The 102,615-nt window shown below is 66.0% G+C and carries 99 protein-coding genes, 1 tRNA gene, 1 other RNA gene and 5 pseudogenes (1 of these 106 cut by a window edge); 50 read left to right on the top strand and 56 right to left on the bottom strand.

Annotated features, from left to right (window positions below; genetic code table 11):
- On the bottom strand, positions 1-152 hold a 152-nt coding region (locus tag AC5Y2L_RS19065; RefSeq protein WP_499944298.1), incomplete at its 3' end, for a GatB/YqeY domain-containing protein.
- Between the two features lie 41 nt (positions 153-193).
- On the opposite strand from AC5Y2L_RS19065, the pseudogene AC5Y2L_RS19060 reads away from it, so the two are divergent.
- The 5 genes and pseudogenes from AC5Y2L_RS19060 (at position 194) to AC5Y2L_RS19040 (ending at position 5,791) form a co-directional block, all read left to right on the top strand.
- Positions 194-1,582 (top strand): annotated as a pseudogene (locus AC5Y2L_RS19060) (hypothetical protein).
- A 13-nt stretch (positions 1,583-1,595) separates the two neighbouring features.
- A complete protein-coding gene (locus AC5Y2L_RS19055) occupies positions 1,596-2,249 on the top strand; it encodes a DUF4129 domain-containing protein (RefSeq protein ID WP_499939206.1) in 654 nt (217 codons plus the stop codon).
- Positions 2,231-3,415: a DUF4350 domain-containing protein gene (locus AC5Y2L_RS19050; protein WP_499939208.1), complete on the top strand. Its 1,185-nt coding sequence runs from the start codon at positions 2,231-2,233 to the stop codon at positions 3,413-3,415. The genes AC5Y2L_RS19055 and AC5Y2L_RS19050 overlap by 19 nt, the downstream gene beginning before the upstream one ends.
- Positions 3,328-4,416, top strand: a complete 1,089-nt coding sequence (locus tag AC5Y2L_RS19045; RefSeq protein ID WP_499939322.1) for an AAA family ATPase — start codon at positions 3,328-3,330, stop codon at positions 4,414-4,416. The genes AC5Y2L_RS19050 and AC5Y2L_RS19045 overlap by 88 nt, the downstream gene beginning before the upstream one ends.
- A 52-nt stretch (positions 4,417-4,468) precedes the next feature.
- Positions 4,469-5,791 (top strand): DUF58 domain-containing protein, encoded by a 1,323-nt coding sequence (locus AC5Y2L_RS19040; RefSeq protein WP_499939210.1) that lies wholly within the window; start codon positions 4,469-4,471, stop codon positions 5,789-5,791.
- A gap of 206 nt (positions 5,792-5,997) precedes the next feature.
- On the opposite strand, the gene AC5Y2L_RS19035 is transcribed toward AC5Y2L_RS19040, so the two are convergent.
- The gene (locus AC5Y2L_RS19035) at positions 5,998-6,990 is read right to left on the bottom strand and encodes a stage II sporulation protein M (RefSeq protein WP_499939211.1); all 993 of its coding nucleotides are present in this window, start codon (positions 6,988-6,990) and stop codon (positions 5,998-6,000) included.
- Positions 6,991-7,035: 45 nt separating this feature from the next.
- On the opposite strand from AC5Y2L_RS19035, the gene AC5Y2L_RS19030 reads away from it, so the two are divergent.
- Positions 7,036-7,935, top strand: a complete 900-nt coding sequence (locus AC5Y2L_RS19030) for an RDD family protein (RefSeq protein ID WP_499939212.1) — start codon at positions 7,036-7,038, stop codon at positions 7,933-7,935.
- A 3-nt stretch (positions 7,936-7,938) separates the two neighbouring features.
- Here the strand turns inward: AC5Y2L_RS19030 and AC5Y2L_RS19025 are convergent, their stop codons facing one another.
- Positions 7,939-8,274: a hypothetical protein gene (locus AC5Y2L_RS19025; protein WP_499939324.1), complete on the bottom strand. Its 336-nt coding sequence runs from the start codon at positions 8,272-8,274 to the stop codon at positions 7,939-7,941.
- A gap of 193 nt (positions 8,275-8,467) precedes the next feature.
- Here AC5Y2L_RS19025 and AC5Y2L_RS19020 point away from each other — a divergent pair, with 193 nt between their 5' ends.
- A complete protein-coding gene (locus AC5Y2L_RS19020; protein WP_499939214.1) occupies positions 8,468-9,181 on the top strand; it encodes a PadR family transcriptional regulator in 714 nt (237 codons plus the stop codon).
- 83 nt (positions 9,182-9,264) lie between these two features.
- On the opposite strand, the gene glpK is transcribed toward AC5Y2L_RS19020, so the two are convergent.
- Positions 9,265-10,731: a glycerol kinase GlpK gene (gene glpK / locus AC5Y2L_RS19015; RefSeq protein WP_499939325.1), complete on the bottom strand. Its 1,467-nt coding sequence runs from the start codon at positions 10,729-10,731 to the stop codon at positions 9,265-9,267.
- A 99-nt stretch (positions 10,732-10,830) separates the two neighbouring features.
- On the opposite strand from glpK, the gene AC5Y2L_RS19010 reads away from it, so the two are divergent.
- From AC5Y2L_RS19010 to AC5Y2L_RS19000, 3 genes are read left to right on the top strand one after another with little or no spacing between them, the layout of a single operon-like run.
- Positions 10,831-11,685 carry a class I SAM-dependent methyltransferase gene (locus AC5Y2L_RS19010; RefSeq protein ID WP_499939327.1) on the top strand — a complete coding sequence of 285 codons (855 nt, stop codon included), beginning with the start codon at positions 10,831-10,833 and terminating at the stop codon, positions 11,683-11,685.
- Positions 11,686-11,715: 30 nt separating this feature from the next.
- Entirely contained in the window at positions 11,716-13,188 is a 1,473-nt protein-coding gene (locus AC5Y2L_RS19005; protein ID WP_499939215.1) for a glutamate-cysteine ligase family protein, read from the top strand.
- A 20-nt stretch (positions 13,189-13,208) separates the two neighbouring features.
- A complete protein-coding gene (locus AC5Y2L_RS19000; protein ID WP_499939217.1) occupies positions 13,209-13,889 on the top strand; it encodes a class I SAM-dependent methyltransferase in 681 nt (226 codons plus the stop codon).
- Between the two features lie 50 nt (positions 13,890-13,939).
- Here the strand turns inward: AC5Y2L_RS19000 and egtE are convergent, their stop codons facing one another.
- From egtE to AC5Y2L_RS18950, 10 genes are all read right to left on the bottom strand, one after another.
- Complete coding sequence (gene egtE / locus AC5Y2L_RS18995) at positions 13,940-15,082, bottom strand: ergothioneine biosynthesis PLP-dependent enzyme EgtE (RefSeq protein ID WP_499944289.1); 1,143 nt, start codon at positions 15,080-15,082, stop codon at positions 13,940-13,942.
- Positions 15,079-16,044 carry an L-histidine N(alpha)-methyltransferase gene (gene egtD, locus AC5Y2L_RS18990; RefSeq protein WP_499939220.1) on the bottom strand — a complete coding sequence of 322 codons (966 nt, stop codon included), beginning with the start codon at positions 16,042-16,044 and terminating at the stop codon, positions 15,079-15,081. Before egtD ends, egtE begins: the two co-directional genes overlap by 4 nt.
- Positions 16,044-16,751 carry an ergothioneine biosynthesis protein EgtC gene (egtC, locus tag AC5Y2L_RS18985; RefSeq protein ID WP_499939222.1) on the bottom strand — a complete coding sequence of 236 codons (708 nt, stop codon included), beginning with the start codon at positions 16,749-16,751 and terminating at the stop codon, positions 16,044-16,046. Before egtC ends, egtD begins: the two co-directional genes overlap by 1 nt.
- Positions 16,751-18,001 (bottom strand): ergothioneine biosynthesis protein EgtB, encoded by a 1,251-nt coding sequence (gene egtB / locus AC5Y2L_RS18980; RefSeq protein WP_499939329.1) that lies wholly within the window; start codon positions 17,999-18,001, stop codon positions 16,751-16,753. Before egtB ends, egtC begins: the two co-directional genes overlap by 1 nt.
- An 80-nt stretch (positions 18,002-18,081) precedes the next feature.
- A complete protein-coding gene (egtA, locus tag AC5Y2L_RS18975) occupies positions 18,082-19,365 on the bottom strand; it encodes an ergothioneine biosynthesis glutamate--cysteine ligase EgtA (RefSeq protein ID WP_499939223.1) in 1,284 nt (427 codons plus the stop codon).
- Between the two features lie 141 nt (positions 19,366-19,506).
- Positions 19,507-20,148 carry a sensor domain-containing protein gene (locus AC5Y2L_RS18970; RefSeq protein ID WP_499939225.1) on the bottom strand — a complete coding sequence of 214 codons (642 nt, stop codon included), beginning with the start codon at positions 20,146-20,148 and terminating at the stop codon, positions 19,507-19,509.
- A gap of 3 nt (positions 20,149-20,151) precedes the next feature.
- A complete protein-coding gene (locus AC5Y2L_RS18965; protein ID WP_499939227.1) occupies positions 20,152-20,580 on the bottom strand; it encodes an organic hydroperoxide resistance protein in 429 nt (142 codons plus the stop codon).
- Between the two features lie 113 nt (positions 20,581-20,693).
- A complete protein-coding gene (locus tag AC5Y2L_RS18960) occupies positions 20,694-21,077 on the bottom strand; it encodes a hypothetical protein (protein WP_499939228.1) in 384 nt (127 codons plus the stop codon).
- A 177-nt stretch (positions 21,078-21,254) separates the two neighbouring features.
- The gene (locus AC5Y2L_RS18955) at positions 21,255-21,623 is read right to left on the bottom strand and encodes a hypothetical protein (protein WP_499939331.1); all 369 of its coding nucleotides are present in this window, start codon (positions 21,621-21,623) and stop codon (positions 21,255-21,257) included.
- 82 nt (positions 21,624-21,705) lie between these two features.
- Positions 21,706-22,212, bottom strand: a complete 507-nt coding sequence (locus AC5Y2L_RS18950; protein ID WP_499939229.1) for a hypothetical protein — start codon at positions 22,210-22,212, stop codon at positions 21,706-21,708.
- A gap of 598 nt (positions 22,213-22,810) precedes the next feature.
- On the opposite strand from AC5Y2L_RS18950, the gene AC5Y2L_RS18945 reads away from it, so the two are divergent.
- Entirely contained in the window at positions 22,811-23,155 is a 345-nt protein-coding gene (locus tag AC5Y2L_RS18945; RefSeq protein WP_499939231.1) for a hypothetical protein, read from the top strand.
- A gap of 27 nt (positions 23,156-23,182) precedes the next feature.
- Here the strand turns inward: AC5Y2L_RS18945 and AC5Y2L_RS18940 are convergent, their stop codons facing one another.
- Genes AC5Y2L_RS18940 through AC5Y2L_RS18930 form a run of 3 tightly spaced genes read right to left on the bottom strand, consistent with a single transcriptional unit; the run spans position 23,183 to position 26,636 of the window.
- Positions 23,183-24,328 carry a DUF4185 domain-containing protein gene (locus tag AC5Y2L_RS18940; protein ID WP_499939232.1) on the bottom strand — a complete coding sequence of 382 codons (1,146 nt, stop codon included), beginning with the start codon at positions 24,326-24,328 and terminating at the stop codon, positions 23,183-23,185.
- 7 nt (positions 24,329-24,335) lie between these two features.
- Positions 24,336-25,370 (bottom strand): aspartate-semialdehyde dehydrogenase, encoded by a 1,035-nt coding sequence (locus tag AC5Y2L_RS18935; protein ID WP_499939234.1) that lies wholly within the window; start codon positions 25,368-25,370, stop codon positions 24,336-24,338.
- The gene (locus tag AC5Y2L_RS18930) at positions 25,371-26,636 is read right to left on the bottom strand and encodes an aspartate kinase (protein ID WP_499939235.1); all 1,266 of its coding nucleotides are present in this window, start codon (positions 26,634-26,636) and stop codon (positions 25,371-25,373) included.
- Between the two features lie 280 nt (positions 26,637-26,916).
- Here AC5Y2L_RS18930 and leuA point away from each other — a divergent pair, with 280 nt between their 5' ends.
- Complete coding sequence (gene leuA / locus AC5Y2L_RS18925; RefSeq protein ID WP_499939237.1) at positions 26,917-28,779, top strand: 2-isopropylmalate synthase; 1,863 nt, start codon at positions 26,917-26,919, stop codon at positions 28,777-28,779.
- On the opposite strand, the gene AC5Y2L_RS18920 is transcribed toward leuA, so the two are convergent.
- Positions 28,776-29,552, bottom strand: coding sequence for a sensor domain-containing protein (locus tag AC5Y2L_RS18920; protein WP_499939238.1), 777 nt, complete (start codon positions 29,550-29,552; stop codon positions 28,776-28,778). The genes leuA and AC5Y2L_RS18920 overlap by 4 nt on opposite strands.
- A gap of 305 nt (positions 29,553-29,857) precedes the next feature.
- On the opposite strand from AC5Y2L_RS18920, the gene AC5Y2L_RS18915 reads away from it, so the two are divergent.
- Together AC5Y2L_RS18915 and AC5Y2L_RS18910 are read left to right on the top strand one after the other, a co-directional pair.
- On the top strand, positions 29,858-30,979 hold the full coding sequence (locus AC5Y2L_RS18915) for an FHA domain-containing protein (protein ID WP_499939240.1): 1,122 nt from the start codon (positions 29,858-29,860) through the stop codon (positions 30,977-30,979).
- Positions 30,980-31,288: 309 nt separating this feature from the next.
- Positions 31,289-31,576 (top strand): DUF4333 domain-containing protein, encoded by a 288-nt coding sequence (locus AC5Y2L_RS18910; protein WP_499939242.1) that lies wholly within the window; start codon positions 31,289-31,291, stop codon positions 31,574-31,576.
- Here AC5Y2L_RS18910 and AC5Y2L_RS18905 read toward each other — a convergent pair whose 3' ends face one another.
- Positions 31,577-32,560, bottom strand: coding sequence for a DEDDh family exonuclease (locus AC5Y2L_RS18905; RefSeq protein WP_499939244.1), 984 nt, complete (start codon positions 32,558-32,560; stop codon positions 31,577-31,579).
- Between the two features lie 9 nt (positions 32,561-32,569).
- On the opposite strand from AC5Y2L_RS18905, the gene AC5Y2L_RS18900 reads away from it, so the two are divergent.
- The 3 genes from AC5Y2L_RS18900 to AC5Y2L_RS18890 all read left to right on the top strand — a co-directional run bounded on the left by AC5Y2L_RS18900 (position 32,570) and on the right by AC5Y2L_RS18890 (position 34,936).
- Positions 32,570-32,860, top strand: a complete 291-nt coding sequence (locus tag AC5Y2L_RS18900; RefSeq protein ID WP_499939245.1) for a hypothetical protein — start codon at positions 32,570-32,572, stop codon at positions 32,858-32,860.
- A 134-nt stretch (positions 32,861-32,994) separates the two neighbouring features.
- Complete coding sequence (locus AC5Y2L_RS18895; protein ID WP_499939247.1) at positions 32,995-34,236, top strand: Mur ligase family protein; 1,242 nt, start codon at positions 32,995-32,997, stop codon at positions 34,234-34,236.
- On the top strand, positions 34,229-34,936 hold the full coding sequence (locus AC5Y2L_RS18890) for a type 1 glutamine amidotransferase (protein ID WP_499939248.1): 708 nt from the start codon (positions 34,229-34,231) through the stop codon (positions 34,934-34,936). Before AC5Y2L_RS18895 ends, AC5Y2L_RS18890 begins: the two co-directional genes overlap by 8 nt.
- A 3-nt stretch (positions 34,937-34,939) precedes the next feature.
- Here the strand turns inward: AC5Y2L_RS18890 and AC5Y2L_RS18885 are convergent, their stop codons facing one another.
- From AC5Y2L_RS18885 to AC5Y2L_RS18875, 3 genes are all read right to left on the bottom strand, one after another.
- Positions 34,940-35,770 carry a type IV toxin-antitoxin system AbiEi family antitoxin gene (locus tag AC5Y2L_RS18885; protein WP_499939250.1) on the bottom strand — a complete coding sequence of 277 codons (831 nt, stop codon included), beginning with the start codon at positions 35,768-35,770 and terminating at the stop codon, positions 34,940-34,942.
- Positions 35,771-35,908: 138 nt separating this feature from the next.
- A complete protein-coding gene (recR, locus tag AC5Y2L_RS18880) occupies positions 35,909-36,520 on the bottom strand; it encodes a recombination mediator RecR (RefSeq protein ID WP_499939251.1) in 612 nt (203 codons plus the stop codon).
- 3 nt (positions 36,521-36,523) lie between these two features.
- A complete protein-coding gene (locus AC5Y2L_RS18875; protein WP_499939253.1) occupies positions 36,524-36,877 on the bottom strand; it encodes a YbaB/EbfC family nucleoid-associated protein in 354 nt (117 codons plus the stop codon).
- A 98-nt stretch (positions 36,878-36,975) separates the two neighbouring features.
- Between AC5Y2L_RS18875 and AC5Y2L_RS18870 the strand changes: the two genes are divergently transcribed.
- The gene (locus AC5Y2L_RS18870) at positions 36,976-37,746 is read left to right on the top strand and encodes an Rv3717 family N-acetylmuramoyl-L-alanine amidase (RefSeq protein WP_499939255.1); all 771 of its coding nucleotides are present in this window, start codon (positions 36,976-36,978) and stop codon (positions 37,744-37,746) included.
- A gap of 67 nt (positions 37,747-37,813) precedes the next feature.
- Here the strand turns inward: AC5Y2L_RS18870 and AC5Y2L_RS18865 are convergent, their stop codons facing one another.
- The gene (locus tag AC5Y2L_RS18865; protein WP_499939333.1) at positions 37,814-38,251 is read right to left on the bottom strand and encodes an SRPBCC family protein; all 438 of its coding nucleotides are present in this window, start codon (positions 38,249-38,251) and stop codon (positions 37,814-37,816) included.
- A gap of 43 nt (positions 38,252-38,294) precedes the next feature.
- Here AC5Y2L_RS18865 and AC5Y2L_RS18860 point away from each other — a divergent pair, with 43 nt between their 5' ends.
- Positions 38,295-39,698 carry an FAD-binding oxidoreductase gene (locus tag AC5Y2L_RS18860; protein WP_499939257.1) on the top strand — a complete coding sequence of 468 codons (1,404 nt, stop codon included), beginning with the start codon at positions 38,295-38,297 and terminating at the stop codon, positions 39,696-39,698.
- The gene (locus AC5Y2L_RS18855) at positions 39,695-41,005 is read left to right on the top strand and encodes a class I SAM-dependent methyltransferase (RefSeq protein ID WP_499939259.1); all 1,311 of its coding nucleotides are present in this window, start codon (positions 39,695-39,697) and stop codon (positions 41,003-41,005) included. Before AC5Y2L_RS18860 ends, AC5Y2L_RS18855 begins: the two co-directional genes overlap by 4 nt.
- An 11-nt stretch (positions 41,006-41,016) precedes the next feature.
- Here the strand turns inward: AC5Y2L_RS18855 and AC5Y2L_RS18850 are convergent, their stop codons facing one another.
- From AC5Y2L_RS18850 to ffs, 3 genes are all read right to left on the bottom strand, one after another.
- On the bottom strand, positions 41,017-42,792 hold the full coding sequence (locus AC5Y2L_RS18850) for a DNA polymerase III subunits gamma/tau (RefSeq protein WP_499939260.1): 1,776 nt from the start codon (positions 42,790-42,792) through the stop codon (positions 41,017-41,019).
- A gap of 188 nt (positions 42,793-42,980) precedes the next feature.
- On the bottom strand, positions 42,981-44,276 hold the full coding sequence (locus AC5Y2L_RS18845; protein WP_499939262.1) for an aspartate aminotransferase type Ic: 1,296 nt from the start codon (positions 44,274-44,276) through the stop codon (positions 42,981-42,983).
- A 59-nt stretch (positions 44,277-44,335) separates the two neighbouring features.
- Positions 44,336-44,432: signal recognition particle sRNA small type (ffs, locus tag AC5Y2L_RS18840), an RNA gene on the bottom strand.
- A 91-nt stretch (positions 44,433-44,523) separates the two neighbouring features.
- Here ffs and AC5Y2L_RS18835 point away from each other — a divergent pair.
- Together AC5Y2L_RS18835 and lucA are read left to right on the top strand one after the other, a co-directional pair.
- Positions 44,524-44,609 (top strand) — tRNA-Ser (locus tag AC5Y2L_RS18835).
- Between the two features lie 94 nt (positions 44,610-44,703).
- On the top strand, positions 44,704-45,591 hold the full coding sequence (lucA, locus tag AC5Y2L_RS18830) for a lipid uptake coordinator LucA (RefSeq protein WP_499939263.1): 888 nt from the start codon (positions 44,704-44,706) through the stop codon (positions 45,589-45,591).
- A gap of 3 nt (positions 45,592-45,594) precedes the next feature.
- Here the strand turns inward: lucA and AC5Y2L_RS18825 are convergent, their stop codons facing one another.
- On the bottom strand, positions 45,595-46,341 hold the full coding sequence (locus AC5Y2L_RS18825) for an enoyl-CoA hydratase/isomerase family protein (protein WP_499939265.1): 747 nt from the start codon (positions 46,339-46,341) through the stop codon (positions 45,595-45,597).
- 10 nt (positions 46,342-46,351) lie between these two features.
- Entirely contained in the window at positions 46,352-46,732 is a 381-nt protein-coding gene (locus tag AC5Y2L_RS18820) for a hypothetical protein (RefSeq protein WP_499939267.1), read from the bottom strand.
- A 166-nt stretch (positions 46,733-46,898) separates the two neighbouring features.
- On the opposite strand from AC5Y2L_RS18820, the gene AC5Y2L_RS18815 reads away from it, so the two are divergent.
- The 3 genes from AC5Y2L_RS18815 to AC5Y2L_RS18805 all read left to right on the top strand — a co-directional run bounded on the left by AC5Y2L_RS18815 (position 46,899) and on the right by AC5Y2L_RS18805 (position 50,531).
- Complete coding sequence (locus AC5Y2L_RS18815; protein ID WP_499939335.1) at positions 46,899-47,339, top strand: lipoprotein LpqH; 441 nt, start codon at positions 46,899-46,901, stop codon at positions 47,337-47,339.
- A gap of 106 nt (positions 47,340-47,445) precedes the next feature.
- Positions 47,446-49,170: a hypothetical protein gene (locus AC5Y2L_RS18810; protein ID WP_499939269.1), complete on the top strand. Its 1,725-nt coding sequence runs from the start codon at positions 47,446-47,448 to the stop codon at positions 49,168-49,170.
- Positions 49,167-50,531, top strand: coding sequence for a CHAT domain-containing protein (locus tag AC5Y2L_RS18805; RefSeq protein WP_499939271.1), 1,365 nt, complete (start codon positions 49,167-49,169; stop codon positions 50,529-50,531). The genes AC5Y2L_RS18810 and AC5Y2L_RS18805 overlap by 4 nt, the downstream gene beginning before the upstream one ends.
- Here the strand turns inward: AC5Y2L_RS18805 and AC5Y2L_RS18800 are convergent.
- A complete protein-coding gene (locus tag AC5Y2L_RS18800; RefSeq protein WP_499939272.1) occupies positions 50,528-50,782 on the bottom strand; it encodes a hypothetical protein in 255 nt (84 codons plus the stop codon). The genes AC5Y2L_RS18805 and AC5Y2L_RS18800 overlap by 4 nt on opposite strands.
- Before the next feature lie 84 nt (positions 50,783-50,866).
- On the opposite strand from AC5Y2L_RS18800, the gene AC5Y2L_RS18795 reads away from it, so the two are divergent.
- The 7 genes from AC5Y2L_RS18795 (at position 50,867) to AC5Y2L_RS18765 (ending at position 56,845) form a co-directional block, all read left to right on the top strand.
- A complete protein-coding gene (locus tag AC5Y2L_RS18795) occupies positions 50,867-52,198 on the top strand; it encodes a hypothetical protein (RefSeq protein WP_499939274.1) in 1,332 nt (443 codons plus the stop codon).
- Positions 52,195-53,340, top strand: coding sequence for a hypothetical protein (locus AC5Y2L_RS18790; protein ID WP_499939276.1), 1,146 nt, complete (start codon positions 52,195-52,197; stop codon positions 53,338-53,340). The genes AC5Y2L_RS18795 and AC5Y2L_RS18790 overlap by 4 nt, the downstream gene beginning before the upstream one ends.
- Positions 53,341-53,369: 29 nt before the next feature.
- Complete coding sequence (locus tag AC5Y2L_RS18785) at positions 53,370-54,425, top strand: NAD(P)H-dependent amine dehydrogenase family protein (RefSeq protein WP_499939278.1); 1,056 nt, start codon at positions 53,370-53,372, stop codon at positions 54,423-54,425.
- 108 nt (positions 54,426-54,533) lie between these two features.
- Positions 54,534-54,800, top strand: a complete 267-nt coding sequence (locus tag AC5Y2L_RS18780; protein WP_499939279.1) for a CsbD family protein — start codon at positions 54,534-54,536, stop codon at positions 54,798-54,800.
- The gene (locus AC5Y2L_RS18775; RefSeq protein WP_499939280.1) at positions 54,797-54,970 is read left to right on the top strand and encodes a CsbD family protein; all 174 of its coding nucleotides are present in this window, start codon (positions 54,797-54,799) and stop codon (positions 54,968-54,970) included. Before AC5Y2L_RS18780 ends, AC5Y2L_RS18775 begins: the two co-directional genes overlap by 4 nt.
- A 146-nt stretch (positions 54,971-55,116) precedes the next feature.
- Positions 55,117-55,839: a cutinase family protein gene (locus AC5Y2L_RS18770; RefSeq protein WP_499939281.1), complete on the top strand. Its 723-nt coding sequence runs from the start codon at positions 55,117-55,119 to the stop codon at positions 55,837-55,839.
- A gap of 28 nt (positions 55,840-55,867) precedes the next feature.
- Positions 55,868-56,845, top strand: a complete 978-nt coding sequence (locus tag AC5Y2L_RS18765) for an SDR family NAD(P)-dependent oxidoreductase (protein WP_499939283.1) — start codon at positions 55,868-55,870, stop codon at positions 56,843-56,845.
- Positions 56,846-56,860: 15 nt separating this feature from the next.
- Here AC5Y2L_RS18765 and AC5Y2L_RS18760 read toward each other — a convergent pair whose 3' ends face one another.
- Positions 56,861-57,025: a hypothetical protein gene (locus AC5Y2L_RS18760; protein ID WP_499939284.1), complete on the bottom strand. Its 165-nt coding sequence runs from the start codon at positions 57,023-57,025 to the stop codon at positions 56,861-56,863.
- 249 nt (positions 57,026-57,274) lie between these two features.
- Here AC5Y2L_RS18760 and AC5Y2L_RS18755 point away from each other — a divergent pair, with 249 nt between their 5' ends.
- Both AC5Y2L_RS18755 and AC5Y2L_RS18750 read left to right on the top strand, forming a co-directional pair.
- Positions 57,275-58,135: a cyclopropane mycolic acid synthase family methyltransferase gene (locus tag AC5Y2L_RS18755; protein ID WP_499939285.1), complete on the top strand. Its 861-nt coding sequence runs from the start codon at positions 57,275-57,277 to the stop codon at positions 58,133-58,135.
- Between the two features lie 19 nt (positions 58,136-58,154).
- On the top strand, positions 58,155-58,928 hold the full coding sequence (locus tag AC5Y2L_RS18750; protein ID WP_499939337.1) for a fructosamine kinase family protein: 774 nt from the start codon (positions 58,155-58,157) through the stop codon (positions 58,926-58,928).
- A 73-nt stretch (positions 58,929-59,001) separates the two neighbouring features.
- On the opposite strand, the gene AC5Y2L_RS18745 is transcribed toward AC5Y2L_RS18750, so the two are convergent.
- Positions 59,002-59,703, bottom strand: coding sequence for a sensor domain-containing protein (locus AC5Y2L_RS18745; RefSeq protein ID WP_499939286.1), 702 nt, complete (start codon positions 59,701-59,703; stop codon positions 59,002-59,004).
- Between the two features lie 113 nt (positions 59,704-59,816).
- Positions 59,817-60,203, bottom strand: a complete 387-nt coding sequence (locus AC5Y2L_RS18740) for a PPOX class F420-dependent oxidoreductase (protein ID WP_499939288.1) — start codon at positions 60,201-60,203, stop codon at positions 59,817-59,819.
- 150 nt (positions 60,204-60,353) lie between these two features.
- Here AC5Y2L_RS18740 and AC5Y2L_RS18735 point away from each other — a divergent pair, with 150 nt between their 5' ends.
- Positions 60,354-60,962: a TetR/AcrR family transcriptional regulator gene (locus AC5Y2L_RS18735; RefSeq protein ID WP_499939289.1), complete on the top strand. Its 609-nt coding sequence runs from the start codon at positions 60,354-60,356 to the stop codon at positions 60,960-60,962.
- 80 nt (positions 60,963-61,042) lie between these two features.
- Here the strand turns inward: AC5Y2L_RS18735 and AC5Y2L_RS18730 are convergent, their stop codons facing one another.
- Both AC5Y2L_RS18730 and AC5Y2L_RS18725 read right to left on the bottom strand, forming a co-directional pair.
- The gene (locus AC5Y2L_RS18730; protein WP_499939290.1) at positions 61,043-62,245 is read right to left on the bottom strand and encodes a cytochrome P450; all 1,203 of its coding nucleotides are present in this window, start codon (positions 62,243-62,245) and stop codon (positions 61,043-61,045) included.
- Positions 62,246-62,254: 9 nt separating this feature from the next.
- Positions 62,255-63,091: a mycofactocin-coupled SDR family oxidoreductase gene (locus tag AC5Y2L_RS18725; RefSeq protein WP_499939292.1), complete on the bottom strand. Its 837-nt coding sequence runs from the start codon at positions 63,089-63,091 to the stop codon at positions 62,255-62,257.
- 167 nt (positions 63,092-63,258) lie between these two features.
- On the opposite strand from AC5Y2L_RS18725, the pseudogene AC5Y2L_RS18720 reads away from it, so the two are divergent.
- Positions 63,259-63,411 (top strand): annotated as a pseudogene (locus AC5Y2L_RS18720) (type II toxin-antitoxin system VapB family antitoxin); the annotation flags it as partial.
- Between the two features lie 97 nt (positions 63,412-63,508).
- A pseudogene (locus tag AC5Y2L_RS18715) lies at positions 63,509-63,893 on the top strand (PIN domain-containing protein).
- Positions 63,894-63,962: 69 nt separating this feature from the next.
- Here AC5Y2L_RS18715 and AC5Y2L_RS18710 read toward each other — a convergent pair.
- From AC5Y2L_RS18710 to AC5Y2L_RS18695, 4 genes and pseudogenes are all read right to left on the bottom strand, one after another.
- A pseudogene (locus AC5Y2L_RS18710) lies at positions 63,963-67,215 on the bottom strand (LuxR family transcriptional regulator).
- A gap of 211 nt (positions 67,216-67,426) precedes the next feature.
- Positions 67,427-68,230, bottom strand: coding sequence for a DUF3060 domain-containing protein (locus AC5Y2L_RS18705; RefSeq protein ID WP_499939293.1), 804 nt, complete (start codon positions 68,228-68,230; stop codon positions 67,427-67,429).
- A gap of 106 nt (positions 68,231-68,336) precedes the next feature.
- On the bottom strand, positions 68,337-69,611 hold the full coding sequence (gene lipL, locus AC5Y2L_RS18700) for an esterase/beta-lactamase LipL (protein ID WP_499939295.1): 1,275 nt from the start codon (positions 69,609-69,611) through the stop codon (positions 68,337-68,339).
- A 78-nt stretch (positions 69,612-69,689) separates the two neighbouring features.
- Complete coding sequence (locus AC5Y2L_RS18695) at positions 69,690-70,694, bottom strand: ABC transporter ATP-binding protein (RefSeq protein ID WP_499939296.1); 1,005 nt, start codon at positions 70,692-70,694, stop codon at positions 69,690-69,692.
- Between the two features lie 243 nt (positions 70,695-70,937).
- Here AC5Y2L_RS18695 and AC5Y2L_RS18690 point away from each other — a divergent pair, with 243 nt between their 5' ends.
- Both AC5Y2L_RS18690 and AC5Y2L_RS18685 read left to right on the top strand, forming a co-directional pair.
- Positions 70,938-72,374: an SPFH domain-containing protein gene (locus tag AC5Y2L_RS18690; RefSeq protein WP_499939298.1), complete on the top strand. Its 1,437-nt coding sequence runs from the start codon at positions 70,938-70,940 to the stop codon at positions 72,372-72,374.
- Positions 72,375-72,411: 37 nt separating this feature from the next.
- Positions 72,412-72,660, top strand: a pseudogene (locus tag AC5Y2L_RS18685) (three-helix bundle dimerization domain-containing protein); the annotation flags it as partial.
- A gap of 76 nt (positions 72,661-72,736) precedes the next feature.
- On the opposite strand, the gene ligD reads toward AC5Y2L_RS18685, so the two are convergent.
- Positions 72,737-73,777, bottom strand: coding sequence for a non-homologous end-joining DNA ligase (ligD, locus tag AC5Y2L_RS18680; protein WP_499939300.1), 1,041 nt, complete (start codon positions 73,775-73,777; stop codon positions 72,737-72,739).
- A gap of 37 nt (positions 73,778-73,814) precedes the next feature.
- Between ligD and AC5Y2L_RS18675 the strand changes: the two genes are divergently transcribed.
- Entirely contained in the window at positions 73,815-74,888 is a 1,074-nt protein-coding gene (locus tag AC5Y2L_RS18675) for an ATP-dependent DNA ligase (RefSeq protein WP_499939302.1), read from the top strand.
- 72 nt (positions 74,889-74,960) lie between these two features.
- Here the strand turns inward: AC5Y2L_RS18675 and AC5Y2L_RS18670 are convergent, their stop codons facing one another.
- A complete protein-coding gene (locus AC5Y2L_RS18670; protein WP_499939303.1) occupies positions 74,961-76,205 on the bottom strand; it encodes a cytochrome P450 in 1,245 nt (414 codons plus the stop codon).
- A 49-nt stretch (positions 76,206-76,254) separates the two neighbouring features.
- Here AC5Y2L_RS18670 and AC5Y2L_RS18665 point away from each other — a divergent pair, with 49 nt between their 5' ends.
- Positions 76,255-77,298 carry a DUF2330 domain-containing protein gene (locus tag AC5Y2L_RS18665; RefSeq protein WP_499939304.1) on the top strand — a complete coding sequence of 348 codons (1,044 nt, stop codon included), beginning with the start codon at positions 76,255-76,257 and terminating at the stop codon, positions 77,296-77,298.
- Here AC5Y2L_RS18665 and AC5Y2L_RS18660 read toward each other — a convergent pair whose 3' ends face one another.
- The 5 genes from AC5Y2L_RS18660 to AC5Y2L_RS18640 all read right to left on the bottom strand — a co-directional run bounded on the left by AC5Y2L_RS18660 (position 77,299) and on the right by AC5Y2L_RS18640 (position 81,610).
- Positions 77,299-78,204 carry a haloalkane dehalogenase gene (locus AC5Y2L_RS18660; protein ID WP_499939306.1) on the bottom strand — a complete coding sequence of 302 codons (906 nt, stop codon included), beginning with the start codon at positions 78,202-78,204 and terminating at the stop codon, positions 77,299-77,301.
- A gap of 18 nt (positions 78,205-78,222) precedes the next feature.
- A complete protein-coding gene (locus AC5Y2L_RS18655; protein ID WP_499939308.1) occupies positions 78,223-78,708 on the bottom strand; it encodes an NUDIX hydrolase in 486 nt (161 codons plus the stop codon).
- A 5-nt stretch (positions 78,709-78,713) separates the two neighbouring features.
- Entirely contained in the window at positions 78,714-80,072 is a 1,359-nt protein-coding gene (locus AC5Y2L_RS18650) for a WS/DGAT/MGAT family O-acyltransferase (protein WP_499939310.1), read from the bottom strand.
- Between the two features lie 147 nt (positions 80,073-80,219).
- Positions 80,220-80,639: a hypothetical protein gene (locus tag AC5Y2L_RS18645; protein WP_499944277.1), complete on the bottom strand. Its 420-nt coding sequence runs from the start codon at positions 80,637-80,639 to the stop codon at positions 80,220-80,222.
- Between the two features lie 110 nt (positions 80,640-80,749).
- Entirely contained in the window at positions 80,750-81,610 is an 861-nt protein-coding gene (locus AC5Y2L_RS18640; protein ID WP_499939312.1) for an SDR family oxidoreductase, read from the bottom strand.
- A 186-nt stretch (positions 81,611-81,796) separates the two neighbouring features.
- Between AC5Y2L_RS18640 and AC5Y2L_RS18635 the strand changes: the two genes are divergently transcribed.
- Entirely contained in the window at positions 81,797-82,879 is a 1,083-nt protein-coding gene (locus AC5Y2L_RS18635) for an NAD(P)H-dependent amine dehydrogenase family protein (RefSeq protein ID WP_499939314.1), read from the top strand.
- A complete protein-coding gene (locus AC5Y2L_RS18630; RefSeq protein WP_499939316.1) occupies positions 82,876-83,469 on the top strand; it encodes a TetR/AcrR family transcriptional regulator in 594 nt (197 codons plus the stop codon). The genes AC5Y2L_RS18635 and AC5Y2L_RS18630 overlap by 4 nt, the downstream gene beginning before the upstream one ends.
- 98 nt (positions 83,470-83,567) lie before the next feature.
- Here AC5Y2L_RS18630 and AC5Y2L_RS18625 read toward each other — a convergent pair whose 3' ends face one another.
- Positions 83,568-83,936, bottom strand: coding sequence for a hypothetical protein (locus tag AC5Y2L_RS18625; protein WP_499944294.1), 369 nt, complete (start codon positions 83,934-83,936; stop codon positions 83,568-83,570).
- A gap of 119 nt (positions 83,937-84,055) precedes the next feature.
- Complete coding sequence (locus AC5Y2L_RS18620; RefSeq protein WP_499938967.1) at positions 84,056-84,322, bottom strand: FAD-dependent oxidoreductase; 267 nt, start codon at positions 84,320-84,322, stop codon at positions 84,056-84,058.
- A gap of 57 nt (positions 84,323-84,379) precedes the next feature.
- Between AC5Y2L_RS18620 and AC5Y2L_RS18615 the strand changes: the two genes are divergently transcribed.
- The 3 genes from AC5Y2L_RS18615 to AC5Y2L_RS18605 all read left to right on the top strand — a co-directional run bounded on the left by AC5Y2L_RS18615 (position 84,380) and on the right by AC5Y2L_RS18605 (position 90,594).
- On the top strand, positions 84,380-85,264 hold the full coding sequence (locus AC5Y2L_RS18615) for a PfkB family carbohydrate kinase (protein WP_499938954.1): 885 nt from the start codon (positions 84,380-84,382) through the stop codon (positions 85,262-85,264).
- A 111-nt stretch (positions 85,265-85,375) separates the two neighbouring features.
- On the top strand, positions 85,376-89,275 hold the full coding sequence (locus tag AC5Y2L_RS18610; protein ID WP_499938953.1) for a Pls/PosA family non-ribosomal peptide synthetase: 3,900 nt from the start codon (positions 85,376-85,378) through the stop codon (positions 89,273-89,275).
- Positions 89,272-90,594: a M1 family metallopeptidase gene (locus AC5Y2L_RS18605; RefSeq protein ID WP_499938952.1), complete on the top strand. Its 1,323-nt coding sequence runs from the start codon at positions 89,272-89,274 to the stop codon at positions 90,592-90,594. The genes AC5Y2L_RS18610 and AC5Y2L_RS18605 overlap by 4 nt, the downstream gene beginning before the upstream one ends.
- Here the strand turns inward: AC5Y2L_RS18605 and AC5Y2L_RS18600 are convergent.
- Genes AC5Y2L_RS18600 through AC5Y2L_RS18590 form a run of 3 tightly spaced genes read right to left on the bottom strand, consistent with a single transcriptional unit; the run spans position 90,584 to position 93,313 of the window.
- Positions 90,584-90,970, bottom strand: a complete 387-nt coding sequence (locus AC5Y2L_RS18600; RefSeq protein WP_499938951.1) for a DUF2237 family protein — start codon at positions 90,968-90,970, stop codon at positions 90,584-90,586. The genes AC5Y2L_RS18605 and AC5Y2L_RS18600 overlap by 11 nt on opposite strands.
- A 56-nt stretch (positions 90,971-91,026) precedes the next feature.
- Positions 91,027-92,196 carry a fatty acid desaturase family protein gene (locus AC5Y2L_RS18595; protein ID WP_499938950.1) on the bottom strand — a complete coding sequence of 390 codons (1,170 nt, stop codon included), beginning with the start codon at positions 92,194-92,196 and terminating at the stop codon, positions 91,027-91,029.
- A 22-nt stretch (positions 92,197-92,218) separates the two neighbouring features.
- A complete protein-coding gene (locus AC5Y2L_RS18590; RefSeq protein WP_499938948.1) occupies positions 92,219-93,313 on the bottom strand; it encodes a ferredoxin reductase in 1,095 nt (364 codons plus the stop codon).
- An 84-nt stretch (positions 93,314-93,397) separates the two neighbouring features.
- Between AC5Y2L_RS18590 and AC5Y2L_RS18585 the strand changes: the two genes are divergently transcribed.
- A complete protein-coding gene (locus tag AC5Y2L_RS18585; protein ID WP_499938947.1) occupies positions 93,398-94,600 on the top strand; it encodes a PucR family transcriptional regulator in 1,203 nt (400 codons plus the stop codon).
- Between the two features lie 76 nt (positions 94,601-94,676).
- Here AC5Y2L_RS18585 and AC5Y2L_RS18580 read toward each other — a convergent pair whose 3' ends face one another.
- From AC5Y2L_RS18580 to AC5Y2L_RS18565, 4 genes are read right to left on the bottom strand one after another with little or no spacing between them, the layout of a single operon-like run.
- Positions 94,677-95,636, bottom strand: coding sequence for an LLM class flavin-dependent oxidoreductase (locus AC5Y2L_RS18580; protein ID WP_499938945.1), 960 nt, complete (start codon positions 95,634-95,636; stop codon positions 94,677-94,679).
- A 6-nt stretch (positions 95,637-95,642) separates the two neighbouring features.
- On the bottom strand, positions 95,643-96,107 hold the full coding sequence (locus AC5Y2L_RS18575) for a VOC family protein (RefSeq protein ID WP_499938943.1): 465 nt from the start codon (positions 96,105-96,107) through the stop codon (positions 95,643-95,645).
- Positions 96,104-97,342 carry an MBL fold metallo-hydrolase gene (locus AC5Y2L_RS18570; RefSeq protein ID WP_499938941.1) on the bottom strand — a complete coding sequence of 413 codons (1,239 nt, stop codon included), beginning with the start codon at positions 97,340-97,342 and terminating at the stop codon, positions 96,104-96,106. Before AC5Y2L_RS18570 ends, AC5Y2L_RS18575 begins: the two co-directional genes overlap by 4 nt.
- Positions 97,343-97,356: 14 nt before the next feature.
- Positions 97,357-98,631 (bottom strand): sulfotransferase family protein, encoded by a 1,275-nt coding sequence (locus AC5Y2L_RS18565; RefSeq protein WP_499938939.1) that lies wholly within the window; start codon positions 98,629-98,631, stop codon positions 97,357-97,359.
- A 184-nt stretch (positions 98,632-98,815) separates the two neighbouring features.
- Between AC5Y2L_RS18565 and AC5Y2L_RS18560 the strand changes: the two genes are divergently transcribed.
- The 3 genes from AC5Y2L_RS18560 to AC5Y2L_RS18550 all read left to right on the top strand — a co-directional run bounded on the left by AC5Y2L_RS18560 (position 98,816) and on the right by AC5Y2L_RS18550 (position 101,367).
- Positions 98,816-99,220, top strand: a complete 405-nt coding sequence (locus AC5Y2L_RS18560) for a YbjQ family protein (RefSeq protein WP_499938938.1) — start codon at positions 98,816-98,818, stop codon at positions 99,218-99,220.
- Between the two features lie 55 nt (positions 99,221-99,275).
- Complete coding sequence (locus AC5Y2L_RS18555; protein ID WP_499938936.1) at positions 99,276-99,839, top strand: hypothetical protein; 564 nt, start codon at positions 99,276-99,278, stop codon at positions 99,837-99,839.
- Positions 99,840-100,203: 364 nt separating this feature from the next.
- Positions 100,204-101,367, top strand: a complete 1,164-nt coding sequence (locus AC5Y2L_RS18550) for a glycoside hydrolase 5 family protein (RefSeq protein WP_499938935.1) — start codon at positions 100,204-100,206, stop codon at positions 101,365-101,367.
- A gap of 15 nt (positions 101,368-101,382) precedes the next feature.
- Here AC5Y2L_RS18550 and AC5Y2L_RS18545 read toward each other — a convergent pair whose 3' ends face one another.
- Together AC5Y2L_RS18545 and AC5Y2L_RS18540 are read right to left on the bottom strand one after the other, a co-directional pair.
- Complete coding sequence (locus tag AC5Y2L_RS18545) at positions 101,383-102,024, bottom strand: TetR/AcrR family transcriptional regulator (RefSeq protein ID WP_499938933.1); 642 nt, start codon at positions 102,022-102,024, stop codon at positions 101,383-101,385.
- On the bottom strand, positions 102,014-102,615 hold the 3' portion of the coding sequence (locus tag AC5Y2L_RS18540) for an NAD(P)-dependent oxidoreductase (RefSeq protein ID WP_499938932.1). Its footprint extends 232 nt past the window's final position; the window shows 602 of its 834 coding nt (coding positions 233-834); the start codon falls outside the window, past its right edge — the gene reads right to left on this strand; it ends in the stop codon at positions 102,014-102,016. Before AC5Y2L_RS18540 ends, AC5Y2L_RS18545 begins: the two co-directional genes overlap by 11 nt.

Here is a 102,615-nt window from a genome sequence, read left to right as displayed (position 1 = left end):
TCGTCGTCGGAGAGCTCTCTGGCCTGCTTGCCGGAGACTTCCGCGGTCTGGATCGCGGCCAGCAACATGCGCAGCGTCGCGGTGCGCAACTTATCCTGGTTCTTCATCGCCTGCGTCAGGTCCGCCCGAAGCCGCGATTTGAGTTCCGCCATGACCGCGACGCTACTCGCCGTCGCCTGTCACCCGAGACCCGATGTTGACCGACGTTGAGAAAAGCCCCGACCGCCGACAGGATGTAACCCATGACCAACGACGACGGCAGCCGCCGCCGGTGAGCACGCCGCCGCCTGCTTATTCGGCGGAGCCGCCGCCTGAGCCTGCCGGCGCCGTGCCGCCCGGCTATGGGCCGGCGTCGGCGTATGGGCCGCCGCCGGGCTACGTTGCGGCACCCCCTGGGTACGGCCCACCCCCTGGGTACGGCCCGCCGCCCGGGTAGGGGCCGCCGCCCGGGTATGGGCCGCCGCCCGGCTACGGCGCCGCACCGCCGGGTTACGGGCCGCCGCCCGGCTACGGTCCGCCACCCGGGTATGGCGGCCCACCCGGCTATGGTTTCCCGGGTTTCCAGGCCGGTTATGGTCCGCCGCCGCTGGCCCCCGGTGCCGTCAAGCCCGGCATCATCCCGTTGCGGCCATTGGGCCTCAGTGAAATCTTCAACGGTGCCGTCGGCTACATCCGGGCCAATCCCAAGGCGACCCTCGGGCTGACGGCCGCGGTAGTGCTGTTCATGCAAATCATCAGCTTCGCCGCGTTGCTCGGACCAATGGTCGCCGCCAACAAAACGAAGTATGGGTCATCGTCTGATCTGTCCGGGGCCGAAGTGGCCGGCTGGATGCTCGCCATCGGCGGCAGTTTGCTGGTCATCTGGTTGGGAGGCATCCTGCTGTCGGGAATGCTGACTGTCATCGTCGGACGTGCGGTGTTCGGGTCACCGATCAGCATCGGGGAAACCTGGGGCAGGATCCGCGGACGATTGCTGGCCCTGATCGGCCTTTCGCTGCTGGAACTCATCGGTGCGGCGGTCATTGTCGGTCTGGTGGCGGTGATCATTGCCGGTGTCGCCGTAGTGGGCAACAGCGTCTTGACCGTCCTCGCGGTCATTTTCCTGACGCTGCTGGTCATCGTATTGATGATCTACCTGTACATCTCGCTATTGTTCGCTCCGGTGCTGATCGTGCTGGAACGGTTGCCGGTCTTCCGGGCGATCGGCAGGTCCTTCGCGCTCGTGGGGCCGCCCGTTCGCGTCAGCTTCTGGCGAGTGCTGGGCATCTGGCTACTGACGGCTGTGGTGACGTACGTGGTCTCCCGTGTGGTTGGCCTGCCGTTCGGAATCGCCGGGCAGATCACGACCGTGTTGGGAGGATCGTCGACCGGCATGGTGATCCTCGGCACCGCCATCTCGTACCTCGGCTCGGCGGTGGGTGAGATTCTCACCGCGCCGTTCAGCGCCGGCGTGGCGGTGTTGCTCTACACCGACCGCCGCATGCGCGCGGAGGCGTTCGACCTGGTGCTGCAGACCGGCGCCGCCGATGGGCCCTCCGCCGGGGAGTCCACCGACCATCTTTGGCTGACCCGGCCCGTTTGAGGACGTATTGACAGTGCCTTCCATCGACATCGACCGTGATGGCGCACACCAGCTCGCCCAAAACGAGCTGAACAAGCCGATGTACTCCCAGGCCTCGTTCAGCGAAAAACTGTACGACTGGATCACTGAGCACCTATACCGGCTATTGGACAAGGCATCTGATATTCCAGGCGGGTGGTTCACCACCACGGTGCTGATCATTCTGCTGGCGGTTGCGGTAACGGTCGCCATCCGGATCGCGCGCAACACGCTGCGTACCAGGCGCAGTGGTGATTCCCAGCTTTTCGAGGCCGCCCAGCTCACCGCGGCACAGCACCGTGCGACGGCGGAAGGCTATGCGGCGGAAGGGAATTGGTCCGCAGCCATTCGCCATCGCTTGCGGGCAGTCGCCCGCGAACTCGAGGAAACCGGTGTGCTGAACCCAACTCCGGGCCGTACCGCCAACGAACTGGCCCGAGACGCCGGTGTCGCCTTACCTCACTTGGCAGACGAATTGTCGCAGGCGGCAACGGCATTCAACGACGTGACCTACGGCGAGCGCCCCGGGACGCAGGCCGCCTACCAGATGATCGCCGATCTCGATGACCACTTGCGGTCACGCTCCGCAGGCGCCCCGACTATTAGCGCACACGCTGACCCAACCGACTCATGGGCGCACGTCCGGTGACCGCGACCGCGCACGCCGACGACACGCGCCCTCCGGTGGCGCGCCGCCGGCGATCGTGGCGCACAGCGGTGCTGATGCTGGTCCTGTTCGCCGCGGTGACCGCGCTCGGCGCCTATCTGACGTCACCGCGGCCCGGCGGCCGGATGGATCCCAATGCGACCGGCCCGCACGGGGCCCACGCGCTGGTCACGTTGCTGCGCGACGGCGGCGTGGACGTCGTCGTCGCCGGCAGCGTCGCCGACGTCGAAAAATCGGCACGCCGCGACACGTTGATCCTGATAGCGCAGAGTCAATACCTGACCGATACCACCATTCTGGACCGGTTGGCACAGGTTCCGGGCGATCTGCTCCTGGTCCAGCCGACCGCACGAACACGCGAGGCGCTCGCACCCGGTCTGCACACCACAACCGGCAAAACGTTCAACCGTGAGCCGAATTGCCCTCTGCACGAGGCGGTTCGGGCTGGGGCGGTGCGATTCGGGGCGAGCAGCAGCTACGGCTTCAAAGACGGCCGCGAAGTGACCAGCTGCTATAACGGGACGCTGATCCGTTACCAGGAAGGCGGTCGAACCGTCACGGTGGTCGGCAGCTCCGACTTCATGACGAACGGCAGCCTGTTGCAGGAGGGCAATGCCGCGCTGGCGATGAACCTCGCCGGCGCCCGGCCCCGTCTCATCTGGTACGCGCCCGACCACGCAGAAGTCGCCACCACGGATCACGGTCGGGAAAAGCCTTCCGCGACATCATTTTCCGACCTGATCCCGGACAACGTGAGCTGGATGGTCTGGCAACTATGTCTGGTCGTACTTCTGGTCGCGCTGTGGAAAGGCCGGCGGATCGGGCCGCTGGTGGCCGAGCCCTTGCCCGTCGTGGTGCGCGCATCGGAGACCGTCGAAGGCCGCGGCCGGCTGTACCGGTCGCGGCGGGCACGCGACCGCGCCGCCGACGCGCTGCGCACCGCGACCTTGCAGCGGTTGCTGCCACGCCTCGGCCTAGGGCCGAATGCTCCGATGCCGGCGGTGGTGACGGCCGTCGCCGCGCGCAGCGGGGTCGACGCGAATTTCGTTTTCTACCAACTATTCGGCCCCGTCCCGGCCACCGACGACGACCTGTTACACCTTGCCCGTGCACTCGACGAGATCGAAAGGCAGGTCACCCACCAGTGACACAACCCTCTTCCACGCCCGCCACCGCCCCGATCGCCAACGCCCCGATCGCCAACGCCGAGTCGGCACGTGAGGCGCTGCTTGCCCTGCGCACCGAGATCGCCAAGGCCGTCGTCGGACAGGAGGGGGTGATCAGCGGCCTGGTGATCGCCTTGCTGTGCCGCGGTCACATACTGCTGGAAGGCGTTCCGGGGGTAGCGAAGACGCTGCTGGTCCGCTCGCTGTCCGCGGCTTTGCAATTGGAATTCAAGCGGGTGCAGTTCACGCCTGACCTGATGCCCGGCGATGTCACCGGTTCGCTCGTCTACGACACCCGCACAGCCGCTTTCACCTTCCGGCCGGGACCGGTGTTCACCAATCTTCTGCTGGCCGACGAGATCAACCGCACGCCGCCCAAGACGCAGGCCGCCCTGCTCGAGGCGATGGAGGAACGTCAAGTCAGCGTGGATGGCGAGCCGAAGCCGCTGCCCGACCCGTTTATCGTCGCAGCGACCCAGAACCCCATCGAGTACGAGGGCACCTACCAATTGCCCGAAGCACAGCTCGACCGCTTCCTGCTCAAGCTGAATGTGACACTGCCGCCACGTGATTCAGAGATCGCCATTCTGGGCCGGCACGCGCACGGTTTCGACCCTCGCGACCTGTCCGACATCCGGCCGGTCGCCGGTCCTGCCGACTTGGCGGCTGGCCGCGAGGCCGTGCGGCAGGTGCTGATCGCCGACGAAGTGCTGGGCTACATCGTCGATATCGTCGGAGCCACCCGCTCCTCGCCCGCGCTGCAACTCGGAGTGTCGCCACGCGGGGCAACAGCGCTACTCGGCACCGCGCGGTCCTGGGCATGGCTGTCCGGTCGCAACTACGTCACTCCGGATGACGTCAAGGCCATGGCCCGCCCGACGCTGCGGCACCGCGTGATGCTGCGCCCGGAGGCCGAATTGGAAGGTGCCACACCCGACGGCGTGCTGGAGGGAATTCTGGCGTCGGTCCCGGTGCCCCGCTAGTGATTGCGCCGGCGACGATGCAGAGCGAAAGGGATGAGGAGGAGCGGCGCCGGTGATACTGACCGGACGCACCGGATTGGCGGCGCTGATCTGTGTCCTGCCGATCACGCTGTCGCCTTGGCCGGCAAGGGCTTTCGTGGCGCTCCTGGTGGCGTTGGCGACACTGGTGGCGATCGATGCGGGATTGGCGGCCAGGCCCCGTAGTTTGCGGTACATCCGCTCCCCGGACGCGTCGGTGCGGCTGGGCCAGCCGGTGGCAGCTGGCCTGCTGATCCATAACGACGGCCGCCGCCGGTTCCGCGGTCAGATCCGCGATGCCTGGCCACCCAGCGCCTGCGCGCGGCCGCGCACGCACACCGTCGTCATCGCCGCGGGGCAGCGCGAACAGGTCGCCACCATGCTCCGGCCGGTTCGTCGTGGTGACCAGCGCGCCGCGGCGGTCACGGCGCGCTCGATCGGGCCGCTGGGGTTGGCGGGAAGGCAGGGTTCGCAGCAGGTGGCCGGCCAGATTCGCGTGCTGCCGCCGTTCCTGTCTCGCAAGCACCTGCCGTCGCGGCTTGCCAAGCTACAGGAGATCGACGGGCTGCTGCCCACCCTGATCCGCGGTCAGGGCACCGAATTCGATTCGCTGCGTGAGTATGTCGTCGGCGACGACGTCCGCTCGATCGACTGGCGGGCTACCGCGCGCCGCGCCGACGTCATGGTCCGCACCTGGCGGCCGGAACGCGACCGGCGGGTCGTCCTGGTCCTCGATACCGGCCGGATGGCCGCCGGTCGCGTCGGCGTCGACCCCATCGCCACCGACCCGGCCGGATGGCCGCGACTGGACTGGTCGATGGACGCCGCGCTGCTGCTGGCCGCGCTCGCGTCCCGGGCCGGCGACAACGTCGACTTCCTGGCCCACGACCGGGTCACCCGGGCCGGTGTGTTCGGCGCGTCGCGCACCGAGCTGCTCGCGCAGCTGGTCAATGCGATGGCGCCGTTACAACCGACGCTCGTCGAGTCCGATTGGCGCGCAATGGTAGCCGAGATTTCGCGTCGTACCCGGCGGCGGTCGCTGGTAGTGCTGCTGACCGATCTGAACGCGACCGCCCTCGAGGAGGGGCTGCTCCCGGTACTGCCGCAGTTGTCTGCCAAGCACCACGTGCTGATTGCCGCGGTCGCCGACCCGCGGGTCGACGACATGGCTTCCGGGCGGTCGGATCCGGCGGCTGTCTACGACGCAGCGGCGGCCGAGCGCTCCCGCAACGATCGGCGCGCGATCGCATCCCGTCTGCGTCGAAGCGGGGTGGAAGTCGTCGACGCGCCTCCTAACGAGATCGCGCCAGCCCTTGCCGATCGCTATTTGGCGATGAAAGCCACCGGGCGACTGTAAATCGGCTTTGGGTGTGAAGCTATGGATTTCGGTGTGAAGCCTGGGATTTCAGTGTGAAGGCATGGCTTTCGGCGTGAAGCCGCGGCGGGATCTGGGCGATTTCGGCGCCCTGGCGTAACACTCAACGCCCCCGCTTCACACGCAAGTCCGTCGGTTCACGCTCAACGCCCAGTACGCCGTTGCGGCGAACCTGCACTCGGCAACGTTCACCAAGTGGGGACCACATCCGGCGCGTCCTCGATGTCGCCGGTTTCCCCCGCCCGCACTCCCCGGCGGCCGAAATACACGACGTACGACAAGAACGCCACCTCCGCGATGGCTCCGATGCCCACCCGAACGAACGTCGGCAACGGCGACGGCGTCACCAAGGCCTCGATCAGCCCGGAGACGAGCAACACGCCCACCAACCCGACGGCGACCGACATCACCCCACGCCCCTGTTCGGCCAGCACTTGGCCGCGCGGCCGGTCACCCGGCGATATGACCGACCACCCCAGCCGCATCCCGGCCGCCGCGGCCAAGAACACGGCGGTCAGCTCCAGAAGTCCGTGCGGCGCGAGCAAGCCAAGCAGCAGGCCGCCCTTGCCGGCCTGGAACATCAGCCCGGCGATCACCCCCAGGTTGGCCGCGTTCTCGAACAGTGCAAACGGAATCGGGATGCCGAGCACCACCGAGAAGGCTATGCACTTGGCGGCCACCCACGAGTTGTTCACCCACACTTGCAGTGCGAACGCCGCAGCGGGGTGCTCGCTGTAATACGACTCGACGTCATGGTTGACCAATTCGTCTATTTCCCTTGGTGTTCCGATGAGGGCCTGCACCTCGGGGTTGCCCGCCACCCAGAACGCTATGACCACTGCGACGACGAAAAACGCTACGGCCGTGGCCAGCCACCATCGCCAGGCCCGGTAGGCCATCACCGGGAACGACACCGTCCAGAACCGGACGAACGTACGGCTCAGCGGGGCGTGTGCGCCGGTCACGGCGGCGCGAGCGCGCGCGACCAGGCTGGACAGCCGGCCCACCAGCAGCGAATCCGACGACACCGACCGCAACATCGACAGATGCGTGGACACCCGCTGGTAGAGCTCGACCAGCTCGTCGATTTCAGCACCCGTCAGCGACCGCCGCTTCTTGGTCAACTGCTCGAGCCGGTCCCAGGTATCGCGATGGGTCAGCACGAACGCGTCGACATCCACCCTGCGCAGCTTAGTGGCAATTCGCAGCCGGTACCGTTCGGTGTTATGTCCGAGGTGGTGACCGGCGACGCAGTAGTACTGGACGTGCAGATCGCCCAGTTACCGGTGCGGGTGCTCAGCGCGGTGATCGACCTGACCCTCATGTTCATCGGATGGGTGCTCGGAATGACGCTGTGCGCACTCACGCTGCGCGAGTTCGACGAGGCGTTGACCACCGCCATCCTGATCATTTTCACGGTGCTCGTGATGGTCGGCTATCCGGTGGCGATCGAGACTGCGACGCGGGGCCGGTCGGTGGGCAAGATGGCGATGGGACTGCGCGTGGTGTCCGACGACGGCGGCCCGGAACGCTTCCGGCAGGCGCTGTTTCGGGCGTTGGCGTCGGTGATCGAGATCTGGACGCTGTTCGGCAGCCCCGCCGTGTTCTGCAGCTTGTTGTCGCCGAAGGGAAAACGCATCGGCGACATCTTTGCCGGCACCGTCGTGGTCAGTGAACGCGGCCCCCGGCTGGGACCGCCGCCGGCCATGCCGCCAGCGCTGGCGGGGTGGGCGTCGTCGCTGCAGCTGTCCGGCCTGAGTGCGGGCCAGGCCGAGGTTGCACGTCAATTCCTTTCCCGCGCAGCACAACTCGATCCCAGGCTGCGCGACCAGATGGCCTATCGCATTGCCGGCGACGTGATTTCCCATATCGCGCCGCCACCTCCACCCGGTGCGCCGCCCGAGCTGGTGCTTGCCGCCGTCCTCGCCGAACGACACCGTCGGGAATTGGCGCGCCTGCAACCGACGCCGGGTCCTGGGCCGTGGCCGCCGCCCAGCCCGCCGCCGGGGCCGCCCATGACCATGCCGCCGGGGCCGCCCACGGTTATGCCGCCGGCCCCGGGATGGTCGCCGCCGGCTGGGCCTGAGCGGTCAACCGAGAGCGGCGGGTTTGCGCCGCCACCCTGATGCCTACTGAGCGACGGTGACTGCCATGACAATGACGTCGGCGATCAGCAGCGCCCAGCCGACTAGCGGAACGACGATGCCGCCTTTGCGCTTCGCGGTGAAGAACGAGATCACGATGACCGCAAAAGCCACCACCGGCGCACCGTAGAAGGCGACACCGAAGTCGATCCCTCCGCGGCCCAAGTTGGGGCAGGAGCGTTCGCTGCAGGCATCGGTACTCATGACTGCACCGAGCGCGAACAGCATCACCATCGCGGCGCCCGGGACCGTGCATATCGCCAGCCCCCAGTTCACCCACGGCCGCGACCGCCGGCTCTCACGCTGCACCGGATGACTCATGTCTCGAGCTGGATTGCCGAACGCCTGATGGGCGTTTTCGACCTTCATCGTTCAGCAGCTACCCGTTACGACGGGATACAAACTCGCCAAAGCTCGCCAATCAAGGGCGTTGCATCGCGTTAGTTCACGATATATCGTGATATACCGAGGCGTGCGGACGCCGCCTCTTCCGAGACAGAAGGATTTAGCAACCATGAACTTCGCATTCACTCCCCCAGCAGGACCGTTCGCGGCCCGCCCAGGCTTTGGCTTCGGACCAGCCGGTCCGGCTCAGCGTCGGGCGCTGCACGGCGCCCGACGGCAGGCCCGACGAGAATTCTTCGAGCAGCTGCGCGAGGGCGCCGGCGGCCACGAAGGTCCGCTGGGCTTCGGCCCGGGTTTCGGCCCTGGGTTCGGACCCGGCTTCGGGCCGGGCTTTGGTTTTGGCCTTGGTGGCCCGCGTGGCGGTTCGCGCCGCGGCGGCCGTGGCCGCGGACGTCGCGGCGACGTGCGCGCCGCGATTCTGGTGCTGCTGGCCGAGCGGCCGATGCACGGCTACGAGATGATCCAGCAGATCGCCGAGCGCAGCAACGGAATCTGGAAGCCCAGTCCCGGCTCCGTCTACCCGACGCTGCAGCTGCTGGACGACGAAGGCCTGATCACCACCAGCGAATCCGACGGCAGCAAAAAACTCTTCCAGCTGACCGATGACGGCCGGGCGGCCGCTGAGAAGGTCGAGACCCCACCGTGGGACGAGATCGCCGAAGGCGTCGACCCGGGTCAGGTCAATCTGCGGGCGGCCATCGGCCAGCTGTTCGGTGCCGTCGCGCAATCCGCGCACACCGCCAGTGCCGAGCAGCAGCAGCGCATTGTCGAGATCCTCAACAATGCGCGGCGCGAAATCTACGGCATCCTCGGCGAGGACTGAGGTTTCCACCCCGCGAGCGCGCGCAAATTGCCGGTCAAACCCCCGTTTTCCCGTGCATTTGCGCGCGCTCGTGGCCCCAGAAATCAGGACACGTCCACCCAATCCAGGGTGCGCTGCACCGCTTTGCGCCAGCCCGCGTATCCCGCGGCGCGCTGGTCGTCGGTCCACGTCGGCGTCCAGCGCTTGTCCTCTTGCCAATTGGCCCGCAGGTCCGACGGGTCGGCCCAGAACCCGACCGCCAAACCCGCCGCGTAGGCAGCGCCCAGCGCCGTCGTCTCGGCGACGACCGGACGCACCACGTCGACGCCCAGCACGTCGGCCTGAATCTGCATGCACAGGTCGTTGGTGGTGATCCCGCCGTCGACCTTCAAAACCTCTAGGCGGACACCGGAATCCGCTTCCATCGCGTCCACCACATCGCGGCTTTGGTAGCAGATCGACTCCAGGGTTGCGCGAGCCAGGTGCGCATTGGTGTTGAATCGCGACAGCCCGACGATCGCACCGCGGGCATCGGACCGCCAATAAGGTGCGAACAACCCGGAAAAGGCGGGCACGAAGTACACGCCGCCGTTGTCGTCGACCTGACGGGCCAGCGCCTCGCTCTGCGCTGCGCCGCTGATGATGCCCAACTGGTCGCGCAGCCATTGCACCGCCGAGCCGGTCACCGCGATCGAGCCCTCCAGCGCGTAAACGGGTTTGGCGTCCCCGAACTGATAGCACACGGTGGTCAGCAGGCCATTGTCGGACCGGACGATTGTCTCGCCGGTGTTCAGCAGCAGGAAATTGCCGGTCCCGTAGGTGTTTTTGGCCTCGCCTTCCGCCAGACACACCTGACCGACCATCGCCGCGTGCTGGTCACCGAGGACGCCGGTGATCGGCACCTCGGCACCGACCGGTCCGGCATCCAGCGTGACTCCATACGGCTCTCGCGGAGACGACGGCTCGATCGCCGGCAGCATCGCGCGGGGAATCGAGAAGAAGGACAACAGCTCGTCGTCCCAGTCCAGCGTCTCCAAGTCCATCAGCATGGTCCGGCTGGCGTTGGTCACATCGGTGACGTGTACGCCGCCGCGCGAACCCCCGGTCAGGTTCCACAACAGCCAGGTATCCGGGGTGCCGAACAGCGCGTCGCCGCGTTCCGCGTCGGCCCGCACGCCGTCGACGTTGTCCAGGATCCATTGCAACTTCCCGCCGGAGAAGTAGGTCGCCGGCGGCAGGCCCGCCTTGCGGCGAATCACGTCTCCCCGCCCGTCGCGGTCCAGCGCCGACGCGATGCGGTCGGTGCGGGTGTCCTGCCAGACGATGGCGTTGTAATAGGGCCGTCCGGTGCGCCGATTCCATACCAACGTCGTCTCACGCTGATTGGTAATACCAAGGGCGGCAATGTCATTCGGCGAAAGGTTAGCGGTGTTCAACACTGACATCAGCACCGAGGCGGTACGCTCCCAGATCTCCACCGGATTGTGTTCCACCCACCCGGCGCGGGGCAGAATCTGCTCGTGCTCGAGTTGGTGACGGGCCACCTCGCCACCGTCGTGATCGAAGATCATGCAGCGCGTGCTGGTGGTGCCTTGGTCGATGGCAGCGACTAACTCGGGCACCCAGCGCTCCTCTGCTGTGAGATCGGACACTTCATCCCATCGTCCATGATGGTCCATATGCCGACTGAATCAGCCATCGACGACCTGCCCCGCGGCGGACCCGACGCGTCGTGGCTGGACCGCAAGTTGCAGACCGACCGATTGGAATACCTCGACCGTGACGACGCCGACGGCAAGAAGCGCGCGGTGGTCCGATCGCTGGACCGGATGGGACGTGTTTTCGGGCTGCACGAGAAATTCGCCCGGATCGCGTTCGACGAAATCCGTGACGTGCCCGATGCCAGGGTCCTGGAACTCGGCTCGGCCCACGGCGGGCTGTCGCGCAGGTTGCTGGAACTACATCCCACCGCCCACATCACGGTGACGGACGTCGATCCGGGGTCGGTGACCGCCATAGCAGCGGGTGAGCTGGGCGATCACCCGCGCGTCACGGTCCGGAACATGGATGCCACGGCCATCGACGCGCCCGACGGCAGCTACGACCTGGCGGTGTTTGCGCAGTCTTTTCACCACCTGCCGCCGGCATTGGCGTCACGCGTGTTCGCCGAAGGCACCCGGGTCGCGGGCAAGCTACTGATCATCGACCTGCCGCGGCCTCCCTCGCCCTGGCACATCTTGCAGCTGTCGCAGATGCTGCCGCTGGCGCCGATGATTCCGCTCATGCACGACGGAGCGATCAGCTCGCTGCGTGCTTATAGCCGCTCTGCGCTATTGGCACTGGCCCGGCACGCCGACCCTGCGATACACGTCGAGTTGCGTGGCGGCGGTCTGCTCAACAGCCCTGTCCGCCCACGACCGCAGATCGTCGTAGCCACCCGTGGTGATCGCAAGCGCGGCGCAGCCGGCGCCGGGCGCAGCGGGTCACCACCATCAGGACCCCGACGGTTGCGCAGTGGTGGGTAACCCTGTTGCATCGGCTTCGGGAGAAAATTTGTGGGCGAAGAAATAAAGCGCACCACCTATGACCCCGCACAGCGGCGGGAATATCGGCGCAAGGTGCAGCTGTGTCTGGACGTGTTCGAGACGATGCTGGCCCACGCCAGGTTCGATGCCGACCGGCCACTCACCGGCATGGAAATCGAATGCAACCTCGTCGACTCCGACTACCAGCCCGCCATGTCGAACCGGGACGTGCTCGCGGCCATCGCCGACCCGGCCTACCAGAACGAATTGGGCGCCTACAACATCGAATTCAACGTGCCTCCGCGGCCGCTGCGTGGCACCGCCGCATTGGACCTCGAAGCAGAAGTGCGCGCCAGCCTCAACGACGCCGAGAGCAAGGCCAGCGCCGGTGGCGCCCACATCGTGATGATCGGCATTCTGCCCACCCTGATGCCAGAACACCTGGACGAGGGCTGGATGAGCGAGTCGAGACGGTATACGGCGCTCAACGACGAGATCTTCTCTGCCCGCGGCGAGGACATCCCGATCAACATCGCCGGCCCCGAGCCGCTGAGTTGGCGGGCCGCCTCGATTGCGCCCGAATCCGCTTGCACCAGTATGCAATTGCACCTGCAGCTGGCTCCCGGGGAATTCGCCGCCCACTGGAACGCGGCTCAGGTGCTGGCCGGCCCACAGCTGGCGCTGGGCGCGAACTCGCCGTACTTCTTCGGTCATCAGCTGTGGTCGGAAACCCGGATCGAGCTGTTCGCGCAGTCCACCGACACCCGACCCGAGGAGCTCAAGATCCAGGGCGTGCGCCCGCGGGTTTGGTTCGGGGAACGCTGGATTGACTCGGTCGTCGACCTGTTCAAGGAGAACATCCGCTACTTCCCGTCCCTGCTGCCCGAGGTGTCCGACGAAGACCCGGTAGCCGAGTTGGCCGCCGGGCGCGTCCCGCACCTGTCCGAATTGCGGCTGCACAACGGCACGGTGTATCGGTGGAACCGGCCGGTTTACGCCGTGGTCGACGGGCGCCCGCATCTGCGGCTGGAAAATCGGGTGCTGCCCGCCGGGCCGACCGTCATTGACATGCTGGCGAATTCGTCGTTCTACTACGGCGCCCTGCGCAGCCTGACCACCGCGGACCGACCGTTGTGGTCCACGATGAATTTTGCTGCGGCACAAGCCAATTTCCTACACGCGGCGCAGCACGGCATGGATTGCCGGTTGCACTGGCCGGGTCTTGGCGAGGTGACGCCGGCCCGGCTGCTGTTGGACACGTTGCTGCCGATGGCCGAGGACGGATTGCGGGTGTTGGGGGTCGACGCGCAGGTACGCGATCGATTTCTCGGCGTGATCGAGGGCCGAGCCAAGACCGGCCGCAACGGCGCGCGCTGGCAGGTGTCCACCGTGCGGGCTCTGCAAGACGGCGGCATGACCCGGCCGCGGGCCCTGGCCGAGATGCTGCGGCGCTACTGCGAGCACATGCATGCCAACCAGCCCGTGCATACCTGGGACAGGTAGCCACGCGTAGTTTGGGTCCCATGGCCGACGAGGTAATGGACTGGGACAGCACCTACCGCGGGGAGGGTCAATTCGAGGGCCCGCCGCCGTGGAATATCGGTGAGCCGCAACCAGAATTGGCCGCGCTGATCGCGGCCGGGAAAATCCGCAGCGACGTGCTGGACGCCGGCTGCGGATTCGCCGAGCTGTCGTTGGCGCTGGCCGCCGACGGCTACACCGTGGTTGGCGTCGACATCACGCCCACCGCTATCGCGGCGGCAACCAAGGCCGCGCAGGAACGCGGGCTGACCACGGCCAGCTTCGAGCAGGCCGACATCACCCAGCTCACCGGCTACGACGGGCGCTTCTCCACGGTGGTTGACAGCACGTTGTACCACTCGCTGCCGGTGGACGGCCTGGACGGCTACCTGAGCTCGGTGCACCGGGCGGCTGCCCCGGGTGCCAACTTCTATGTGCTGGTGTTCGCCAAGGGTGCCTTCCCCGCGGAGATGAACCCGAAGCCCAACGAAGTCGACGAGGACGAACTACGCGCCAAGGTGAGCCAGTACTGGGAGGTCGACGACATCCGGCCGGCCTATATTCACGCGCACATCCCCAAACTTCCACCGGAGGCACCGTTCGAGTTTCCAGCGCACGAGCGCGACGAGAAGGGCCGGATGAAGCTTCCCGCGTATCTGCTCAGCGCGCATAAAGCCGAGTGAGGTACGCGGGGCTCACGCCAACGTCGATCTCGGCGTGGGTTGCGGCGCGGCTAACTGGTCGCGGCGGTCGCGGCGATCAGTGCCTCGGCGAAGGTCTCTAGATCCTCGGCCGTGGTGTCGATGTGCGGCGATATCCGCAGCACCGGCCCAGTCAGCTCGAGCGGGGCGCGCGCCACCGTGACGAGCGTGGTGAGGATTCGCCGCTCCTGAAGCAACCATGCCCGGACTGCGGCAAGATCGACACCCTGCGCCGGAGCCAGCGTAGTGATCGCGCTTGGCTCCTCGACCTCTTCGACCACCGTCCAGTCGGGCACATCGGCCAGTGCCGCGCGGCCGATGGCGCCCAGCTCGGCCAGCCGGGCGCGCACGGACTCCGACCGGTACGCCAGATACTCCCCCAAGGCCACCGAAAACCCCACGCGCGCGGCGATATTCGCCTCGCCAAACTCCAGCTGCCGGGCCACGCTGAACTGCTCCGCCCACTCCGGCGCCGCCAGCCGTGGCTGTAACCGCTCCGTCAGGTCGGAACGAACGGCCAGCGCACCCACGCCCCGCGGCCCGGCGATCCATTTCCGCGACGACGAGTACATGACGTCGGCACCCACCGCACAGTCCACCTGACCCAACGCCTGGGCGGCGTCGACCACCAACGGCACACCCAGTTCGCGGCACAGCTCCGCCACCATCGGCAGCGGCTGCACAACGCCGCTGTGGCTGCCCACGGCGGTGAGGTGGACCAGGTCGGGCGGGTCCTCGCCCAGGACCAACGCCGCGTCGTCGAGCGCCAGCCGCCCGTCATCGAGGGTCGGCAGCAGCTGACGTTCGAATTTATGAACGTCCATCAGCGCCAGGTTTGGACCGTACTCGCCGGGCAGGCAAGCCAGTTTCCGGCGGTCCGCCGGCCAGCTGCCCAGCAGCAGATCCAGGGCATTCAGCGAGCCGGTGGTGAACACCACGTCGGCGTCGCCCAGCCCACACATTGCGGCAAAGGCGGTGCGCCCGGCGTCCAGCGCCGGTACGGCAGCTTCGGCCGCGACGTAACCACCGACCTCGGCCTCGTAACGCGCATGCTGGGCGGCGGCCTCGATTGCGGCGATGCTCTGCCGCGAGCAGGCCGCGCTGTCCAGGTGCAGGCCGGCGACCGGCGGACGCGCCGCGCGCCATCGGTCGGCCAGCGGCTCGCCGTCGCTCACTTGACAGATAGGGACAGGCCGAAGTCGCCGGCGTCGTCGGTCCACCATCGGATGCGACGCAGCCCCGCCGCGGCCAACTCGGCGTTCACCCCGTCGGGGCGGAACTTGCACGACACTTCGGTCAGCATCTCCTCGCCGGCGGCAAAGTCGACGGTCAAATCCAGCGCGCCGACCCGCACCCGCTGGCGTCGGTCGGACCGCAACCACATCTCGATGCGCTCCTCTTCGGTGTTCCACCGGGCGACGTGCCGGTAGGTGTCGACGTCGAAATCGGCGTCCAGTTCCCGGTTGATGACGGCGAGCACGTTGCGGTTGAACTGCGCGGTCACTCCGGCGGCATCGTCATAGGCACGCACTAACCGACCAATGTCCTTGACCAGGTCGCTGCCCAGCAGCAGTCCGTCGCCCGGCCGCATCACCGCGGCCAGTGCCGCCAGAAACTGCGCACGCGGCTCGGGTGTCAGGTTGCCGATCGTCGATCCCAAGAACACGAACAACCGTCGGCCGCCATCGGGAATTTCGGCCAGGTGTTCCTCGAAATCGCCACAGACAGCGTCGATTTCGACGCCGGGATATTCGGCTTGGACGGCGGCCGCGGTGGTCGACAACATGGTGGCGTCGACGTCGAAGGGCACGAACCTGCGCAGCGACCCGCGATCGCGCAGCGCGTCCAGTAACAGTCGTGTCTTCTCCGAGGTTCCCGCACCCAGCTCCACCAGGGTGTCGGCTTGGCTGGCGGACGCGACCTCCGCCGACCGCGTGCGCAGGATCTCGGCCTCCGCACGGGTCGGGTAATACTCCGGCAGCCGGGTGATCTGATCGAACAAGTCGCTGCCCACCGAGTCGTAGAACCACTTGGGCGGCAAGGATTTCGGCGTCTTCTGTAGGCCCTCGAACACGTCGCGGCGCAAGGCGTGATACGCCGCGTCGGCGGCAAGGTGGTTGGACAGCGACGGCGTCATCAGGGTCCTTTCCCAGATCCGGCCGGAGCCAACGGGGTCAGCGTGACCCCGTGGGCGGTCACGTCGACGAGATGGCGGTCCGGCACGTCCTCCCACTCAGGGTCGTCGTCGTAGGGCTCGCTCGCCAGCACCACGCCGTCGTCGCGGCGCAGCATGGACAATGTGTCTCCCCAGGCGGTGGCCAATAGCCGGGATCCGTTGGCTGCCAGCACGTTTAGCCTGGCGAGGGGATCGGCGGTGCCCAATTCCACCACGGTGTCACCCAGGGTATCCAGCCCGCGTTCGAATATGGCGGCCGCGAGCATCGCACTGTCACATACAGATTCGGCAGAGCGGCTGGCCGGGAGTAAGCCGCGGTCCACAATTCCGTTGTGCGACAACAGCCATCGACCATCGGTGAACGGTGCTGTCGCACTGACCTCGATCGGCATCCCGACGGTGGCCGAGCGCACCGCGGCCACCACACAGTGGCTGCGCAGGGCGGGCGCGATGGACTCGAAGGACACGTCGCCCCACAGTGGCGCGGCGCTACGCCACCGCCGGGGAACGTCGCCGTCGAAGAACCCGACCCCCCAGCCGTCGGCGTTCAACAGGCAGTGCTTTTGCCGGCGCGGGGCATACGACTGCACTCGCAGACCGTAGGGCGGGTCCAGCACCAGCGAGGAGACGCTGACGTCCGCGCCGAGCCAACCGAGATGACGGCACATCAGACGTCCCACGCCAGCCGGACGCCGGCAAAGATCTGCCGTCGGTACGGGTGATCCCAGTTGCGGAAGCTGGGCCGCAGGATGGTCGGCTCCACAGCCCACGATCCACCCCGCAGCACCCGGTAGTCGCCGTCGAAAAACGGTTGCGAGTAACGCTGGTAGACCATCGGCACGAAGCCCGGCCACGGGCGCAGCGGTAAACTCGTCCACTCCCAGACGTCGCCCAGCAGTTGCTCGGCGCCGTAGGCCGATGCGCCGGCGGGGTAGGCGCCGACGGGTGCCGGACGCAGCGAGGTGCCGCCGAGGTTGGCGCGGTCCGCCGATGGCGCCTCGTCGCCCCACGGATACCGACGTCTGGTGTTCGTCGCCGGATCCCACGCGCAAGCCTTCTCCCACTCCACTTCGGTGGGCAGTCGAGCGCCGGCCCAGGCCGCGTAGGCCTCGGCCTCGAAGTAGGTGATGTGCTGTACCGGTTCGTCGGGCGGAATGTCTTCGACGTAGCCGAACCGGGTTCGTGTCCGCCCGTCTGGGCCCCAGAAGTGCGGCGCGGTCAGACCTGCCTTCAGGCGATGTTGCCAGCCGCGTTCCGACCACCACCGCGGCTGGGTATAGCCGCCGTCGTCGATGAAGTGTTGCCATTCGCCGTTGGTGACTGGCACTCGACCGATCCGGAACGCCGGCACGTCGACCGTGTGGGCGGGACGTTCATTGTCCAATGAGTACGGTTCGCTGGCCGCGTTGACGCCCATTTCGAACGGGCCGCCGGGCACCAGCACCGAGGTTCCCGCCAAGCCCGGTCGACCCGCGGGTAAGGCGCCGGCCTCGGCCAGCAGCGGTGCTCCCGCGCGCAGGTTCAGCGCCTGCAGCATGGTCTCGTCGTGCTGGTTCTCATGGCTGATCACCATGCCGAAGGTGAAGTCGGCAGCTGGGTCGTCGGGCAATGCGTCGAGCGCGTCCAGCGCGGCGGAGCGCACGGTCCGGCAGTACGCCCGGGCTCGATCCGGGGACAGCAGTGGCAGATCGACCCTACTGGCGCGGGAATGCTCGAAGGCGTCATAGAGGGCCTCGACTGCCGGCGGCAGGATCCCCGGCCGGCTCGGGTCGCCGCCGCGCAGCAGCCACAGCTCCTCCTGCTGGCCGATGTGCGCCAGGTCCCACACCAGTGGGCTCATCAGCGGATCGTATTGACGACACAGCTCGGCGTCGTCGAAATCGACCAGCCGCAGCGTTCGAGTGCGGGCCCGCTCCAGACCGTCGGCAACTAGTTGTCGGCATGACGATCGCAAGCGCGGCGCAGCCGGGCGCAGCGGGTCGGAATCATTAGCAGAGGTCACAAGTCTCTTTCCGCTAGCCGAGAGACCGTAGGCGCCAGGCCGTGCGCGATCACCTCGTCGGAGAAGTCGTCGCCGGCGCAGCGGCCCTGTTCGACGTTGCGCACCAATCGCTCCATCTCATCGGCGAGCTGCGGTGGTGCCTGCGCGGCCGCGAGGGCTACGCACCGGTTGGCTGCTTCGTACAGGCGGCGATCGCGCAGACCGAGCCGGGCGGCGTTGTCCCAGGCGGTGGCTACCGGTTCGACGGCGTCGGCGGCGAGGTCGGCGGCGTCCGGATCGTCGAGCAGGGTGACCAGCGTGAAGACCACCGCGGGCCAGAATTCGTCGGGCACGCTGTCCAGGTAGCGGATTTCCAGCCACTGCCGCGGGCGCACCGGGGGGAACAGCGTGGTCAGGTGGTATTCCAGGTCCGCGACGGTCGGCCGGCGATCGCCCAGCAACACCCGGCCGTCTGCCCAGTCGGCAAAGGGCAAGTAGTGGGTAACCGCGACGGCCTCCGGGTTATTCACCAGCATCACCGGTGCCTTGAGGGCATAGCGAGCCCAATCGGTGCCGGGGTCCAGACCGCTGGCGCCCAGGATCGGCCCGCAGCGCGCAGAGTCCATTTGGCCCCACACTCGCTGCCGGGTGGACAGCCAGCCGGAGAACTCGCCGCCCAGCATGGGAGAGTTGGCGGCCACGGCGATCATGGTGGGCCCCAAGGCATGTGCCAAGCGCACCCGGGCCGGCCAGCCGGCCTGCGGCCCGGCGTCCAGATTGACTTGGATCGACGCGGTCGAGGTCATCATCGCCGCGCCCGCCTCACCCGAGCGGCTGGCCGCGAAGAACTGCTCCATGGCGCGGTAACGCGCGCCCGGGTTGATGCGCTTCGGCGGCCGCAGCGGGTCGGCACCCAGAAAGACCAGGCCCAGGCCCGCGTCGGCGAAAGCCGTTCGCAGCACGGCCTGATCGCGGCGCATGTCGGCAATGGCCGCCACCACTCCGTCGACGGGTGGACCAGACAGTTCGACGGCGCCGCCGGGTTCCACAGTGACCGCGCTGCCGCCGGGAAGTGGGGGCAGCAGCTCGAGGACCTCGCTGATTTCGCCCCAGCTGGGCCTGCGGTATACGTCGGCCGGGTCGAAGCAGTGCGCCTCCAGCTCGAGGCCGACCCGGCCCAGTGGGGCATCGACGAGACAGGTACTGGCGATGTATTCCGCAACGGACGCGGAACTGGCCATCTCCGCTTCGTCCGAATCCGGCCGCTGCGAGGCCGCGGTGGTGACGGCGGCGAACGTCATATCCCGATCCCTCCGGGCCCGAGCATGTCCAAGCATGCCCTGTGGACCGTTAGTTGCGCAGCTACCGGACCGATAACCGCCACCACTTCATCTTCCAGATCGCACCGACATATTCCCGACCGGCTGAAAAATCAATCAGGATTACTGGCCCAACGCGTTCTGCATGGCGCCGGCCAAGACATTGACCGCGGGACCGGCGTTGCCGGATTGGCACACCTTGGCCTGCAGCAACACGTTTTCCCGCAGCCGGGTTTGGACGAAGCAGCGCCGGTCGGTGCCCGCTTCCTGCTTGGTCCAGTTCGCGTCGGTCGCCGTCGGCGGCCCGCCGTCGAACGACCACACCTGGGTGAGGCCGTTGTCCAGGTGCATGGCGGAGGTCTGGCCCGAGCAGCCCGCCGTGCGATCGGTGACTCGGTGGAAGGCGCGCGCCGCGGCGTCGTTGCCGGCGAATACCCCGACCGCCTGCTTGACGTAGTGGGTTTGATCGTTGGCCGATGTTTGCGTGGTAGCCCCGTTGAACGACGCCAGGTCGGGGTCGCCGTACACCTCGGGTAACCCGATGTCGGCCCAGTTGTTGCAAACCGGGACGTCGACCGAATAACCCTGGTAGGGCTCGGTGAAGACGGACTCCCACCCCATCGGCGCACCGACGATGTTGCCGACGGATCCCCGGCCGAGGACGGCGTAGGACACCACGCCCGGATCCGACGGGTGGGCGTGCGCGACGGGGACCGCTGCGCAGAGGGCCAGGCCCAGGCTCACCGTCGGGACGGCGACGCGCACTGGCTAAACCTTGGCCGAAACTTCGACGTCGATGTTGCCTCGGGTGGCTTTGGAGTACGGGCACACCTGATGTGCTTGCTCGACCAAATCCTGAGCGGCGCTTTGATCCAGGCCCGGCAGGTAGCCGACGATCTTGCCGGTAAGGCCGAAACCTCCCTCGGAGTCCTTGCCGAACCCGACCTCGACAGTGACGTTGGTGGCGTCGTCGAGGTTGACCTTCGCCCTGCCGGCGACCAACCGCAGCGCACCCAGGAAGCAAGCGGCGTAACCGGCGGAGAACAGCTGCTCGGGGTTGGTGCCCTCGCCGCTGCCGCCCATCGCCTTCGGTGGCCTGGTCTCCAAGTCGATGCGGCCGTCGTCGGACTTCACGTGGCCGTCGCGGCCGCCGCCGGTCGCGGTGGATGCGGTGGTGTAAACGACTTCGATTGTCATAGGTTTCGATCATGCCAGGCGCGGCAATCACGCGTCAGCACCGACTCCCTGATGTATCGGCGAGCTGACCAATCATGTTGTGCGCCAAGAGATTCTGGCTTGGCCTCGACGGATTAAGGACGCGGTGGCGCGCTCGAAGCAGACGGCGGAGCGGGAGTCGTCGGCGACTGAGCGGGACCACCCGGCCCGCCGGGAGCGCTGGGGCTCATGCCCGGCATGCCGGGTCCAGGGGGACCCCACTGCCAAGGTCCGCCGCCGGGCCCCGGCGGCCCCCAGGGCCGGTACATGCCATGGTGATAGCGGTGATGGCAATGCTGAAGAGAGCCGAAAACCACTGCGCCAGTGAAGAATACGGTCGAGAGAATGAAAACGATCCCGGCGACGATCACCACCCACGCCGCAACGGAATAGAGGCGGGGCGGCTCCCATGGCGGTGGCGGCGGAGCAGCGGTAGCGACCGCGGTCGGCGGGCTCGACGGTTCAGGTGTTTCGCTCATGCCTTGCAATACTGCCCCGGGGCGCAAGCGCCGACAAACGAACTTGCCGTGAATCAGGCTTCGCGGATCGACTACAGCGGATAACCATTAGCCCGGTGCTCAGGCGAGCGCCGGGCTACTGGTTGTGGGGTTGCCGGGGTTCCTCGTACCCGGTGGGGAACTGGATTGTGTGGCGCCTCAGCGCGAGGGCGTCGGCGACACCGACGACGGGATCTGGCTGGGTCCGGGCGAGGGCGACACCGACGGAGCGTTACCCGGCGTGGTCGCGCCGGGTCCACCGCCTTGGCCGTGCCGGTGCCACATCATCCCGTGATGCTTGTGATGGCCGTGGTGGTAACCGCCGTGGCCGGCGTGTCGTCCGAGGCTATAGCCGGTGAAGAAGATGACCGCGACGATGAACACGATCCCGGCAACGATGGCGACCCAGGCCGCGCCCAAAAAGACCCTGGGGACTCTGCGGACGGGTTCGTCGACGACGGGATCGGGTGCGGTCGCGGTTGATCGCCGCACTGTGGGGGTTTCAGGTGATTCAGTCATGAGACGGATGATGCCTGGGTTAACAGTAGTGGCGGCTATGCGCTACTTAAGCAGTAGCTATGAGCTGAACTCTCGAGTTGCGATCCCCGGCTCAGACCTGCCTGGGCGCCGTGAGGTAAGCGAGCGCCAGCTCGAACTCGCCGACGTCGTCCTGATCGAGGCCCAGGTCGCGACGCATGGCCGTGCGCATCTCGTCGGTTTCCTTCGCGCTTTGGCGCATCGTTTCGGCGCTGTCAAATGTCACGGATGCCACCGCCCGCGCGGCTGTGGGGTCGACCATCAGGCTGGCGTTGCAGAATCCAGCAAAATGCTCGATCGCCGGCAGCATTTCCCGCTGGTAGAAATCAATAGCGCTGTCGAACTGCTCGGGCCGGGCTTTGAGCCAGGTGGAACGCACGCACGCACCGGGGCCTGAGCCGTCGTCGCGGCGCACAACCGCGATCTGCCATAGGTTGTCGATGGGCGAGCCGCCGAGGATCTGGGCGGCTCGCTTATTCTGCGGCTGCATCTGGGGGGTGCTCGCGTGCATCGCTTCGATGGTCCGCCACGAGTTGATCGAAATGCATCTGCCCGACCGACGATCGACCAACACCGCCATACCGAGACAACCGTCGATGCTCCGGAGCACGGGCCAGGTCGATTCGCGAAAATGCGCAATTCCAGCGTCGATCGACGCGGGTTGCGCCTGAATGGTGGTAGAGCGCGCGTACACGGTCAGCCCGCCTCAAGTCAGGGCGGCACCCCGGGCGGCGCCACCGGTTTCACCGGATACCTTTCTCCTACCGATTTGTCCTGGCAATCCTTGGAACGGCCAGATGGGAGCGGAGAACCAAATCGCCCGTCCGCAGCGATGGCGGGTTCACGGTTTAGGGCTGATGTTGACGAATGCCAGCACCATGATGACGACGACGGCGATCAACGCGACGCCAGCCACCTGCACGGCATTTCGCAATTCCCGATGTAACTAACCGCGCAGGCGTTTAGGCTTCGACGAATCGGGCGAAGTCATGCGCTCTTCCGCATTCAGTGTGGAAGGAAATCGAGGCCGGTGTGGAGGTGCTCGAGATACCGATCTGCCTTGACTTGCGACCTTCCGCCCTGCAAGTTCAGCGAGCCCACCTGTCGGCCGGGACTTTAACCTCGTAACCCCAAGGGCGCCTTGCCAATAGGCCAGGAAACGAAAGGAGGATGCACCCGTGTCGTCATGGCGCCCGATTACCTGGTTCATCATCGTGGTGCAGGTTTTGTTCGTCACGTGGCTGGTCGTCAAAGTCGTCGCAGGTTTCGGTGCCTGTCCGCCCGACCAACACTCCGATGTGTGCAGATCTGGCGGAACAATCGGCACGGGAATCGGTATGGGGATTTTCATCTTCCTCTGTGTCGATGTGCTTCTCGGCGTCCTATGGGTGGTTGACCGGAGCAAACGAACTTGCCCTGCCTGTGGACGAAATGTGGAGAACGACCTTGTGGTCTGCCCTGAATGCGGATTCGACTTTGCCGCCGCACCTCAGGAAGAGGAGCCTCCCGCGCCGCCAGCTTGATGCCCGACGAAAGGGGCTCCACGCCGGCTAAGGCTTGAAGGGGTTGACGGCGAACTGAATCACCCGATACGGCGCACTCACGCGCGCGCGAGTGTCCCACTGGCTGACGAAGATTCGCAGTTCGTCGAGGGTGGAACCGGGTGAGATATACCCGCCGTACGGCTGGGCGAGGCGATTGTCGTAGGGCGGCGGCAGGCTTTCGGCGGGATCGGGCCACTCGTCGTGCTGCACCACCGTGGTCACCGGCGCATCACCCAGCGACGTGGGATCGTTGGCCACCCGGACCTCCATGTCGCCCGTGCTGGCATTGAAATACGACAGCACGGTCTTACCGTCGATTTGGCGGATACACATCTCGCCCACCTTGTCGGGCCACAGCGGCGTCGGCGGCCTGTTCCAGCCGCCACCGGGTCCCGCCGCCCAGCCCTGCCACCGGGACCGGTCGATGAAGGTCTGCGGGGTCGCGCGGTAGAGCATGACCGGGTCTCTGCGGGTGAAGCTGTTGGCCACGATGTAGACCCATCCGCTCGGCGATTCGGGGGTGGGAATCGGGTCGTAATATCCGCTGATCTGTGTTTGGCGACCGCCCTGGTACGACGCATCGCGACGAGACCCGGCAATGGTCTGCCAGCCGGCGCGCGCCGGCACCGGCATGACCAGCCGCGAGTTCTGCGGTTCGAGGTTGTGGGTGGTGGTCACCATCAGGTAGTTGTGCCGATTTATCTGCACTACCCCGGCGGGTAGCTGTGAGTCTCCCGGCGGCGTGGGATCGGCCAACAGCGGTTGGCTGATTCCGGTGACTCCGGTATAGCGCACCCCGGCGGGGTCGTCGACCGATGCGGTGTCGACATGCAGCGCAACCGGCGAATACCAGCCTCCGAACCCGACGCCCTGGCCGGCGAAGCTGTCGCCGCAGACCTGCAGCAGCTGCGCGGGAAACTCGACGAACTCACACAGGTCGGTGGCGCCGATGCCGTAGTCGCCGGTGGGGGTTCCGGTGCCCGCGGTCGGCCCGATGCGTACCACCTCACCCGGCGCCAACGGCTGCAGGATCGGCTGCGGACTCGGCACCGGCGGATCGGCGCCGGCAGCCCAAAGTCCCCAAACACATTGCGGGACAAGGAAAGACGCTACCAACAGCGAACATCGCGACAACGGGCGGGCGAACTTCACCCGCAGATCACAATTCAGCGGTCAGCAGCTCGGCGATCTGGATGGTGTTCAACGCCGCGCCCTTACGCAAGTTGTCACCCGAGATGAACAGCGCCAGCCCTCGCCCGTCCGGCACCCCCGGGTCACGGCGAATGCGCCCGACCAATGAATCGTCAATTCCCGCCGCTGCCAACGGATTCGGCACATCGGCCAGCTGCACGCCCGGGGCGCCGTCGAGCAGTTCACGCGCTCGTTCGGGCGATAGTGGCCGGGCGAACTCGGCGTTGATGGACAGCGAGTGCCCGGTGTACACCGGCACCCGCACACAGGTGCCGCTGACCTTCAGATCGGGGATGCCCAGAATCTTGCGGCTTTCGTGACGCAGCTTCTGGTCCTCGTCGGTTTCCCCGGAACCGTCGTCCACCAGGGAACCGGCCAGCGGCAACACGTTGAACGCGATCGGCGCAACGTAGGCATCGGGCGGCGGAAACTCCACAGCGCTGCCGTCGTGCACCAGCCGCTCCGCGTCGTCGACCACCGCACGGGCCTGCGCCGTCAACTCCGCGACCCCGGCCACACCGGTCCCGGAAACCGCTTGATACGTCGAGGCGACCATGCGTACCAGCTCGGCTTCGTCGTGCAGCACCTTGAGCACCGGCATCGCCACCATCGTGGTGCAGTTCGGGTTCGCGATGATGCCCTTGGGTCGACGATGTGCGTCGCGCGAGAAGTTCACCTCAGAAACCACCAACGGCACGTCGGGGTCCTTGCGCCACGCCGAAGAGTTGTCGATCACCGTCACGCCGGCGGCGGCGAAGCGCGGCGCCTGCGCCAACGACGTTGTCTTGCCGGCCGAGAACAGCGCGACGTCCAAACCGGTCGGGTCGGCGGTCGCGGCGTCTTCGACCTCGATCTCCTGGCCGCGGAAAGGCAACTTGCGGCCTTGTGAACGGGCGGACGCGAAGAACCGCACCGTGTCCGCCGGGAAGTCGCGCTCGTCGAGCAGGGCGCGCATGACCTGACCCACCTGGCCGGTCGCTCCCACTACGCCTATGGCAACCATTTACCTACCCGTCCCTGCGTACACCGTCGCCTTCTCCGTCCCGCCCAGGCCGAATGCCTCGTGCAGCGCCACGACGGCCTTGTCGAGTTCGGTGTCGCGGCATAGCACCGAGATGCGGATCTCCGAGGTGGAAATCAGATCGATGTTGACCCCGACGGCGGCCAGCGCCTCACAGAAGGTGGCGGTGACGCCGGGGTGGCTGCGCATTCCCGCGCCGATCAGCGACACCTTGCCGATGTGGTCGTCGTAGAGCAGTTGGGTGAAGCCGATCTCCTCTTTGAGCGAGTCCAGCTTGGCCACCGCGGTGGGGCCGATGTCGCGTGAACAGGTGAACGTGATGTCGGTCTTGCCGTCCTCGACCTTGGACACGTTCTGCAACACCATGTCGATGTTGACGTCGGCGTCGGCGACCGCGCGGAACACTTTGGCCGCATAGCCCGGGATGTCGGGGATCCCGACGATGGTCACCTTGGCCTCGCTGCGGTCGTGGGCTACACCGGTCAGAATGGGGTCTTCCATGGGTATGTCCTTGATCGATCCGACGACGACGGTGCCCAGCTTGTCCGAATACGAGGACCGGACATGCACCGGCATGTTGTAGCGACGGGCGTATTCCACGCAGCGCAGCATCAGCACCTTGGCCCCGCATGCCGCCATCTCGAGCATCTCCTCGAAGGTGACCGTGTCGAGCTTGCGGGCGTTGGGCACGATCCGCGGGTCCGCGGTGAAGATGCCGTCCACGTCGGTGTAAATCTCGCAAACGTCGGCGTGCAGAGCCGACGCCAACGCGACCGCCGTGGTGTCAGAGCCGCCACGGCCCAGCGTGGTGACGTCGCGGGTGTCCTGGCTGACGCCTTGGAATCCGGCCACCAGGACAACGCGCCCTTCGTCCAGCGCTGCCTGCAGCCGTCCCGGCGTGACGTCGATGATTTTCGCGTTGCCGTGGGTGCCGGTGGTGATCACGCCGGCCTGCGAACCGGTGAACGAGCGGGCTTTGGCGCCCAGCGATTCGATCGCCATCGCGACCAGCGCATTGGAAATGCGTTCACCTGCCGTCAGCAACATGTCCAGTTCCCGGGGTGGCGGGACGGGGCAGACTTGCTGAGCCAGGTCGAGCAGGTCGTCGGTGGTGTCGCCCATCGCAGAAACTACGACCACCACGTCGTTGCCCTGCTTCTTGGTCTCCACGATGCGCTCGGCAACTCGACGGATTCGGTCGGCGTCGGACACCGAGGATCCGCCGTACTTCTGCACGACGAGCGCCACTGAGCTGTCCTGTCTCGGAGTTCGAGTGATGGTGCTGGATTAAGTCCACAACAGGATACTTGGCGGCGCATCCCGGTTTTCCGGGCTCTCACGGTGCCGAGCGTGGGCTCTAGAGACGAAAATCTAGCTCAGTTCGTCCATAGGCCACACGTTCGGCGCTCACGCGCGGTTTTGGCCACGGAACGGATCGCGGTAGAGTTCTTGACGTGCAGCGGGTGCTCCTCCTCGGACGCCGCGACGGGGTCTGATCCAGACCGGCTTCCCGTCGCGGGCGTTGGCGATGCGCCGGTCTGAGGTTCCTTCTCACATCCCCGGAGCAACTACCGTGACCAGTTTCGATTTACCTGACGCCTATATCGAGTCCGCAAATGCTCGCAGCGTCGTAAAACCCGCCGGGCCGCCCAGGCCCGGTCAGCCGGTATGGAACCCTCAACGGGCTTCGTCCATGCCGATCCACCGATACCGGCCGTTCGCCGACGAAGTCGAGCCGATCACTCTGCCCGACCGCACCTGGCCCGACAAGGTCATCACTCATGCTCCCCTGTGGTGCGCGGTCGACCTGCGGGACGGCAATCAGGCCCTGATCGACCCAATGAGTCCCGCTCGCAAGCGCCGCATGTTCGACCTGCTGGTTCGCATGGGCTACAAGGAGATCGAAGTCGGGTTCCCGTCAGCCAGCCAGACCGACTTCGACTTTGTCCGCGAGATCATCACCGAGGGCGTGATACCCGACGACGTCACCATTCAGGTGCTGACCCAATGCCGGCCCGAGCTGATCGAGCGCACCTTCGAAGCGTGCGAGGGAGCGCCGCAGGCCATCGTGCACTTCTACAACTCGACGTCGATCCTGCAGCGCCGAGTGGTGTTTCAGGCCGACCGGCCCGCGGTGCAGGCCATTGCGACCGACGGGGCCCGCAAGTGCGTCGAGGAAGCCGCCAAATATCCCGGCACACGGTGGCGGTTCGAGTACTCGCCGGAGTCTTACACCGGAACCGAATTGGAGTACGCCAAGCAGGTGTGTGACGCCGTGGCCGAGGTCATCCAGCCGACGCCGGACAACCCGATCATCTTCAACCTGCCGGCCACCGTCGAGATGGCCACCCCCAACGTCTACGCCGATTCGATCGAGTGGATGAGCCGCAACCTGGCCAACCGGGACTCCGTCATCCTCAGCCTGCATCCGCACAACGACCGCGGAACCGCCGTCGCCGCAGCCGAATTGGGCTTCGCCGCCGGCGCCGACCGAATCGAGGGCTGCCTGTTCGGCAACGGCGAGCGCACCGGCAACGTCTGCCTGGTCACCCTCGGGCTGAACCTGTTCTCCCGCGGTGTGGACCCGCAGATCGACTTTTCCAATATCGACGAGATCCGGCGCACGGTGGAGTACTGCAACCAGCTGCCGGTCCACGAGCGTCACCCCTACGGCGGTGACCTGGTCTACACCGCGTTCTCGGGCAGCCATCAGGACGCCATCAACAAGGGCCTGGACGCGATGAAAGTCGATGCGGACGCCGCCGACGCCGACGTCGAGGACATCCTGTGGCAGGTGCCATACCTGCCGATCGATCCCAAAGACGTCGGGCGCACCTATGAGGCGGTGATCCGGGTCAACTCGCAGTCCGGCAAGGGCGGGGTGGCCTACATCATGAAAGCCGATCACGGCCTGGTCCTGCCGCGACGGCTACAGATCGAGTTCTCCCAGGTGATTCAGAAGATCGCCGACGGGGAAGGTGGCGAGGTCTCGCCGAAGGAGATGTGGGACGCGTTCTCCGAGGAATACCTGGCACCGATACTGCCGCTGGAACGCATGCGGCAGCGCGTCGATGCGCCCGAGGACGACACCGGCCCGACCAGCATTACCGCGACGGTGAAGATCAACGGGGTGGAGACCGAGATCAGCGGCTCCGGCAATGGCCCGGTGGACGCTTTCGTGGATGCGCTGGGCACCGTCGGCTTCAAGGTCGCGGTCCTGGACTACTCCGAGCACGCGATGAGTTCCGGCGGTGACGCTCAGGCAGCGGCCTACGTCGAGGCTTCCATCGAAGGCCGGACGGTGTGGGGTGTGGGGATAGCACCGTCGATCACGACGGCGTCGCTGCGCGCCGTGGTGTCGGCCGTCAACCGGGCACTCGCTACGGCTTAGGTATGTGACACCGCGGCAGCGATCTTGCCGACCACCTCGGCCGCTTGGTTTGTGGTGCCGAACCCGCACCACAGCACGTCGATAATCACGTTGTTGCGCAGTCCCATCGCTCGCTGACAGGTGTAGCCGTCGCTGAAGCTGGGGATCTGCGTGGCGGTCAAAGTGTTTTCGTTGGTCTCCACGTCGCGAAATGACCAGGCGACCATCCGACGGCCCGGCCGGACGACGAAGGCGGATCTGCCAGAGCACGCGGACCATCGTTGTTCGGCCTGTCGGAAGAATTGCTTGGCCGCTTCCGCGTCCGGGAAACTCACCAGTCCTTGAATGACCGCATGACGCGCACTGCCCTCCGGTCGGGCGTCGTTGAGCAGTTGTCCGGTCACCACGTTCCAGCTGCTGTCGCGGTAGACCGTTTCCTGGATCGGCGAATAGATGTCCAGGCAACTGCGGCCCACGAGATTCTCGTCGTCAGCGGCCATCTGCGAGAGCGTGCTGCGCAGCGTCAAGTCGGTCGATCCGCCGATGGCGTTGATTTCGCCCGGGGAGAGCAGCAGGCCGTCGAGTTGCGCGGGCTGAATCGGGGGAGGCTGCCAACGACCGAGGTCGGGCGCGGCGGTCGGCCGGCCGGCGGTGGTGACAGAGCACCCGGTCAACAACAAGCACAAGCCGATGGCCGCGAACGTCGCACCGCGCAGACCGGCGGCGGCTCGACTTGTCCGCCGGGGAACGCGCCTTGCGGCACGGTCACGGGATGCGGAGACGTTGGTCGTCATGGTGGATTTCTCCCTTCGGGAATCGCTCTCCCGCGCACGGATGCCACGACTGTAAACGAAGCACCGCGCTAATGCAACATTAAATACGTAGCAGCTACGCTTCGACGGGATCGGTGATCCCCAGCGGTGGATTGAAGTGCGCGAAGAGTCCGGTGTCCAGCGACCAGACGTCGGCGTTGTCCCTGGTGCCAAGCCTTACGATGCGGAAGCTAAACGACAACGGTTGGCGATTCAGCCGCCGTTCACGTCCCAGGAAAGATGTAGCATCTGTAGGCGCAGCTTGCAGCGACCCTCGGGAGTAGGTGTTGACGATCGACCACGGTGCGCCGGCAATCGCACCGCCGCTGGCGGTACGAATCGGGCAAGACACGCAGACCCTTGACCCGCGAACCGGCGTCGCCGTCATCGGCCGAGATGCCTCGGCGGCCATGCGCATCAGCGACGACCGGATCTCCCGTTGGCATGTCCGACTGGAACCGCGCCGCGACGGCTGGGAAGCCATCGACACCAGCACCAACGGGATGTACCTCGACGGCGTGCGCCGCAGCTCAGTGCTGGTCACCGGCCCCACCACGATTCATCTGGGCGCTCCCGACGGCATCCCGGTGAGCCTGACGCCTGGCGAATCGGCCGACGACTCAGTCGAAGTCACCGGTGTGCTCGACGTGGCCGAACCCGACGAGGACGAATGGTGGGGAGAGGAGACGGATCCGGGTGTCGCGCGCGCCGGTCGCGCGGTGGCGGCTCGACGCAACGAGCTGGAGATCACGCAGCGCAGCCTGGCCCGAGACAAGGTGATTAATGCCGGCACCTTGATCGCTTTCGAGAAAGGCCGCAGCTGGCCGCGACGCGCGACGCTGTCGAAGTTGGAGAAGGTGCTGAACTGGCCGCCGGGCACCATTGCGCGCATCCGCAGCGGAGCCGCCGCCGCGCCCGGGGCGCCGGCCGCCGTCCCGTCCGATCAGGCCACCGAAGCGTTCAGCGACACCGTGCGGGCGCCGCTGATGGCCGAGGCTGTGGAGTTGGCCATGCACAGCATCACGTCGGCCATCTCGGCCCTGCCGGAACCGTCCGATCCCGACTTCACGCCCCGCGTCGGCAGCATCCTCGCTGATCTGCGAAAACTGGAGAAGGTGGCAGCCAACGCCGCGCGTAATGCCAAGGGCACGCCGTCGGTCGTCTTGGCGCTGAGCAGCGTGCGCCGCACCTACAACGACCTGATGACCCGGGCTGCGGGGTCCCCCCGGGCGACGTTGGGTCAGCGGCTGCACGGGGCCCGCCACCGTGCCGAAATCAGCCTGGAAGAGGCCGCGACCGCCGCCGGTCTGCCGATCGACGTCCTCGAAGATGCCGAGGCCGATCGCCCGATACCGCAGGAAGCAGCCGAGGCGCTCACGACACTCATCGCTCAGCTGACGACGACCTGATGAGCGCGGTGCATCGATTTAATCGATGCACCGCTACGGAAATGCTGTATGATAGGCGAGTCAACAACGCGCCAGCTCCAAGGTCGGACAGTGAATGCACCACACGGATTAATCGCCCCCGTTCGGTTCGCGCCCCCGCCTCACGCCTTGCCGCATCGGCCGGTGGCTCTCTGGGCTCCGGTGATGCTCCCGGTTGGCCCCCCACCGCCCAGTTATTTCGGATCCCCGACCGCTGTCGCTGGTTACCGTCCAGCGTCTGGCGGCCAGTCGAACCGGGTCCTTCTGCTCAGCGCTGGTGTCGTTTGCAGCATGGTCGCTGCGGTGGTGCTGATATTGGGGTTCGCCGCTCCCGGCTTTTTCCTCGGCCGTCAGCTCGACGTCCGTCAGGCGCAGGCCGGCATCGAACAACTTCTGGTCGACCCCGGCGGCTACGGGGCCAAGAACGTCGACGGCGTCGTTTGCAATGGCGGGCACAACCCCACCGTCAAGAAGGGGACGACGTTCACCTGCGAGGCGACCATCGACAGCGTGCGATGGCAATTTCCCGTCCGGTTCACCGATGATGCGGGCAGCTACGAAGTAGGGCGCCCGCAATAGTCAGAACAGCGCGAACTGCTCGTCGACCATCGGCGTGAATTCCTCCATGGTGCAACCACTGACGACGGAGTCGACGCTGTCCATGAAGTGCGCGTCGGAGACCACGGGCACCCCCAACTGCAGCGCGTGATAGCCCTTGCCCTGCTCCGGAGCGTTTTCGTTGCAAACCACCAGCGAGGTCTCGACGTCGACGGCGTCGCTGTACGCCAGCCCGGCGTGCAGGATCCGCTCGACCAGCTCCTCGTGGGTGCGTCTCACCTCGGCGGCCAGCGCCACTCGCATGCCCTGGACAAGCGGCCTGCCGCGAACATACCGGCCCGGGTTGAGATAGGGACAGGGCAACCGGGACGCCAGCGCCTTGAGCGGTCGCAGCTCGTCGTGGGTCACCCGGCCGTTGGGCCAGCGGCGTCGCGTCACCGGATGCACCGGCAGCCAGATGTCGCGTTCCCGCGCCCGCCGCAACGCAGCGGCCAGCACACCGGTCAGCACCGTCGCGTCGTCGAAGGCGTCGTGCGGGCGCCGCTGGCTCACACCCCAGTGCGCCGCCAGCGTTTCCAGCCGCAAATTGTCGATGCCGAGGTTCAGCCGGCGAGCCAGCTCGACGGTGCACATGACCGTGTCGACCGGAAGTTCGGCTTCGGCGAACTCGGCCTCGGCGGCAAGGAACGCGTAGTCGAACGCGACATTGTGGGCCACCAGCGTGCGACCGCGCAGCACTTCAACCAGGTCCCCGACGATGTCGGCGAACTGCGGCTGATCTTCCAGCATCGAGGCGGTCAGGCCGTGCACATGGGTGGGTCCGGGGTCGACGCCGGGGTTGAGCAGGCTGACCACCGATTGTTCCACCCGGCCGTCGGCGTCGAGGCCGAGAGCCGCGATGCTGATGACCCGCGCCTGTCCCGGGCGAAAACCCGAGGTCTCGACGTCGATGACGGCCCAACCCTCGTCCGGGTGGCGGGCCGGCCGTCCCCAGATGTGGCTCATGGCTTGAGGATGGCACGCCCGACCGACATCGCCCGGTTCCTGCGCATCGTGTCTGCTTGCTTTGCCATCATTCTTCTTCGCCAAGACCTACGATCGTGCAGGTGGCCGGGTCATACACCAGGGCGACGGACGACGACCGCAACAACACTTGCCAGTTGCTGGACGCGGCCCTCGGCGAGGGCTGCCAAGGGGGGCGGCCTGGCGCTCGAAATCCATCTCTCCGACGACAACGGCAAGAGCGGCTACATCACTGTCGGCGCCGACGGCAGCGTGCAGCAGATCCACGCGCCGGCGACCTGATTCGGTGCCATACAACGGCGACCCGCCGCGCCCGGCGCCAAGCGCCGCGCTTGCGATCGCGCTCAAGTAGATGAGGGCGACCCGCCGCGCCCGGCGCCAAGCGCCGCGCTTGCGATCGCCCTTAAACTGCGCGGGTGGTTACCACCCGTGCTCGTCTGGCCCTGGCCGCGGGGGCCAGCGCGCGCTGGGCGTCACGAGTAACGGGACGCGGCGCCGGGGCGATGATCGGCGGCCTGGTCGCGATGACGCTGGACCGCTCGGTGCTGCGCCAGCTCGGGGTCGGACGGCGCACGGTCATCGTGACCGGCACCAACGGCAAGTCGACGACGACCCGCATGGTCGCTGCCGCGCTGGGGACGCTGGGTGCGGTGGCGACCAATGCCGAGGGCGCCAATATGGACGCCGGCCTGGTAGCCGCGCTGGCCGCCAACCGCCGGGCCACACTCGCAGCTCTCGAGGTCGACGAGATGCATGTGCCGCACGTGTCCGACGCGGTCGAACCGGCCGCCGTCGTCTTGCTCAACCTGTCGCGCGACCAGCTGGATCGCGTCGGCGAGATCAACGTCATCGAACGAACCCTGCGGGCGGGGTTGGCCGGACACCCGAAAGCCGTCGTGGTCGCCAACTGCGACGACGTGCTGATGGCATCGGCGGCGTACGACAGCCCCAACGTGGTGTGGGTGGCGGCCGGCGGCTCATGGTCGAACGACTCGGTGAGCTGTCCGCGCAGCGGCGAGGTGATCGTCCGCGAGGGCGGTCAGTGGCACAGCACCGGCGCCGACTTCAAGCGGCCGTGTCCCGACTGGTGGTTCGACGACGACACCCTCTACGGGCCCGACGGGCTGGCGTTGCCGATGCACCTGGCACTACCCGGCGCGGTCAACCGCGGGAATGCCGCTCAGGCCGTCGCCGCTGCCGTCGCGCTGGGCGCCGATCCGGCTGAAGCCGTCGCGGCGGTCTCCGGCGTCGACGAAGTTGCCGGCCGTTACCGGACCGTGCATGTCGGTCCGCATGAGGCGCGGATCCTGTTGGCCAAGAATCCGGCCGGCTGGCAGGAAGCACTGTCGATGGTCGACGAAACCGCGGACGGCGTGGTCATCGCGGTCAACGGGCAGATTCCTGATGGCGAGGACCTGTCCTGGCTGTGGGATGTGCGCTTCGAGCACTTCGCGGAGACCTGCAGAGCAACCCCGGTGGTCGCCGCCGGCGAGCGCGGCACCGATCTGGCGGTGCGTCTGGGATACGCGGGTGTGCCGCACACGCTGGTGCACGACACACTGGCCGCCATCGCGTCGTGCCCACCCGGGCGGGTCGAGGTCGTCGCCAACTACACCGCTTTCCTTCAGCTGCAGCGAAAGTTGATGCGCCGTGGCTGAGTCGACCGTGCGAATCGGGCTGGTACTGCCCGACGTGATGGGCACCTATGGCGACGGCGGTAACGCCGTGGTGCTGCGCCAACGACTGCTCTTGCGCGGCATCGCGGCCGAGATCGTCGAAATCACGCTCGCCGAACCGGTACCGGAGTCACTGGACCTGTACACGCTGGGCGGTGCCGAAGACTACGCCCAGCGTCTGGCCACTCGGCACCTGATCCGATACCCGGGCCTGCAGCGTGCGGCCGGGCGCGGTGCGCCCGTGCTGGCCATTTGCGCGGCGATCCAGGTGCTGGGGCACTGGTATGAGACGTCTGCGGGCGAACGGGTCGAGGGAGTCGGGTTGCTGGATCTGACCACGTCGCCACAGGAATCGCGCACCATCGGCGAGCTGGTCAGCAAGCCGCTGCTGGCCGGGTTGACCGAACCCCTCACCGGCTTCGAGAACCATCGCGGCGGCACCGTCCTGGGCGCAGCGGCGTCCCCGCTCGGCGAGGTGATCAAGGGTGCCGGCAACCGGATCGGGGACGGCTTCGACGGCGCAATTCAGGGGACCGTCGTCGCGACCTACATGCACGGACCGTGCCTGGCCCGTAACCCAGAGCTCGCCGACCTGCTGCTTTCCCAGGTGGTGGGCGAGCTGGCGCCGCTAGAGCTACCCGAGGTGGATCTGCTGCGCCGCGAGCGGCTATCCGCACGCTAAAAGCTAGGGTCGCCATCCCCTGCTCACCATTGCTTGCCGCACTCGACTCACGATGTCGTCGGGTGTGTCTTCGGCGATCACCCGAATGTCGATCCAACCCGACTTCTCGATTTTGCGCATCCGCCGCTGGTCGTGGACGTACTGACGACGGTCGCTGCGATGCTGGTCACCGTCGTACTCGGCCGCTACCCCGTACTCGTCCCAACCCATATCCAGCACGGCAACCAGTCGCCAATTCTCATGCACTGGAATCTGCGTGGTGGGCACGGGGAAGCCCGCGTCGATCAACAGCAGTCGCAGCCAGGTTTCCTTCGGCGACGCTGCACCGCCGTCGACCAGCGGCAGGACCGCCCGCAGCCGCCGGACCCCACGGGCCCACGCGTGACGCTTGGCGAGCAACAGCACGTCCTCGTTGGAAAACGGCGTCGCTCGCATCAAGGCATCCATCCGCTCCAAAGCGTGGCCTCGCGGCAGGTGGCGACCGAGGTCGTACGCCGTCCGCGCCGGCGTGGTGACCGGCAGACCCAGCGCATGGGTGATCTCGTCGTCACTCACCTTCTCGTCACGTGCGACGAGCCCGCGCGGCGGCCGGGTGTTCGACCAGATCAGCTCGATCGGGGTGTCGACGTCCACCCAGCGCGCACCGTGCAGTGCTGAAGCGGCGACCCCAGCGATGACCGCTCGGCGGCCGGACCACAACCACGCGGCGGTCATCCGGTCTCGCAGGGACAGGTCATGACCCTTCGGCACATAGACGCCCGGATAAACCGGGCGATACCACCGTTGCAGCTCATGCCGAGTCGCTTCCCCCGTACCGATGAACACCGTCGCCATTTTGAAAATGTTGGCAGTAAGGACCGACAACTCGCTGAGGCTGTAAATCTGCAGGGAAAGTGCGAGAAGAAGCCTGCAAAACTACAGGCTCGGCGAAACGCCGATCAGACCGAAACGCCGATCAGACCGAAACGCCGATCAAACCATGGCGCGGCGGCCAGTCAGCGCGCGCCCGAGCGTCAACTCGTCGGCGAATTCCAAGTCGCCGCCCATCGGCAGTCCGGAGGCGATTCGCGTCACGGTCAGGCCCGGAATATCGCGCAGCATGCGAACCAGGTAGGTCGCGGTCGCCTCGCCCTCGGTGTTCGGGTCGGTGGCGATGATCACCTCGGTGATGTCGACGCCGTCGACCCGCTCACCGATGCGGCTCAGCAACTCGCGGATGCGCAGCTGTTCGGGACCGATCCCGGACAGCGGATCCAGCGCTCCGCCCAGGACGTGGTAGCGGCCGCGGAACTCACGGGTCCGCTCGATGGCTTGAATATCCTTCGGCTCCTCGACGACGCAAACCACCGACGCATCTCTACGGGTATCGGCACAAATTCTGCACCGCTCGTTGTCGGAAACGTTGCCGCATACCGCGCAGAACTGCACGCCCTCACGTACTTTCGCCAACACCGCCGTCAGCCGGTCGATCTCCGGCGGTTCGACCGACAACAGATGAAAGGCGATGCGCTGGGCACTCTTGGGCCCGATACCCGGCAGCTTGCCGAGCTCGTCGATCAGATCCTGGACGGGTCCTTCAAACACGGGTCAGGGCCCGCCGACGCCAGGCACACCCGGTGGGTTCGGCGGGTTGGGTGGCGCCATGGCACCGGCCAGGGCGCCCAACCGCTCCTGGGCCATCTTGGTGACCTGCTTGGACGCGTCGGCCATGGCGCCGACGATCAAGTCCTGCAAGGTCTCGATGTCCGACGGGTCGACGACTTTGGGGTCGATCGTCACGGAGACCACCTCGCCGCTGCCCTTGACGAGGACCTTGACCAGACCACCGCCGGCCTGGCCGAGCAGCTCGGCGTTGGCCAGCTGCTGTTGGGCTTCCATCAGCTTTTGCTGCATCTGCTGCGCCTGGGCGAGCAGTGCCGACATATCGCCTCCGGGTTGCATGACAGTCCCCTCGCATCTTGGTCTCGAGTTGGTTTCGCCTGCGGTAGTCGGGCGATTCGAAACACCCAGCGTAGACCGCGCGCCGTTACGTTTGCGCCGTGGACGTACCAGACGGCTCCCGTGTCGGCATCAGAACGATCCTCGGCTTGATCGGCTGCGTCATCGCCGCCGCGACGGCGATCATGCCGGCCGCCACGGCAGCCCCGTCCAACATCTCCGGCATGGTGGTGTTCATCGACCCAGGCCACAACGGGGCCAACGACGCCTCTATCACCCGGCAGGTGCCCACCGGTCGGGGCGGCACCAAGGACTGTCAGGCCAGCGGGACGTCGACCAACAGCGGCTATCCGGAGCACACCTTCACCTGGGACACCGCGCTACGGGTCCGTGCCGCGCTGAACGCCCTGGGTGTCCGGACCGCGATGTCGCGCGCCAACGACAACGCCCTGGGCCCGTGCGTCGATCAACGCGCCGAGATGGCCAACGCGATGCACCCCAATGCGGTCATCAGCTTGCATGCCGATGGCGGCCCGCCGTCCGGCCGCGGGTTCCACGTCAACTACTCGGCCCCGCCGCTCAACGCCGCGCAAGCCGGACCGTCGGTGCAGTATGCGCGCATCATGCGTGACCAGCTGCAGGCGTCAGGCATCCCACCGGCCAACTACATCGGCCAAGGCGGCCTCTACGGGCGGTCGGACCTGGCCGGGCTGAACCTGGCACAGTATCCGTCGGTATTGGTCGAGCTGGGCAATATGAAGAACCCCGCCGATTCGGCGCTGATGGAGTCACCGGAGGGCAGGCAGAAATACGCCGACGCGGTGGTGCGCGGGATCGCCGGTTTCCTGGCTACCCAGGGCCAAGTGCGTTAGCTGGCGAACAGACGCAAAATCCCCCGTTTTCGTGCCGATCTAGGGGATTTTGCGTCTGCTCGCCGGGCTAACTCTCCAGTTCCTTCTTCAGATTCGCCAGCACCTCGGCCTGAATCTTCTTCAGCCCCAGCGGTGCAAACGTCTTCTCGAAGAAACCTTTGACACCGCCCGCCCCGTTCCAGGTGGTTTTGACGGTGACGCTGGACCCCGGTCCCGCCGGAGCCACCGTCCAGTTGGTGACCATCGACGAGTTCGCGTCCTTCTCGATCACGGTGTGGCCCGCCACGTCGACGTTGACCTGCACGTCGCGAACGCGCGATTCGGTGGCCTGCAGCCGCCACTTGGCGACGGTGCCCTGTCCCTGGCCGCCCTCGAGCACCTCGTATTCGCTGTAGTGCCGGGAGAGGATTTTCGGGCGGACGTTCTGATAATCCGCGACCGCGGCCAGTGTGGCCGCGGGCTCAGCATTGACCAAAATGGTGCTTGCTGCGCTCACCTGTCCCATCAGGCGCAACTCCTCGTGTCGTGATCGCGCGCGGGTGCACGCCATGTCGTCGGAGACTAGGGTATATCTGGTGCCTGCCCCGAGATCCGCCCTGTCGGCTCATACGTCGGGCGTACAGCGACTGCTGGAAAGCTATCGATCCATCCCGGCAACGGCCACGGTTCGACTCGCAAAGCCCACCTCAAACCTGTTCCGTGCCCGCGCCAAAAGCGATGCGCCGGGATTGGACGTCTCGGGCCTGACCGATGTGATCAGCATCGATCCCGACGCCCGCACCGCGGACGTGGCCGGCATGTGCACCTACGAGAATCTGGTGGCCGCCACACTGCCGTACGGGCTTTCGCCGCTGGTGGTCCCGCAGCTGAAGACCATCACCCTCGGCGGCGCCGTCACCGGATTGGGCATCGAGTCGGCGTCGTTCCGCAACGGTCTGCCACATGAATCGGTGCTGGAGATGGACATCCTCACCGGCGCGGGCGAATTGCTCACCGTCTCGCCCGAGAAGCACCCCGACCTGTACCGCGCGTTCCCGAATTCCTATGGGACGCTGGGATATTCGACCAGGTTGCGGATCGAGCTGGAGCCCGTCGCGCCATTTGTGACGTTGCGCCACATCCGATTTCACTCGCTGGCCGAGCTGATCGCGACGATGGAACGCATCGTCGACACCAGCGGCCTGGACGGCGTCCGGGTGGATTATCTGGACGGGGTGGTGTTCGGCGCCGACGAAAGCTACCTCTGCGTGGGCACCCGCACCACCACCCCCGGACCGGTCAGCGACTACACCGGAAAAGACATCTATTACCAGTCGATTCAGCACGACGCCGGCGTCAAAGAAGACCGGTTGACGATCCACGACTACTTCTGGCGCTGGGACACCGATTGGTTTTGGTGTTCACGTGCGTTCGGGGCGCAGAACCCGCGTTTACGACGATGGTGGCCGCGCCGGTACCGGCGCAGCAGCTTCTACTGGAAGCTGGTCGCCCTCGATCAGCGCTTCGGCATCGCCGACCGGATTGAGGTACGTAACGGGCGTCCACCGCGGGAGCGAGTGGTGCAAGACGTCGAGGTGCCGATCGAGCGGACCACCGAGTTTTTGGCATGGTTCCTGGACAACGTGCCGATCACGCCGCTGTGGTTGTGCCCGCTGCGGCTGCGTGATCACGCCGGCTGGCCGCTGTACCCGATCAGGCCGGACCACACGTTCGTCAACGTCGGGTTTTGGTCGTCGGTGCCGGCGGGCGCCGACAAGGGCGCGACCAACCGGCGCATCGAGGCCAAGGTCAGCGAGCTGGACGGGCACAAGTCGCTTTACTCGGACTCCTTTTACACCCGCGACGAGTTTGATCAGCTCTATGGCGGGGAGTGCTACAACACCGTGAAAAAGACTTACGACCCCGACTCGCGTCTTCTCGACCTCTACGCAAAGGCGGTGCAACGACAATGACAACCACAAGACAGCCCGAGCGCGCCGCCACCGGCAAGCTCACCATGGCGGAAGTGCTGGAGGTCCTGACGGCCGGCGGGCAGCATCCGCTCAAGTTCACCGCGTACGACGGCAGCACGGCGGGCCGCGATGACGCCGAGATGGGCTTGGATCTGTGCAACCCCCGCGGCGCCACCTACCTCGCGACGGCGCCCGGCGAGCTCGGCATCGCGCGCGCCTACGTATCCGGGGACCTGCAGGCGCGCGGCGTACATCCGGGTGACCCGTACGAGTTGCTCAAGATGCTGACCGACAAGGTGGAGTTCAAACGGCCGTCGTTGCGGACGCTGGCCAACGTAGTGCGCTCGATCGGCGTCGAACACCTGTTGCCGGTGGCGCCCCCGCCGCAGGAAAATCCGCCTCGCTGGCGCCGGGTCGCGGACGGCTTCATGCACAGCAAGACCCGTGACGCCGAAGCGATCCACCACCATTACGACGTTTCCAACACGTTCTACGAATGGGTACTTGGGCCGTCGATGACCTATACCTGCGCCGTCTATCCGACCGCCGACGCCACGCTGGAAGAGGCCCAGGAGAACAAATACCGGCTGGTTTTCGAGAAGCTGCGGTTAAAGCCCGGCGACCGGTTGCTCGACGTCGGTTGCGGCTGGGGCGGCATGGTGCGTTACGCGGCGCGGCGCGGTGTGCGGGCCATCGGCGCGACCCTGTCGGCCGAGCAGGCGAAGTGGGCGCAGACGGCGATCGAGAACGAGGGCCTGCAGGACTTGGCCGAGGTGCGGCACTCCGACTATCGCGACGTGCGCGAGACGGGGTTCGACGCCGTTTCGTCGATCGGGCTGACCGAGCACATCGGCGTCAAGAATTACCCGGCCTACTTCGGTTTCCTCAAGTCGAAGTTGCGCACCGGCGGCCTGTTGCTCAACCACTGCATCACTCGGCGCGACAACCGGTCCACCTCCTTCGCGGGTGGATTCACCGACCGCTACGTCTTTCCGGACGGGGAGCTGACGGGCTCCGGACGCATCATCACCGACGTGCAGGACGTCGGTCTGGAAGTGCTGCACGAGGAGAACTTCCGCCACCACTACGCCATGACGCTGCGCGACTGGTGCCACAACCTGGTCGAGCACTGGGAACAGGCCGTCGTCGAGGTTGGCCTGCCCATCGCAAAAGTGTGGGGCCTGTATATGGCCGCTTCGCGAGTGGCGTTCGAGCAGAACAACCTTCAGCTGCATCACGTGCTGGCGGCCAATGTCGACACCTGGGGCAACGACGATCTGCCGTTACGCCCTTGGTGGACGCCTTAGCCCCGTGGCGATCAGCCTTCGATACGACGGGCGCCCAGTTCGTTCTGCAGTAGTTCCAGGGCGACTTCCTCAGGGTCCCGACGCGGCTGCGACGAGTCGGTGCGGCTCGCTTCGGCGAGCATGCTTTCCTCCTCCTCGTCCCTGTCGTCAGGTGCGTCGCTTTGGTCGCGCTGCGCCGAATCCGATTCGGGGGCAGGCTCTTCCGCCTTAGCGATAACCGCGGCGGGCTGAGCCGGCTCTGCAGCGCCCGCGTCGCAGCGCACTCGCCAGTTCACACCCAGCGCATCTTTGAGTGCCTCGGCGATGACGTCGGCATTGCGTTGCTCGGACAGCCGTTTGGCCAGTGGCGCCGAGGTATGGCTCAGGACCAGGGTGTTGTCCTCCACGGCACGCACGGTGGCACCCGCCAGCATGACTTCGGTGGTGCGGCTGCGCTGGCGAACCTTGTCGCGCACGGTCTGCCACACGGTCCGCACGGCGGCGGCGCTGGGTTCACCTGGCGCGGGGGCTGATTCCGTCGGCGGTGGCGGCGGCGCCGATGAAGTGGTCGGTTCAGGGGCGCGCTTGGACTCGGCGGCCGCCGCCCGCCGCGGCTGCGACGGCGGCTTGGCCGGCGCGGATTCCGGGATCGATATGTCCAGCCTGGTCTCGATGCGTTCGACGCGTTGCAGCAGCGCCGATTCGGCGTCACTGGCCGACGGCAACAGCAGTCGCGCGCAGACCACTTCGAGCAGCAGGCGCGGTGCCGTCGCTCCGCGCATCTCGCCCAGTCCGGCTTGCACCACCTCGGCATAGCGGGTCAGGGTCGCCGGGCCGATCCGGGCCGCTTGCTCTCGCATCCGGTCCAGCACGTCCTCGGGCGCATCCACCACGCCACGGCTTGCCGCATCCGGCACCGCCTGCAACACGATGAGATCGCGGAATCGCTCCAGCAGATCGGTGGCGAAGCGCCGCGGGTCGTGGCCGGCGTCGATCACCGCCTCGACCGCGCCGAACAACGCCGCGGCGTCTGCTGCGGCGAGCGCGTCGACGGCGTCGTCGATCAGTGCGACGTCGGTGGCACCCAACAACCCGAGTGCCCGCTGGTAGGTCAGGTGGTTGCTCTCGGCCCCGGCCACCAACTGGTCCAGCACCGACAACGTGTCACGCGGCGAACCACCGCCGGCCCGGATCACCAGCGGGTACACCGCGTCGTCGACGATGACGCCCTCTTGCTTGCAGATCCGCTCGATCAACGACCGCATGGTGCGCGGCGGCAGCAGGCGGAACGGGTAGTGGTGGGTGCGCGATCGGATGGTCGGCAGCACCTTGTCGGGCTCGGTGGTGGCGAAGATGAAGATCAGGTGCTCTGGCGGCTCCTCAACGATCTTGAGTAGCGCGTTGAAGCCGGCCGTGGTCACCATGTGCGCCTCGTCGACGATGAACACCCGATAGCGCGACTGTGCCGGTGCGTAAAAGGCGCGGTCGCGCAGCTCGCGGGTGTCGTCGACGCCGCCGTGGCTGGCAGCGTCGAGTTCGACGACGTCGATGCTGCCGGGCGCGTTCGGCGCCAGCGCCACGCACGAGTCACACACCCCGCACGGGTTGGCCGTCGGACCCTGCGCGCAGTTCAACGACCGAGCCAGGATGCGCGCCGATGACGTCTTTCCGCAGCCCCGCGGCCCGGAGAACAGGTAGGCGTGGTTGATGCGGCCGGCTTCCAGCGCGATGGACAGCGGCTCGGTGACGTGCTCCTGCCCCACCACCTCGGCGAACGAGGCCGGTCGATACTTGCGGTACAGAGCCACGTCAGCAGGCTACCGGCGACGGGTGACGACCCGGACGGCTGGGCGACGAGTGTGAAGCCACGGTTTCGCGTGTGAACACACGGTTTTGCGAGTGAAGCCACGGCGGAAAATCCGTGATTGCGCCGCCCTCAGCTCACCTTCGAGGTCGTAGTTTCACTCCCGAAGCCGCCACTTCACACCCGACGCCCTCAGTGCGCGGGCGACGAGGCCAATCCGAGCAGCGACTCAGATGCCGCGAGCAGCGCACAGGTCGCCAGCCCGTCGACCGCTTTACGCAGATCCGGCAGCGACGGAAAGGTGGGTGCAACCCGAATGTTCTTGTCGTCGGGGTCTTTTCGATAGGGAAACGACGCTCCCGCCTCGGTGACCGCGATACCGGCGTCCTTGGCCAGCGCGACGGTCCGCCGCGCCGTGCCGGGCAGCACGTCAAGGCTGACGAAGTACCCACCCTTGGGCTCGGTCCAGGAGGCGATCTTGGATTCGCTCAACCGGCGGTCCAGGATTTCCAGTGTCGCCGCGAACTTCGGCGCCAGTATCTGCTGGTGGCGCAACATGTGCAGGCGCACCCCGTCCGCGTCGCCGAAGAAGCGCAGATGCCGCAGCTGGTTGACCTTGTCCGGGCCGATCGATTTCTTCGCGGCGTATTGCAGGTACCAGGCGATGTTGCCCAACGATCCGCCCAGAAAACTGACCCCGGCACCGGCGAAGGTGATCTTCGAGGTGGAGGCGAAGACATACGGCCGATGCGGGTTGCCGGCTTTCGCGGCCAGCCCAAGCACGTCGACCTGACGGACGAAGTCCAACGTCAGCGTGTGTACCGCATAGGCGTTGTCCCAGAACAGCCGGAAGTCGGGCGCCGCCGTCCGCATCTGCACGAGCCGGCGCACCGTTTCCCAGGAATACGTGACGCCGGTGGGGTTGCCGAACACCGGCACCGCCCACATGCCCTTGATCGCGGGGTCGACGGCAACCAACTCCTCGATCAGGTCGACGTCCGGGCCGTCGTGCAGCATCGGGACCGGGATCATCTCGATGCCCATCGTCTCGCAGATCGCGAAGTGCCGGTCATAGCCGGGGACCGGACACAGGAATTTGATGCCGTCCGGCTCCTGAACCCAAGGCCGCGGCGAGTCCACGCCGCCGTACAACAGCGAAAAGGCCACCAGGTCGTGCATCAACTCCAGGCTGGAGTTGTTGCCCGCGATCAAGTTCTGCACAGGTATGCCGAGCAGCTCGCCGAAGATGGCACGCAGTCCCGGCAGGCCGTGCAAACCGCCGTAGTTGCGGGTGTCGGTGCCCTCCTCGTCGCGGTAATCGTCACCGGGCAGGCTGAGCACCTGGTTGGACAGATCGAGCTGTTCTGCAGACGGCTTGCCGCGGGTCAGATCCAGCGACAGCTTCATGGCCTGCAGCTCCGCATAATCTTGCTGGTGGCGGGCATGCAGCGCAGCGAGCTCTGCAGGGCTGAGGGAATCGAACGCCACTCCACGGCCTTTCGGGTCCTAGGCAAAAAGTTAGGCCGGCATTGGCCTCTGCGCCCCCGACTGAGGGGACCCCGCGCACCCGACAGAGCCCATTGACCCTTGCTGCCTTCCGGCCCTGGGGGAGTTCACAGGATAAACGCCGCGCGGGGTCCATCGGCGAGTGTAATACCCGGACGTACGGCGCCCGGCTGCGGTGGTAGCAGGCCGCGGGACACTCGATGTTTGACTCAGCGGCTACCATGGCGGCGGAGGATTCGCCTAGTGGCCTATGGCGCTCGCCTGGAACGCGGGTTGGGTTAACAGCCCTCGCGGGTTCAAATCCCGCATCCTCCGCAACGGGTCGCCCTTGGTTTCGGGGCGCGGACATACACGATTGTGGGTTGGTCGGCCTCTATGCTGGCCTGAACCCAGCAGCTTGAGGAGTCTTATGGGACGCACGTGGGCCATCGTGTGGCATGCCTTGTTTTCGATCATCGCCGGCGTCCTCTACTTCTTTGCCGTGTTGCCGCGCTGGTCGGAGCTGATGGGTGAAACGCCACACGCATTGGGCATGGCGGGCCGGATCGCCTCGGGCGCGCTGATCGGCCTGGCTGCGTTGCCGGTGGTGTTCACCTTGCTGCGCACGCGCAAGCCGGAGCTGGGCACCCCGCAGCTGGCCCTGTCCATGCGGCTCTGGTCGATCGTTGCCCATGTGCTGGCCGGGGTTCTGATTATCGGCACCGCGATCAGCGAGCTCTGGCTTAGCCTGGACTCCGCCGGACAGTGGTTGTTCGGTATTTACGGCGCTGCCGCCGCGATCGCCGTGCTCGGGATCTTCGGGTTCTACTTGTCGTTCGTCGCCGAGTTGCCGCCGCCGCCGCCGAAACCGATCAAGTTGAAGGAGCCCAAGCAGACGCGCAAGGGCCGTAAGAAGCGCGGCAAGGACGAGTCCCACGAGGTCACCGAGACCGAGGCCGGCGATGTCGAGTCGGGTGCCGACGAGATCACCGAGACCGAAGCGGTCGAAGCTGCCGACGCTGAGACCACCGAGGTCGAGACCACCGAGCCCGATACCCAGGAAGTCGAAACGGAAACGGCGGAGGAGTCCGTCGGCGCCACCCAAGAAAGCCCCGCGAGCTCGCAGGCCACCACCGAAATCCCGAAACCGGAGCCGGCAGCTGAAGCACCGACGCAGGAAGCGGCGGTAGCCGACGACGCTCAAGTCACCAAACCCGTGGAGAAGCCGAAGCCCAGGTTGCAGAACCGGCGCCCGACCGGCAAGACGTCACATCGGCGCAGGCGCACCCGCGGCGGCGGGGTCGCCGTCGAGGACTGACGACTAGCGGTTGCGACTACGCAGCCGCTCGAGGTAAGCGGCGATGCGCTGCCGCGTCTCCTGTGCCGCCCAGAGCCGACGGACCTCCCGGTCGATCTCGGCGCCCTCGCTGATCCGGGCCATCGTGGGGTTTCGCAACTGCGCTTTGGTGTGGCAATAAGCCTCGGCCGGAATATCGGCCAGGTCCGACGCCTCCGCGACCGACGCCTCGACGACGTCGTCGGCGACGATGCGGTCGACCAGCCGCATTTCGACGGCGTCGCCGTCTCGATACGTCCGGCCGCCCAGCACCACCTGCTCTGCGCGATCTCCGCACGCATACCGCATGACCTCGAGCGCGGCCACCGGAAACGGAACGCCCACGCGGACCTCGGAGGCCCCGATCTGCCCCGACGAGCTCATCACCCGACGATCGCAGGCGCCGGCCAGCACACAGCCACCCGCGATGGCGGCGCCATTGATCGCCGCAACCGTCGGCCCCGGATAACCGAACGCCGTCACGAACAGATCCGACAGGGCGCCGATCAGCCGATCGGTGTAGCCGGCACCGCCGTCCACCACTCGATTGAGGTCAACCCCGGCGCTGAACACCGGCCCGGCGCCCGTGATGACCAGAGGTGCACCGCCCGCCCGCTGCACTTCGCGGATCGACTCGGTCAGCTCGACAGCGAACTCGACATCGAGGGCGTTCACCCGGCCCGAGGAGAAAGTCAGGACGCGGACCGCGCCCAGCGTCTGGATCTCGATCACCTTGCGAGCTTTACTGCCGGCCGGAAACGAGAATGACGGGGATGTCGGTGTTCTCGTCGGTGTGGTAGCTCGCGCAGACCCGGTGATAACCGTCGGCAATCTGCAGCGGTACACCGGCCGTGAAATCGCCGCGAACTAACAGAATCGGCGAGAGCGGCTGCTTTTTCTTGATCTTGTACAGGTCCGCCGCGACATGCGGGTTGTCCGGCGACAACAGCGGCAGCTGGGCCGCCCGAAGGATGTCTTTGGCCTTTCTGTGCACCACGACTCCGGCTCGCAGCCGCTCGGTCAGCTCCTTGACGATATGTGCTTCCGCGAGCAGATCAAGGTAGTCGGCCGCCGCTGGAAAGTCGTGGGCCTCAGGCTTTTCCAGCCATCGAACACGTGGCATCGAACGCCTCCGTTCATCTGTCGCTGCAGCTTAACGGTTGACGCGCAGAAATTGGGATCGGTAGCAGCGCGCGGGTTCTGTACTTGCCCCGATGACGTCGCCAACGGGGCGACGCATGAAGGAAGGAACTCCAGTGAAACGTCTTTTCGCAGCAGCGATCGCCAGCCTGGGCTGCGCGTCGGTTCTGGTGGCTTGTTCGAGCGGCGGGCACACCGTCGCCGGTCCGGCGGGCGTTGCCACCCGGGGCGGGGCCACCGAGGTCAAGGTCGGCGGGAGCGACCTGGCGGGCTTGGACCCGGCCACGGTGACCTGCGTCAAGCAGGCAGGCAAGATCAGCATCGGCAGCGGCAACACCGCCGGCAAGCAGCAGGCCGTGGCGGTGGTGATGACCGACGAGCCCGCGCCAAAGGTCGAGTCCCTGATCCTCGTCGTCGACGGCAACGCGTTGTCGGTCGCCAACAACATGGGCCAGAACCTCGGGTCGGCCAAGGTGGCGGTGGACGGCAAGACCTACACCATCACCGGCCAGGCGCAGGGCGCCGACATGAAGAACCCGATGGCCGGACTGATCACCAAGGATTTCAGCATCAAGGCGACATGTGGCTGATGGGCCGGAATCCGGGCGGCGGACGTGCAACGCATGTCCGCCGCTCCGGGCTGTGCGACAGCGGGAGCTGGGCCGCTCGGGGGCCAGACGGACTTATGATGCTGCCGTGTCGATCCCCGGCGAATTGGACCGTGCTCGGCGGCTGATCTTCGCCGCCGACGAGGTCGCGGCCAGGGATCTGTTGCTGTCCCTGATCCCCGAGATCGAGCAGGCCGACCGCGACGATCACATGCTCGAAGTGCTGGCACAGCTCGGCGAGATCTACCTGGTTCGCGGCGCGAATGACGGCGTGCGAGAGTCCATCCGGCGCATCCGCGACTGTGTGCAGATCTATGCCGACATTGCCGCGGGCGCCCGCCCAGAAGCGGCCGCACAGGTCCGGTTCTCCGACGCCGAAGTCGCAGCGATGATCTGTCGATATTCGCGGCGGGCCCAATTTCTGGAAACGGGACTGGCTGCGGCGCAAGGCGATCACGATCACGCGGCCGCGGCATTGGCGGCACTGGCCGCGGCCGCCGGGGACTTCCCGGCGCTGGCCGAGGAACACGCCCACCTGGTCACCTACGCGCAGGTGCTATGTGCTACCGCACTGTGTGACGACGACCTGCACGTACAGTCAGTTCCGTTGTGGCAGAACGCACTTGCGGCGCTAGACGATCGAAGGACCGACGCGGCGCCGACGGACTTCCTCCGGGTGACCGCCGCCACCGCCTATGGCCGGTACTGCGTCGAGACCGGGCGGCTCTCCGAGGCCGAACCGTGGCTCCGCCGCGCCGGCGCCCGGGCGCAAGCGAACGGATGGGAATTAGCCTGGGCCAGAACACAACTGGAGAGAGCAGCCGCGGCGTGGTCGGCTCGCGACAGAGTGACCACCGAGCAGCTGGCAGCGCAAGCCTATCCGGTGATCGCTCGCCACGCCCGGGCGCACGACGTGTCGAGGTGTTGGCTGTATCTCGGCCTCACCCGGATGGCGGCCAACGCCCTGGAAGCCGCCGATCAGTGCTGGGAACATGCCGAACGGCACTGGCGGGAGCTGGGAAAGCCACTGCATATTCACCGTATCCTATTGCAGCGCAGCTGGTTACAGATATTCCGCGGCCGCTTCGCGGATGCGGTAGAGCTGATCGCGCAGGCCAGGGAATTTCTCGACGCCTCGCCGCGCAGTAGTTGGCTGCAATACGCCCGCCTTGACTACCACCTCGGCACGGTGTGGCGCGCAGATGCCCTGACGGACTTGGGTATCGACGGTGCTGGTGACCCTTCCGACACCTGGCAGGAGGTCGAAGCGCGGCATGCGGAGTCGCTCGGCGTCATCCGGGGGCAGGTCGACGATCAGCAGCAGCGGCGTGCGATGAGCAAGCTAGAACAAGCGGCCGAGCTCAAGGTTCCGGCCGCGTTGGCCGTCGACTCGGTGCGCTATTCCATCGCCGACGCCGACGCCAGATCGCGTTGGGCAGCCCATGTCTCGGCGCCGATGCTGGCCGGGGCCTTCGCTGTCGCCTGGGAGTGGGAGAATACCGAGCTGCTCAGCGAGCTGATTGAGTACCACAGCGCGCGTGGGACTTTCAGCAGCGAGCCGGCGCAGGACGAGACCGGGGAGTGGGCGTCCACCGCTACCGCTCCCGTCCTGGGCGACCCTGATGTTCAGGCGCTCGCCGCAGCCGGAACCTCGGCCGGCGGGCGGCTCGCCCTCACCCGGCTCGGCCCGTTGCCGCCGTTGCAGATGCAACCCGATACCGCGCCGATCATGAGCCACTACCGCGCGCTGGCGTTGCAGCGTTACGGCCGGGATGTCACTGCCGCCGAACCGGCCTGGTCGACCTGGCCATGAGCCGGCTCACGCTGGTCCTGCGATACGCCGACGTCGGGATTGCCACGTACGGCAGTCTGCGGGTGGTGGGGCAGCCGTCGAGAACGGTGACCTGGGTGGTGGACGAACCCATTCTGCTTGCGGCACTGCAGGAACTGGCGGACGCCTTGCCCGAGCCGCAGGGCCCCGAAGACCGACGTGCCGCCATCGAGCGTGCGCTGGCGAACGGACCGTTCGCGGCACCGGACACCGAACTGACGGTCGCCTATATCCTCGGCGTGCTGCTCATCGGCGCGGCGGCCTGGCAGCTGCTGATGGAATGCGTGGCGTCGCCGCGTGCGGTGCTGTTCGTCTCGCCGACCGCCCGGCTGGCGCGTGTCCCCTGGGGGTTGCTGGCATTGCCGAAATCGTGGCCCAGCCCAGAGGAATTGGTGCGCATTCGGGCGGAGGCGTTCACTGCCCGCGGCACCGTGGCCGCCCAAATCCCGTGGCAATTAACCGATGTCCGCGAGCACACCGACGGTTACCGGCTGATGGAACTGGCCGATGTGCTGATGGCGGTACCGCAGAACATCCTGCACGCGCCCCGAACCCCGACGCGTTGGGACGTCCGCTGCGACGGTCCGCGGCTGCTGGTCCTCGATCCGCGGGTGCCCGGACAACTTCCGGATTCGGCCCTGGGCTCGGTGCTCGGCAGGCCATCCGAGCAGACGCCGTTGGCACAGCACTTTGCCGAGCTGATGGAACGTCGGCCGGTGCTGCCGGCGGTGGGGTCGGCGGTCGAGCTGTTCCGCCGCCGTGATGCCGACCGCCGGTGGTTGGCGGAGCTGTTGACGCAAAGTGCGCCGAGTCGGCTGCTGTACGTCGGGCACGCCAGTTCGGCGGACGGCACTGCCGATCACGGCAGCCGAGCCGATCGGGCCGTGTTGCACTTGGCCTGCACCGCAGCGATTCCCGGCCACGCCGATCCCGTCGGCGATCATCGGCCGCTGACCGCGTCAGACCTGATGTCGTTGCGGTTGCCGATGCCGCCGCGGGCAGCCCTGCTGGCCTGCGCGTCCGGCGGTGACTATCAATTCGACGAGGCGACCGGTCTGGTGGCGGCGCTCATCCTCGGTGGCGCGCAGTTGGTGACGGCGACGTTGTGGTCGCTGCCGACCACCGCCGCCTATCGGCGGTTTGCGCGGGCCGGTAACGGCAGCATCGACCCGATGGCCGACGTGGTGATCGCCGTCGACCGGGCACACGAAGACGTCGACGCGGGATGCGCCGTGAATCGCTGGCAACGTGAACAGATGCGCCGCTGGCGCGACGGCGACGTCGCCGCGAGCCCGCTGTATTGGGCTGCGCTGGTGTCGTTCACGGTCGACGGGGTGCGCTAAATCGCCGTCAGCTCGGCCGCCCGAACCGCGAGTACGTCGTCGGGCAACGAAAGTTCCTCGCGCGCAGCAGGATCGAATGCCACCAGCAGCACCGTTCCCGGATGCAGCCACGACTCGACCTGGTCATCGTCGGAGTGAACCAAGCGGCCGACGAACGTCTCGCCGTCCACGCTGGTTACCTGAATCTTGACCTGCTGCGCATTGGGTGCATCGCATACCGTGCCGATTCCAAGGAGTGTGTTCCATAACATGCGACCAAGCGTCGCGGTGTGGACCGGCTACCGAACCCAACTTTTCCGGTGCCGATATTCGTGGAATGCCCCTATCCTGTGCAGATGAGCGCCGACCCGCAGGTGACCGCTGCCCCCAAGGTGGCTGGGCATCCGCGCCGCGCGGTGATCGAGCAAGCCTGGCGCGCAATCGGTCCCGGCGTCGAGATGCTCAGCAGCGCCGACGGCGGCCCCTTGACCAGGACCATCAAGCGCATCATCGACCCGTTGGTGCTTCGCCTCCGGTCGAACCCGCAATACTCGGTGCCGGTGGTCCCGGCGGACTGCGCTGCCGCCATGCACGAACTCATCGTCGCCCACGCCGCCCAATTGCGCGCTGCGGCAGCGTGGTTCGAGGTTCTCAAACTCGAGCGTCGCCGGTCGCGGATTCGCAGCGGAAACGCTCAGGAGCTGTACTTCCCCGTTTGCTTCGAACTCGCGGTGACCAAAGGTGCGCCCAGCCCCGAAGATCGCAACACCCCGGCTGCGGTGCTGCGCGACATCCACCAGGGCCGCGACCGGACCGCGATTGAGGTGCTCAACCAATACGTGGCGAATCCCGACGTCGTCACCGTGCTGACCGAACAGTTGGACCGCAGCTGGCGCGACGTGCAGGGCGAAGACGTCCTCATCGATCCGTTCCTGGCTCAGCTGGTTACCGTGCTGGGCCCGGCGAACAGTCATGGGGCGGCCGTCGCGCGTCAGCGGGTTTGGTCGGCGCTGATCGCTGACCCCACCCCCTACCACCTGGGCGCGCTGGCCCGCGTCGAGACGGGTGAGCTGCCCTGGTCGATCGTCAAGCTTGGTTTGAGTTCGCATGCGCCACAACGATGTCCGCAGATCCAAAGCTCTGTCGATCAGTCGGCTAGCGATAGGCCGCTGGATCGCAGTGTGGTGGACCGGGTGCGCGCGACATTGCGCCGCGCGCTGGACCGCGACGCATTGCCGGACATCCCGATGCTGTGCGACGAAGAGGTCGACCGAGCCTGCGCGCCATGGGGATTACTGAGCGAGGACAAACAGGCCACGCTGCTCACCGGCATCGAGGTCGCCATCCAACTTTCGCCGCTGCAACCTGCCGTCGTGAACCGCTACGCCCTGGCCGCACAGATCCAGGCCCGGCTGCGCAAGGAGGCCTACGTGCTGCATGCCCGGCGCTACCTCGCCGAGGGCGGCCCCATCCATCCCCGTCAACAGCAGGTGGTCGACGACCTCGCCGACTACGCACAGCCCTATTTGAGCCGGCTGTGGGCGCGCTTGCACGGCCGTGACGTCTGGCAGGAGTCCTGCGAGGACGTCGACGACGTGCGGTCCCTGCTCGAAGGCGTGGCCAGATCGGTCAGTCTGGATCACCGGCAGCGAATCAAGTCGATGCTGGAATTGCAGGTGGCAGGATGAAACTGGTTGCAGATTCCGGACTTTGGAGCGTCGGCGCGCAACGGGCCACCATGCCGACTCCGTTGGTCGCCGTGCTGGAGGTCAGCGGCGCGATATTGTCGTGGACCGTCGACGAGCCGCCCGACGACGCGGCCGTGCAGATCGCTTTCACGGATTTGGCTCGCGCCGACTGGCTTTGGCGTGTCGTCGGCGATGCAGGGCATGTCACGCTGGCCTCGGCTATTGACGGCCGCGCGCCCGGCGATCCGCACAGCATCGAGCTCACCGGCGTCGACATCGTGCCCGGATCGCTGACGCAGCTGCGCAGGCTGGCCCTGGGCCATTGGCTGCGCCGATGGTGGCCCGCCAGCCGGCGCGACGGGATCGCCGCCCTGGATCGCGCTGTGCTGGACACCGAGGTTGCGTTGCTGACAGCCGGCGCGCAGGACTTCTTCACCGACGACACGCTGGACTCGGACGTGACGGAGCTGTTGGCACCGCACGCCGCCGCGTTGGTCAGGCATTTGCACAGTGGCGATCCGCGGGTAGGCGGCCTGGTGCGCGCCGGGGCGGGACTTGCCGACGAGGTCGGGCTGCAGGACCCGGGTTGGGCGGAATTGCTTGCCGCTGTTGATGACTCGAGCGCGGACCTGGCGATGCCGACTGGTCATCAGGACGACTACGCGCTGGCCGCCGGATCTGATGCGGGTCGGCGTGCGGCGAGCGCGATCGGCCGTGGCGTGGCGTCGATCAACTGGACCGCGGTGCCACCCGGAATCTTCGACGCGGGCGAAGACACCGTCGAGTGGATCATCGAGGCGGCGGGAACGGCCGTGGTGGCCGTCGTCCGGGCGCTCGTCATCGGCCCCGACCCGGCCACCGGCATCCCGGTACGGGTGCGGTCCGGAAGCATCACCGGCACCGGCGTGCTGGACACGGAGGGCCGCGCCACCGTTCCCCTGATCGACTCGCAGCTGCGGCCAATGACGGAATCGGCTGCCTGGAACCATGATTGGGACACCATGTCGGTCCACATCGGGGCCGAGACTGCGGAGACACCGCAAACGCGCGAGCGGGTTCGCCGCTGGGCGCGGACCCGGTTGGACCGCCCCGCGGACGACACGTTTCTCGCGGAGATCCTGGCCGCCGAATCGACCTACTGAGCACCCAGCCACTCCCCTATGCTGAGCGAGTGCCAAACAACTATCGGGTCGTGCAATGGACCACCGGAAACGTCGGCAAAAGCTCGCTGCAGTCGATAGCCGACAATCCCTCCCTCGAACTGGTGGGCTGTTATGCCTGGTCAGCAGAAAAGGCCGGCCGTGACGCCGGCGAGCTGTGTGGCATTGCCCCGCTCGGCGTCGCCGCCACCAACGACGTCGACGCGCTGTTGGCCCTGAAGCCCGACTGCGTGGTCTACAACCCGATGTGGATCGATGTCGACGAGCTGGTCCGCATCCTGTCCGCGGGTGTCAACGTGGTGACGACGGCGTCGTTCATCACCGGACACAACCTGGGCGACGGCCGCGATCGCATTCTCGAGGCCTGTCAAAAAGGCGGTTCGACCATCTTCGGTTCGGGCGTCAGCCCGGGGTTCGCCGAGCTGTTGGCCATCGTCTCGGCGATGGTGTGCAACCGGGTGGACAAGGTCACCGTCAGCGAGGCCGCCGACACCACGTTCTATGACTCCCCGGACACCGAGAAGCCAGCGGGCTTCGGCCAGCCGATCGATCATCCCGAGCTGCAGCAGATGGCGGCCAAGGGCACGGCCGTCTTCGGCGAGGCCGTCCGGTTGGTGGCCGACGCACTCGGCGTCGAGCTTGACGAGGTTCGGTGTGTGGCCGAATTCGCCCAAACCACAGCCGATCTCGACCTCGGGTCGTGGACCATCCCCGCCGGATGCGTCGCGGGTACCTACATCAGCTGGCAGGGCGTCGTCGGCGGCAAGACGCTGATAGATCTCAACGTCCGCTGGCGCAAGGGACAGACCCTCGAACCCGACTGGAAGATCGAACAGGACGGCTGGGTAATCCAGATCGACGGGCAACCGACGGTCACCACCAAAATTGGTTTCCTGCCCCCGCCGTACTTTCAGGCCGAGACGATCGCCGACTTCATGGCTCTCGGACACATCATGACCGCGATGCCCGTCGTCAACGCGATCCCGGCCGTCGTCGCCGCGGCACCGGGGATCGCGACGTACAACGATCTGCCGTTGACACTGCCCCGGGGCGTGGTGCGCACCTGAGCCGCCGAGCAGACGCAAAATCCCCTAATCCGCGCCCGAAATGGGGGATTTTGCGTCTGCTCGCCCGGCTAAGTTTTGCGGCCGCACGCTCTCGGGTAGTCGAATCGGATGAGCATCGAAAACAAACTGAGAAACAAAGCCCAATATTGGGGCGGCAGAGCCAGAGAGACCGTCGGCAGGGTCACCGGAAACAGGCGGACCGAGTACGAAGGTCAACGCGATCAGGTGAGGGCCAACCTCAAGGACGCTGGCGAAAAGGTTCGGGACGCGTTTCGGACGTTGCTGCCGGGCCGACGGGCCAGGGTTCAGGATCGGCCCGTGCGGGGTAACCAGCGCGCATATCAACCGCGCAGTCGCAGGAGGGGAATCCTATGAGCACCGAAGACAAAATCAAGAACAAGATCGAAGACTTGGGTGGGAAGGCCAAAGAGGCGGTCGGCAAGGCGACCGGCGATCACGACACCAAGAATGAAGGCCGCGCCGATCAGGCGAAGTCCAACCTGAAAGACGCCGGCGAGAAAGTGAAGGACGCCTTCAGGAAATAGCGCTCATCTGGTCAGCAAGTTGTCGGCGCGTCCGGCAACTTGCTGTTCGTTTGCGGGCACCGACCGGTTGAGACCTGCGGCTTCGGGGCAATCTAAACCGTTATCGGGTCCGAATACCTACTAACAAATACGAAACGGCTGAAGACATGCATGTCAGCAAATTGGTAGCGACGGGCTGGGTGCGTCGGCTTGCGGCGATTAGCGGCGGCGCTGCGGTGGCGTTCGGCTCCGCGCTGGTAACCCCGTCCGGCCCGGCCGCATCTGCGGACCCGTGTCCCGACGTCGAGGTGGTATTCGCCCGCGGCTCCGGAGAGCCGCCCGGCGTCGGCGGCATCGGAGGCACCTTCGTCGAGCAGTTGCGCTCCAAGGTCGGCTCGAGGTCGTTCGCCGTCTATCCGGTCAACTACCCGGCCAGCACCGATTTCGGCAACCCCGATTTCCCCGTCACGGTCATCGACGGGATTCGCGACGCAGGCTCGCATATCCAATCGATGGCGGCGACCTGCCCCCAGACCCGTGAGGTCCTCGGCGGCTACTCCCAGGGTGCCGCCGTCGCCGGCTACGTCACGTCCGCGGCCGTTCCCCCGGGCGTGCCCGCGGCCGCGGTGCCGAAGCCGCTGACGCCCGAGATCGCCAACCACGTCGCCGCGGTGACGTTGTTCGGGACGCCGTCGGATCAGTTCCTCGCGCAGTACGGTGCGCCGCCGATTGTCATCGGACCGCTCTACCGACCCAAGACCCTTGAGCTGTGCGCCCCGGGCGACGGCATCTGCGGTCCCGGTGGCGGCGGTCCCAACGCCGAGCACACGCTCTATGCGGCCAACGGCATGACGGACCAGGCCGCAGACTTCGCCGTCAGTCACCTGTAGCCGCAACGGCACGCCATAACATCGCCTCATGCGTGTTCTGGTGACAGGTGGGACAGGTTTCGTGGGCGGCTGGACCGCCAAGGCGATTGCGGACGCGGGTCATTCCGTCCGCTTCCTGGTCCGCACCCCGGCCAAGCTGCAGACTTCCGTCGCCAAGCTCGGCGTCGACGTGTCGGACTACGTCGCCGGCGACATCAAGGACCGCGACTCGGTGCGCAAGGCGCTGACCGGCTGCGACGCCGTCGTGCACAGCGCCGCACTGGTGGCAACCGACCCGCGCCAGACGCCGCAGATGCTCAGCACGAACATGCAAGGCGCCGGCAACGTCCTCGGGCAAGCCGTCCAACTCGGGCTCGACCCGATCGTGCACGTATCGAGCTTCACGGCGCTTTTCCATCCCGGGTTGCACACCCTGACCGCCGATCTGCCGGTGGTCGGCGGCACGGACGGCTACGGAATCTCCAAGGCCCAGGTGGAGATCTATGCCCGCGGTTTACAGGACGCGGGAGCGCCGGTCAACATCACCTATCCCGGCATGGTGCTGGGTCCGCCCGTCGGCGACCAATTCGGTGAGGCAGGCGAGGGCGTCAAGGCCGCGCTGCAAATCCACACCATTCCCGGCCGGAGTGCGGCGTGGCTGATCGTCGACGCCCGTGACGTGGCGGCCGTGCACGCGGCGCTGCTGGAGCCTGGACGCGGGCCGCGGCGCTACATGGTCGGCGGCCATCGGGTTCCGGTGGGCGAACTGGCTAACCTGCTCGGTGAGGTCGGCGGGACGCCGATGCTGAGCGTTCCGGTTCCCGACACGATGCTGCGGGTCGCGGGAACGTTGTTGGACCTGGCAGGCCCATATCTGCCGTTCGACAATCCGTTCACCGCCGCAGGCATGCAGTACTACACGCAGATGCCGGAGTCCGACGATTCCCCGAGCGAACGAGAACTCGGCATCACCTACCGGGACCCGCGCACGACGCTGGCCGACACGGTCGCGGCCCTGCGCGGGTAAGGCCTTTGGCGTCGGTCACGGGTGCGCCTGGGGCGGCCCGTTGTTCTCGTCGCCGGGTGGCTCGATGGGCCGCTCAGGCGAAGGAGAGTTCTTGAGCCAATCCCTCAACCGGAACAGCTGATTGATCACCAGGCCGAGCGCCAGCAGGACCAGCGTCACCACGATAATTGCGGTGGTCACTCCTCCATGGTGACAGGCGCACGCGGGAAAGTGAGGTTCTCCGGGACCACTTCGCTGGCTTCTTATGCCAGGGTGCTTAAATAGCTGGGCTACGGACCGGTCATCGGGGACCCACTGCGACTGATCCTTTTCGGGATGCTCCCGTGGCACAGGCAACCGGCGGTACACCAGGGTTTGGACGTAACCGGTTAAGCTCAACAGAAATCGATGCCAGAAAGTAGCTGCGGTGCACGAAAGCGAAGTGAACCCATGAGTCTTGAGCCGCATTTCACGGATGTCCAGGCGCATTACGACCTGTCTGACGACTTCTTCAAGCTCTTTCTGGATCCGACACGGACGTATAGCTGCGCGTACTTCGAACGCGAAGATATGACGCTGGAAGAAGCGCAGATTGCCAAGATCGACCTGTCACTAGGCAAGCTCGGACTGGAACCCGGCATGACGCTGCTCGACATCGGCTGCGGCTGGGGTGCCACCATCACCCGGGCGCTGGAGCAATACGACGTCAACGTGATCGGCCTGACGCTGAGCCGCAATCAGCAGGCGCATACCCAACGACGGCTCGACGATCATCCCAGCCCGCGAAAAAAGCTGGTTCTGTTGCAGGGTTGGGAGCAGTTCGATGAGAAGGTGGACCGCATCGTCTCGATCGGCGCCTTCGAGCACTTCGGCCGTGACCGCTACACCGACTTCTTCGCGAAGGCCTACGCGGCGCTGCCCCCTGACGGTGTCATGTTGTTGCACACCATCATCAAGCCCAGTGAAGAAGAATTCACCGAACGCGGTCTGGCAATTACCATGACCAAGCTGCGGTTCATGAAGTTCATCATGGACGAGATCTTCCCGGGCGGGGACCTTCCGAACGCCAAGGTGGTCGAGGAGCACGCGCAGCAGGCAGGGTTTACCGTCAGGCGAGTCCAGCAGCTGCGCCCGCACTACGCACGCACCCTGGACATCTGGGCGTCCGCTCTCGAATCACATCGCGACGAGGCCATAGCCCTGCAGTCCCAAGAGGTTTACGACCGGTACATGAAGTACTTGACGGGTTGCGCCGACCTGTTCCGCGAGGGCTACACCGACGTCGCGCAATTCACCCTCGCCAAATCTTGAGGCGCGCGTTCACAGCGTGGTGACGTACGCCGACTTCGTCAAGCACCATCCGGGCGTTCCCAGTGGTTACTTCGCTTGGGAAGCCGCGGGGCTCCAATGGCTTTCCAGCGTTGACGGCGGTGTCCCTTGCGCGCAGGTGGTTTCGGTCGGCTCGGACAGCTTGACGTTGCGGCGACTTGATTCGGTTGCGCCGACCCGTCAAGCGGCGTACCGGTTCGGCAGCCGATTGGCCGTCATGCACGACGCGGGTGCCGCAGCGTTCGGTTCCGGGCCCGACGGCTGGGACGGACCCGGATTCTTCGGGCCGCTGTCGCAACCCCTGCCGCTATCATTGCGTCCGCATCAGCGGTGGGGCGACTTCTACGCCGAGGAGCGCCTGGGCCCGATGGCTGAGCGGGCCGCGCCGAGGCTCGATGCCGCCACCCTTGGGCTGATTGACAGTGTGATGACCCGTTGTCGTGCAGGCGATTTCGACGACGATGATCAGCCCGCTCGCTTGCACGGCGACCTGTGGGGCGGCAACGTGATGTGGACACCGGATGGGGTGGTGTTGATCGATCCGGCCGCCTGCGGCGGTCACCGGGAAGCGGACCTGGCGATGCTTGCGCTGTTCGGTTGCCCGCACTATCAGGCCATCATCGACGGCTACCAGCAGGTTCGGCCACTGAAACCGGGCTGGCGCAACCGAATTGGGCTACATCAGCTATTTCCGCTACTGGCGCACGTGGTGCTGTTCGGCGGCGGGCACGCGGCGCGTACCCATGCCGTCGCCCGGGCGGTGGTGGAAATCTGACGCTCACCTGTGCGGCTTGGCCAGTCGCTTTGCAATGCGGTATCACCGGCGCTAGCAATCGCCGCCAACCTCCCTATCCGGGTACCTTGCCGGCGATCTGATTCGCGATGTCAACGGCCGAGTTCTTCGGGTCCGCGCTGCAGGTGTTGACGTCGATGATCACGTTGTTCTTCGCCAAGAGCGCCCGCCCGCAAGCCTTCCAGCCACTGGACGGGGCATCCTGCAGCGTTGTGGTGGTACTCAACACCCCGTTGGCATTGGATATTGCGCCCACGGTCCAGTGCGTCTTGGACTGCACATGGGTGTAGTCGTGGCAGGTTTGCCATTGCTGAGCGGAGGCAGTGAAGAACTCCGCTGCTTTCTTCGCGTTGCGGAACAGCACAACTGCCTGCTCGGCGAAGTGAGTCAGATTGTCGCCATCCTGGCGATTGAGGGTCTGGTCGCGCACGGCGACGAAATCGCTGTTGGCGTAGACCTGTGCCTGCGCTGCGCCGTCGATCGCCAAGCACTCCTTGGGCGTCATCGTGGCGCTGTCGTCGGGCAACGCGGTGCGGCTGTTGGTGACCTTCAGGTCGCTTGCTCCCATTGCGGCGTTGATTTGCTCAGGCGGCAGCAGGAAGTCCTTCAGGGCACCTTCGGCGACCGGAGGCGGGGCTTTTTTGGTGCTGGTGGGTGTGGTGGACGACGCCTTATGGTCTTGGCCGGGCTGACTGTGACACCCGACGGTGACCCAGCACAGGGCCGTAATAGCTACTGCGGCAATCCATTTGCACATGCTGTCATCTCGTTCCCGCCACGGCTGATGGGCCTGCTACGGCCGATCCGGTTGGAGCTTGGATTCCACACCGTTGAATTATTACGCCTCGCCGGCGTCATTGCCCGTGACTTTCAGGCGGCCGGCGTGATTTCCACGCCGACGTGCACCTTGTCGATGCCGCCCCGGACTATTGAGTGTGCATAGAACCACCAGGCGTGATACCAATACCGTTTGAGCACGGCGTTGTACACCCGCTGGGTCTCCGATTTCGGCAGCACGCGTGCGACCGCCTCAACTTCTTCGCTCTTCGGCTTACCCAGTGCCGAACTCTTGGCGATCGTCACCCTGGGGGTGTTCTTGATCCGCTTGGTTTTCCATGAGCCGTCGTCGGTGATCACCAGAAGCTTGTCACCGTCGGGCACGCCCCAGATCGGGGTTGGCTTTGGGCGCCCGTCCTTGGTGAATGTGGTCAACAGCAAGTACTTGGACTTGATCACGTCGTTGAAACTGGCAGCCACGCTTTATCTCTTTCGTCAAGTGGGCATTCGGCACCAAATACCCTGCCCGGCCGGATCGCTAAACGTGGTGGTCAGCACGCGCATTGCCTTGACCAGCACCACCGGAGGTGCAAGCATCATTTGAGCGGTCGCTCAACGAGAATGGACGGCATGACAGCATCCGAACGACCTAAGGCACGCGACTCCAGTACACGCGACATGCTGGTCGATGCGACGAGTCAGATCATGGTCGAGGAGGGTTATGCGGCGGCGACGTCACGCCGCGTCGCGGCCAAAGCGGGCGTCAAACCCGCTCTGGTGCACTACTACTTCCCGACGATGGACGAGCTATATCTGGCCGTTTTTCGCCGCGGCGCCGCGGTCTACTTGGAGCGGCAGCGCGAGGCGCTGGCTTCCGACCGGCCTCTGCACGCGTTCTGGGACACCCTTACCGCGCCGAAGGATACCCGCCTGCTGCTGGAATTCATGGGGCTTGCCAACCACCGCAAAGAGATTCGCGCTGAGATAGCCGCGTGGTCGGAGCGTTGGCGCGACATGCAGATCACCGCACTGAACTTCATCGTTCGCGAACATGGCCTTGACACAGCCGAATTCCCGCCTGCGGGCCTCGCAGTCATTATTGCCGCGATCGGCCGGACCCTCATCCTGGAGGAAGGGTTGGGCACTTCACGCGGTCACGACGAGGCGGTCATGCTGGTACGCCGATTCCTCGACCGATTCGAGATGCCGACGCCGGAGGCACGCCGCGCGCAGCGCTGAACCTCGCCGAGCGTGCAATAGCTGCGAAAAATCGGGGCGCGATTTTCGCAGTCAGTACACGCTCGGCGATGCGCTGCGGATCATGGCAGCACGACGCGTAACCGCTCCCAGCCGCGGACCGTCGACGTCGGCGCCAATTTCGCGGTGTCGTAATCGATCCCCCACTCGGGCCAACGGTTGAGCATTTCGTCGAGCGCGACGCGGCCTTCCAGGCGGGCCAGGTTCGCGCCCAGGCAGTAGTGCACACCCTTGCCGAAGGTGATGTGCGAGATGTTGTCGCGATGGATGTTGAACGTGTCCGGATCGGTGTAGCGGCGCGGATCGCGGTTGGCGGCACCGAATAGCAATAGCATGGCGCTGCCGGCCGGGACAGTCGCGCCGTAGCACTCGAAATCCTTTGCCATCCAACGTGCGACATGCGGTCCGGTCGGTTCGAACCGCAGCGTCTCGTCGACGGCGCGATTCAGCAGCGATCGGTCTTCGTAGATTTCGCGGCGCTGCTCGGGATGCTCGGCGAGCACCTTTGCGAGCCAACCGATCAGCCGGCCCGTCGTCTCATTGCCCGCACCCGCCACCACCTGGGTGTAGTGCAGCACCTCTTTGCGGGTGAGCTTGCGGTGTACGCCCTGGTCGTCGTCGAACTCGACGTTGAGCAGCTGCGTCATCAAATCGTCGGAGGGATTCTTGGATCGCCACTCGACGTAGTCCGCATAGATCCGGCCGTCGGCGATGGAGTCGGCGTCGGCGACCTTCAGCGGCGCGCCGGGCTTGGTGCGCAGGTTGGCGTCGTTGGCGTCGCGCACCGAGATCTGTTCTGACTCAGGAATTCCCAGCAGCATGCCGATCACCCGCATCGGCATCATCGACGCCAGCTCAGCGATGATGTCGAAGCTGTCCGAGCCGACCAGCGGATCCAGGCACCGGACGCAGTAGGCGCGGATCTGGTCCTCGATGGCGGCCATCCGGCGCGGCGTGAACACCCGCGACATCAGCCCGCGCAGAGCCGTGTGTTCCGGCGGATCCTGGAACATCATCACCCCGCCGGGCATGTCGAATTTCGACTTGATCAGCTCGAGGATGTCGCTGCGCCGGTTGGAGAACACCTGCCAGTTCGCCAACGCCTGTTCGACGTCGGAATGCCTTGATAGCGCCCAGAAGTCATATCGCTCGTTGTAGTAGATCGGCGCCTCTTCGCGCAGGCGCGCATAGACCGGATACGGGTCGGCGATGATGCCGGTGTCGTAAGGGTCGTAGTAAACGTCCGTGTCGTGTGTGACTGTCATTGCTTCCCTCTACTTCAGGCAACTGCCGGCATCGATCGGAAGGGCGACGCCGGTGATGTAGCGCGCTTCGTCGGACGCCAGAAACAACACCGCGTTGCTGATATCTTCCGCGGTCACCCACGGGATCGGCAGGTAGTGAAAGGATTGGCACACTGGTGCGAGATCATCGGGGCCGGGATTCTCCAGCTCGGGCCGAAAGCCACGGTAGGTCTGCTCGTTCATCAACAGCGGGGTGTTCACGTGGGTTGGCAGCACTGCGTTGACCCTGATCATGCGCTGGCCCAATTCGACCGCGAAGGAACGCATCAGGCCGATCACGCCATGCTTTGCGGCGACGTAGGAGCCCATGTACGGATACGCCTTGACGCCGCCTACCGAGGACGTCAGCACGATCGAGCCGCCGCGATTTCCCGCCAGGATGTGGGGAACGCCGGCCTTCACCGTCTTCCAGACCCCGCTGAGGTTGACGTCGATCATCTCCTGCCAGAGCGCCTCGTCTGTCTTGTGCAGCTTTCCCCCATTGGTGCCGATTCCCGCGTTCGCGACGATAACGTCAAGGCGCCCAAGTTGTTCGACACCGCTGTCGACGGCTGCTTTGAGCGCGTCGAAGTCCCGGACGTCCACTTCGGCGGTCACGACGCGGCCGCCCGCGTCCTTGACCATCCCTGCGGTCACGTCCAAGTCTTCCGGCGTCGCGCCGGGTGCGGGCGAAGCCTCGAATCCTCGGCAGATGTCGACGGCGATGATGTCGGCGCCCTCCTGCGCAAGGCGGACGGCGTGACTTCTGCCCTGCCCGCGCGCGGCGCCGGTCACGAACGCGACCTTGCCCTCCATCCGGCCCGGCATGCGACCTCCATTGCTCGATGTTTGGGCGATCGCCCAATATAGGACTTGGGCCATGTGTAGCAGCACGCCGGCGAGATCGTCAAGACTGTTAGCGCGAGCGGGCCACGCGGGGGGTGATGTTGGCAATGTATCCTCGGTTGATACATTCCCCATGCTTGGAGGCTGCCGTGTCTGTCACACAGATCGACCTCGACGACGAAGCGTTGGCCGAGGTGATGCGGATCGCCGGTGTGCACACCAAAAAGGAAGCGGTGAACCTCGCGATGCGCGATTATGTCGAGCAGTTCCGCCGCATCGAGGCGCTAGCCCGGTCCCGCGAGCAGGCGAAGGACTGGGACTATGAGGGCTGGCTCGCCGCGCGTACCGACGAGAAGACTGTCGGGCCTTGATCTACTTCCTGGCGGATTCCTCCGCGGTCTGGCGGATCCAACGCCAACCGGAACTGACCGAGGCCTGGAGCTCCTCGCTTCGCAGGGGGGCCGTCGGATCGTGCGAACCACAACGAGCCGAGTTCCGTCGGTCGGCACGCAATGCGGACGAGTTCGACGAGATGAACCAGATGTTTCGCGATATCTACCCCGATGTATCAGTGCCGAAATCCGTTTGGGGGTGGATTGATTCGGCACAGCGTCGGCTCGCAAGCGTGGGCGCGGCGCGTGCCCTTTCTGTCGTCGATCTGCTGATCTGCGGCACCGCGGCGAACAAGCGCCTAGTAATCCTCCACGACGATGCCGATTACGAACTCGCACAGCGCCATCTTCCCGACGTCAGAGCGCGGCGCGTCGTTCCCGCCGACCAATGACCGCGAACAGACGCAAAATCGCCCATTTTCGTGCCGAAATGGGCAATTTTGCGTCTGCTCGCCAGGGGGTCAGGCGTGGCGGGCCGCCTCCTGGACCAGCCGCACTCGCGACGTCAGGCCCAGCTTCGAGTAGACGTGGGTGAGGTGCGATTGAACCGTGCGGGGTGAGACGAACAGCCTGGTCGCGATGTCGCTGTTGCCGAGTCCCTCGCTGACCAGTCGTACGACGTCTCGTTCGGTCGGGGTCAGCGAACCCCAACCGCTGGCGGGTCGTTTCCGTTCGCCGTGTCCGCGCCGAGCATAGGCAACTGCCTCCTCGGTGGACAACGCGGCGCCTTCGGCCCACGCTGCGTCAAAGTCCTCTTCTCCCATCGCATTTCGCAGCGCAGCGACAGACGAGTCATAGTCGGCTTCCCAAACCTTGAGCCGCCCGATGTCCATGCGTTGCCGCAGAGCGGCCGCCGCGCCGAAAAGTCGTCCAGCTTCCCGGTGGCTGCCGCGGCACACGGCAAGAGTGGCTGCGCATTCGAGGACGTCAGCAATGCCCACATAGGGAAAGCCTTCGGGCAGACTCGCCAAAGCCGCATGGACGTCGCGCTCGGCCTGCTCTGGCTCATTTTGCGCCATTGCCACGTGGGCACGCGTCACCAGTGAAAGCATCAGCGGGATCCAGCCTGGTGCCGACCCGACCGCGTCGTCGGCCCAAGCCCTGGCAGCGACCAGATCTCCACTGGCCGAGATGGCCTGCGCAGTGAGCTGCCGCGGGTGCGCGGCATACGCCGGAAGGACCCGCGCGTGCTGCCAAGCTGCCGCAGTGGCCTCTAGCGCGGCCCCGACATCCCCCGCCGCCAGGGCCGCAAATCCCAACGCGGAGTAGCAAATGCTTGAGACGAGAGGGCCAAATTCAGTCCCTGACTCGAGGCTTGCTTCGGCCGCAGCGCGGGCCGCCTCCCCGTCACCGCGCCACGCCAATGCGGTGGCCTGGTGCGCGAGGTTTCCCGCAGCAAGGATCCCGTCATGGGCGGCCATGGGCCTCGGCGGCCACCGCGCGAAATTGCGTGAGCGCTCCAGCGATATCGCTTTCGAGCATTTGTGACAGACCGAGGCAGGTGCGGCAATGACGCGAGTTGAACGTGTCACCGATTGATGCGGCGAGATCGCGTCCCTCCTCGGCGGCCACGCGCGCAGCGATGGGGTCACCGAAAAGCATCGCCGCGTGCGCCTGCCAGCCCAGGATTTGACTGAGCAACCATTTTTCGTCCGAGTGGCGCGCGAGTTCAATCGCTTCGGCGAAGTACTGCCCTGGCAGCTCCGCGTTGTGGGCAGCGGCCAGGCCACAGGCGGTCAGTGCTCTCACCAGCACAGCTGCATCCCCGATGTCGCGAGCAATTGCCAGAGCTTGTCGCGCCTGATTCACGTTCGGAGCGCCGATCCCGGCGTCGAGCACCGCTTTGTCGGCCAACGCTCGGGCGAGGACCGCTGCCGGTAGATCGGGGTCCTGTGCGACATCATCGGTGAGGACCGCGGCGAACCAAGCGAACCCTTCCAGGACGCGACCCCGCGCGAACCACAGCGGCAGAAGCGATGACGCCAGCGTCAACGCCAGCTCGATGTCGGAGTTTTCTCGGCACCAGTCAAACGCTGCCCGCAGATTATCGAATTCCATTTCGGCACGCTCGACATGCTGCTCATAGTCGCTACCTGCCGGCGCGTCGACCGCGGCCGCCATCGAAATGTAGAAGTCGCGATGCCGAGAGCGCACCGCATCCGCCTCGCCGGACTCGCCGAGCTTTTCCAGAGCGTACTGACGCACGGTCTCCAACAGCCGGTAGCGGGTTCGGTCCCCGCTGTCGTCGGCGACCACCAGTGACTTGTCGACCAGCAGGCTGAGCTGATCGAGCACCTGGTAGCGCTCGAGGTCACTCGAGCCCGCGACGGCTTGGGCGGCTTCGAGGTCGAACCCGCCGAGAAACACTGCGAGCCTGCGGAATAACACCCGTTCGGAGTCGGTCAACAACGCGTGCGACCAATCCACCGAGGCCCGCAACGTCTGCTGGCGGCGGACGGCCGTGCGCGCCCCGCCGGTCAGCAACCGGAAGCGGTCATGCAACGTGCCAACGATTTCGGCCAGCGACAACGCGCGCACCCGCGCCGCGGCGAGCTCGATGGCCAGCGGCAAACCGTCCAGGCGCCGGCAGATTTCGGCAACGGCCGCGGCATTGCCGTCGGTGACCGCGAATTCGGGCCGCGCGCGCCGGGCACGGTCGGTGAACAGCTCGACGGCTTCGTCGGCCAGCGACAACGACGGCACCCGCCAGCCGACCTCGCCGGCCACCCCGATAGGTTCGCGACTCGTCGCCAACAGCGTCACGCCAGCAGCGCCAAGCAGAGCCATGATCAGCTCCGCGCTCGCATCCAACAGATGCTCGCAGTTGTCCAGAACCACCAGCATCTGCCGGTCGGCGACGAACCGCAGGATCGTATCCATCGTCGAGCGGCCCGGTTGGTCAGGCAGGCCGAAAGCACGCGCAACCGCTACCGGCACAACGTCGGGATCGGTAACCGGTGCCAGGTCGACGTACCAGACGCCGTCAGCGAACTCGCCGGCCAGTTGCGCGGCGATCTGCACCGCCAGCCGGGTCTTGCCCACCCCGCCGGCGCCGGTCAGCGTGACCAGCCGATTGCCCGCCAACAGCTCGCGCACCTCGGTCAGCTCGGCGCAGCGTCCCACGAAGCTGGTGAGCTGTACCGGAAGACGCTGGGAGACAGCCGATTTGGATACCCGAAGCGGTGGAAACTCGGTGACCAGATCGGGATGGCACAGCTGCAGCACCCGCTCGGCACGCGGCAGATCACGCAGCGGATGAGTGCCCAGGTCGGTCAGCCACACGCCTTCCGGTAGGCGGTCAACCACCAATTGCTCTGCCGCACCGGACAATAAGGTCTGGCCACCGTGTCCCAGGTCGCGCAGTCGCGCGGTCCGATTGATCGTCGGGCCGACGTAATTACCTTCGTCGCGTAGCTGGATCTCACCGGAATGGATGCCGATGCGTAGCCGGATGGGCGCCAAGGGAGCACGCTGCAGTTCCAGCGCGGCAGCCACCGCGTCCGAGGCACGGGCGAACGCCACCACGAAGCTGTCACCCTCGCCCTGCTCGACGGGCCGCACCCCGTCATGCCTGGCAATCACCTGTGCCACGGTCTCGTTCAACCGGGCGATGGCAGACGTCATTTCGTCGGGCTGGGTTTCCCACAGCCGCGTCGAGCCCTCGACATCAGCCAACAGCAACGTGACCGTGCCCGTAGGCAATAGGCCGCTCACGTCAACTTCGCTCCAGTCCACCGGCGGCAGGTCCGCGTGTCGATCGATTTCGCTCATGGTAGCCAGCATGCGTCGTCGCGGGCGGCAAAACATCGGCGTATACGCGGAGATCCCGCCGGTCGAGGGCGGAGATTTTCTCCGGCGAGCAGACGCAAACTCCCCTATTTTCGTCGCAACTTGGGGGAGTTTGCGTCTGCTCGCGGTCAAGACGTCAACGCTGATTCACGTTGTTGTTGCGGCCGGACTTGGTGATCTTCGGCGAACCGGTGTGATAAGTGACGGTGTTGTTGTAGCTGTAAGCCGCGAATTCGACGGCGTCGACGGTGTCGCACTGCACCTGGTTGTCGTACATCGCAACCGTCAGGGTGCCGCAGTGGCCGGTGACGGTGACCCGGCTGCCGTAAAGGTTGATGACGACGGCGTCGACGCTGTCGGCCTGCACCCGGTTTCCGTAGGCGGACAACGTCATGCCGGCACAATGGCCGCGAGTGGAAAAGGTGTTGCCGTAGCCGGTGAAACTCAGCTTGCCGTCATTGCACGCGTTCTCCGTGATCGCGTTGCCGTAGCCGGAAACCTCGATGCGGTCAGCGTTTTCGAGCTGCACGCGAGTGTCGAAACCGCTCACCTGCAGGCTGGCGCAGTGGCCGGTGATGTTGACCGTGCTGTTGTTGGCGTTCAGCGTCAGGTTCCCGTCGTTGCAGGCGATCGTGTCGTTGGCTCCGTTTCCGCCGAGGCTGTAGCTGGCACCGTGTTCGAGGGTGATCGGGGCGCCCGTGGTGGCGCCGGGGTTGGGGTTCGCGGCCGTATTGCGCACCGAATTTATGCCCCAAAGGACCGCCATCGCGATCGGCACCAGAATCGCGACGGCCAAGGCGGCAAGCACTGGCCAACGCAATGAAGTTCGGCGCGGGGGTGACGTGAAGCCAGCGTCGTAAAACGGCCCACTGGCCGGCGCCGGACCACCAAATCCGCTTTCCAGCTCGCGGATCCGTTTCTCGGGATCGTCGTCTTTCATTTGCGACATGGTCCCACAGGAAGCCCGGCTCGGGCCGCCGAGCAGACGCAAAATCCCCTGTCTCGGGCCTAAATCAGGGGATTTTGCGTCTGCTCGCCGAAGAACTTCAGCGCCCTGCCGACGCTTGCGCTCCCACTTCGCGATAGGGCGAACCGAACTGCGGCACCGCGTGAAAGCCCCGCGTCGAGACCGCGGTGATGGCACGCCGTAGCGGCAGAATAAGCAGTGCAAAGAGAGCCATGTCGACGACGATCGGTGTGACAAGCCGATTGTGCACGAACGCGAAAGAGCTCTTGGTGGCCGGATCGGCCCACCCGATGGTTCCGCCCAGACCGGCATGGCCGTAGCCCCGCAACAGCCCGGGCACCGGTGACCCGTGGTAGCCGAGATGAAATGACATGGGGAACACCAGGTTCAGGTCCGGTCGCAGACTGATCTTGCCGAGTAGGCCATCCGCCAATTCCGAAGACAGGAACTGCATTCCGTCGATTCGCCCCCCGTTGGCCAGGGCACCGTACATCTTCGCCAGGGCACGGGCGGTCACCACCGCATTGACCGACGGGATCTCACTGTCGAGGAACGGGATGTCGCCCTGCACCAGCGAGGTGATGCCCGGGACATACATCGCGCCCAGGCCACCGGCTATCGGAGCCTCGGCGAGCAACGGCGCGAGGTGGTCGATCAACGGGTTGGCACGAGTGTTCTGCGGGAACATGATCTGCGCAACCTGGGTCGGCGCGTCTTTCGGCGGCCGGCCCAGATGCAGACCGTCGGTATCGAGTGGCTGCGCGATCTCGCGGCGGAACAACTCGCGCATGCCCATGCCCGTAATCGCCCGGGCCAGACCGGAGACCAGCCAGCCGTAGGTGAAGGCATGGTAAGCGGCGCGTCCCGCATAGCGATCCACCGGCGCCGCAGCGATCCGCTGCTCCATCGAGCGGTGATCCAGCAGCTCGTCCTTGGTCACACCCTGCAGGTGCGACAAGCCGGCGCGGTGACGAAGCATGTCGCGCACGGTGATGTCCGACTTGCCGTTGGCGCCGAATTCCGGCCAGTAGCGGGCGACCGGCTCGTCGTAGGACAGCAACCCGCGGTCGACGAGCCTGTGCAGGACCGTCGCGGCCACGCCCTTGCTCGCTGAGAAGACCATGGCTCCGGTGTCTGCCGTCCAAGGCACCTCGCCGTGGCGATCCGACCAGCCGGTCCAGACGTCGACGACGGGTTCGCCCTCGACATAGACCGCCAGCGAACCGCCACCGAACCGAGGATCGCAAAACAACTTGGCGAAGGTTTGGACGGCACACGAGAACCGGGGGTCAGCCGCACCCTGCACGTGCTTCGGCAGACCACTGCCGGGCTGCAGAAGTGACTGGTCCGTCATGGCATGATGCGGTAGCGACGCTGAGACATGAGAAGCATGTTATCAGCAGCGGATAAGCGCATTCTCTCCCGTCGCCAATCAGCGTCTCCCGGAGACAGCCATGTCGGAGTCCTCGAGGTCTGCACGAATGGCCTCCTGGGCTTTCGGCGGCAGCGAGTGCAGAATCTCGCGCACCCGGGCCCTCCTGCGCTCGACAGCCTTGCGCTCCGGCATCCCGGGCGTCGCGACGACCTGCGGCGGCACCCCCTCGATGTCCTCCACGCCGCCGGCATGCTGACCGGCTTCCACCATCGCCTGCTCTTCGGCCATCGTCGACTCGTCCTTTTCCTCCGACATGCCGATCGGGCCGATCCGACGGCCGTTGAGGAACTGTTTGACAACCGGCTCATCGCTGGTCAGCAGCACTTCACGGGGACCGAACATGACCAGGTGCTTGCGGAACAGCATGCCGATGTTGTCCGGCACGGTGCGAGCGACGTTGATGTTGTGCGTCACGATCAGAATCGTGCAATCGATTTGCGCATTGATGTCGATCAGGAGCTGACACAGGTATGCGGTGCGGACCGGGTCCAGTCCGGAGTCGGGCTCGTCGCACAGGATGATCTGCGGGTCGAGCACCAGCGAGCGGGCCAGGCCGGCGCGCTTCTTCATACCGCCGGAGATCTCGCCCGGGTACTTCTTCTCGTCACCCTGGAGACCCACCAGTGCGAGCTTCTCCATGACAATGTCCCGGATTTCGCTTTCCGTCTTCTTGGTGTGCTCGCGCAACGGGAACGCGGTGTTGTCGTAGAGCGTCATAGAGCCGAACAGCGCGCCGTCCTGGAACATGACGCCGAACAGCTTGCGGATGTCGTACAGCTCTTTCGCCGACGCTTCGATGATGTCGACTCCGTTGACGACGATGCTGCCGCGTTCCGGGCGCAACAGCCCGATCAACGACTTCAAAAACACGGACTTGCCGGTCCCGGAAGGGCCGATGAGTCCGCTGACCTCACCCGCAGGGATCTCCATCGTGACGTTTTCCCAGACTCGGGTGGGGCCGAATGACTTGGTCAGGCCTGCTACTGATATGCCGATGCCCACTTGTTTTCCCCTAATTGGTTGGTCTTTCTGCAGCCGCAGAGATTGCTATAGATCTTGGGGTAACCGCTTAACCGGGTCGGGAACCGCGTCGCGGCGAGATTTCGTTCGTAAGGCCTCCCGGCCAGTGCCGACCGCAAAGCCGATCCCGATCAAACGCAAGGATTTCGCAAGGTTTTCGGCGCAGAATGAGCGTTGTCGATCGCCCCGACCGACTGTGCGATGCACCCCTAAGGAGAACGACAAATGTTCGGTTACCGAGTGCCGAGCCCGGATCAGGCGATGCTGATCTCCGGCGGCAAGCAGAAGACCGAGGGCGCGCAGTTCAAGGTGGTGATCGGCCACGGCGCGTGGGTGATGCCGGGCTTTCGCAAGGTGCGCTTTCTAGGTCTCGACCTACACAAGGTGGAGATCGAGGAAACCTGCCGCAGCACCGAAGGAATCCTGCTCAACCTCAAGGCCGTCGTCGCCTTCAAGGTTCAATCCGACATTCCCGCGGTCAACGCCGCCGCTCAACGCCTTCTCGGTGAGCAGCGAAAGGGCGAGATGGAGGACATGACCCGCAACATCTTCGCCGGCCACCTACGCTCCATCGTCGGCGCCATGAAGGTTGTCGACATCCACCGCAACCGGGACGCGTTGGCCGAGGAGATCCTCAAGCAGTCACAGTTCGAGATGAGCAAGCTCGGCCTTACGGTGGACTCGCTGCAGATCGAGCATTTCGACGACGCCGGCTCCGGCTACCTGGACAACCTCGCGGCGCCCCACCTCGCCGAAGCGGCCAAAGAAGCTGCCATTGCCGCCGCTCGCGCGGACCAGGAATCGGCCCAGGCCCGTCAAGAAGCCGAGCGCAAGAAGAACGACCAGATCCGCGAGACCCAACTCAAGCAGGCCGCGATCAAGGCCGAAGTGGACAAGGCCAACGCGGAGGCCAACGCGGCCGGCCAGCTGGCCGAAGCCGACGTCGAGCGGCAGGTGCTGGAGCGCCGACAGGCGGTGGCCGACACGAATGCGGCGCTGCGAGAGCGTGAGCTGATCGCCGAGCAGATCAAACCCGCCGAGGCCCAAGCCCGTCGGGTGCGCATTGAGGCCGACGCCCAGACCAGCGCGGCCGAGGCCGCCGCCAACCGGGCCGGGTTCGAGGCCGAGGCCGCCGCGACTCGTGAGGTGAAACAGGCCCAGGCGGCTGCGGCGAAGGTGAAGGTCGAAGCCGAGGCCCAGCGTGATGCCGCGGCCTTCAAAGCCGAAGCCACCCGCGCCGAGGGCGAAGCCAGGGCCGCCGCCCGCCGAGCCGAGGGTGAAGCCGAAGCCGCCGCAAAGCAGGCCTACGAACTCGCCGAGGCTGCGGGTGCGCTGAAAAAGGCCGAGGCGCTGGCTGCCAACAACAACGCTCAGATCGAAGCCAAGCGGGTCGAGGTCATGCCGGCCATCGCCCGCGAGTTGGCTCAGGGTCTCGGGCTGCAGCACGCGAACCTCAACATCCTCAACGGCGGCGCGGGACTGGCCGAGCTCGTCGGCGCGCTTGGCCCGATCTACCAGATGGTCACGAGCATGTTCGCGACCAAGCCGCAGGACGGCTCCGACAAGGGCAAGCAAACGAACGGCCTGGACATCTCACAGGCCTTCACCGCGGTCGAGGAAGTCGACAAGGTGCTCAAGAAAGACGGCGCGCCGAACCCGTGACGGGTTGGGATCGCGCTGCGCTTAATCTTTTGCCCCAGTGAACATCTCGCGAACAAGCCAACTACTGGACACAAACGGCTTCGCTGCTTATGGTGACGGCGTGCCTCAAGAAGAGCGGGCACAGATCGATGCGGTTGAGCATCGTCTAGCCCAGAAGTACGTCGAACTTCCGCACGATCACGTTGCCAATGTAGTCCAGCAGGTATACGCCCGTTTCGACCAGAGCAAACTGCGCGGTTACATTCCATTGCTGGTCGAGCGCCGCGCCGCCGAAGAACTGGCGATGTCGACGACAAGCCGCAGACCGCTGGTGAAGGGCGACCCTGCCGTGGCGTGGCGAGTGGGCTGACGGCCAAGCGGCGTCACTTCGGCTTTTGTTTCCTTGTCAGATCGGTATTTCGCGACGGCTGCACCCGCTTCGGCTCGCCCGGCATCTTCGGATAGTTCGGCGGGTACGGCATGTCGCCGAGTCCACGCTCTTCGTCGGCGTCGGCCATTTCCAGCAACGGGGTAATTGACTGAGCCACTTCGTCCATGCCGGCCCATGGGTCGTCGCGACGCCGCACCAAATCGGGCACGGTGGCCATGGTGTAGTCGTCGGGGTCGGCCTCGGCCAATTCGTCCCACGTCAGTGGTGTCGACACCGTCGCGATCGGGGTGCGCCGCACCGAATACGCCGACGCCATCGTCCGGTCGCGGGCATTCTGGTTGAAGTCGATGAATATGCGTTCGCCGCGTTCTTCCTTCCACCATGAGGTGGTGACCGCGTCCGGCGCGCGCCGCTCGACCTCGCGGGCCAACGCAATGCCCGCGCGGCGTACCACGACGAAATCCCAGTCGGTGGCGATCCGCAGGAACACGTGAATCCCACGGCCGCCCGACGTTTTCGCATAGCCGACCAGACCGAGCTCGTCGAGCAGCGGCCGCAACACGTCGACAGCCACCCCACGCGCCTCCTCGAAGCCGGTGCCGGGCTGCGGATCCAGGTCGATGCGCAATTCGTCCGGATGATCGGTGTCGGGGCAGCGGACCTGCCAGGGATGCAGCGTGATGGTGCCCATCTGCGCCGCCCACACGACGGCCGCGGGGTGGGTGACCTTCAGCGCGTCGGCGGTGCGTCCGGACGGGAACGTCACCCGGCAGGTCTGCAGGTAGTCGGGATGATGCTGCGGCACCCGTTTCTGGTAGATCTCCTCCCCGTCGATTCCGTCCGGGAAGCGCTGCAGGTGGGTGGGCCGGTCGCGCAGCGTAGCCAGCATCGGGCCCCCCGCCACGGCACGGTAGTAGTCGACCAGCCGGCCCTTGGTGCCGTTGGACCCGAGCTGGGGGAAATACACCTTGTCCCGGTTGGTCACCCGGACGGCGATGCCGTCGACCTCGAGTTCTTCTGCTGCAGCGGCCATATGTGGATTCCAGCATGCCGCACGCCAGAATGAACGGATGGACTTACCTGTGATGCCGCCGGTTTCGCCGATGCTGGCCAAGTCAGTCAAGACGATGCCGTCGGATGCGTCGTATGAGCCCAAATGGGACGGCTTCAGGTCCATCTGTTTTCGCGACGGCGACGAAGTCGAGCTGGGCAGCCGCAACGAGCGGCCGATGACCCGCTACTTCCCCGAGTTGGTCGCCGCGGTCAAGGCCGAACTGCCGCCGCGTTGCGTGATCGACGGCGAGATAGTGATCGCCACCGATCACGGGTTGGATTTCGAGGCCCTGCAACAACGCATCCATCCCGCCGATTCGCGGGTACGGATGCTCGCCGAGCACACGCCGGCGTCGTTCATCGCTTTCGACTTGCTCGCCCTCGGCGACCAGGACTACACCCGCCAACCGTTCACCGAGCGGCGCGCTGCCCTCGTCGAAGCCCTGGACGGCTCCGGCCCGTCGATCCACGTCACCCCGGCCACCACCGATCTCGCCACCGCGCAACGCTGGTTTTCCGAGTTCGAGGGAGCGGGCCTGGACGGCGTCGTCGCCAAGCCACTTGGCATCACCTACCAACCGGACAAGCGGGTCATGTTCAAGATCAAGCATGAGCGGACCGCCGACTGCGTGGTCGCCGGCTATCGGGTGCACAAGTCGGGCGGTGAGGCGATCGGGTCGCTGTTGCTCGGGCTTTATCAGGACGATGGCCAGCTCGCGTCGGTGGGCGTCATCGGCGCCTTCCCGATGGCCGAACGGCGCCGGTTGTACGCCGAATTGCAGCCCCTGGTAACCAGTTTCGACGACCACCCGTGGAACTGGGCGGCCCATGAAGCCGGCGAGCGCACCCCACGCAAGAACGAATTCTCACGCTGGAACGCCGGCAAGGACCTCTCGTTCGTCCCGCTGCGTCCCGAACGCGTCGTCGAGGTCCGCTACGACCACATGGAAGGTCAACGGTTCCGCCACACCGCCCAGTTCAGCCGGTGGCGCCCCGACCGTGACCCGCGTTCATGTAACTATGAACAACTCGAACAGCCAGTGACTTTCAGCCTGACCGACATCGTCCCCGGGCTCGTCCCCGGGCCGTGAGGGTGCGCAAATGTACGCGAAAACCGGTGTTTGACCGTACATTTGCGTACCCTCGCGGATGGGCGGCGGGGCTCAGACAGCCACGGGCAGGGTGGACAGCCCGCGCAGCGTGACGTTCGCCTTATAGCGTGGCTCGCCGTCCAGCCGCGCGTCGGGGAAACGCGCCGCCAGGGCCGACAGCGCGACGCCGGCTTCCAGCCGCGCCAGCGGCGCCCCCAGGCAGTAATGCGCGCCGTGGCCAAAACCCAAGTGCCGCAACGTCCCGCGGTCGGGATCGAATTCATCGGGCCGCTCGAACTCGGCGGGATCGCGTTGGGCCGCGGCCAATAGCAGCATCATCACGTCGCCGGCGGGCACGTCGATACCCGCAATCGTCATGTCCTGCGTGGCAATTCGGCCGACCATCTGTACCGGCGGGTCGTAGCGCAGGGTTTCCTCGATGACGGCCGCGGCACGGCTACCGTCGCCGCCCAGCAGCGACCACTGCACGGGCTGACGCAGCAAAGCCAGGACGGCGTTGGCGATCAGGTTGACGGTGGTTTCGTGTCCGGCAACCAGCAGCAGGACGCAGGTGGAGATGATTTCCTCCTCGGTCAGCTGGTCGCCAGACTCCTCCACCGCGATAAGCCCCGACATCAAGTCCTCGCCGGGCCGCGAGCGTCGCCGCTCGATCAGCGCATGCAGATAATCGCGCAGCCACATACCGGCCTGAATCCGCTCGTTCATGCCCTCCGACGGCGCGCCGGTGAACGTGACGAACGGGTCCAGAGCCTGCGCCAGCAGCGCCGACGCGTGACTGAACTGCGGCTCGTCCTCCAGTGGCACGCCCAGCAGCCGACAGATGACCGCCACCGGAAGCGGATAGGCAAAGTCTGCGACGGCATCGAACCGGCCACGCTCGCTGTTCCGATCGAGCAGTTCGTCCACCAACGCCGTGATGTCGGGTTGCAAGGCGCTGACCACTTTCGGGGCGAACGCCTTGCTGACCAGCTTGCGTAGCCGGGTGTGATCGGGCGGGTCGAGGAACAGAAATCCGGGCGGGAACTGCGGGGGTGCAAAGCGACCGCTTTCAATCTGTTGTCGGGTGATCGTTGATTTCATCCGGTCGCTGCTTGACGACGGATGCCGCAACACCTCGTCGCAGTCCCGATAAGCCGAGAACACGGCGAAATGCGACTGGGGCAGGTGCAGCGGACCGCCGTCACGAAACCGCGCGTAGATCGGATAGGGGTCAGCCCGGTTGGCCGAGTCCAGCAGCTGCCGCAGCAATGCCCGGGATTCGGCTAGGTCAGCGGGTTCGAGTGGCCGCGTCGTCATGGTGACATTGTGCCTGCGCGTGGCAGTGTCGCCACGTAGCATGTGCGCCATGACCGTGCTGCGCGCGTGTCGGTTGGCCCCCGTGCTGATGCTCGGTTGGGCCGCCGTGGCGCTGGCCGCACCAGGACACGCGTGCGCGTGCGGTGCGCTGGTCTCCCCACCCGACGGCCGGGCGTTGATGAATCATGAAGTCGCGCTTGTCCATTGGGACGGTTCGATCGAGAACATCGTGATGCAGCTCGGGTTGAATGCCAGCAGCGACAACGTCGCTCTCGTGGTGCCGACCCCCACCCCGGCCACCGTCGTGGCCGCCGAAAAGGCCACCTTCGTGGAATTGGAGTCCCTCACCGCGCCGGAGATCAAGAACCGACGGCACTTCAAGCTGGGATCGGTCTTGGCGGCGTCCGGCTCCCGCGCCGCAGCGCCCACCGCCGCCCCGAATGTGGTCAACCAGGTGCAGCTGGGACCGCTGGAGGCCACCACGTTGGCCGGCGGCGACTCGGCCGGATTGCGGAAGTGGCTGGCGGACAACGGTTATGCCATTCGGCCGGCGGTCTCGGCCGCATTGGATCCGTACGTGCGCGACGGATGGTCGTTCGTGGCAATGCGGCTGACCAGCACGGCCCCGATAGTGGGTGGGCTCAAGCCGGTGCGGATGACCTTTCAGTCGCCGCGGCTGGTCTATCCCATGCGTTTGTCGGTCGCGGCGTCGGACCCGCAGAGAGTCACCGTCTTCACGCTCACCGAACATCGACAGCAGCGCACCGATGCCGACACCGCCGGCCAGACCAGCCAGGTCCAGTTCGCGGGCAACGTGTCGAGCACCGTTCACGACCCGCTGCTGCGCGAGTTGACCGGAAATCACGGCAGCTATCTGACCAAGATTCAGATCGATATCCCAAAACCGGCGCAGATCACGTCTGACTTCGAGTTCGGCAACGCGCCCAACGACGACGCCTACCGTCAGGTCATCTTCGTCGAGCGCGACGTCGGCATCCCGATCGAGCCAATCGTGTTGGTAGTGCTGCTGTTTGGCGCCGCGGCCGTGGTGGTGGTGGTTGTCCTTCGGCGGCGGATGGTCGGTTCACGCTGATCAGCGCCGCAAGAACTCCGCGATGTGGTTGGCCAGCTCCGCACCGGCATCCTCTTGCAGGAAGTGGCCGGCGCCGCGCAGCAGCGGATGGTTGATGCCTTGTGCGCCGCGCATCTCACGCTGAAAGATCGGGCCCATCGCGCCGGTGAACGGGTCGCTGTCGCTGAAGGCGACCAGCATGGGTGTCGGGCTCACGGACAACTTCGCCCACGCCGATTTGTTGGCCGCCGCGGCTGGATCGTCCGGCGAGGTCGGCACCAGCCCCGGCATCGCCCGCGGCCCAATGCAATACGTGTCATCGGGAAATGGCGCGTCGTAACCTGCTCGCACGTCGTCGTTCATCTGCGTGCGACACGCGCCCTGAATGAACCAGCCGATGTTCAACTCCGGCTGCGTCTGGATGACCTCGCGAAACCGCCACCAGATCTTCGGCATTGGCTGCTCGCCGGTGGGCAGCCCGGTGTTGGCCACGACGATCCGGCTGAACCGCTCGGGGTGCTCGGCGGCCAGCCGCAGCCCGATCAGCCCGCCCCAGTCCTGACCGACCAGGGTGACGTTCTTCAGGTCGAGAACGTCGAAGGCCAGCGCCCGCATCCACTCGACGTGCCGCGCGTAGGTGTGGTCCTCGAGCCGGGTCGGCTTGTCGGAACGGCCGAAGCCAACCAGATCCGGACAGATGACCCGGTGTCCGGCCGCGGCCAAAACAGGGATCATCTTGCGATACAGGTAGGACCAGGACGGCTCGCCGTGCAGCATCAAGATGGGATCTGCGGTGTCCGTGCCGTCCTCGACCCAGGCCATCCGCAGTGTTCCGCCGTCGTCGTCGGAGACATCGCAATACCTTGGCGCATAAGGAAAGTCGGGCAGGTCGACGAAGCGTTCGTCGGGTGTGCGCAGCGTCTGCATGCCTGCGAAGATACCCCGTCAGGCACCCTCACTTAAGCCCGTCACATCCGGAAGCGCCATCAATCGATCCAGCAACGCCCGCTGGCCCTTGAGCAACTTGGCGCGTGCTTGCGCCACCGGAAACCAGCCGACCCGGTCCACCTCGGGGAACTCCCGTATCCGTCCCGAGCCCTTGGGCCACTCCAGTTCGAAGGTGTTGCTGCGGGCTTCGGTGATGTCGAGGTCCGCCCCGACGGCGAACGCGGTGACCACCTTGCCGCTGGGTTGTTTCAGCGGATCGAAATCGATGCGCGGCCCGGGCGGGACCGGCAGCCCCAGTTCTTCGGAAAATTCGCGCTGCGCTGCGCCCCAGGGATCGTCGCCGTCGTCGTACTCCCCTTTCGGGATGGACCACGCCCCGTCGTCCTTACGGGCCCAGAACGGGCCACCCGGATGTGCGATCAGGACTTCGACGACACTCTCACGCACGCGGTACAACAGCAGCCCCGCGCTGAGCTTCGGCATGGGCTTCAGACCCCGACGGCGCGCTCCAGGTCTTTCAGCGACGTTTCCAGGTGCACCAGCAGCCGTTGCAGATGCGGCACGCTGCGGCGACATCCGACCAGGCCGAAATCGAGGTTGCCCGCGTTGTTGACCAGGGTGATGTTCAAGGCTTGTCCGTCCGGGATCGCCGACAGTGGGTAGCTGCCATCCAGCCTGGCGCCGCCGTAGTACATCTGCTCCGCCAGTCCCGGCACATTGGAGATGACCAGATTGAACGGCGGCGGCGTCGACGCGACGAAGCCCGGGACACCGGTGAGCGCCAGCGGCGCCATGCTCAGCGCCGACAACGCCAGCACCTGCAGCCGCGGGAGTTCGGAGAAGACCTTCTTGTTGCCGCGCATCGAGGCGCTTATCGCCGCGATCCGGTCCGCCGGGTCGTCGAGGTCGGTCGCGAGGTTGCACAGGATGCTGCCGACCATGTTGCCGCCGGCATCGGCCTCTTCCTTGGAGCGCAGGCTCACCGGAACCATGGCGATCAGCGGCGCGTCCGGCAGCGCATTCTGCTCGATCAGGTAGTAGCGCAAAGCACCGGCGCACATGGCCAGCACCGCGTCGTTGAAGCTCACCCCGGCCGCCCGCTTGACACCCAACACACGATCTGCCGACCAGGACTGCGCGGCGCAGCGGCGCGCGCCGCCGATCTTGACGTTGAACATCGTGTGCGGCGCCGTCATCGGCAGCGTCAGCTGCTGCTCGAAGAGCGCCGCGCGGGCCAGTTTTACCGTCGAAGGGGCAAGTCCCACAACCGATCCCGCCGTGTTGGCCAGTGTGCCCAGCGTGGACGAACGGCCCGACTTCGGACGCGGTCGCCGGGGCAGCGTCCACATCGCCCGCACCTCGGTGTCGTCCGGGTCGACCGACAGCGTGCGCTGCATCAGCTTCATCGCCGAAATGCCGTCGATCAGCGCGTGGTGCATCTTGCTGTACATGGCGAACCGGCCGTCGGTCAGCCCCTCCACCACGTAGAGCTCCCACAGCGGGCGATGCCGGTCGAGCAGGCTGGTATGCAGTCGGGAGGTCAACTCGAGCAGTTCGCGGACGCGGCCGGGCGACGCCAGCGCCGAGCGTCGGATGTGGTAGTCGACGTCGACCTCGTCGTCGTAGGCCCACGCCAACGGTGCGATTCCGCCCATGATCGTGGCGGGATGCTTGCGGAACGTGGGCTGGAAATCGTCGTGGGCCACCATCGCATCGGTGAACTCCCGGACGAATTCCGGGCCGGCGCCTTCCGGCGGCTCGAACAACGACAAGCCGCCCACATGCATGGGATGCTCACGTGATTCCGCCAGCAGAAATACCGAGTCAGTGGGCATCATCAATTCCATCCGCCTATTAGACCGCGATTCGGTAATGCCCGCCAGTGTGCACTCAACAGCGTTGATTCTGCGCTCAGGGCGGCAAAATGCGAGTGGGGTCAACCCTCAGCGCAGACTGAAAACCTCGCTGGCACAGCCGAATAGAACGTCGAGCCGTCACCCGACCGGTGTGATTCCGGCGTTGGAAATGGTGAAGCCGCGGCCCCCGGTGACAGTGCAGGTAACCCCGCTAGGTTCGGACCGACAGTTGAAGGGGCCGAGCCCGGCAGTTTGGCCGTAGGGCAAAGTTGCCGTGCCCTGGCCGGGATTGCCCAGGCAGTTGTCTCCCGTACATGGCTTGATTGCGCCCGCGGAGGACATGTGCACGGATTGCGGCGGCGAGTTGGTCTGGCAATACGTCCCATCGGGTATGCCACTGCCTCGCTGATAGTCGATCTCGCAGCTGATGTTGTGCGACGGCGTCAGGAACGCGCACCAGGTCGTGCTGCAGATCGGATTGTCTGCGGCGGCCCGCGGTACCTGAGGAATCACCACCAAACAGGCGAGCCCTACCACCGCGATGAGTATTCGATGCATAACGCCTCCCCGCATTAGAGGAATGTACCGCCGAACGTGTTGTGACGGCGAAAATCTGGCGATTTTTTCGCAGTGGTTGCACGCTCGGCGCGGTGACGTTAGCCCCCCGGCTATCCGAGTAATTCGGTGATGGTCTTCAGCCCCGCGTCGTAGAGCACTCCGGGTAGCATCCCGCCGTCGTGCTCGATGGTGGTTCCGTTGACGAAGTCGGCCTCTCCGCTTGCCAGAAAGACGCAGACGCGGCCCACCTCCGCCGGCTCGCCCGCGCGGCGTAAAGGCACAGCGGCGAAGTACTTTTCGCCGGTCGGGTCGTCCTTCGGCAACACGAATGCGCGGAAGTTCTCGGTCATCGTCGGGCCCAGGGCGATACAGTTGACCCGCACCTTCGGTCCCCACTCCTGGGCCAGCGACCGGGTGAGATGGTTGAGCCCGCTTTTCGCGGCGCCGTAAGAGACCAGGGTCGGCGATCCGGCAGGATGTCCAGCGCCGCTGGAGATATTGATGATGCAGCCGGTGCCGTCCTGGGTGCGCATCTGCCGGTATGCACGAATGGCGAACCACAGCGGGCTGATCAGGTTCATCTGTACGGCGTAGGCGTGAAAAAGTGCCGTGCGCTCGTAGTCGTCGTCGCTGCCGGGCGCGCCCTGGATGCGCTGGACGAGTTCGGGGATGCTCTCTGCGTGCGGCGCCGGCACGGTTCCGCCGGCATTGTTCACCAGGATGTCGATGCGGCCGTGGGTGGCCACGACATCGCCGATGAACGAGTCGATCGAGCGGTAATCGCCTTGGTCGCATACTCTTTGCGAAGCACGCGCCGCCCACTCGGCGTCGATACCCGGGATCGAGTCCAGGGGTGAGCGCGAGCAGCCAATCACCGTCGCGCCGGCGCGCAGCAGCTCATGGGCGATGCCGACGCCGACGCCCCGGCTGGTTCCGGTGACGATGGCAACCTTGCCGTCGAGCACGCTCATGCATCGGCCTCTCTTGGCGTTATTGACAGTGACTGTCATTAGGTCATAGCGTGCCAGTGCCGCCGAGCAGACGCAAAATCGCCTATTTCGGCCCCGAAATGGGGGATTTTGCGTCTGCTCGCGCCCACCTCGCGCCCACCTCGCGCCCACCGTGCGCCCGCATCGCGCCCACCTAGGAGGTCATCGATGAGTAACCCGTCCAAGCTTCGCGTCATCCAATGGGCGACCGGTGGCGTCGGGAAGGCCGCCATCGAGTGCGTACAGAACCACCCGCTGCTCGAACTGGCCGGCTGCTGGGTGCACAGCGCGGACAAGAACGGTCGCGACGTCGGCGAAATTCTCGGCACCGCCGAACTGGGCGTCACCGCAACCTCGAGCATCGACGACGTGCTGGCGCTCGACGCGGACTGCGTCATGTACAGCCCGTTGATCCCGAAAGACCAAGAGGTCATTGCGATTTTGCGGTCCGGCAAGAACGTGGTGACCCCAGTCGGCTGGGTATACCCCGACCTGAGCAACCCCGCGGTCAAAGCGCTCGCCGAGGCCGCACTCGAAGGCGGGGTTACGCTGCACGGGTCGGGCATCCACCCCGGCGGCATCACGGAGCGATTCCCGCTGATGGTGTCCTCGCTGTCGTCGGCGGTCACCCACGTGCGTGCCGAGGAGTTCTCCGACATCCGCACCTACAACGCTCCGGACGTCGTGCGCCACATCATGGGCTTCGGCGGTACCCCCGAGGCCGCCGTGCAAGGGCCGATGGCCGGCCTGCTCGAAGCAGGATTCAAGATGTCGGTCCGAATGATCGCCGACCGCATGGGTTTTCGTGTCGACCCGAATATCCGGACGACTCAGGAGATCGCAGTGGCGACCGCCGACATCGACTACGACCCGTTCCCGATCACCGCCGGCACCGTGGCCGCCCGCCGGTTCCGTTGGCAGGCCCTGGTCGACGAGAAGCCGGTCATCACGGCGGCGGTCAACTGGCTGACGGGTGAAGAGAACCTGGACCCCGGCTGGAACTTCGGCGGGCAAGGCGAGCGCTTCGAAATCGAGATCACCGGCGACCCGGATGTGAGCCTCACCTTCAAGGGCCTGCAACCGCCGACGATTGCCGAAGGGCTGCAACGCAATCCGGGAGTCGTCGCGACCGCCAACCACTGCGTCAACGCCATCCCCTACGTGTGCGCCGCCGAGCCCGGTATCAAGACCTATCTCGACCTGCCGTTGTTCGCGGGACGCCCGGCTTCCCACCTAGCAGCAACGCCGTGACCGGAGAGTCCCTGCGAGACCGCCAGCGCGCACAGATCCGCGCCGACATCCGGCGCGCGGCCTACCGACTGTTCGCCGAGCGCGGCTACGACGGGGTGACGACGGACGAAATTGCCGCTGCCGCAGGGGTTTCGCCGCGCACCCTATTCCGGCATGTGCCGTCGAAGGAGGAATTGCTACTCGCACCGGTGCGCCACGGCGGCGCGGAAGTCGTGGCACTGCTCGAGCGGCGACCGGCCGGTGAATCCCCCGATGTCGCATTGATCAACGCCATGACTACCCGGACCCGGTCCTTCGACGAATCCGACACCGAGGAGTGGCGGGCAGCGCTGCTGGTGGCACCCGGCCTGCTCGACAAACTGTCCATGCACACCGTCGCCGACAAGGAGCGGGCGACCAAGCTGGTCGCCGAACGCATGGGCGTCGACGCCGACGTCGACCTGCGTCCTGGGCTGCTGGTCCAACTTACCTTCGCTGCAGCAGATTTCGCGTTCCAGCGGTGGGTGCGCCAATCCACCGCTCATCCGCGGCCGCTGCACCGCTACGTCACCGACGCGCTCGACGCCGTCAAAAGCTCGCATTGGAGCTGAGACCGTCGATCCTGCGCCTATGGCGTGGTTTTTGTGTGAAATGACGCCATGGAGGCAGACTCGAAGGCGTCAGCGCAGACTCGGCGCGGGATGGCAAGTCAGTCGCGCTCCCACGGCGGGGCTTCATCCATCTTTTTGTAGTACTTGGCAAGGTGGCTCTTGACCCGGGGGATGTCGGCCTTGGGCAAGTCGATGCCGCCACGAGCGCCGTTCATAATCGCGCCGGCGATCATCACCCCGCGCGGTACCACTTTCAGCTCGCCGCCGATCACGTCGGCGATGAGCAGCTTGTGTGCGGTGAAGTTGGACTTGTTGGCGGAGTCGTACCACACGTGGGCGCCCCGATATTTCTGATTCGGCGCTTCCTGGGCGCCGGCCCACTTGCGCACGCGTTTTTCCGCTGCGGCGCCGTCCCACTTGCGGCGGCGGTCGGCCAACGGCAGATCCTTGAATGCTGTCACTGACATGTCTGTCGCCTGCCCGTTGTCGACGGAGATAAACACTCCCGCCGTCAATAGGGGTAGCGCGCCTGCAGTATGACGATGTCGGTCACCAGCTAGATGCCTCGGGGGGCAAGCCCGCATCGTCACACAGCCGCAAGGATTTCGTCGGCGGCACGACGCCCAGACGTGATCGCGCCGTCCATGTAGCCGCTCCACACCTGAGCCGTCTCCGCTCCGGCCCAGTGAATGCGGCCGACCGGAGCGGCCAGCGCCTTGCCGTATTGCGTCAACGCACCGGCTCCGAGTCGGCCGCCGTAGCAGCCTCGGGTGAATTCCTCTGCCGCCCAATCTTGTTCGACGAGCGGATTCGACGTATGGCATCGGACTCCCGTCTCGGCCGCCCACTGGATGCGGCCACGGTAGCCCACATGGGAATACACCCGGTCAAAACGGGCAACAGTAGCCCCATGAGTGTTGTGGTGATCGGCCAGATCGGGCGCGACTTGGTCTTGCGCACCGACGGGCCACCCGCGGCAAGTGAGTCCACCACGGTGCTGCAGCGCAAAGAGCTGCTCGGCGGCAAGGGCGCCAATCAAGCGGTGGGTCTTGCCCAGCTCGGGGTACCGGTCGCGCTGATCGGCGTGGTCGGCGACGACTTCGCCGGAAACATGGTGCTGCAACAAGCGGAGGACGACGGCATCGACATCGGCGGCGTCGTGCGCCGGGGCACGACGGCCCTGCTGATCGACATCGTCGGCGAGCCACCCAAGCGGCTGCTGTTGGAGCACGTGCCGGAAGCCTCGTTGGTGCAGGTGGCCGACCTCGATCAGGCGTCGTCGTTGCTGGACACCGCGGATACGGTGTCGATTCAGTTGCAGCAGCCCGGGGCGACAGCGCTGGCCGCAGCGCAGCGGGCACAGCGGCGCGGCCTGCGCGTGGTCGCCGACGGTGCGCCGCCGCCCGGTATCCAAGACGAGCTGCTTGCTGCGGTGGACGCGATCCGGGCCGACGCCACCGAGGCCGCGCTTCTCGCCGGCAAAGAGGTCACCACGCTGGAGCAGGCGACCAAGCTGGCAAACCACTTGTTGAAGTGCGGGCCGAAGCTGGTCGCGCTCGCCGTTCCCGATGAAGGCGACCTACTCGTCTGGAATGGGGGCAGTGAGCTGTTCGAATTCTCGGACGTGGAGGTGGTAGATCCAACCGGTGCCGGTGATGCGTTCGTGGCCGGCCTTATCGCGGCCCTGCGTGACGGCGCGGGCCCTCAGCAAGCGGGTAAGCGGGCCGCCGCGGCCGCCAGTTCCACGGTGCAGCGCCTGGGCGGACGACCGGACCTGACCGCATTGGCGTCCTAGCCTGGCGTTGGCTTTGCGCTGAGGGCGCGGGCTACTCGAAGTTTTGCGCCCAGGATGCAGAGTCAGCCGTGCCTGACGGTCGAAACGCCGCGACTTGAGTATTTTCGTCTGGTGGCGCAGATACCAGCGCAATACCTCTTGGCGCCCGACGCGCCGAGTCCACGCACACTCATCGACATCCTCCACGAAACCGCCGCACGCTACCCCGACGCCGCGGCCATCGACGACGGCATCGTGCAACTCACCTACAGCGAGCTGATCAGCGATATCGAGGACAGCGTGGTCTGGTTGGCCGCGCGGGGTATCGGTCGCGGCGATCGGATCGGCATCCGGATGCCGTCGGGAACCTATGCGCTGTACGTCGCGATCCTGGCGACGCTGGCCACCGGGGCGGCCTACGTGCCGGTCGACGCCGACGACCCCGACGAACGCGCGGAATTGGTGTTCGCTGAGGCCAACGTCGTCGCGGTCATCACCGAGGGCGGGCTGATGAGGGGCCCGGGCTCGTCGCGGGGCTGGCGCGCGGTAGCGCCACTGGCCCGAGACGACGCCTGGATCATCTTCACGTCCGGGTCCACCGGCACGCCGAAGGGCGTGGCCGTCACGCACCGCAGCGCCGCCGCGTTCGTCGACGCCGAAGCGCGAATGTTTCTGCAGCACAACCCGATTGGGCCCGGCGATCGGGTACTGGCCGGATTGTCAGTGGCTTTCGACGCGTCCTGCGAGGAGATGTGGCTGGCCTGGCGGCACGGCGCATGCCTGGTGCCCGCGCCTCGATCGCTGGTGCGCAGCGGCGTGGACCTGGGACCGTGGCTGGTCACCCGTGACGTGACCGTGGTGTCGACGGTGCCGGCATTGGCATCGCTGTGGCCGGCCGAGGCGCTGGAAGCGGTGCGGCTGTTGATCTTTGGCGGCGAGGCATGCCCGCCGGAACTTGCCGAGCGGCTCGCGGTCGAGGGGCGCGAGGTGTGGAACACCTACGGCCCCACCGAGGCGACTGTGGTGGCGTGCGCGGCCAGGCTCGACGGTCGCGGGCCGATCAGCATCGGGTTGCCATTGCCGGGCTGGAACCTCGCCGTCGTCGACCCGGACGGATGGCCGGTCGACTATGGCGAGGTCGGCGAGCTGGTCATCGGCGGCGTCGGGCTGGCCCGCTACCTGGACAAGGACAAGGACGCCGAGAAGTACGCGCCGATGCCGACGCTGGACTGGCCGCGCGCCTACCGCAGCGGTGATCTGGTGCGACTGGAACGCGACGGGCTGTATTTCTGCGGCCGCAGCGACGACCAGGTCAAGGTGGGTGGCCGTCGCATCGAGCTCGGTGAAGTCGACTCCGCACTGGTCAACCTGCCCGGGGTGAGCGGCGCCGCAGCCGCGGTGCGCCAAAATGCCGGGACGCCCATGCTGGTCGGGTATCTGGTCAGCGCGGATCCGTCGTTCGATCTTGACCGGGCCCGCAAGCAGCTCGCCGAGCACCTGCCCGCCGCGTTGGTGCCCCGCTTGGTCCGAATCGAGGAGCTGCCGACTCGCACGTCGGGCAAGGTGGACCGGGATGCGCTGCCCTGGCCACCACCGGGCGGCAGCGACGCGGAAGACCATGGTTTGAGCGGCTCGGCGGGCCGGCTGGCCAGGCTGTGGCAGGACCTGCTGGGCACCCCAGTTCCTGGTGCGGAGGCCGATTTCTTCGCGCTCGGCGGCGGATCGCTGGCCGCCGCCCAGCTGGTCGCCACGCTGCGCCACGAATATCCGCAGATCACCGTCGCCGACCTGTACGACCATCCGCGGCTCGGCTCCCTCGCCGCATTCCTCGACGAGCTGGAACCGCCGCCGCGCACCGCCGAACGGGTGGTGCGACCGACACCCCGACTGACCCAGCTGATCCAGTGCGTGGCCGGGGTTCCGCTGGCTTCGCTGGCGGCGCTGCAGTGGGTGACGTGGTTGGCGCTGGGCAACGACGTCGCGCGCGCTTTGCATCTGGTGCCGTGGACCGTGCCGGTGAACTGGGGCGTGGTCGCGGCCGGGCTGTTGGTGTTCGTGACGCCGATGGGCCGGATGGGTATCGCCGTGCTGTTCGCCCGCATGCTGCTGTGGAATGTCCAGCCGGGCAGCTATCCCCGCGGCGGCTGGGTGCATCTGCGGGTGTGGTTCGCCGAGCGGCTAGCCGAGGCCAGCGGCGCCGAGAATCTGGCCGGCGCCCCGTGGCTGGTGTACTACGCCCGTGCGTTGGGCGCCAATATCGGCAAGGGCGTCGATCTGCATTCGATGCCGCCCGTCACGGGTTTGCTGACGCTGGGCCACCGCAGCGCCGTCGAGCCCGAGGTGGATCTGAGCGGGCATTGGATCGACGGCGACGTGTTCCACATCGGCAGAATCACGATCGGCGACGACGCGACGATCGCCGCGCGGACCACGCTGCTGCCCGGCGCGGTGGTCGGCAAGAACGCCGACGTGGCACCGGGTTCGGGCGTGGTCGACAAGATCAAGAACGGCCAGTACTGGAAGGGTTCGCCGGCGGTCAAATCGGGCAAGGCCCACCACCCCTGGCCGGACGAACGTCCGGCCCGCAGAAGCCGCTGGGTCGCCGTGTACGGGGTGACGTCGCCGCTGCTCGCTGCGCTGCCGCTGGTGGCGGTGGTGAGCGGCTTGGCGGTGATCGCGGCGGCTGTCCAGCACACCCGCCGCCTGTCGGAGGCGATTTGGCCGGCGTTGCTGTGGACACCCGTCGCAGCAGGTGCCGCACTGGCGACATATGCGGTTCTGACGGTCGTCGGGGTGCGGCTGTTGTCGATCGGGTTGCGCGAGGGCTACCACCCGGTGCGCAGCCGAGCCGGCTGGCAGCTGTGGGCCACCGAGCGACTGATGGACGGCGCGCGCAACTACCTGTTTCCGCTGTACGCGAGCATGCTGACGCCAAGCTGGCTGCGGCTGCTCGGCGCGAAAGTGGGCCGCGGCACCGAGATCTCCACGGTGTTGCTGATTCCCAAGTTCACCGTGATCGAGGACGGCGCTTTCCTGGCCGACGACACCATGGTCGCGTCCTATGAGCTTGGCGGGGGGTGGATCTACGCCGCCAAGACGACCGTGGGCAGGCGCGCATTCCTGGGCAACTCAGGCATCACCCAGCCGGGCCGACGCGTTCCCGACGAGGGGCTGGTCGCGGTGCTCTCGGCGACGCCGCCCAAGGCCAAGCGCGGGTCGTCCTGGCTGGGCAGCCCGCCGATGCGGTTACGCCGGCGACCGGCCGAGGCGGACGAGCAAACGACGTACGACCCGCCGACGCGGTTGAAGGTGATGCGCGCCGGGGTAGAGGTCTGCCGGGTGCTGGCGGTCTTCGCGACGGTTACGATCGGCTTGGCAGTGCTTGGTGTATTACAAGCAATAGCAAGGCTTTTCGGCATGTGGTGGGCTGCTGGATGTGGCGGTGTGGTGCTGCTGGCGGCGGGCGCGACCGCGGGCGTCATCACGGTGGCGGCGAAATGGCTTGTGGTGGGCCATATTCGGGCTGGGGAATTTCCGCTATGGTCATCGTTCGTCTGGCGCAACGAGGTCGCCGATACGTTCGTCGAGACCGTCGCCGCGCCATGGTTTGCCCGGGCGGCCAGCGGGACGCCGGTGCTGAACCTGTGGCTGCGCGCGCTCGGTGCTCGCGTCGGACGCGGTACGTGGTGCGAAAGCTATTGGCTGCCTGAGGCCGACCTCGTCACGCTGGGCGACGGCTGCACCGTCAACCGCGGCTGCGTGGTCCAGACCCACTTGTTCCACGACCGGATCATGCGCATGGACACGGTCGTGCTGGAACCCGGCGCGACCCTGGGCCCGCATTGCGTCGCGCTGCCCGCGGCCCGGGTGGGCTCCGGCGCGACCGTGGGTCCGGCGTCACTGGTGGTGCGCGGCGACGAGGTCCCTCCGTCGACCCGCTGGCAGGGCAACCCGATCAGGCCGTGGAACCCGCCGCGCAAGAAGGGGGCCCGCAGGCCGCCGCGCGAAGGCGTGCGGGATACCGCGGCGTGAAGGCCAACGGTAAGCCGCCCCGGCCGGTGATCGACGAGTACCTGCCGAACAACGGCGATCCCGGCTACCAGGTGTCGCGCTACGAATTGGACTTGGAATACAAGGTCGGCATCAACCGGCTCAAAGGATCGGCGACGATCACCGCGGTGACGCTGATCGAGCTGCAACAGCTGAGCCTCGACCTGGCCGATGCCTTGTCGGTGTCGAAGGTGTGGGTCAACGGCAGCCGGGCCGAGCACTTCTCTTGTCGCGACGGCAAATTGCGCATCCGGCTGGCCGCGAAGGTGTCGACCGGAACGGCCCTCTCACTCGTCGTGCACTACCACGGCTCTCCCCGGCCGACCCGGTCGCTTTGGGGTGACGTCGGTTTCGAGGAGCTGACCGATGGCGTGTTGGTGGCCGGGCAGCCCAACGGCGCGCCGACCTGGTTCCCGTGCAACGACCATCCGGGGGCCAAGGCCGCCTACCGCATTCAGGTCAGCGCCGAGAGCCGGTATCGGGTGGTGGCCAACGGCAAGTTGGTGTCGCGGCGGGTCCGCGCCTCGCAGACGGTGTGGGTTTACGAACAACCGGAGCCGACCTCGACTTACCTGGCCACCCTGCAGATCGGCGTCTACGCCACGGCGCGGCTGGCCTCTGCGCCGGTGCCGATCAAGGCGGTGTTGCCCGAGCGACTTCGTCGCGACTTCGAGCATGACTTCGCCCGCCAGGCGCAGATGGCCGAGCTGTTCATCGAGTTGTTCGGGCCGTATCCGCTGGCGAACGGTTACACCGTGGTCGTCACCGACGATCCCTTGGAGATACCCCTTGAAGCGCAAGGTATTTCGATATTCGGCGCCAACCATTGCGACGGCACCGGCGACAGCGAGCGACTGATCGCGCATGAGCTGGCCCACCAGTGGTTCGGCAACTCGGTGACCGCGCGGCGCTGGCGCGACATCTGGCTGCATGAGGGATTCGCGTGCTATGCCGAATGGCTGTGGTCCGAAAACAGCGGCGGCCCAAGCACTGACACGCTGGCGCGGCGCTACCACGAACAGTTGGCGGAGAAGACCCAGGACTTGCTGCTGACCGACCCCGGGCCGCGTCGGATGTTCGACGACCGCGTGTACAAGCGCGGCGCCTTGGCACTGCACGCGCTGCGCGGACGGCTGGGCGACGAGAAATTCTTTGCCCTGCTGAAGGATTGGACCACGCGGTATCGTCATTCCACCGTCGTCACCGACGACTTCACCGGCCTGGCCGCCAATTACGCCGCCGAATCGCTGCGGACGTTGTGGGATGCCTGGCTGTACTCGACCGAAGTGCCTACAGATTAGCGAGATCGTCGGGGACGTCGACCTTGTGCTCCAGCAGCGCCTCGAGGGGCACCACCTCGAGGGTGCGTTGGTTGGTGGACGCCAATACCACTGGCGCGGCGCAGCCGTCGTTATGGGCCCGCAGCCAGTTCAAGGCGGTGACGCACCAACGGTCGCCCGGCAGCAGTCCGGGAAAGCGGTACTCGGGCACCGGGGTCAGCAGGTCGTTGCCGATGGAACGCTGATGCTCCAGGAACTCGGCCGTTACCACCACGCAGATCGTGTGCCTACCGATATCCTCGGGTCCGCTCGAGCAGCAGCCATCGCGGTAAAAGCCGGTGAGCGGGTCGGTACCGCAAGGTTCCAGCGGGCCACCCAGCACGTTGCGATCAACCACTCATCCAGTATTGCGCTGCAGACGCGATCTTTGAAGCGATACTGTTGGAGCGCCGGTTATGCCGCTGCCGCCCAAGCACTCGGCTTACCAAGGACAGCACGCGCGACCGTTGCCGGAGAAAGTGCGGTGGTCGCCTTGCGGGCGAAGTCGTTGGGCAGGGAGAGCCGAAAAATCTTCTTCCATGCCGAGCCAACCTGTTTCAACAAGGGACCACTGGTGTAGGTGAGTCCGTAACGCTCGAAGAGGTCCTGCACTTTCGGCGCTATCTCCTGGTAGCGATTGCTGGGCAGATCGGGGTAGAGGTGGTGCTCGATCTGGTACGACAGGTTACCGGTCATGAAGTGCATCAGCGGGCTGCCGCTGATGTTGGCCGAGCCGAGCATCTGCCGCAGATACCACTGGCCCCGCGTCTCATCGACGATGGAAGTTTTCTCGAACGTCTGGACGCCCTCGGGAAAATGCCCGCACATGATCACCGAGTGGGTCCACAGGTTGCGTACTAGGTTGGCCGTGAAATTGGCAGCAAAAGTGGTGAGCGCCGCCGGACCGGACAGCAACGGGTGCAGCACATAGTCTTTGCGCACTTGCCTTCCGATTTTGGCGAGCACTTCCTTGACCTGACGCCCGAACACGTCCTTATCGGCCTCACCCTTCAGATAAGCGTCGATTTCCAAGTCATAGATGGCGATTCCGTACTGAAAGATGCACGCATTGGCGAAGTTGGTCAGCGGCTGAATCAAATAGAACGGATTCCAGGGCTGATCCTCGTCGACGCGCAGGATGCGGAAGCCGAGGTCTTGGTCCTTGCCCACCACGTTGGTGTAGAAGTGGTGCAGTTCGTTGTGTGAGTGTTTCCACATTTCCGACGGGACGGCGATGTCCCACTCCCAGGTGGTCGAGTGGATTTTGGGATCGCGCATCCAATCCCATTGACCGTGCATGACATTGTGGCCGAGCTCCATGTTCTCGACGATCTTGGAGACCGACAATCCAGCGGTGCCCAAGATCCACGCGGGCGGGAACAGCGAAAACAGAAGCAGTGCGCGGCTTGTCAATTCGAGTTTGCGGTGGCCGTCGATGACCTTGCGGATGTACGCGGCGTCGCGCTCACCGCGGCTGGCGATCACCTCGGCCCGGATGGCATCGAGTTCTACGCCGATGTCCTCAATGTCCTGGTCGCTCAGGTGCGCCGTCGGATCGTCGTGTTTGCGTTGTATAGCAGTCACTTTGGGTCGTCTCCTTCGAGGTTCAAAGATCGATGTCGCAGTCGCTGGCGGCCGCGGAGATGCAGGTCTGGATTTGGATGCCGTCGCCTTCGGCGGCGGTGGTGACGTCGCCGGTGCGCAGGTCGCGAACGGCACCCTGGCGCAGCGGTGCGACACAGCCGAAGCAGATGCCCATTCGGCAACCCGACGGCATCAATACGCCGGCGGTTTCGCCGGCATTGAGCAGAGTCTGCGAGTTTTCGGCGGCGACGACGGTCCCGGTCTTGGTGAAGGTCACGGTTCCGCCGTCGCCGGTCACCCGCACGGACGGGCGGAATCGCTCGGTGTGCAGCTGGTCGGCGCGCCCGATGGCCGCCCACCGGCGCTCGATCGCGTCGAGCAACCCGACCGGCCCGCACGCCCAGGTCTGACGGTCGGCGATGTCGTCGACGATGTCGCCCAGCCGCGTGACGTCGAGCATTCCCTCGACGTCAGTGTGCCTCTCCACCAGCCGGATTCGGCCCTGGCGAGCCAGCGTGCGCAGCTCGTCACCGAAGATCACGTCGGAGGCGGTCGGGGCGCAGTGCACGACGACGATGTCGATGTCTAGATCTGGCAGGTTGCGCAGCATGCCCATGACCGGGGTGATGCCACTGCCCGCGGTGAGAAACAGGATTTTGGCGGGTGGTCGGGCACCGAGGGTGAATTCACCCGTGGCCTGGTCGAGCTGGACCAGAGTTCCGGTGGTGGCCTTTCGGACCAGGTGGTTGCTGACGACGCCGTCCGGGATCGCCTTCACAGTGATCGCGATGCAGCCGTCGCGTCGGCCGGTTTCCGAGGTCAGCGAGTACGCCCGCCACTGGCGGACGCCGTCGACATCGATGCCGATGCGGACGTACTGGCCGGGAACATGGGTGCGCCAGCCGCGGCCGGTCTTGATCAGCACGGTGACCGCGTCACGGGTTTCGGAGCTGACGGCGATGATCCGCCCACGCAGGGCTCCACGAGAGCGCAGCGGGTCGATGATGTCGAGGTAGTCGGACGGCACCAGCGGAGTGGTCAGCCGTTCCGCGAACTGAACGACGCGTTCACGCAGCGCGCCGACAATCGTCTGGCGCGGCGCTGTCGTCGTCGTCATTCCTCAATTCTGGCTAAATTTCAGATAAATTGTTTGGTTGTGGGGCGTGAAAGCCGGGCCTCAATTTGTTCGCAGGAGACAATTATGTCGGAACCGGCATTGCGCTTCACCGGCCTCGACCTGGCCGAGGAGGTGGTCGCCGCCCTGCAGGCGGTGCTACCGAGGATGGCCGAGCGCACGGTGACCGCGGTGACACTCGAAGTACCCAGCTACGCCGATGCGTTCAGCGGACGGATGGGCCAGGTCATCGAGAACGCCGTACAAACGGCACTCGGCGCCTTTCTGCACTTGGCGGTGAGTGCGCACGGTTCGGATCCGGCCGCAACCTTGACCCCTGCCCTGGATGGGGCCTACGAACTCGGGCGGGGCGAAGCGCGCCAGGGCCGGTCCATGGACGCGCTGCTATCCGCCTACCGCGTCGGCGGCCGGGTCGCTTGGCGGGAACTGTCCGAGACCGCGGTCGCCGCCAAGATGCCGGCCGAGACGGTGGCCCGATTCGCCGAGATGGTGTTCGCGTTCATCGACGAACTGTCGGCGTCCAGCCTCGCGGGACACGCGGATGAACTGGCGACCACCGGATTGGTGCGCCAACGCTATTTGGAACGACTCGCCAGACAGTTGCTCGTCGGCGAGCCGGCGGAAATGCTGCAGTTCAGCGCCGAAAGGGCGGGTTGGCAGCCTCCGGACACATTGACCGCCGTACTGCTCGCCGACGATCAAACCCGCGGACTGGCAACACGTTTCGGCCGATCGACATTGTTGCTCACCGAGGATCTACCCGGAATTGAGCCGTCGGAGTCGTTGGCGGCGCTGTTGGTCCCCGACGTGGACGACCGCGACCGTGGGCCGCTGCGATCGGCGTTGCAGGGGCGCGGCGCGGTGCTGGGACCCGCGCGCCCGTGGATGGAGGTCGAGTCGTCGTATCGGCGGGCGCTGCGTGCGCGTGAATTGGGGATCGGCGATGACGAAGAGGTAGTCGACACCGATGAACACCTCGTCGATCTGGTGCTGACCGCGGACCGGGAAGCGGCGTTGGATTTGCGTCGGCAGATGCTGGCGCCGCTGGCGGGACTGCGGCCCAGCACCGCAGAGCGGCTGGCCGAGACATTGCGGTCCTGGCTGCTGCACCGGGGCCGGCGCGATGCCGTCGCGGCCGACCTCTACGTGCATGCACAGACGGTTCGCTACCGCATGGGCCAGCTGCGCGAACTCTACGGCGATCGGTTGAACGATCCGCAGACGATCCTCGGGCTCACCGTGGCGCTGGCGATTCGGTCCGTCGCGTAATGCGGTCCTCCGCGAGAGTGCAACTAGCAACACGTTTCCCGAGAAGCGCCGTCGCTACTTGCATTTTCGCGAACAATCACGTCAGCGCCGGCAACACCACGTCCGCCAAAAGCTGCACCGACTTCCACGCTTCGTCGACCGGCATGCCACCGACCAACGGATGCAGCACGATCGGCCCATAGTCGTCGACCTCGCGGACTTCGGCGATGAGCTGATCGGGTGTGAGGAATCGGTATCGTCCGGAAGCCTTGACTTGCTCCAGCGTTTGCACGCCGGGCAGATGCATCAAGGATCGCTCGTCGCTGGACCATCCGCCGTAAGTGACTGCCTCCCAGAGGATGTGCTCACCGAGCTCTGCCCAGGCCCGGTCGGGATCTTCGTGCAGATAGATCATTCCGCGGTTGGTTGCACCGGGCATGATGACGACGGCTTTGCGACCGGCCTCGGCACACAGCTCGTGATAGTAGGCGGCGATATCGGGTAGGTGGTCGGCCAGGCTGAGCGGCAACCCGAACCGCGCGGCCCGACGCGCCGTGGCCCGCGAACCGCCACCGACGAACAGCGGCGGATGCGGTCGCGTCCAGGTACCGGTACACACTCCCGCATCGGCCCACACCGACAGCATCCGCTCGACCAGGTTGTCCATCAGCTTGCCGCGCTGGCTGAAATCCATTCCGAGCTCGTCGTATTCGACCGGCCGATATCCCAGCCCGACCGTGGTGAGCAACCTGCCGCGGCTCATGTTGTCGACGAGTGCGATGTCTTCGGCCAGCCGGACCGGATTCCACAGCGGCCCCAACGCACAATCGACGCTTGCAACCAACCGTGTGGTGCGGGCCAGGAACATCGCGGCGGCCATGATCGGGTTGCAGCTCCATCCATGCCCGGTGGCGTGGTGCTCGTCGACACTCACCGACGTGATGCCGCGGGACTCGCCCCACTGCGCGAGTTCGAGGGCCGCATTGATCAGCTCGCTCTGCTTGCGCGGATTCCCTTGTGGCGAGCCGAAGTTGAAGCGCAGCACGGTTATCGGCATATCTGCCTAGCCCATCTGAGATTGCAGGAAGGCGGGCCAGTCGGGAAACAGCGCGCGGTCGACGATCTCGATGCGGGTACCGAATGAGTCGACGAAATACGCGAATAGCGCGAGCTCAGAGTCCGATACGGCGGCGGTGGCTTCGAAGGTGAAGCCGTTGTCCTCCAGCGCTCGGGCGGCGTCGACCAGGCTGTCGGTGAAGTAGCCGAGGTGATGAACCGAGTTGCCTGGCGCGGCCACCCAAGGACTTCCCGGCACCTCTTCGATGAGTTCGATGTGTGGGCTATCCACCGAATAGACGATTGTCGAAGTGAATTCGTGTGTCCCGGCGGCCACCGTGCGAAACGCAAGCGTATAGGACAGCGGCGTGATCCATCGGTATCCGGCCAGCGCGGTGAAGCGCGCCATCGCAGCCTCGAGGTCTGGGACCACGATGCCGGTGTGGTAGAGATCCTGGGAGCGTAGTGTCATGCGTTCCTCGCTATCTGCTGTGTGAGCCAAGCGCTTTCCCAGAAATTCGTGCTATCGGCCAGCAACTTTTCGTGGGCGGCGCGCAGTACCTCGCGCGCGCCCGGGTGCTCTTTCGGAAGCAGCTCGGCGAGATAGATGGCCTGCAGCGGACGACCGGCATCGAGGTGGGCCCGCGCCCGATCCACCAGTGCATCAGCGCCGGCCAGTTCGACCACATCGGCGCTGACGGCGTCGAAACCGACCGGGTAGAGCTCGGTCGTCGACCGGTGATGGAACCACCCCGAGTAGTTCTCCCAGACGGCACGCACATCCCAGGAGACCTTGCCGTAGCCTTGGCCCACTTCGTATTCGGCAGGCAGGGTGATCTCGCGCATCAGGGTCAGCACGTCCTTTCCGGCGTTCATCCCGGCGACGGTCTGATCGTGGATGTACTGGAGCGCGTCGCGCAGCCGGGTCAGCTCGGCATCGATGCGATCGGCTCCCGCAATGGGCTCGAAATGACCAGTCACCAGCAGCTCGGGCTGCAGATTGCGCACCCGCTCCACGGATGCGACGGCCGTCAGCGCGTCGCGGTAGCGGTCACCGCGCATGGTGACCAGGTTGGGGATGTGCCCGAACACCGGACCGAACACGTTGCCACACAGACAAATTCGCTCTTCGGGTAACCACACCACCAGCGAGTCGGTGGTCTCCCCGCCGGGCACCGAGATCAGCTCCAGCCGTCGACCGCCCAGCTCGACGGTGAGCGTGTCCTCGAAGTCGAGATCCACCGTCGGGATGCTCTGGCCGGGCAGGCGCTTGGTGCCGAGCCGTCGTTGGATGGCCTGGATGCCGGCCGCCAGCGTGTCCTTGAAGGCAAACGCGCTGCGGCTGGCCCGATACGGCATGAGGCGCTCGTTGTCGTCGCGCCACAGCGTCCAGTTCGCCTGTGCGACAACAGTTGTGTCCGGATCGCGGACGCTGTCCAAGCCGCCGACGTGGTCGACGTGGCCTTGGGTGAAGATGATGTAACGCACCGGCGATGAGTCGACGGCGTCGAAGTTGGCGCGATGTACCGGACCCTCGAAGCCCATCCCGGTATTCACGATCACCCGTCCGTCGCTGGTGGTCAGCAGGTAGGTGTTCGACAGACCCGGTGAGCACCACAGCCCCGCAGCGAGCTGCTGTGCCCGGTCGGCGGAGGCGGGGCGAATAGCGTCGGCGCCGGGACGGGTGCGATAGATCGGTTCGAACATCGCTGGGATCTCCTTCATTCGGCACGGACGTCAAACCGATCGAAGTAAAAGCCGAATCGCTCGCGGAGTTCGTCGGCGGAGACGCCGAAGTGCCGTTGCAACTGGTAGCGGATGCGGCCGTGTTTGCCGCGCGGGTTGTCGTCGAGATATTGCTGGAACCGTCCGCGCACCTGCGGTGTCAATTCGACTCCGGCGCGCCGGTAAAGCTCTTCCAGCAACGGCATTTCGTTGCCGTTGAGGCGATGGAAGCTGATGTCGATGCTGCGCGCCGCCGGAACCAGGTCGCGGTCCCGGACACACGCGCTCAGCAGGCGATACACTCGGTCGGTCCAGTAGTCCAGCAGCCAGCCCGGGTCGATGCTGGTGCGACGCAGCCGGTCGGAATAGGCCATCATGGTGATCGCCGACTGGATCACCGCGACAGGATCGCGGTGGGTGAACGCCACGGTCGCGTCGGGAAAGGTTGCCATCAGCGGGCCGAGCTGCTCACAGTGTTGCGGGCTCTTGAGCACCCAGGTCCGTGGCCCGCGCAGGAACGTCAAGGCCTGCAACACTTTTCGCATGTAGCGGTAGTGCCGGGTCTGGTCCAGTCGCAGATAGTAGTCACGCCAGCCGGGTACTCGGGCATGCCATTCCAGGACGTAACCGGCCAAATCCAGGTCGAGGAGTTCGACTTCCTCCTCGATCGCCTCGGGAAACCGGTCGTGCATGGCAGCCACCGCCGGTGCACTGGCCATCAGCGCGTCGTGTTCGGCTTTGGCCCGCGCGTAGCGTGGGTCGATGCCGAAGATGTCGGGGCCCTGACCGGGTGCGGGTATCGGTTCTTGGCTCTCCCAGTAGGGCAGCGCGCGCCGTCGCGGGTCGGCCGCAACGAGATTCACCAGATGTGTGGTGCCCGACCGCGGCATGCCGACCACGACAATGGGCCGCTCGATCGGGATGGACTCGATTTCGGGGTACCGCTTGACGAGGTCGGTCAACGACAACCGGTTCCGCAGCAGTCGAACCACCCGTTGGCGCAACGACGAGCGCGCCAGCTGGGTCAGCCCGTCGTCGGCTTCGATCGCGGCCACGTGTGTGCTCAGACGGTCACCGAAGCCGTCGGTGTCATCCAGATCGTCGGCGCCAGCCTGCGCAACGGCCTCGGCCAGCATTGTGTCGATGTCGAAGTCGACCTGTTTGGTTTCGGTGTACTGCAGAATCTGACGTTGGATGTCGGTCAGCTTGGGTGACGTCAGGTCGTCGAAGTCAAGGTCGGCGTCCTGGATTTCGTGGCCCGCTGACCTCACCCGACCTCCTCGACCTGGCTTGGGGGAATCTCACACCGACGCTAGTCGCGGCCATCACCCGTCGTTACTCCACCTCCCGCTGAGCGGAGTAGCGTGTGAACGCCACACGTGGCTGCGCTGAAACCATGCGGCGGTACCCTGCAGCGGGAACTGGCCCATTTCATCTCGGCAGAAAGGTCCTCCGGTGCTCGTTGTCACCACGAACGACATTCCCGGTTGGGAGATCCAACGGGTGTGCGGCGAAGTTTTCGGGCTCACTGTGCGATCGCGAAACGCCTTCTCGCAGATGGGTGCCAGTTTCAAATCGATGTTCGGCGGTGAGCTGCAGGGCATGACCAAGAACCTGGCCGAGAGCCGCAACGAGGCGATGAACCGGCTGATCGCCGAAGCCCGCACGAAAGGCGGAAACGCGATCGTCGCAATGCGCTTCGACACCACCGAGATCGGCGAAGTGTGGACCGAGATCTGTGCCTACGGGACCGCGGTGCAGGCCAGCCCGGTTACCGACGGCGCCCGCTATACCGCCTCGCAGCTGGGTTACGGCGGCGCACCCCAACAGCCGCAGCAGCAGCAGCGGCCCTATAGCTAATGCGATCATGTAAAGCGCCAAGCGTCCGGTAATAGGCGATCTGTACGGGGTGAACATGACCGATGCTCAAGGCGCTAATGCCGAGCTGAGTGCGAAGCGTGCTCAGTGGGAAGAATGGGCGCGCCAGCAATTCAGCGGCGACGCGGCCCAGGTCCACGCCGCCGCCGATGCGGCTCTGCGTGCGGCATTGGCGGGTGCTTCAAGCCAAGAGGCCGCCGCCGCGGCCCGAGAGGCCGCCGCCCGCGCTGGCGCCACGCCCGTGGCGGGCCCGTCCGGCGGGGGCCCGGCGGCCGCGCCGTCACCGCCCGGCGGCCCCCCGGTGCCCTCCGGTCACGACGCGCCAGTCGCGCAGCCGTCAATTCGACGACCGTGGTATCGCAAGCCAGTCGTGTTGCTGATAATCGCGGCGACAATCCTCGTTCTGATCGGTGTGGCAGTTTGGGCCATCACTTCGCGCGAGTCTGGCCCCGCTACCCCACAGACATCCGTCGTCCCGACCACCAGCACGTCCAACCCGACGACGACAACGAAGCGCACGCGGAAGCCGAGGACCACCAGCCCAACGTCGCCAACCGCGGGCGCGGCGAGCAGCGGCAGCCTGAAAATCACGATCCCGTAACAGTTTCCCGGCCGAAGCACCAACTTTCCCGATTCCGGCCCGGGCGTGCACGGACTGCCGTAATCTCACCAAACCGGTTGTCAGAAGCGGCATTAAAGGGATGCCGGACAGGGGTTGGGGGTTCCGAATGGGTTGTGTTCTGTTGGCTGCCATGGCCGGCCTCGGCGTAGTCGCACCGCCGTAGCCCAACTGCGCGGCGGCCCACTGTCGTTCCAGCTTGCGAATCCACTGCGACGCGCTTCCGCGTGTCGAAGCCCCACTTGTCCCAACGCAGTGAATACTGCTGAGTGACAACGAGATAACAATTCTCCTTCCGAGGGATTGCGAATCCAGCATGCCCGCCGGGCAACACTATCGTCGCTTCGTGCACCGTCGAACGGCCCTGAAACTGCCGCTGCTACTGGCCGTTGGCATGGCGCTGGCACAGACGCCCCGCGCCTCGGCGGAGGCGAGCCGATGGTCGACGGATCGGATCAATCGCTGGTATCAAGCGCAAGGCTGGCTTGTCGGCGCCAACTACATCACTTCCAACGCCATCAATCAGCTGGAGATGTTTCAACCGGGCACCTATGACCCTCGGCGCATCGATGCCGAGTTGGGCCTCGCCCGGGCGCACGGGTTCAACACCATGCGAGTTTTCCTGCACGATCAGCTGTGGGCGCAGGATCGTCAACGCTTCCAGCTGCGTCTTGCCCAGTTCGTCTCGATCGCGGCGCGCCACAACATCAGGCCGCTCTTCGTCCTGTTCGATTCCTGCTGGGATCCGTTGCCCAAGTCGGGGGCTCAGCGTGCGCCGACACCTGGCGTGCACAACTCGGGCTGGGTGCAGAGCCCGGGCGCCGAACGCCTCGGTGACCGCGGCTACATCGCCGTCATGCGTGACTACGTGACGGGCGTGTTGAGCCAATTCCGCAACGACAATCGGGTGCTGGGTTGGGATTTGTGGAATGAGCCGGACAATCCGGCGCGGGTGTATCGCAAGGTGGAGCGGGCCGACAAGCTGGAGCGGGTCCAGGAGCTGCTGCCGCAGGTATTCCAGTGGGCCCGTTCGGTCGATCCAGGCCAACCATTGACCAGCGGCGTATGGGACGGCACCTGGGGAGATCCGGGCCGCCGCAGCGCAATCGCCAGCATTCAGCTGGAAAACTCCGACGTGATCACCTTCCACAGCTATGCCGCGCCGGCCGAGTTCGAGAGCCGGATCGACGAGCTAGCCCCGTTGGGGCGGCCGATCCTGTGCACCGAGTACATGGCCCGGTCCCAGGGCAGCACAGTCGAAGGCATTCTGCCAATTGCCAAGCGACGCAACGTCGGTGCGATCAATTGGGGCTTCGTAGCCGGGAAAACCCAGACATATCTGCCGTGGGATTCCTGGGATCACCCGTACACCACGCCCCCGAAAGTGTGGTTCCACGACCTGCTGCAACCAGACGGACGGCCCTACCGGGACAACGAAATGCAAACGATTCGTAGCCTGACGGGCAATGCGTTGTTCGCTTCGGACCAAGCGGCCGGGCACACCCGGTAATTCGCGAAAGGGCGCTCAGCTGTCGCGCGAAATCAGCTGCTGGGTTTCCACGGAGGCTGGTGCCTCGAGAAAGCCCGCGAGGCCGTCCACCACGCCGCTGACGAAGAGAGCGAACGGAATAACCGCGTCGTCGCGGCGGATTGCGCGCTCCCGCTCGGCGGCGAGGTGGACGGCGAGGTCCTGGGCCTGCTGGATCCGCATCGACCGCGCCGGTTCTGGGATGTGCAGTAGTAGCTGCTGCATCCGGGACGTGAACTCTTCCTGGGACTTCATCGCGGCTGCCTGATGCAGGAAAACGTCGACAGCGCCTGCGCGCTGCAGCTGCTCGATGAACGAAACATATGAGCTATCGGGCGATTCCGCCAACTCGATCAGCGGCAGGACATGTGCCTCCAGCTGGGCGCGAAGGTCATCGGGGTTGGCGCGAGCTCTCAGCAAGGCGCGGCGTTGCGTCAAGTCGCCGAGCCGGTAGGCGAAGATCGCGTGGAGCAGGTCGTCTTTGCTGCCGAAGTGGTATTGGATCGCTGAATTGTTGGACGAGCCCGCCTCGGTCGATATTTGCCGCAGGGAGACGCCCGCAAGGCCATGCTCGGCGAACAACCGTTCAGCCGCCAACAGCAACTGCAGTGCCGTGGCCGGCATCAGATCATTGCGCACCGGCTTCCTCCGTATCGTCGAGACGCATCGCCGTGATGGTGGCCCGGGCCACCTGAAGCAGCTCGGGGCACTCGCACCCGACCAACTCTTCGAGGATGCCGACGTCCTTGACCAGCAGCGGCCCGGCCAGGTCCGCCATCGCCGAAAGGCTGTGTCCCGAGTTGGCTATCACCTGCGCCGCGTAGCTGCGGCCGCTGCCGGTCGACAGCACCTCGCTCAGCGCGTCGAGGTCCACGCGGAGGTTGGCGGCGACGGTGAACGTGCTGGCAGCCAACCCGAGATGCGCGGCGAACAGCGCGTTGTTCAGCAGTTTCGCTGTTTGTCCGGCGCCCAAACCGCCGAGGTGGACAAGCGGGTTGGCGAACGCGTTCAAAATGGGCCGGCACCGCTCGACCACTTCGTCGTCGCCGCCCACCATCACCAATAGCTGTTTGGCCGCGGCCATGTGGCCGCCCCCGGAGACCGGGGCGTCGACGAAATGCAGGTCGGTGAAGTCGGCCTGCAGTCGACGGCAGGTAGCCGGACGAACGGTGCTGTGAATGACGACGATCCCACCCGGCGCCATCCCCGCAAGCGCTCCTTCGTCGCCAC

The sequence above is a fragment of the Mycobacterium sp. NGS66 genome (genome assembly GCF_059812225.1).
Note: the sequence above shows the minus strand (reverse complement) of the source record. Positions and strands in the feature narration are given on the sequence as shown.

Bases quoted from the DNA above. Each gene is read 5' to 3' on its own strand.
- AC5Y2L_RS19020 (WP_499939214.1), top strand. From the start codon at position 8,468: ATGAACTTCGCATTCACTCCCCCAGCAGGACCGTTCGCGGCCCGCCCA.
- AC5Y2L_RS18885 (WP_499939250.1), bottom strand. From the start codon at position 35,770: ATGGCGACGGTGTTCATCGGTACGGGGGAAGCGACTCGGCATGAGCTG.
- AC5Y2L_RS18735 (WP_499939289.1), top strand. From the start codon at position 60,354: ATGACAGCATCCGAACGACCTAAGGCACGCGACTCCAGTACACGCGAC.
- AC5Y2L_RS18665 (WP_499939304.1), top strand. From the start codon at position 76,255: ATGACCGTGCTGCGCGCGTGTCGGTTGGCCCCCGTGCTGATGCTCGGT.
- AC5Y2L_RS18625 (WP_499944294.1), bottom strand. From the start codon at position 83,936: ATGTCAGTGACAGCATTCAAGGATCTGCCGTTGGCCGACCGCCGCCGC.
- AC5Y2L_RS18920 (WP_499939238.1), bottom strand. From the start codon at position 29,552: ATGACGACCAACGTCTCCGCATCCCGTGACCGTGCCGCAAGGCGCGTT.
- AC5Y2L_RS18575 (WP_499938943.1), bottom strand. From the start codon at position 96,107: ATGACACTACGCTCCCAGGATCTCTACCACACCGGCATCGTGGTCCCA.
- ligD (WP_499939300.1), bottom strand. From the start codon at position 73,777: ATGGCCGCTGCAGCAGAAGAACTCGAGGTCGACGGCATCGCCGTCCGG.
- AC5Y2L_RS18555 (WP_499938936.1), top strand. From the start codon at position 99,276: ATGACCGATGCTCAAGGCGCTAATGCCGAGCTGAGTGCGAAGCGTGCT.
- AC5Y2L_RS18650 (WP_499939310.1), bottom strand. From the start codon at position 80,072: ATGGAATTGATGATGCCCACTGACTCGGTATTTCTGCTGGCGGAATCA.
- AC5Y2L_RS18655 (WP_499939308.1), bottom strand. From the start codon at position 78,708: ATGCCGAAGCTCAGCGCGGGGCTGCTGTTGTACCGCGTGCGTGAGAGT.
- AC5Y2L_RS19030 (WP_499939212.1), top strand. From the start codon at position 7,036: ATGTCCGAGGTGGTGACCGGCGACGCAGTAGTACTGGACGTGCAGATC.
- AC5Y2L_RS18660 (WP_499939306.1), bottom strand. From the start codon at position 78,204: ATGCAGACGCTGCGCACACCCGACGAACGCTTCGTCGACCTGCCCGAC.
- glpK (WP_499939325.1), bottom strand. From the start codon at position 10,731: ATGATCTTCGATCACGACGGTGGCGAGGTGGCCCGTCACCAACTCGAG.
- AC5Y2L_RS18570 (WP_499938941.1), bottom strand. From the start codon at position 97,342: ATGTTCGAACCGATCTATCGCACCCGTCCCGGCGCCGACGCTATTCGC.
- egtD (WP_499939220.1), bottom strand. From the start codon at position 16,044: ATGACGCCGTCGCTGTCCAACCACCTTGCCGCCGACGCGGCGTATCAC.
- AC5Y2L_RS18635 (WP_499939314.1), top strand. From the start codon at position 81,797: ATGAGTAACCCGTCCAAGCTTCGCGTCATCCAATGGGCGACCGGTGGC.
- AC5Y2L_RS18615 (WP_499938954.1), top strand. From the start codon at position 84,380: ATGAGTGTTGTGGTGATCGGCCAGATCGGGCGCGACTTGGTCTTGCGC.
- AC5Y2L_RS18755 (WP_499939285.1), top strand. From the start codon at position 57,275: ATGAGTCTTGAGCCGCATTTCACGGATGTCCAGGCGCATTACGACCTG.
- AC5Y2L_RS18775 (WP_499939280.1), top strand. From the start codon at position 54,797: ATGAGCACCGAAGACAAAATCAAGAACAAGATCGAAGACTTGGGTGGG.
- AC5Y2L_RS19025 (WP_499939324.1), bottom strand. From the start codon at position 8,274: ATGAGTCATCCGGTGCAGCGTGAGAGCCGGCGGTCGCGGCCGTGGGTG.
- egtA (WP_499939223.1), bottom strand. From the start codon at position 19,365: ATGACGTTCGCCGCCGTCACCACCGCGGCCTCGCAGCGGCCGGATTCG.
- AC5Y2L_RS18935 (WP_499939234.1), bottom strand. From the start codon at position 25,370: ATGGTTGCCATAGGCGTAGTGGGAGCGACCGGCCAGGTGGGTCAGGTC.
- AC5Y2L_RS18805 (WP_499939271.1), top strand. From the start codon at position 49,167: ATGAGCCGGCTCACGCTGGTCCTGCGATACGCCGACGTCGGGATTGCC.
- lipL (WP_499939295.1), bottom strand. From the start codon at position 69,611: ATGACGGACCAGTCACTTCTGCAGCCCGGCAGTGGTCTGCCGAAGCAC.
- AC5Y2L_RS19050 (WP_499939208.1), top strand. From the start codon at position 2,231: ATGGGCGCACGTCCGGTGACCGCGACCGCGCACGCCGACGACACGCGC.
- AC5Y2L_RS18645 (WP_499944277.1), bottom strand. From the start codon at position 80,639: ATGCATCGAATACTCATCGCGGTGGTAGGGCTCGCCTGTTTGGTGGTG.
- AC5Y2L_RS18675 (WP_499939302.1), top strand. From the start codon at position 73,815: ATGGACTTACCTGTGATGCCGCCGGTTTCGCCGATGCTGGCCAAGTCA.
- AC5Y2L_RS18765 (WP_499939283.1), top strand. From the start codon at position 55,868: ATGCGTGTTCTGGTGACAGGTGGGACAGGTTTCGTGGGCGGCTGGACC.
- AC5Y2L_RS18640 (WP_499939312.1), bottom strand. From the start codon at position 81,610: ATGAGCGTGCTCGACGGCAAGGTTGCCATCGTCACCGGAACCAGCCGG.
- AC5Y2L_RS18780 (WP_499939279.1), top strand. From the start codon at position 54,534: ATGAGCATCGAAAACAAACTGAGAAACAAAGCCCAATATTGGGGCGGC.
- AC5Y2L_RS18960 (WP_499939228.1), bottom strand. From the start codon at position 21,077: ATGAGCGAAACACCTGAACCGTCGAGCCCGCCGACCGCGGTCGCTACC.
- AC5Y2L_RS18795 (WP_499939274.1), top strand. From the start codon at position 50,867: ATGAGCGCCGACCCGCAGGTGACCGCTGCCCCCAAGGTGGCTGGGCAT.
- AC5Y2L_RS18580 (WP_499938945.1), bottom strand. From the start codon at position 95,636: ATGCCGATAACCGTGCTGCGCTTCAACTTCGGCTCGCCACAAGGGAAT.
- AC5Y2L_RS18725 (WP_499939292.1), bottom strand. From the start codon at position 63,091: ATGCCGGGCCGGATGGAGGGCAAGGTCGCGTTCGTGACCGGCGCCGCG.
- AC5Y2L_RS18790 (WP_499939276.1), top strand. From the start codon at position 52,195: ATGAAACTGGTTGCAGATTCCGGACTTTGGAGCGTCGGCGCGCAACGG.
- AC5Y2L_RS18855 (WP_499939259.1), top strand. From the start codon at position 39,695: ATGACAACCACAAGACAGCCCGAGCGCGCCGCCACCGGCAAGCTCACC.
- AC5Y2L_RS18875 (WP_499939253.1), bottom strand. From the start codon at position 36,877: ATGCAACCCGGAGGCGATATGTCGGCACTGCTCGCCCAGGCGCAGCAG.
- AC5Y2L_RS18905 (WP_499939244.1), bottom strand. From the start codon at position 32,560: ATGAGCCACATCTGGGGACGGCCGGCCCGCCACCCGGACGAGGGTTGG.
- AC5Y2L_RS18860 (WP_499939257.1), top strand. From the start codon at position 38,295: ATGTCGTCGGAGACTAGGGTATATCTGGTGCCTGCCCCGAGATCCGCC.
- AC5Y2L_RS18770 (WP_499939281.1), top strand. From the start codon at position 55,117: ATGCATGTCAGCAAATTGGTAGCGACGGGCTGGGTGCGTCGGCTTGCG.
- AC5Y2L_RS18590 (WP_499938948.1), bottom strand. From the start codon at position 93,313: ATGACGACGACGACAGCGCCGCGCCAGACGATTGTCGGCGCGCTGCGT.
- AC5Y2L_RS18745 (WP_499939286.1), bottom strand. From the start codon at position 59,703: ATGTGCAAATGGATTGCCGCAGTAGCTATTACGGCCCTGTGCTGGGTC.
- egtC (WP_499939222.1), bottom strand. From the start codon at position 16,751: ATGTGCCGTCATCTCGGTTGGCTCGGCGCGGACGTCAGCGTCTCCTCG.
- AC5Y2L_RS19010 (WP_499939327.1), top strand. From the start codon at position 10,831: ATGGTCCATATGCCGACTGAATCAGCCATCGACGACCTGCCCCGCGGC.
- AC5Y2L_RS18690 (WP_499939298.1), top strand. From the start codon at position 70,938: ATGTTCGGTTACCGAGTGCCGAGCCCGGATCAGGCGATGCTGATCTCC.
- lucA (WP_499939263.1), top strand. From the start codon at position 44,704: ATGGGACGCACGTGGGCCATCGTGTGGCATGCCTTGTTTTCGATCATC.
- AC5Y2L_RS18950 (WP_499939229.1), bottom strand. From the start codon at position 22,212: ATGGCGGTGTTGGTCGATCGTCGGTCGGGCAGATGCATTTCGATCAAC.
- AC5Y2L_RS18865 (WP_499939333.1), bottom strand. From the start codon at position 38,251: ATGGGACAGGTGAGCGCAGCAAGCACCATTTTGGTCAATGCTGAGCCC.
- AC5Y2L_RS19000 (WP_499939217.1), top strand. From the start codon at position 13,209: ATGGCCGACGAGGTAATGGACTGGGACAGCACCTACCGCGGGGAGGGT.
- AC5Y2L_RS18730 (WP_499939290.1), bottom strand. From the start codon at position 62,245: ATGACAGTCACACACGACACGGACGTTTACTACGACCCTTACGACACC.
- AC5Y2L_RS18800 (WP_499939272.1), bottom strand. From the start codon at position 50,782: ATGTTATGGAACACACTCCTTGGAATCGGCACGGTATGCGATGCACCC.
- AC5Y2L_RS18820 (WP_499939267.1), bottom strand. From the start codon at position 46,732: ATGCCACGTGTTCGATGGCTGGAAAAGCCTGAGGCCCACGACTTTCCA.
- AC5Y2L_RS18705 (WP_499939293.1), bottom strand. From the start codon at position 68,230: ATGAAAGACGACGATCCCGAGAAACGGATCCGCGAGCTGGAAAGCGGA.
- AC5Y2L_RS18965 (WP_499939227.1), bottom strand. From the start codon at position 20,580: ATGACAATCGAAGTCGTTTACACCACCGCATCCACCGCGACCGGCGGC.
- AC5Y2L_RS18585 (WP_499938947.1), top strand. From the start codon at position 93,398: ATGTCGGAACCGGCATTGCGCTTCACCGGCCTCGACCTGGCCGAGGAG.
- AC5Y2L_RS18670 (WP_499939303.1), bottom strand. From the start codon at position 76,205: ATGACGACGCGGCCACTCGAACCCGCTGACCTAGCCGAATCCCGGGCA.
- AC5Y2L_RS18910 (WP_499939242.1), top strand. From the start codon at position 31,289: ATGGTCGCTGCGGTGGTGCTGATATTGGGGTTCGCCGCTCCCGGCTTT.
- leuA (WP_499939237.1), top strand. From the start codon at position 26,917: ATGCGCCGGTCTGAGGTTCCTTCTCACATCCCCGGAGCAACTACCGTG.
- AC5Y2L_RS18900 (WP_499939245.1), top strand. From the start codon at position 32,570: ATGGCACGCCCGACCGACATCGCCCGGTTCCTGCGCATCGTGTCTGCT.